This is a genomic window from Streptomyces sp. NPDC058295, from assembly GCF_042880655.1.
GTDB classification, from domain to species: domain Bacteria; phylum Actinomycetota; class Actinomycetes; order Streptomycetales; family Streptomycetaceae; genus Streptomyces; species Streptomyces coriariae.
Genome location: NZ_JBHVYO010000002.1, coordinates 54,469 through 167,677 on the forward strand (window position 1 = coordinate 54,469; position 113,209 = coordinate 167,677).

Genomic DNA, 113,209 nt, shown 5'->3' on the forward strand with positions numbered 1-113,209 from the left:
GTGGGGCGATCTGCGGATGCGCGCCAGGCGCTCGCCGCTCGGATCCGCGCCGAAGGCCGCGGGCTGTAGAGCGCGGAGCCCGGAGCTCAGGGAACGGAAACCGGACACGGTACCTCCAGGGAAGTCGCTGAGGCATTCCATTATGGTTGCCCGCTCCGACAACGCCGGGGTCACCCCACTCATTCCGCCGGACGACGCCGGCGTATCCCGCTCATTCCGCCGCGACCTGCTTTGACATCTCGTCCCTGCGTTCTTTGACACCCCGTCCCCGCGTTCCGATACTGACCCACTGTTCAGTACCAGCCGTTTCAGCCGTACCGGCCCGCCGGTCGAGGAGTCCGTATGACCGCCCCCTTCCTGTCGCTCACCTGGACCGATCACGTCACCGGGCGCCAGGGCCACCTGGTCGTCGACCGGCTCGTGCGCGGCGTGTGCAGCGGCGGGCTGCGGATGCGGGCGGGCTGCACCCTGGAGGAGGTGACCGGGCTCGCCCGCGGCATGAGCCTCAAGGAGGCGCTGCACTACGACCCCGAGGCCCGCTACGTCCCGCTGGGCGGAGCCAAGGGCGGCATCGACTGCGATCCCCGGGACCCGGAGGCGTACGGACTGCTGGTGCGGTACCTGCGGGCGGTGCGGCCGTTCGTGGAGAGCTGCTGGACCACCGGCGAGGACCTGGGGCTGACCCAGGACCTGGTGGACCGGGCGGCCGCCGAAGCGGGGCTGGTGTCGTCCGTGCAGGCGGTCTACCCGCTGCTGGACGACGAGTCCGCCGCCCGCGACCGGCTCGCCGCCGCCTTCGCCGTCGAGGTGGACGGCATCGGCCTGGACGAGCTGGTCGGCGGCTGCGGGGTCGCCGAGTCCGTGCTCACCGCGCTGGACCGGGCCGGGGTGGCGTACGCCGGGACGCGGGTCGCCCTCCAGGGGTTCGGCACCATGGGCGGGGCCACGGCGCGGTTCCTCACCCGCGCGGGGCTGACCGTGGTGGCCGTCGCCGACGTGAAGGGCACGATCGCCTGCCCGGCCGGTCTCGACGTGGAGGCGCTGCTGGCCGCGCGGGACGCCCACGGCACGGTGGACCGCGCCGTGCTGCGCCCCGGAGACCTCGAGCTGCCGGGCGACGCCTGGCTGTCGGTGGAGGCGGAGGTGCTGGTACCGGCCGCGGTGTCGTACGCCATCGGGGTCGAGGAGCAGGAGCGGATCGGCGCCCGGTGGATCGCCGAGGCCGCCAACATGCCGGTCCTGCCGGAGGCGGAGAAGCTGCTGCACGCGCGCGGGGTGAGCGTGCTGCCGGACGTCGTCGTCAACTCCGGGACGAACGCCTGGTGGTGGTGGACGCTGTTCGGCGACATCGGCGCGGACGCGGCGGAGGCCTTCGCGTACACACGCCGCTCGATGCGCGCCCTGGTGGAACTGGTGCTGGCCCGCGCCGAGACGGACGGCACGACACCCCGGGCCGCCGCGCACACGATCGCCGAGCAGCGGCTGCCGGTGATCGCGGAACGCTTCGGGCGGTACCGGCCCGCTCCGTGAGCGTCCGCCGCCACGGACCGCCCCGTCATCGCTCGCGCCGACGGAATAGGGTGACGGCGTGGTGAGGGTCCGGTTGAGTGTGGCCGAGCGGCGCGAGGAGCTGCTGCGGGCGGCCATCGAGCAGATCGAGGCGCGGGGCGTGGCGGCGGTCAGGATCGCCGACGTGGCCGCGGCCCTCGGTGTGAGCAACGCCCTGGTGCTCTACCACTTCTCGACGAAGGAGAAGCTGGTCGCCGACGCGTTCGCCCACGCGGCCGAGGGCGACCTGGCGCGGCTGCGCAAGCTGGTCGGCCGCCGTACCACCGCACTGCGCCGGCTGCGGTCGGCGGTGCGCTGGTACGCGCCCACGGGCCAGGCCAAGGGCTGGCGGCTGTGGATCGAGGGCTGGGCGGTGTCGCTGCGCGAGCCCGCGCTGCGGGAGGTCGCCCGGGACCTCGACCGGGAGTGGAAGGCGGCGCTCGCCGAGGTGATCGCGGAGGGTGTGGCCGCGGGCGAGTTCCGGTGCCCCGACCCGGCCGGCACGGCCCTGCGCCTGACGGCCCTGCTCGACGGCCTCGCCGTACAGCTGACGTCCTACGCGGGCACGGTGTCCCGGGCCCGCGCCCAGGAGTGGGTCGACGAGGCACTGGCCCGTGAACTCGGTCTGAGCCCCGAAGCGTTGAGCACCCAGAAACCCTGAGAAACCGGCTCCCGCCACGTTCCCGGACCCCGGCAGGACCGCCGACCACCCCGTCCGTGGCACAGGGCCGACGCGCGCGGCAGGGCCGCGAGGACGGGACAGGCGACGCGGACGCGACCGGAACAGCGAGCACGGCCCGGAACGGCGGGCCGGCGCCGGCCCGACCCGTGACCGGCTCCGGCGGGCGGCTCAGTCCAGCTCGTACACCGCCGTCACCGTCGCCGTCGCGCGGATCTCACCGGGCGCGACGGGCACACCGCCCAGGCCGGCACCCGGGGTGTCCGCGGCCACCGGCACCGGGCGCGGGGAGCTGGACGCGTCCTCGCTGAGCGAGACGAGCCGGCCCAGCCGGCGGCCGCTGAGGAGGGCGTACTGCTCGGCCTTGGCGTGGGCGTCGGCGTGCGCGGCCTCGCGCGCTCCGGCCCGCAGCGGGGCGGGGTCGGAGACGTCGAAGGCCACGAAGCCGATCCGCCCGGCGTCACCCGCGGCGTCGGTGACCGCCTGCACGACCGCGCCGACCTTCGTCACCTCACGCACCTTCACCGAGAAGGACTGCGCGGCCTGGTAGCCCGTCAGGCGGGCGGTGCCGCCCGTGTGGTCGTAGACGGCGTCGAGGGAGATGCTCTCCGTACGGATGTCCCGGTCGGCGACACCCTGGGCGCGGACGGCGGCCAGCAGCGCCGCGGCCGCCTTGTTCTGCGCGTCCAACGCGGACTGCGAGGTCTTGGCGGAGGCCTCGACGCCGGCGCCGACGACCGCGAGGTCGGGCGGTGCGCTCGCGCTGCCCTCGCCGGTCACCGTGAGGGTGGCGGGACTGTCCGGTGCGAACGGACGGGCCGCCGCCGCGGGGTGGGCGGGCAGCGCGGCGGCCGCGGGCGCGACCAGTGCGGGGACGCCCAGGGCGAGCAGGGAGACGAGGGCCGCGGCGACGGACGTGCGGGGAAAGGACGTAAGGGGAAAGGGCATGCGGGACCGGTCCTTGAGGTGTCGGGCGGTGCCAGGTGCGGGTGCGGTCATCCCAGCACCCGTGCCCGGCCCCGCCCGGACACCACTCCCGTGCGATCACCTCACTGGTGGAGCGGCCGGCCGTGAGTCGTCCGCGGCCGGCCGCGCCCACCCGGTCGGCGGTTCAGGCCACGGCCGCTATCCGCATCCTGATGTCGTCCGGCGACAGGGTGCCCTTGGCGATCACATGGTCGCCGGAGGACTCCCCGCGCAGCCGTCGTCCGATCCACGGCACCAGGTACTCGCGCGCCCACTGGACGTCGTCGCGCCGCACGTCCAGGGTGCCGCGCGGCGGGAGCAGCGGCCAGGGCTGCTCCGGGTCGGCCGGTACCTCGAGGCCGAGGGCCTGCCCACCGCGCAGCGCCACGCGCGTGTGCCCCTCCGGGGAGAGGTGGAGCCGGTCGCCGTCCCAGGCCCTGCGGTCCTGAATGGACTTCAGGGACCACAGGTCGAGGACCGGACAGCCGTAGCGGTCGGCCACGGCACGGACGTGTCCGTTGTAGGTGGCGATCTTGCCGCGCAGATGCTTGAGCACGGGGACGCCACGGGTGTCGAAGCCGGTGGTCACCATGACCGTGCCGGCTGCGGCGGTCAGGGCCGAGATCGCGCGTTCGAAACGCTCGGCGACCTCGTCCGGGTCGGTACCGGGACGGAGGATGTCGTTGCCGCCCGCACAGAAGGAGACCAGGTCCGGGGCGAGTTCCACCGCCCTGGGGAGCTGGTCCTCCATGATCTGGTCGAGCAGCTTTCCGCGGACCGCGAGGTTGGTGTAGTTGAAGTCGCCCTCGGGACGCCGGTCGGCGAGGAGGACCGCGAAGCGGTCCGCCCAGCCGACGAACGCCCCGTCGGGGCCTGGGTCGCCGACGCCCTCGGTGAAGCTGTCCCCCACCGCCACGTACGACCTGATCACTGATCTGTCGTCACTCTTCGAATCGTCTGCCACAGCAGTTCATCATTCACCTTCGAATGTGACCTACGCGATCGTAGGAAGGGGTTGACGGGCGGTGAGATAAGACACCCTTAAAGAGTTTGCCAATCAGGGAATAAGGGACCAGGCCCGGAAGTCGTTGATGCGGAAATGGCTCCAGGTGGTGCGGAAGGCGAAGTGCCCGCCCGTGTAGGGCTCCGGGTCGGTGAGGTCGAAGACGAGCCGGCCGTTGTTCCACCAGCGGACGACCGAACCGTCGGAGACGATGCGGACGTGGTTCGGCTCGTTCGCGACGAGCAGCGGCTCGGTGTAGTCGTAGATCAGCGGACGTACACTCGCCTCGCCGACGTAGCGGCGCAGCCGGGTCGTGGTGTTGGTGTTGGCGCCGTAACCGACGTAGTACGTCTTGAGGTAGTCGTACTCGGCGAGGGCGCCGCCGCGCGGGGTGGCGAAGAGATCCTCCGGGGAGCGGACGTCGAGGGCGTTCCAGAAGTTGTTGAGGTCGGAGACGCGGTCGTTGACCCCGCCCGCGGAGACCGGCGTGGCGACGTACTCGAGGACGTACGGCCCTTCGAGCGGCCGCTTGAACCAGATCGTCGCGCCGGCGGGCACGTCGACCTCCAGGGTCCCGCGGGAGGCGGTGACCGTCCCGCCCTTCTCCAGTTCGACGGCCCACTGGCGCAGGCCGTGCCGGAAGTCGTCGTGGGCGATCAGGCGGCGGTGGCGGGACCGGGGGCTCGCGGCGGCCGCCGGGGCGAGGGCGGCCAGCGCGGTGCCTGCGGCGAGGGCTCCGAACGCCCTGCGGGTGGTCGTCATGATGGTCGGCTCCTTCAGCGGGCGGGGGTGGTGAGGTGCGGCTCGGGGACACGGCGGGTCTCGGTGCCGAGGTAGTAGTCGGTGTACGTGGACTGGAGGTAACCGCGGACGGTCCAGCCGAGGCGGTACGCGGGGTTCTGGGCGAGCGTGTACACGCGGGTGTCGGTCGGCACGGTGCTGGTGTAGAGGCGCAGGGCGGTGTGGTCGGCGGTCTCGGCGAGGATCTCCTCGCGCCAGTCCCCGACGAGGTCGCCGTAGAACGGGGTGGCGTTGCGGGCGCCGGAGACGACGCCGGCCGGATCGAAGAGCGTCGTGCTGCTCTCGGTCGCCGGGTCCCACTTCTCGACGCGGGTGAAGTCGAGCAGTTCCGACGCCTTGTCACCGTCCCACCAGATACGGAAGTTGACGCTGGGGGTGGTGGTGGAGACCTTGCCGTCCTGGACGTTGAAGACGCCCGCGCCGGGCCGGGTCACGTCGGCGGTGGACGTCCAGTACTCGTAGCCGCGGTGGCCGGGGTCGATGTCCGCGGCGTTCCCGCGGCCGGTGTCGAGGTCCGCGTCGCTCACCGGGCTCGCCGGGTGCGAGCCGGTGACCAGCCGCTCGCCGGTGGCGGCGTCGTAGTAGTACCAGGGGAAGGCGGAGACGATGCCCAGTTCGGACTGCTGGATGGCGAAGCCCTCCAGGCCGGGCCGGTCGGGGTCGAGGTCGGCGATGTCGAAGCGGTCGCCGTGGATGGCGCCGTCGACGACGTAGCGCAGCGTGCCGTCGCTGTTCACGACGTAGTTGCCGTCGGCGATCTCGTCCCTGCCGTCCCCGTCGACGTCGACGGTGCGGATCTGGTGGAAGCTGCTCGCGCCGGTCGTCGGGTCCACCACGTACTTCCAACGGCGGGTGAGTTCCGTGCCGTTGAAGTCCCAGGTCTGGAACAGGACCCGGAACGCGCCGCGCTTGGCTCCGACGCGGGTGACCGACTTGGTGACCAGGCTGGGGTGTTCGCCGTCGAGGTAGGCGATACCGAAGTGGCCGCCGGAGGGACCGTCGGCCACGAAGTCGTCGGGGACGGGCTGCCGGGTCCGCTCGGTGCCGGTCGCTCCGTCGATCACCGACACGAACTGGTTCGCGGGCGAGGCGGCGGTGACCTGCGAGCCGTCGGCGAAGGTGGTCCCGGCGGCGGTGTGCGCCAGCACCTCGGCGCGGCCGTCGGCGTCGAGGTCGTAGACGGTGACGTTGTCGTCGTTGCGGTAGCCGCCGATCGCCGTGGAACCGCTGATCGCGGCGGGCGCCGGGTCGTTGGCGCCGTTCCCGCCGACCTGGGTGTAGGAGCCGGGGCCTAGGTCGACCCGCCACAGGCGCTCACCGGTGAGCGTGTAGGCCTCCAGCAGGTCGGGCCTGTCACGGGTCCCGGACAACCGGCTGACGACGAGCTCGTAGCGTCCGTCGCCGTCGAGGTCACCCGGCCAGGCGTGCTGCACGGTGTAGCCGTCGGCACCGGCCAGCGGGATCTCGGCGTAGCCGTCGGTGAAGCGCAGGGCCGCCGGACTCGGCTTCTGCACCCGCCCGTCGACGACGGCGCGGACGGTGTACGTGCCCGTCCCCGGGCTGTCGTCCTGATAGGTCGTCGACTTGCGCAGCGGCTCCCGGTTGAGCCGGCGTCCGTTCTTGTAGACGTTGAAGGCGATGGCGTTCGCGTACCGCGCGTACTCGGTGCCGAGCAGCCGCCAGCTGAGGAAGGTCCCTTCGCCGGACGGGGTGGCGGCCAGGCCGCGGTCGAGGTTCTCGACGATCCGGCGCGGGATCCCGGTGGCGTGCCCGGCGGGCGCGGAGACGAGTCCGGCCAGCAGGGTGACGGCGGTGACGGCGGCCGCGGCCGCGGCGCCCTTGATGACGATGCGTCGGTCGACGCCGGACACAGGACCTCCGAAGAGCGTGAGAAAGCGCTTGCTCGCTGACGGAGATCACTGTGTCCCCACTCTCTCCCGCCTGTCGATGGGGCACCGAGGGCTGCCATGAGAACGCAATAGAACGATCATGAACGCGCAAACTCCGACGCCGCCCCTCCTCCCCTCCCCGGACATGCCGAAGGCCGGACCCGGGGATCGGGGTCCGGCCTTCGGCCGCGTGTCAGGCGAGAGGTCGTCGGAGTCGGAGGGGGTCAGCCGACGGAGACGCCGTGCGAGCGGAGGTAGGCGATCGGATCCACGTCGGAGCCGTAGTCCGGCGTGGTACGGATCTCGAAGTGCAGGTGCGGGCCGGTCACGTTGCCGGTGGCACCGGAGAGGCCGACCTGCTGACCCGCGGTCACGGTCTGGCCGGCCGAGACGGAGAGCTGGGAGAGGTGGGCGTACTGGGCGTAGTAGCCGTCGGCCAGCTTGATGACGACCTGGTTGCCGTACGCGCCGCCCCAGCCCGCGGAGACGACGGTGCCCGCGCCCACGGCCTTGAGGGAGGTGCCGGTCGGGACGACGAAGTCGGTCCCGGTGTGGTAGCCACTGGACCACATGCTGCCGGCCGTGTGGTACGCGGTGCCGACGGTGGCGCCCGCCACCGGCAGCGTGTAACCGCTGGAGGTGCCGGTGCCGTTCTCGGCGGCCTGGGTGACCGCCTTCGAAGCGGACGAACCGGACGACGAGGACGACGACTTGGTTCCGGACGCCTTCGACTTCGACGGGGCGGACGAGGAGGAACCGGACGACGAGCCGGACGACGAACCGGTGCTCGCCGCCTTCTTGCCGATCGAGAGCTTCAGTCCGGGGTGGATCAGCGACGGGTCGCTGCCGACGGCCTGACGGTTGTCCTGGTACAGCTTCTGCCAGCCGCCGCTGACGTTCTGCTCGTCGGCGATCTTCGACAGATAGTCGCCGGACCGCACGGTGTAGGACTTGGCCGTCGTGGCGGTGGCCGCCTTCTGCGCCACCGGCACGGACTGCACGGCCTTTTCCGGAACGGCCTGGAAAGCCGACTGTGCGACGGACTGCGCGGGGGCCGCGTGAGCGCCGGCGGCACCTATGAGCGGAAGGGCGAGCGCGGCGCCGCCCGTTCCGGCGACGGCTATGGAACGAGTGAAGCGCTGGGTCTTCGGACGGCGGTGCTTACCCTTCGCGGGCATGGCGAATTCCTCTCCGGCGCCTGCGAGGTGAGCTGTCGGGTGCGGACTGGAGATGCCCGGCCGCGCCGAGGCGCGGCTTTACCCCAAAGCCTGTTCCGGAGACCGGAACAGGCGGTTGTACCTGTGGGTCCCCCGCTCCTGCCAGATACGGGTGAGTGTGCGGACTCCGGGCGGTGGCAGGATTCGGCGTCCGTCCGGATTGGTGTGGAACGTAAGCGACCAGGACGCACAGGGACAAGCAGAGGTCGCGCCGCTAACGCCTTTCTCTTGATCCGCTGTGAGAATCCCCGGTCACACTCCGTGAGACAGGGGGCCCGTTTACCGCCAAGCACCCTGGAAAAGCATGCGAATTACGTGAACATGACGGGCGACGCACGGTCACGGATATGACGCTGCTCACGTGACAGCTCTCCAGGTTCCTTTATTCCAGAGCGAGTTGGAATTAAGGCTTCAATTCGGACAGAAACCTCAGATGCGACGCAGCCGGATAACCGTCGCATCAAGGTCGCCCCGCAGACCGGTGCGCAGCCCGTGATGGAGCAGCACCGCTCCCCGGTGGACTTCGCCCGTTTCACGGCATTCGTACGACGCTGTCGGGTCGAGTCCACGCAGCCGCAGCGCCGGGACGGGCTCGCCGAACCGCTGCGCCTGGAGCCAGGCGAGGACGACACTCTCGTCACCGCGCACGTACTGCACGGCGCTCAGGCCGCCCGCCGGGGGCCGCAGCCGGTAGAGGTCGCCCTGCTGCACGAGCGGCCGGATCTCCTTGTAGAGGTCCACCCATCGGCGCGCCTCGGCGAGCTCCTCCTCGCTCCACTCGGAGAGGTCCCCGCCGACGCCGAGCACGCCGGCCATGGCACTGACGAAGCGGAAGCGCAGCGAGCTGACCCGGCCGTTGAGCTGGGTGTTGGGGCTGTCGGTGACCCAGGCCGCCATGACCCGGGCGGGGTGGATCTGACTGAAGCCGTGCTGGATGTCGAGCCGGTCGAGCGGATCGGTGTTGTCGGAGGTCCACACCTGGTCGGTACGGCTCATGATCCCGAGGTCGATGCGCCCGCCACCGCCGGAGCAGGACTCGAAGGCGACCCCGGGGTGGGCCGCCCGCAGCCGGTCCAGGAGCGCGTACAGGGCCCGTACGTGGTCGACCCAGAGGCGCTGCGGGTAGGGGTCGTCCGGCCAGCCGGCGTCGGTGAAGCAGCGGTTGAAGTCCCACTTCACATAGTCGACGGGCGCGCTGGACAGGAGCCCGTGGAGCTGCTCCCAGAGGTACTCCTGGACATCCTCGCGCGCGAGGTTCAGCACGAGCTGATTGCGGAACTCCGTCCGCTTTCGTCCGGATTGGAACTGCACCCAGTCGGGGTGCGCCCGGTACAGCTCGCTGTCCGGGTTGACCATCTCGGGCTCGACCCAGATGCCGAACTGCATGCCGAGGTCGTGCACCTGGTCGGCGAGGGGCTTCAGCCCGTTCGGGAAGCGGTCGCGGTTGGGCTGCCAGTCGCCGAGCCCGGCGTGGTCGCCGGTACGTGCCCCGAACCAGCCGTCGTCGACGACGAAGAGCTCCACGCCCATCGCGGCGGCCCGCCGGGCGAGCGTGCCCTGCTGCTCCTCGGAGATGTCGAAGTAGGTGGCCTCCCAGGAGTTGAACAGCACCGGCCGGTCCCGTTCGGCGTCCGGGACGACGTACGCGCGCTGGTAGGCGTGCCAGGTGCGACTCGCCCCGCCGAAGCCGCCGTCGCTCCACAGGCCGGCGAAGACGGGTGTGGTGAAGGACTCCCCCGGGGCCAGCCGCAGCAGCCCCGAGTCGTCGTACCCGACGCCTCCGGTGATCTGCACGCGCGCGTCCGGGAGTTGGGCGACGGCGATCCGCCAGGTGCCCGACCAGCCGAGGGCACAGCCGTAGACCTCGCCGCGCTCCTCGGTCGCGTCGGTGTCCAGGGCGACCCAGGGCAGGTGCTGGTGCCCGGTGTGGCCGCGCCGGCTGCCGATGACCTGCTCGCCGTAGGTGAGGGGCGACCGGGTGAGCCGGGACTCGGCGGCCCAGCGGCCGTGCAGCTGCGACAGCCGCCAGTCGTCGCGCTCGGGCAGGGTCCAGGTGGCGGAGTCGGCGCGCAGCAGCTCCAGCGGCCCCTCACCGTCGTTGCGCAGGGTCGTCCAGCGCTCGACGACATCGCCGCGCATCCGGTAGTGCAGGGTGACGGCCAGCCCGGCGTCCCGGAACCGCAGCCGCAGCCCGTCGTCGTCGGCCTCGAAGTCCCGGTAGGACCACTCGGTGCCGCGGCGCTCGTCGGTGCGCACGGACAGGGCGGGCCGGACGAAGCGGGGGCCGCCCTCGACCGGGTACTCCTCCCGGCCGTCGAGCGGGGACTCGAAGGACGCCCCCCGCTCCGACGGCGGGAGGGCGGCGAGCGCCTCGGCGTCCGCGAGCGCGATGCCCGGGCCCCAGTGCAGGTGGACCAGCTCGTCGGCCTCGGTGAGGTGGAGGGCGTAGCTGCTCGTCGGCCCCGAAAGGAGCCAGGTACGGCCGTTGTCGGCGATCTCGGGCATCAAACCCCCACTAATTCGAACAGGTGCGATCAAGCACCAACATCATCGAATGCGGTCGGCCTGCCGGGCAACTTTCCGTGGACAACTCTTCACCTGGGCAGACGTCCGGAGTACCGGCCTGTGGACAACCCGTTGCCCGGGGAACCCATGTCGTATCGTCGGGGCAGCGTCCCGTCGGCCACCACGAGCCGCGCCGACGGAGACCGACAGGGAGGGAGCCCCCGTGACGCAGCAGATCCCGTCGACCGAGCCCGAGCTGGCCGGTGTGCGCAACTTCCGGGATGTGGGCGGTCTGCCGACCGTCGACGGCCGGCGGGTGCGGCACGGCGTGCTGTTCCGCAGCGGCCATCTCGCGCACGCGACCGACGAGGACGCCGCGTTCCTCTCCGGCCTGGGCCTGCACACGATCTTCGACTTCCGCAACGCCGCGGACCAGAAGCTGGAGGGCCCGGACGTCGAGCTCCCGGGCGTGCGCAATGTGAACCTGCCCCTGTCGGACCCGGCGGACGGCTCCGAGTTCTGGAAGATGGTCCGCGACGGCGAGATCGACCAGCTGCGCGGGATCCTCGGCGACGGCAAGGCCGCCGGCCGGATGATCGCCTCCTACCGCTCGATCATCAAGGAGCGGACGGCCGAGCACGCGCGGGTGCTGCACTCGCTCGCCGAGGACAGCGTCCCGGCCCTGATGCACTGCGCGGCGGGCAAGGACCGCGCGGGCCTGTCCATCGCGGTGACACTGCTCGCCCTGGGCGTGGAGCGCGAGGCCATCCTCGCCGACTACCTGGAGTCCAACGCCAAGCACCGCCGCTACCGGGTGCGCCGCAGCGCCACCTCCGCCGCTGCCTACTCCCCCGAGGTCATGGAGCTGCTCAGCCCTCTCTTCGACGCGCGCGCGGAGTACCTCGCGGCGGCCCTGGAGACCATCGAGGAGACCTGGGGCGGCGTCGACGCCTATCTGGAGGAAGGTCTCGGACTCTCCCCCGAGACCCGTGAGCGGCTGCGGGGCCGACTGCTCGACTGAGCCGGCGTCGCGAACGGCCCTACTGGTTGGCGCCCACCTCGAACAGCAGGAAGAGGAATCCCGCGAAGAGGTGTCCCACCGCGATGTAGATGATCAGCCGGATCCAGAGGGTGCGGGGGAACTTCTCCTCGATGTCCTTCATGGCGTCTCTCCGATGTCCGAAAGGGTCGGGCCCAGGCACAGCGTGGCCGTGGGGCTCTGCAACAGGGTGTGGACGAAGAGCAGCTCGACCCCGTCGGCGTCCTGCGCCGCGATGCGGTGCGGGGTCAGCGAGTCGAAGTGCGCGCTGTCACCGGGCCCGAGCAGCTCGGTGGTGTCCCCGAGGCGCAGCCGCAGCCGCCCGCGCAGGACGTGCAGCCACTCCTCCCCGGGGTGCACGCGCACGACGTCTCCCTGGGAGCCGTACGGCACGTGGACACGCAGGGCCTGCATCCCGCGCCCGGAGGCGCCCGCCTGCCAGTACGTCCAGCCGCCCGCGCGGGTCGGCTCCATGCCGGCGGCACGGACGACGGCGTCCCGGTCGGCGGATGTCTCGCCGAGCAGTTCCGAGACCGTCGTACCGTAGATACGGGCGAGCGCGAGCAGCATCGGCAGCGAGGGCTGGCGCTGCCCGGTCTCCAGGCGGGAGAGATGGGCGGGCGACAGCCCGGCGGCGCGGGCCGCGGCCTCCAGGGTGAGGGCGGCCCGGCGGCGCAGGGCGCGCAGCTGGGGGGCGACGGCGGGAAGGGCCCCGGCCTGTTCCGCGGGGTCCTGGGACTCGGGCGAGCTCATGGCTCCATTCCACGCCGGAATTGCCTCTGCGGCAAATTTGTTGCCTCAGAGGCAAAAGCGGTCGCAGGCCCGGACCGTGCCCGGTCAGCTGCCGGTCAGTGCTCAGTCAGCCCTCCCGGGCGCCCGCGCTCCCGCGAGGCTCAGCGGCTCGCCCGGGCGGCTCAGCGGTTGGCCACCGCCTGCTTCACCAGGGTCCTGCCGAAGTCCCACATCAGTCCGCCGCCGTGCGCGTCGTCCATCACGGCGGTGAAGGCGTCGACGAACCGGTCCACCTCCCGCTCGCCGACGATCAACGGCGGGATCAGCTTGATCACCTCCAGATGGTCGCCGGAGACCTGGGTGAGGATCCGGTGCCGCTGCAGCAGCGGTACCACCACCATCTGCGCGAAGAGTCCCTTGCGGGCCGCCTGGAGCATGGCCCACCGGCTGCGCAGCTTCAGCGACCTGGGCTTTCCGAACTCGATGCCGATCATCAGACCCCGGCCGCGGACGTCGGCCAGCAGCTCGTACTTGTCGACGAGTGCCGCCAGCCGGGACCTGAGCAGGTCGCCGGTGACCCGCGCGTGGGCCACGATCTGCTCGTTCTCCAGCACGGACAGCACCGCGAGCCCGGCCGCCATGGCCTGCGCGTTGGACCCGAAGCTCGCCGAGTGCACGAGCACCCGGTCCATCGACGAGTAGACCTTCTTGAAGATCCAGTCCTTGCCGAGCGTGGCACCGACCGGCACATAGCCCCCGGAGAGCGCCTTGGCCACGCACACCAGGTCCGGCTCGACGCCGTCCTCGTGCTGGTAGGCGTAGAAGTCGCCGGTCCGGCCGAGACCCGTCTGCACCTCGTCCGCGATCAGCAGCGCCTTGTGCCGGTGCAGCAGCTCCTGCGCGGCACGCAGATAGCCGGGCGGTGCCTCGTGCACGCCCTTGCCCTGGATCGGCTCGACGATGAGGGCGGCGACGTCTCCCTTCCCCAGCTCACCGGCCAGTGCGTCGAGATCGCCGAGCGGGACCGCCGTGTCGGCCAGCAGGGGCGCGAACCCGTCCCGGAACCCGGACTCGCCGTTCACCGACAGCGAGCCCGTGGTGAGCCCGTGGAAGGCGTGGTCGCAGTACAGGACCCTCGGCCTGCCGGTGGCGTACCGGGCGAACTTCAGCGCCGTCTCCACCGCCTCGGTGCCGCTGTTGCCGAAGAACACCCGGTCCAGATGCGGGCTGTGGGCGAGCAGCTTCTCGGCCAGCAGCCCGGGCAGCGGCTGGCAGTCGAAGCGGGTCAGATCGGCCAGCTGGGCGTCGAGGACGTCGTGCAGCGCCTGGCGGACGACGGGGTGGTGGCGGCCCAGCCCCATCACGCCGAACCCGGCGAGCATGTCCAGGTAGTCGTTGCCGTCCGCGTCCCAGAAGTACGCGCCCTCAGCGCGCTCGTAGACCTTGTCGAAGCCGATGGTGCGCAGCATGCGCGGCAGTTGGTGGTTGAGATACCTGCCGTGCAGCTCGTAGCGCTCGGCTCCGCGCTCGGCCAGGAGGGCGCCGAGGTCGAACTCCGTGGTCATTCAGCTTTCTCCTTGACTGGTCCGGTCACCGCGGTGTCGAGGGACCGGACGTCCCTGGCGGCCAGGCTCGCGCTGATCCGGCCGGCCACCTCGACGGGGGTGAGGCCGATGTCGGCGAGCACCTCGCCGCGCTTGGCGTGCGCGAGGAACTGCTCCGGGATGCCGAACCGCCGTACGGGCACGTCGACATCGGCGTCGCCCAGGGCCAGCGCCACCGCCGAACCGACGCCGGCCGCACGGCTGTTGTCCTCGACGACGGCCACCAGCCGATGCTCGGCGGCGAGGCCGGGCAGGGCCGGGTCGACGGGCTTCACCCAACGGGGATCGACGACCGTGCAGCCGACGCCTCTGGCCTCCAGCAGCTCGGCGGCCTGCAGACACACCGGCGCCATCACGCCGACGGCCACCAGCAGCACCTCCGCGCGGTCGCCGCGGCGCAGCACGTCCATGCCGCCCACCCGGCCGACGGCCGGCACCTCCGGTCCGACCGACTCCTTCGGGAAGCGGACCAGGGTCGGCGCGTCGTCCACCGCGACCGCCTCCCGCAGCTGCGCGCGCAACTGCTCGGCGTCGCGGGGGGCCGCGATGCGCAGCCCGGGGACGACCTGGAGCACGGACATGTCCCACATGCCGTTGTGGGAGGCCCCGTCCACGCCGGTGACGCCGGCCCGGTCCAGCACGAACGTGACCCCGCAGCGGTGCAGGGCCACATCCATCAGCAGCTGGTCGAAGGCCCGGTTGAGGAAGGTGGCGTAGACGGCGACGACGGGGTGCAGACCGCCGGTCGCCAGCCCGGCCGCGCTCACGGTCGCGTGCTGTTCGGCTATGCCGACGTCCCACACGCGGTCCGGGAAGCGCTCGGCGAACCCGCCGAGCCCCACCGGATGGAGCATCGCCGCGGTGATCGCCACCACGTCGTCGCGTTCCTCGCCGATCCGCACGATCTCCTCGCCGAAGACGGACGTCCAGGACGGGCCGCCCGCGGGCGCGAGCGGCACACAGGTGAGGGGGTCCATCGCGCCCACGGTGTGGAAGTGGTCCTCCTCGTGCGCGAGGGCGGGCTCGTACCCGCGGCCCTTCTCGGTCAGACAGTGCACCAGCACCGGCCCGTGGAAGCGCCTGGCCCGCCGCAGCGCGGACTCGACGGCCTTGATGTCGTGCCCGTCGATGGGGCCGACGTACTTCAGGCCGAGGTCCTCGAACATGCCCTGCGGCGCGAACGCGTCCTTGAAGCCCTTCTTCGCGCCGTGCAGCGACTCGTAGACCGTGGGGCCGACGACCGGGGTGCGCAGCAGGACGTCCTTCCCCCAGGCCAGCACCTTCTCGTAGCCGTCGGTCGTGCGCAGGGTCGCCAGGTGGTTGGCGAGTCCGCCGATGGTCGGCGCGTACGAGCGCTCGTTGTCGTTGACGACGATGATCAGCGGCCGGTCCTTGGCGGCTGCGATGTTGTTCAGCGCCTCCCAGGCCATGCCGCCGGTGAGCGCGCCGTCGCCGATGACCGCGACCACATGGCCCTTCTCGCCCTGGACCTGGCGGGCCTTGGCGAGGCCGTCGGCCCAGCCGAGGGCGGTGGAGGCGTGGCTGTTCTCGATGACGTCATGCTCGGACTCCTCACGGGAGGGGTAGCCGGACAGGCCGCCCTTGCCGCGCAGTTTGGAGAAGTCCTGACGCCCGGTCAGAAGCTTGTGCACATAGCTCTGGTGTCCGGTGTCCCACAGGATGCGGTCGACCGGCGACTCGAAGACCCGGTGGAGCGCGACGGTCAGTTCGACCACACCCAGGTTGGGTCCCAGGTGTCCGCCGGTCCTGGCGACCGCGTGCACCAGGAACTCCCTGATCTCTTCGGACAGTTCACCGAGTTCCGCCTCGGACAGCGCCTTCAGGTCGCGTGGTTGCCGGATGTTCTCCAGGATCGTCACGTCGGGCCCCCTTCGGTCCGTGCTGTTCAACTCACGGTGACGGCCGGCTCCCCCGCCGCGACGCCGTCCTGTTCCATCTGCTCGGCGATCTTCATCGCCTCCTCGATGAGGGTCTCCACGATCTTCGACTCGGGGACGGTCTTGACGACCTCGCCCTTCACGAAGATCTGACCCTTGCCGTTGCCGGAGGCGACCCCCAGATCCGCCTCCCGCGCCTCGCCGGGGCCGTTCACGACGCACCCCATGACGGCGACCCGCAGCGGGACCTCCATGCCCGTGAGGCCCGCCGTGACCTCGTCGGCCAGCGTGTAGACGTCGACCTGGGCCCGCCCGCAGGACGGACAGGAGACGATCTCCAGGCCGCGCTGCTTGAGGTTCAGGGACTCCAGGATCTGGATGCCGACCTTCACCTCCTCGACCGGCGGGGCGCTCAGCGACACCCGGATCGTGTCGCCGATGCCCTGGGAGAGCAGCGCGCCGAACGCCACCGCCGACTTGATCGTGCCCTGGAACGCCGGACCCGCCTCGGTCACCCCGAGGTGCAGCGGGTAGTCGCTCTGCGCGGCGAGCTGCCGGTACGCCTCGATCATGACCACCGGGTCGTTGTGCTTGACCGAGATCTTGATGTCCCCGAAGCCGTGCTCCTCGAAGAGCGACGCCTCCCAGAGGGCGGACTCGACGAGGGCCTCGGGAGTCGCCCTGCCGTACTTCTGGAGCAGACGGCGGTCCAGCGAGCCGGCGTTCACCCCGATCCGGATCGGGGTGCCGTGGTCCGCCGCGGCGCGCGCGATCTCCCTGACCTTGTCGTCGAACTGCTTGATGTTGCCGGGATTCACCCGGACCGCGGCGCAGCCCGCCTCGATCGCGGCGAACACGTACTTCGGCTGGAAGTGGATGTCCGCGATCACCGGGATCTGCGACTTGCGCGCGATGGTCGCGAGGGCGTCCGCGTCGTCCTGCGTGGGGCAGGCGACGCGGACGATCTGACAGCCGGACGCGGTGAGTTCCGCGATCTGCTGCAGGGTGGCGCCGATGTCGGACGTGCGCGTCGTCGTCATCGACTGCACCGACACCGGGGCCCCGCCCCCGACCGCCACCGGACCGACCTGGATCCGCCGCGACTCACGTCGCGACGCCACCGGCCGGACCGGCATCCCGGGGACGCCCAGGGATACGGCGGTCATCCCGTCACTCCCGGTTTCCGTTGACGGTCTCACGCATGGCGCGCAGGGACTCCTTCAGCGAGCCCATGGTGGCCAGGACGGCGGTGGGCTCGTAGCCGCAGTGCGCCATGCAGTTGGCGCAGCGCGGGTCCTTGCCCCGGCCGTACTTGTCCCAGTCCGTCTCCTCGATCAGCTCGCGGTACGTCGGCACGTACCCGTCGCTCATCAGGTAGCAGGGTCGCTGCCAGCCGAAGAGCGAGTAGTTGGGGATCGCCCAGGCCGTGCACGGGAAGTCGGCCTTGCCCTCGAGGAAGTCGAGGAACAGAGGTGAGTGGTTGAGCCGCCAGCGGCGCCGGTTGCCGCCCGAGAAGGCCTTCTTGAACAGCTCGCGGGTCTGCTCCACGCCGAGGAAGTGCTCCTGGTCGGGAGCCTTCTCGTAGGCGTAGGCGGGCGAGATCATCATCTCGTCGACCTTGAGGTCGTCGTTGAGGTAGTTGAGCACCTCGATGATGGTCTGCGGGGTGTCGGTGTTGAAGAAGGTCGAGTTGGTGGTCACCCGGAAGCCGTGCCGCTTGGCCTCCTTGATGGCCGCCACGGCCTCGTCGAACACACCCTCCTTGGCCACCGACTCGTCGTGCCGCTCCCGCAGCCCGTCGATGTGCACGGCGAAGGCGAAGTAGGGAGAGGGCGTGAACTTGTCCAGCTTCTTGCGCAGCAGCATGGCGTTGGTGCAGAGGAAGACGTACTTCCTCTTGGCTACCAACTGCCGGACGATCTCGTCGATCTGAGGGTGCATCAGGGGCTCACCGCCCGCGATGGACACCATCGGCGCACCGGACTCCAGCACCGCGCCCACGGCCTGGGCGACCGGCATGCGCTGCTTGAGCACGCCCGCCGGATGCTGGATCTTGCCGCAGCCCTCGCACTTGAGGTTGCAGGCGAAGAGGGGTTCCAGCTCGACGATGAGCGGAAACTTCTCCCGCTTGCGGAGCTTCTGTTCGACCAGGTATGTAGCGACCTTGATGGACTGGCGCAGTGGCATGGCCATGCGGCTCACCTCCGGGGGAGCAGAACATTACGGTGCCATTCGAAAAAAGCAGGCAGGACCGAGCGAAGGACGCGGAAGGCAGATATTCCCCCGCGTACCGTGCCGATCCGGACGAGTTCATGTTCAGGAGCGTCCACGACCACCCGGACGGCCGCAACCGGGCGCGGCTCGGCACGCACGGCGCTCAGAAGCGTGGCCGCCGACTCCATGTCGAGGGCGATTGCGCCGGTGGCCAGCAGATCGGCCCGCTCGTGACCGCGAACGACGTGGTCGGAGCCGGTGAGGGGGCCGGTGTGGACGGTGCGCCCGGGCAGGGTGCGGGCGAGTTCCTTGACGAGCAGCTCGGTGCCGACGCAGGGAACACTGCCACGCGGATCGCGAGTCTCCTCGGCGACCACCAGGTCGCCGGGGTGCATACCGGGGGCGAGGCCGGCGCAGAAACCCGTGGCCAGCACGGCCGCCCCGGCGAACACCGGATCGGCCAGGACGCGGGTGACGGAGCGCTCCGCCGCCTTCGGCCCCATGCCCGTCCGCAGGACGGTGACCGGCCCGTCGGCTCCGCCGCGGTCGCCCATGCGCAGGGCGAGGTGCTCGATGCCGAGGGCGCAGGCGATCAGCAGCGGCGACGGGACGGACTGCGTGCTCATCAGCCCCCCTTGGCCTCGGTGGAAACCGCGTGGGTGGCGGGCTGCTTGCTGAACGGCTCTCCGTGGACGTACCGGCCGAGCGCGGTCAGCGGGAAGACCTGCCGGTAGAGGTGGTAGTTGATCGAGAAGTCCCAGGGGAAGCCGGTGCCGGTGAAGTAGGGCTCGTCCCAGGAGCCGTCCTCGCGCTGGGTCTGCGCCAGCCAGGCGACGCCCCGCTCGACGGCCTTGGAGTCCCTCTCCCCCGCCGCCAGCAGCGCCATCAGCGCCCAGGCCGTCTGGGAGGCCGTCGAGGCGCCCCGTGCGCTCCAGCGGGTGGCGTCCTGGTAGGAGCGCAGGTCCTCGCCCCAGCCGCCGTCGTCGTTCTGCACCCGCTCCAGCCAGGCGACCGCCCGTCGGATCGCCGGGTGCTGCGCGGGCAGGCCCGCCGCGGTGAGGGCCGGCACCACCGACCCCGTGCCGTAGACGTAGTTGACGCCCCAGCGTCCGAACCACGAGCCGTCCGGCTCCTGTTCGGCCAGCAGCCACTCGATGCCGCGCCGGGTGCGCGGGTCGTGCGAGAGCCCCTCGACCGCCAGCATCTCGACGACGTGCGCGGTGACGTCGGCGGACGGCGGGTCGATGACCTCGCCGAAGTCGCAGAAGGGCATCCGGTTGGGGAACGGGCTGGTGTTGTCGACGTCGAAGGCGCCCCAGCCCCCGTTCTTCGACTGCATCCCGAGGTTCCAGCGCACCCCGCGCGCGATGGCCCGGTCCATCCGCTCCGGGTCGTGGTGCTTGACCCGGCGCAGCGCGAGGACGACCTCGGCGGTGTCGTCGATGTCGGGGTAGTTGTCGTTGTGGAACTCGAACGCCCAGCCGCCCGGCGGCAGTTGGGGCCTGCTCACGGACCAGTCACCCGGCCGGACGACCTGTTCGCCGAGCATCCAGTCGGCGGCCTTGACCAGTTGGGGATGGTCGGCGGGCAGCCCCGCGTCGGCGAGCGCGATGGTCGCCAGGCAGGTGTCCCACACCGGCGACTGGCAGGCCTCGATCATCCGCGCGCCGTCCTCGCGCCACACGGCGTACCGGTCCAGCGACTCCAGGCCCGCCCGCATCACCGGGTGGCGGAGGTCGTAGCCGAGCAGGTGCAGGGCGATCACCGAGTACACGGCCGGCGGCTGGATGCCGCCCCAGGCGCCGTCGTTCTCCTGCCGTTCGATGATCCAGCGGGCGGCGGCGTTCAGGGCCGCCCCGCGCAGCCTGCGCACCGCGACCGACCGGTAGCCGCGCACCACCTTGTCGAGCCGCTGGAAGAGCCCGTCCCAACTGTTCACCGGGGCGAGGGGCTTGGCCGGGTTGGGATCCGCGGGGTCGGCGTGCAGCTCGTCGAGCGGGAAGGGCGCCGGACGCACCGGGCGCTTCGCCGACACCACGGTGAGCGGCACGATCGTCTGCCGCGCCCAGCAGCCGAAGTTGTAGATGCTCAGCGGGAACCACTTGGGGAAGAACAGGAGCTCCGGCGGGAGTTCGGGCAGGTCCTCCCACTTCCACCAGCCGAACAGGGCCAGCCAGATCCGGGTGAAGACCCGGGCGGAGGCGATGCCCCCCTGCTCGCGGATCCACCCGGAGGCCCGGCGCATGTGGGGCGCCTCGGGAGCGTCGCCCGCCAGCCGCAGGGCGACGTACGCCTCGACGGTGGCGGAGAGGTCGGACGGACCGCCGTAGAAGGTGGCCCACGTACCGTCCTCGCGCTGCTCACCCCGGACGAAGAGCGCGGCGGCCCGGGTCGTGGCCTCGTCACGGATGCCCAGGAACTGACGGAGCAGCAGGTCCTCGGCATCCATCGTGACGTTCGTCTCGAGGTCGCCCTTCCACCAGCCCTCGGCGTCCTGCCCGGCGAGCAGGAAGTCGGTGGCGCGTTGCATCGCGCGGGTGGCGGCTTCTTGTACCCCGGCCGTCACGGGGATGGTGATGTCGGTTTCGCTGGCCGAGGCAGCGCGGGGCGGCAGAGCCCCGGTGCTTCCGTCGGTCGTCGCTGTCATGGCTTCCCCTTCGTGCAGTGTGCATGGCTTTGCGTCTGCTGTGGGTCCGCCGTCGGCCGGTGCTCTCTCTCCTCGCACACCGGCCGGCGACTACGCGAGGGCTATTCGACCGATAGGGATCATCTCTTTCGTACGACGACGAAGTCGGCGAGCGCCGTGAACCGGTCCCGCACCTGCTCGGACATGTCCACGGCGTTCAGGGCGTCCAGGGCGACGGCGTGCTGGCGGCGCGCCTCCCCGGCGGTCCAGTCACGGCCGCCCGCCTCCTCGATCAGGGCGGCGCGGGCCGCGAACTCCCCCTCGGAGAAGGTCTCGAAGTCGCTGCTCTTGGCGTCGGCGGCGAGGATCTCCCCGAGCCGCTCGGAGGCGGAACCGCCCGCCGCGAGCGCGGCGACCACCGGCAGGGACTTCTTGCGCTGGCGCAGATCGCTCCAGGTCTGCTTCCCGGTGGCCTCCGGGTCGCCCCAGATGCCGAGCAGGTCGTCCACGGCCTGGAAGGCCAGGCCGAGGTGGTAGCCGTACCTCTCCAGCGCGTCGGCGGTGTGCCGGTCCGCCCCGCCGAGCACGGCGCCGATGGAACTGGCACAGGCCAGCAGGGCACCGGTCTTGTTGCCCTCCATCTCCAGGCACTCCTCGACGCTGACCCGGTCGCGGTGCTCGTAGGAGATGTCCTGGGCCTGGCCGTCGATGAGGGCACGGGTGGCGACGGTCAGGCGGTGGGTCGCCCGGGCCGCCTCGGCCGTGCCGAGTTCGAGGAGGATCTCGCCCGCGAGGGCGAACAGGGCGTCGCCGACCAGGATGGCCTGGGCGGGGCCGTGCACCTTCCAGACGGTGTCCCGGTGCCTGCGCTGCTCGTCGCCGTCCATCAGGTCGTCGTGCAGGAGCGAGAAGTTGTGGACCAGCTCGACGGCGACTGCGCCGGGGACGCCGACCTCGGGAGCGGCCCCGGCGACCTCGGCGGAGAGCACGGCGAGCGCGGGACGGACGGCCTTGCCGCCGTCGCCGTCGGTCGGGTTGCCGTGGGCGTCGATCCAGCCGAAGTGGTAGGCGGCGACCGTGTCCATGGGCGGTGCCAGACGGTCGACGGCCGCCCGCAGCACCGGTGTGGCCAGGGTGCGGCCGCGCTCCAGGAGCGCGGTCACGTCCACCGCGGTCCTCCGAGCGGCCGGCGTGGCCGGGGGCACAGTGGGCACGTTTTCTCCTCTTGTTGCGGTGCTGGAGAGGGTGCGGGGGTGTGCCGAGCCGTGCTGATCGAGCATCAGGCCGCCTCCTCGAACTCGAAGAGGCGGCGGGGGCGGGGCCGGCCCAGGGCGCTCAGCGCGGCATCCGCCGCGCTCACACCGCTGCGGACCGCACTCTCCATGGTCGCGGGCCACCCTGTGGCGGTCCACGCTCCGGCCAGGTACAGGCCGGGGGTTCTGGTGCGGGCGCCGGGCCGCAGGCGCCCGACGCCGGGGGTGGGGGCGAACGTCGCCGTGCGCTCCCGGGTCACGAAGAAGTCCCGCACCTCGGCGCCGCGCGTGCCCGGCAGCAGCCGTTCCAGTTCGGGCAGATAGCGCTCGCGCAGCGCGGCCACGGGTTCGTCGATCTCGTCCTGCGCCGCGGACTGGGACAGGGCGAGGTACTGGCCCTCGCGCAGCCCGGAGGCCGCGGTGCGGTCGAAGACCCACTGCACGGGTGTGCCGAGCGCCGCGAAGAAGGGCTTGTCGAGCACCTTGCGGTCGTAGACGACGTGCACGTTGAGGATGGGCACGGTGCCGATCTCCAGCAGCCGCTCGGCGTCGTCGAGCGCCCCGGCGGGGAGCAGGTCGTACGCCTCGCGCTGCGGTACGGCGAGGACGACCGTGTCCGCGTGGAGCGTCTCGCCGGGAACCTGAACGCTCCACGTCCCGTTCTCGTCAGGAGAGAGGGAGGTGACGCGTGTACGGACCTCGGTACGCACGCCCGCGGAGTCGAGCGCCTTGCGGGCGAGCCGGTCGTGCAGTTCGCCCAGCGGGACATGCGCCCAGCCGATGTCGGCGGCGCCCGGGTCGGACAGCAGACCGGTCTTGAACACCATCGCGGCGAGCGCCAGCGAGGAGTCGCCCGCGACCGCGTTGAGGGTGGCGACCCCGACCAGGTCCCAGAGGGCCTCGACCGCGCGTGCCGACTGACCGTGCGCGGTCAACCAGCTGCCGAAGTCCTGTGCGTCCAGCCGCGGATCGGCGAGGTCGAGCCCCTTGAGCGCGAGCGCGGCACGGCCCACCCTGGCACGTTCGGCGAGCGAGAGATGCGGATACGTGGCGAGGCTGCGCCCCAGGTGCAGGGGCACGGGGAGCGCGTCGCGCCGCAGCCTGCCGAGCCGCCGTCCCTCGGGTCTGGCCACGTCGACGACGGGCACGTCGAGACGATCCTGCAAGGGCGCCAGCGCGCTGCCCTCGATGCGCTCGAGGAACCAGCGGTAGGCGGTGCAGCAGCGCAGGTACACGTGCTGTCCGTTGTCCACGGTCAGTTCGCCGCGCTGGAAGGAGAAGGCCAGGCCACCGAGCCGGGGCCGGCCTTCGAGCAGCGTGACGCGTACGCCCGAGTCGGCGAGCGCGAGCGCGGCGGTCACCCCGGCGAGCCCTCCCCCGACGACGACGGCGGTGCGCCCCGAAGGGCCGGACGCTGCCGGGGCGTCCGCGAGTTGCTCGTCGTTCATCCTGCACCCTCCCGTGCGGACCGGCCATGGTGTTCGAACTCTGCACCGCTGGCCGTCGCAGTCAGGGACGCCGCGCCGCACCGGAGGGTTGCGTGCCGCATTTCGCCGGTGGAATCACCTTGGCCCACTTCGTCACCGGTCGCGTCCATCAGGGGTGCCTCCTGACGGTCCGCCGCGACACGTGCCGGGCGTCCAGGCCCGACAGCCCGCGTACGGCCACGAAGGCCTTCTCCCGTCCGGGCAGCGAGACCCGGCCGCGCAGCACGGCCTCGGGGTCGCGCTCGATGCGGTCGAGGAGACGGCGGTAGATGCCCGCCATGGCGGCGACACAGGCTCCGCTGCGCCGGTCGAGCAGGGGAAGCAGCCGGTAGCCCTCGGCGAAGAGGGCGCGGGCCCGCCGCACCTCGAAGTGCACGAGGCCCGCGAAGTCGGATCCCTCCGGCGGCTTGGGCCCGTCGAACCCGGCCGAGCAGCCGAACTTCGCGAGGTCGTCGGCGGGCAGATAGGTGCGGCCGCCCTCGGCGTCCTCGCGGACGTCTCTGAGGATGTTGGTGAGCTGGAGCGCGAGCCCGAGCGTGTCGGCGTACTCCGGCGCGCGCTCGGCGCCGCGCGCCCGTTCGGTGCCGAACACGCCGAGCGAGAGCCGCCCGATGGCGCCCGCCACACAGCGGCAGTACACCTTCAGGTCGTCCCACGTCTCGTAGGTCTCGCCGCGCACGTCCATCAGCACGCCGTCGATCAGCTCGTCCAGGCCGCGCAGCGGGATGGGGAAGGCGCGAGCCGTGTGCGCGAGGGCGACCGCGACGGGGTCGGTGTCGTCCTCCTCGACCGCGCCCGCGCGGACCCGGGCGAGCAGGGCCCGGGTCTCCTCCAGCCTGGCGGTCTTGACCTCGCCGCCCAGGGCGCCGTCGCCGATGTCGTCGACGCGGCGCGAGAAGGCGTACAGCGCCGACATCGCGCGGCGCTTGGGCGTGGGCAGCAGCCGGATGCCGTACGCGAAGTTACGGGCCTGCTGTCCGGTGACGGTCTCGCAGTAGCCGTAGGCGGCGAGTACCGGCGCGGACACGTGTGGTGACGGCTCCACGGCCCGGATCACCCCTCTCCTCGCAGGGTCACGCCCACCTCGCGCAGCAGCCGGAGCCTGCCGGGCTTGGGCGGGCCGGGAAGTACGTCGTACTCGGCGGCTGCGATCGCCTTGATCGCCGCCCTTCCCCCCGCCACGAACCCCGCGAGCAACAGCCTCAGCCTGCCGTGAACGCTACCCACCAGGGGGGCGCCTTCATTCAGCAGATCGCGGGCGCGTTCCGCTTCGTACGCGACCAGCGCGCGCACCGACGCGCCCGCGGTGTCCGTGGCCAGATCCGATTCCTTGACGTGAAAGCGCTTCATGTCCGCGGCGGGCAGATAGACACGGTCGCGGCCGAGGTCCTCGGACACGTCCTGCAGATGCTCGACGATCTGCAGCGCGGTGCAGATCGCGTCGGAGCGACGGATCCGCTCGGGGGTGGCGGCGCCGGTGACGGCGAGGACCAGCCGGCCCACGGGATTGGCCGACAGCTCGCAGTAGGCGAGGAGGTCGTCGTAGGTCTCGTAGCGCGTGACGAGCTGGTCCTGCCGGTTGGCGGCGATCAGGCCGAGAAAGGGCTCGGGGCTGAGCGAGCGACGGCGGACGGTCGGCTGGAGACGGCGCAGCAGGGGGTGCCGGGGCGGGCCGTCGGATCCGTCGAAGACACGACGCAGATCGGCCTCGAAGGCGTCCAGCAGGGCGAGGCGGTCCTCGGCCGCGGTGGCCGACACGCCGAGCAGCCGGGCGTCCGCGCCGCCCGGGGCGAGCTCACCGTCGCCGATGTCGTCGACGAGCCGGGCGAAGCCGTACACGGCCATCAGGTCCTCGCGCCAGGCCCTCGGCAGGAAGAAGGGGGCCACCGGGAAGTTCTCGTCCGCGGCCTTGTCGAGCGTGCCGCGCTCCGGGTCGCCGATGCGTGGCGCGGCGGGCGCCGTCATCGTCGGCCGCCCGGGGCGGGGACGGCACGGCTCGCGTCGATCTGGGGAGTTTCCGTAGCCATCGCCGTCACATCTCCCGTTCTACACTGCTGACCTAATACACACTATTTCGGACACGCCGCCGAGCCGCCCGCGCAGCGTCCCCGACGGCGGGCACTGCACGTTTTCGCCCCACTTGGCGCGATTCGGGGGCCGGTCCAGCTTACGTTGTACAACGCAGCACGGTTCGCGGGGGTGTCCGGGACATCACAACAACACACCGATTGGCGTCAAGATTCCTAGGCTGACCCGGAGTTGACGTTTCCTTTGCAGACGCAGGGCCCCGCCGGACAGTTCCGGCGGGGCCCTGGCCGAATCGCGCTACTTGCCCGAGAACTTCTCGTACTCCCTCATGACCTCTTCGGTCGGACCGTCCAGGCGCAGTTCGCCCCGCTCCAGCCACAGGACCCGGTCGCAGGTGTCGCGGATGGACTGGTTGCTGTGGCTGACCAGGAACACCGTGCCGGCGTGCTCGCGCAGCTCCCGCACGCGCGCCTCGGACCGTCTGCGGAACTTGGCGTCGCCGGTGGCCAGGGCCTCGTCGATCATCAGGACGTCGTGGTCCTTCGCGGCGGCGATGGAGAAGCGCAGCCGGGCCTGCATACCGGAGGAGTAGGTGCGCATCGGCAGGGTGATGAAGTCGCCCTTCTCGTTGATGCCGGAGAAGTCGACGATCTCCTGGAAGCGCTCCTTGATCTGCTCCCGGGACATCCCCATCGCCAGGCCGCCGAGGGTGACGTTGCGCTCGCCCGTGAGGTCGTTCATCAGGGCCGCGTTGACGCCGAGCAGCGAGGGCTGGCCGTCGGTGTACACCTTGCCGCTCTCGGGCGGCAGCAGACCGGCGATGGCGCGCAGCAGCGTGGACTTGCCCGAACCGTTGGAGCCGATCAGACCGATGGCCTCGCCGCGGTGGGCGACGAAGGAGACGCCGCGCACGGCGTGCACCTTGCGCACGCCGCGAGACGTCTCGTCGGAACCGCGCTTGACGATGCGGCTGAGCGCGGCGGTGGCGCTGCCCTTGCCGGACTTGGCGCCGTTGACGCGGTAGACGATGTGGACCTCGTCGGCGATGACGGTCGGGATCCGTTGCCCCGGAAGCGGCTCAACCACGGCCGTACCTCTCCTCCGCCTGCCAGAAGTACACAAAGCCGCCGAGGGCGACGAGAACGGCCCAGCCGCCCGCGACCGCCCAGACGTGCGCGGGGAGGTTCTCGGCGCCGTACTCCTCGATGAGCGCGAAGCGCATCAGGTCCATGTAGATGGCGGCCGGGTTCCACTGCAGGATGTTGGCCACCCACTGCGGCTTGTCCGCGAGGAAGACCGGGATGGAGAACATCACGCCGGACGCGTACATCCACGTCCGCATCACGAACGGCATCAGCTGCGCCAGGTCCGGGGTCTTCGCGCCGGCCCGGGCGAAGATCAGCGCCAGCCCGGAGTTGAAGCAGAACTGGAGGGCGAGGATCGGGACGATCAGTGCCCAGGAGGCGTCCGGGTAGCTGCCGAAGCCGATCACCACCAGGAACAGCACCAGCATCGAGTACAGCAGCTGCTGGAGTTGCTGGAGAGCGAACGAGATCGGCAGCGAGGCACGCGGGAAGTGCAGGGCGCGGACCAGGCCGAGGTTGCCCGAGATCGCCCGGACGCCGGTCATCACCGAGCTCTGCGTGAACATGAACACGAAGACGCCCGTCACGAGGAAGGGGATGTACACCTCCTTCGTCATGCCGCGGCCGGCGTTGAGGAGCAGGCCGAAGATCATGAAGTACACGGCCGCGTTCAGCAGCGGCGTGGCCACCTGCCACAGCTGGCCGAGCTTGGCCTGGCTGTACTGGGATGCCAGTTTCGCCCGGGAGAACGCCATGATGAAGTGCCGGCGTCCCCAGAGCTGCCGGACGTACTCCCGCAGCGGAGGCCGGGCGCCGCTCACGGCCAGCCCGTACTTGGCGGCCAGCTGCGCCGCCGTGAGGCCCTCGTCGGGCGACGGAGGCGCAGTCACCACGACTCCGGCGTCATGCGTTGTCTCACTCACAAGTAGGAACTTTCGTCTTCGGGATGCGCAGCCTTGACGAGGCCGGCATGAGCCGGGGGGCCCGCGGTAAGGCCCGGGGTGCCCTCAGGGACGAGCTTGTCAGATCACCGGGGGCCGGCCCAGTCGGGTCAGCCGCCACACCGTACGCCACTTCATGGGTTTACGAGGTCCGCACGGAGTGCTCCAGCCTTCCCGGAAACCGCCGAACCAGGCCTTCAGCGCGGACCCCGAGGGGCGCCGTGCCAGCGTGAGCAGCAGCCAGACCCCGAGGTAGACGGGGACCAGCGGAGCGGGAAGATTGCGGCGGGCGAGCCAGACCCGGTTGCGGGCGACCATGCGGTGGTACACCGCGTGCCGCGAGGGCGCGGTCGTCGGGTGGTGGAGCACCATGTCGGACCGGTAGTCGATCATCCAGCCCGCGTCGAGGGCCCGCCACGCGAGGTCGGTCTCCTCGTGGGCGTAGAAGAACTCGTCCGGTAGTCCGCCCACTTCCGCGAAGACCTTCGTACGCACGGCGTTGGCGCCCCCGAGGAAGGTGGTGACCCGGGAGGAGCGCATCGGGTCGGAGGCGCGCAGCCGGGGTACGTGGCGGCGCTGGGTGACACCGGTCTGCGGGTCGGCGATCCGGAAGCTGACGATGCCCAGCCTCGGATCGGCGTCGAAGGCCCGGCGGCACAGCTCGGCCGTGTCGTGGTGGGCCAGGAGACCGTCGTCGTCCAGGAACAGCAGGACGTCGACGTCGCGGCCACTGGGGCCGAAGGCCTCGATGCCGACGTTGCGGCCGCCGGGGATGCCGAGGTTCTCGGGCAGTTCGATCGTCCTGACGCCCTCGGGGACGTCCGGGACGGGCGAGCCGTTGCCGACCACGACCACCTCGACCCGGTCGCCGTCCTGCTTGGCGATCGAGTCCAGCAGTGCTCTCAGCTCGTCGGGGCGGTTGCCCATGGTGATGACGACCGCGCCGACCTTCCCGGGCGCGCTCACTTCAGCCTGCTCGACGCGAGGATGGACACCAGGTGCAGCAGGGTCTGGAGCAGCGCGACGCCGGCCAGTACGGCCACGCCGAGCCGGGAGAAGAACAGGTCGTCGCGCACCTGGTCGACGACCGCCAGCACCAGGATCAGCAGGGACGCCTCGATGCCGAGGATCAGCCGGTGGAACTGGAGCGCCGAGGCGGCCCGGCGGGCCAGCGCCATCCCGGAGGAGCGCGGCTCGGACGCCGACTCCTTGACCGGCGGCAGACCGCCCTGGTGCCGGGCGACGCCGACGAGGTCGGTCTCCGCCTTGATCAGGATCGCGCCGAGCGCGGCCAGCGTGCCGAGGAAGGCCCAGAGCCAGTCGATGCGTCCGCTGCCCCACGGGTCGGCGGCGCGCAGGCCGAAGCCGACCAGCACGGCGGCGTCGGTGAGATACGCCCCGACCCGGTCCAGATAGACCCCGCCCAGCGAGTACTGCTTCTTCCAGCGGGCGATCTCGCCGTCGACGCAGTCCAGCAGCAGGTACATCTGGACGCACACCACGCCGAGCACGGCGCCCGTGATCCCCGGCACCAGCAGGGCCGGGGCGGCGAGCACGCCGAAGACGGTCATCAGGTACGTGAGCTGGTTGGGCGTGACCCTGGTGTCGACCAGGTAGCGGTCGACCCGCAGGGACACCTCACGCATGTAGAGGCGTCCCATCCAGTGCTCACCGCTGCGCCGGTCCTTCACCCCCGGAGGGTGGACGACCGGTCTGAGTTCAGCTACCGATGGCCTTGACATAGTCGGCGTAGATGTCCTTGATCTGTTCGGTCTTGAGGTCGAGGTGTTCGAGGATCGTGTAGCGGCCCGGCCGGGTCTCGGGAGCGAACTCCACGGCACGGACGAACTCGTCCACCGTGAAGCCGATCTCCTGCGGCAGGACCGGAAGGCCGTGGCGGCGCAGCACCTGGGCCATGTAGGCCGACTCCTCGTGCGCTCCGCGCAGGTACATCGCGAAGGTCGCGCCGAGTCCGCACTGCTCTCCGTGGGCGGCCGCCCGCTTGGGGAAGAGCAGGTCGAAGGCGTGGTTGATCTCGTGGCACGCGCCGGAGGACGGGCGGGAGTCGCCGGACACCGACATCGCGATGCCGCTGAGCACCAGCGCCTCGGCCAGCACCTGGAGGAAGTCGGTGTCCCCGATCCCGCCCGGGTGGCGCAGCACCGCCTCGCCGGCCTGCCGGGCGATCGCGGCGGCGAGGCCGTCGATCTTCTCGCCCTTGATCCGGTGGGCGAGCTCCCAGTCCGCGATGGCGGAGATGTTGGAGACGGCGTCACCGATACCGGCCCGCACATAGCGGGCCGGGGCCTCGCGGATGACGTCCAGGTCGATCACGACGGCGATCGGGTTCGGCACACCGTAGGAGCCGCGCCCCGCGTCGTTGTCGAGGGTGGCGACCGGCGAGCACAGACCGTCGTGCGCGAGGTTCGTCGGCACGGCGACCAGCGCGAGGCCCACGCGCGCCGCGGCGAACTTGGCGCAGTCGATGATCTTGCCGCCGCCCAGGCCGACGACCGCGTCGAAGTGGCCGGCCTTTATGTCGGTGGCCAGCTGGACGGCGTCGTCGAGCGTCCCGCCGCCGACCTCGTACCAGGTGGCGCCGGGCAGGGCCGGGGTGAGGCGTTCGCGCAGCCGGGCGCCCGACCCGCCGCTGACGGCGATCGCGAGCTTGCCCGAGTGCGAGATGCGCTCGTCGGCGAGAACCCCGACCAGATCGTCGAGGGCACCCGGGCGGATGTCCACGACGACCGGTGAGGGGATCAGCCGGGTCAGTACTGGCACGCGATCTCCCGTCCACGGGCGAGATCGTCGTGGTTGTCGATCTCGACCCACGCGACGTCGCCGATCGGTGCCACGTCGATGCGGAAGCCGCCGTCGACGAGCTCCTGGTAGCCGTGCTCGTAGAACTGCTGCGGGTCGCTCTCCCACACCGTCTTGAGCGCCTCGGCCAGTGCGGGGGCCGCGTCGCCCTCGATGAGGGTGACGCCGATGTACTCGCCGGTGGCGTCGGCCGGGTCCATCAGCTTGGTGATCCGCTGAACACCCAGGTCGGGGTCGACGACGACCTTCATCTCCTCGTCGGCGAGGGACTTCACGGTGTCGAGCGCGAGGATGATCTGCCTGCCCTCGCCGCGGGCGGCGAGCAGCGTGTGCTCGACGGACACCGGGTGGACGGTGTCGCCGTTGGCGAGGATCACCCCGTCCTTGAGGGCGTCACGGCCGCACCACAGGGAGTAGGCGTTGTTCCACTCCTCGGCCTTGTCGTTGTCGATGAGGGTGAGCTTGAGGCCGTACTTCGCCTCCAGCGCCGCCTTGCGCTCGTACACGGCCTCCTTGCGGTAGCCGACGATGACCGCGACCTCGGTCAGACCGATCTCGGCGAAGTTGCCGAGCGTCAGGTCCAGCACCGTGGGCTCGCCCTCTATACCCGCGGGCCCCACCGGCACCAGCGCCTTGGGCAGGCTGTCGGTGTAGGGGCGCAGACGCCGTCCGGCGCCGGCCGCCAGCACGAGGCCGATCATGCGGGTTCTCCTTCATCGTGTACGGACGGGGCGCCTGCCCGGTGGGCGGCGACCCAGAAGCGGATGCTCTCGAGGAGCACCACGAGGGCGACGACCACGGCCAGGACCGTGAGCGCGACCGTGAACTGCGAAGCGGTGAGCAGCACGGCCAGTACGACGACGAGCAGCGTGCGCCCGTCCTGCCCCCCGATGGCGCGCACCAGCCAGGCCGGCGGCGCTCCGGCGTTGCCGCGGATGCGGTACACCGTGTCGTAGTGATGGTAGGCGACGGCGGAGACCAGCCCGAAAGCCGCGGGAAGCGCTCCGTTCACGTCGGCCTTGGCCGCGAGGATGAGGACGGCGCAGTACTCCCCGGCCCGGAAGAGCGGCGGGACGAGCCAGTCGAGGGCGCCCTTGAGGGGGCGGGCGACGGCGTCGGCGGAGAGCAGGACGTACAGGACGCCGGCCAGCAGGAGCGAGAAGCCCGGACCGTCGAGCGAGGCCGCGAGCACCAGCAGGAGAACGCCGACGACCGCGCCGAGCGGGGCCGGGATGCGGATGCCCGCGGGGAGCGTGCGGGCCAGCAGTTCGGTGAGCGGGCCGCTGTCCGCGAGGTCCGCCAGAGCCTGGGCCGCCCGGTCCGTCCGCCTGGCCTTGCGGGTCAGTGAGCGAAGGACCCGGCCCGCCGTGGTGTAGGTCGCCGCGAACGCGCAGCCGACGAGCAGCGCGTAGAAGGTGATGCGGGGGGTGGTGGCAGCGGTGAGAACGGCGATCATGGCCCATCGTTCACCGATGGGCAGGACTATCATCCGCCGCACCCAGACCGTCCAGCCGACGCTGTCGAGCTTGTCGGAGAGGGCGGCGGTGGGGCTGGTGTTGGCGGTGGCGTCGTGGTTGGCCTCGTTGAAGGAGAAGTCCACGACGTGCCGGCAGGTCTGGAGGACCATCGCGCCCAGCGCCAGGGCCCACACGTCGTCGCCGCCCCGGGCCGCGCCGAGCGCGAGACCCGCGTAGTAGGCGTACTCCTTGGCGCGGTCGAAGGTGGCGTCCAGCCAGGCGCCGAGCGTGGAGTACTGCAAGGAGTAGCGGGCGAGCTGGCCGTCGGTGCAGTCCAGCACGAAGGACGCGATCAGCAGCACGCCGGCCGCGACGAACCCGCCCCGGGTGCCGGTGGCCGCGCAGGCCGCCGCGATCAGCGCGGTGATCAGCGAGGCGGTGGTGACCTGGTTGGGGGTGAGGCCGCGGCGGGCGCACCAGCGGGCGATGTAGCGCGAGTACGGGCTGATGCAGTACGTGGTGAAGAAGCCGTCGCGCGCCTTCACGGCCGACCTCAGACGGACGGCCTCGTCGTCGACGGCGGCGACGGCCTGCCGCGCCTCGTTGCGGGCCTGCGGGTCGGCCGGGACCTCCGCGACCAGACTGCCCAGTTCGGGGCGGTGCACGTCGACGCCGTCGGCGTCGAGGGCGGCGACCACCCGGTCGGCGAGGCTGTCGACGCTGTCGAGGTCTCCCACGCTCGACCTCGTCCGCGCGGGGGCACCCCCGTGGGCGGCGCCGGCGCTCGCCGAGTTCTCCCGGGCCATCGCGCGGGTCAGGGCCTGCCGGCCGGCCGGCTGCGCGGTCACCGCGCCCGGGATCGCGCCGAGCGGGAAGCGGGGGTCGGTGAGGCCGAGGCGCAGCGCGTGCGCGTGACCCACGAAGCGGGCGTCCACGACGGCGACGCGCTGGTCACCGGGGACGGCGGCGAGGAGGGCCTCGGCGTCACCGGCGTCGGAGGCGGTCCGGACGTCGAAGCCGAGGGACCGCAGATCGCCCTCGATCGACGATCCGGGGACCGGCGAGCCGGTGAGGATGGCGGTCGACAACCGAACTCACTCCCTGGGTCCGGCGCGTTCACGCCGGTCATGTACACGGTGGAGGCGCCCCTGGGCCGCACCGGCGACTTCACCAGTGGCCGCACCAGGCGGGCGGCATGTCGGCAGAGGCTATCGGATGCCGGGAACGCCGTGTTCACCGCCCGTTCAGGCACGATCGACGCAGTCCGGCAGCACGGCTTGAACTCGGCTTGAACCGGCCTTTGCCGAGATCATCATCGGTGATCGGCGGCCCGGGCGACAAACCGCGCGCCCAAGAGCCGACATCCAGGACATTGTCCTCCGGGCCGGAGCGTCCGTACCGGTCGGCGACGGGACCTTCCGGTATGACATGGCTCATCACCGCCGGAACGGATACACGGCGCACTTCGGGGTATCGGGGGCACAGGGCGCATCCGGCACGGGCGCCATGACCGAGGTCACGACCGGGCCGGGGTGCGCGTCGCCGTCGCGGGCGTTGTCCCGCCGCGCGCCGGGCCCGCGAGCGCACCCCGCCGAACAGCAGATGAGGATGCCCTGACCTGCGATTCGTTTACGCAGGTCAGGGCACATGACAACGGTGTTCAGTGCCGCGTTGCCGGATACCCCCCACCCGTAGTTCACTGTGATCGCGGGGCAGAACGCGACGGCCCACGACGGACCACAGAAGGGCTGCTTCCATGGGGGCTGGGCACGACCACGGCCATACGCACACCCACGTGCCGGCCACCGCCACGGCCGCGGCGGCGTACCGGGGCAGGCTGCGCGTCGCCCTGTCGATCACGCTCGGCGTCATGGTGGTCGAGATCGTGGGCGGGGTGCTCGCGGACTCCCTCGCGCTGGTCGCGGACGCCGCGCACATGGCGACGGACGCGCTGGGTCTGGGTATGGCGCTGCTCGCCATCCATTTCGCCAACCGGCCGCCGAGCGCGCACCGCACCTTCGGACTGGCCCGCGCCGAGATCCTGGCCGCCCTCGCCAACTGTCTGCTGCTGCTCGGGGTGGGCGGCTACGTCCTGTACGAGGCGGTCCAGCGGTTCTTCACTCCCGCCACCACCGAGGGCGGGCTGATGATCTGGTTCGGCGGGATCGGCCTGGTCGCGAACATGATCTCGATGTCGCTGCTGATCCGCGGCCAGGCGGACAGCCTGAACGTGCGCGGGGCGTTCCTGGAGGTGGCGGCGGACGCGCTGGGGTCGGTGGCGGTGCTGATCTCGGCGGTGGTGATCCTGACCACCGGCTGGCAGACCGCCGACCCGATCGCCTCGCTCGTCATCGGCCTGATGATCGTGCCGCGCACCGTGAAGCTGCTGCGCGAGACGCTCGACGTGCTGCTGGAGTCGGCTCCCAAGGACGTCGACATGGCGGAGGTGCGGTCCCACATACTCGCCCTGGACGGGGTTCAGGACGTCCACGATCTGCACGCGTGGACCATCACCTCCGGGATGCCGGTGCTGTCGGCGCACGTGGTGGTGCGCTCGGACGTACTGAACGCGATCGGCCACGAGAAGATGCTGCACGAGCTCCAGGGCTGCCTGGGCCACCACTTCGACGTGGAGCACTGCACCTTCCAGCTGGAGCCGAGCGGCCACGCGGAACACGAGGCACGGCTCTGTCACTGAGCGTGCACAGGCCGCCGCGTCACGTGATCGCACAGACGTTCCGGACGGTTCCCCGCGCCCGGCGCCGGGCAAGATCACCTACCGGGTCCCTTGCCGCGCGGGACATGCGCGCTTTCGCGTGAAGTGCCGGGAGTGCCGGACGCGTACGGCAGACTGGGGACGCGAGGACCGATGCTAAGGATGGGTATGCCGATCACACCTGCCACCGCGACACAGACGTCGTCGAACGGCACCGCGGACGCGATCTTGCTGGAGCTGGTCGACGAGAACGGCGTCACGATCGGCACCGCGGAGAAGCTGGCCGCCCATCAGCCGCCGGGGCAGTTGCACCGCGCCTTCTCCGTGTTCCTCTTCGACGAGCGGGGCCGGCTGCTGCTCCAGCAGCGGGCGCTCGGCAAGTACCACTCCCCCGGTGTGTGGTCCAACACCTGCTGCGGTCACCCCTACCCCGGTGAGGCGCCGTTCGCGGCGGCCGCGCGGCGCACCTTCGAGGAGCTCGGAGTCTCCCCGTCGCTGCTCGCCGAGGCGGGCACGGTCCGCTACAACCACCCGGACCCGAAGTCGGGTCTGGTCGAGCAGGAGTACAACCACCTGTTCGTGGGGCTGGTGCAGTCCCCGCTGCGGCCGGACGCGGAGGAGGTCGGCGACACGGCCTTCGTGACGCCCGCCGAGCTGGCGGAGCGGCACGCCGGGGGCACGTTCTCGTCCTGGTTCATGACCGTGCTGGACGCGGCACGGCCGGCGGTCAGAGAGCTGACGGGGCCGTCGGCCGGCTGGTGACCCTCAGGGCACCCGCACGGGCTTGAGCGGCAGGGCGGCCCAGATCACCTTGCCGCCGCCCGACGTGTGCTCGACGTCGCAGGCCCCGCCCGCCTCCAGGGTGATCTCCCGCACCAGCAGCAGTCCCCGGCCGCCCGTGCGGCCGTGGTCGGTCTCCAGGGCGGTCGGACGGTAGGGGTGGTTGTCCTCCACCGACACCCGCACCCACTCGGCCCCGACCGCCACCTCCACGGCGAGCACCGGCGACAGCACGGCCGCGTGCCGGACGGCGTTGGTGACCAGTTCGGAGACGATCAGCAGGAGTCCCTGGGCCAGGTCGTCGGAGACCGGCACCCCCTGGCGGTACAGCAGGTCCCGCACGGCGTGTCGCGCCTGCGGGACCGAGGCGTCCACGGCGGGCGCGGTGAACCGCCAGACGCCTTCGTAGGGCAGCGGCCGGGGCCCGGCCTCCGCAGCGGATTCGGAGGGTTCGCCCGGGGAGCCCGCTGGGCGTGGGTCGGGCCCGCGCCCTTGATCGTCCATCGTCCGGTCGCCACCCTCGCGCTCGATTGTCACCACACGTGAAGTGTTGGTACCGAGGCACTCCCCTCCGGATGACTGAACAGAAGTCAGCAGTTATCGAACGTTTCCGACCGGCCCCGGATGACGGAGTCGGCCGCGGGACCGTTTTCTGTCCTCTCCGCGCCGACTTCGCGCACTCTTCGGGTTGTACGGGTTCGGCGGCGACGCTCCTCCCCTTCGGCCGCCATTGGTTCCCGATGGTCGGCTCCGGCTCCCTCGGCCGCCGGTGTCGTGCCTCTCACACAGGCCGTTCCGATCATGCGTACGGGCTGGTGGTTAGCATCCGGGGCATGGAGCCCGATCTGCTGCACGGCGTCACCGACGCGGTCGCCACCGTCGTCCTGCACCACCCTGCGAAGCGCAACGCCATGACAGCCGCGATGTGGGCGGCGCTGCCCCCGTTGCTCGACACCCTGGCCGCCGACCCGGCGGTACGGGCGCTGGTGCTGACCGGCGCGGGTGGCACCTTCTGCGCGGGGGCCGACATCTCCACGCTCCGGGAGTCGCCGGAGGAGGCGCAGGAGCTGGCGGTGCGTGCCGAGGAGGCCTTGGCGGCGTTCCCGAAGCCGACCCTGGCGGCGGTCCGGGGGCACTGCGTCGGCGGTGGCGCCCAGCTCGCCGCGGCATGTGACCTGCGGTTCGCCGAGGAGGGCTCGCGGTTCGGGGTGACACCGGCGAAGCTCGGGATCGTCTACCCGTCCACCGCCACCCGGCGCCTGGTGTCCCTGGTCGGCCCGGCCACCGCCAAGTACCTGCTGTTCTCCGGAGAGTTGATCGACGCCGAGCGGGCGCTGCGCACGGGTCTGGTCGACGAGGTGCTGCCCGTCGACGGACTCGAGGAACGGGTCGCGGAGTTCACCCGGGTGCTGGTGTCCCGCTCGCAGCTGACACAGGCCGCCGCCAAGGAGTTCGCGAACGGCCGCGGGGACCGGGACGCCCACTGGAGCGCGCAGGCGCGCGGCAGCGGCGACACCGCGGAGGGCGTCGCCGCGTTCCTGGAGCGCAGGGAGCCGCGCTTCACCTGGACTACGTCAGGATGAAGCGGCTGCGGGCCCGCAGCTTCTCCACGAGGTGGGCGGGTGCCTTGTGCGGGGCGCCGGCGTCGTAGGGCGGCTGCGGGTCGTACTCGGTGCCCAGCTGGACGGACCGGGCATGGTCGTCGCCCGCGATCCGGCCGAGCAGGGCCAGTCCCATGTCGATGCCGGACGAGACGCCGGCCGCGGTGACGTACTTGCCGTCGAAGACGACCCGTTCGCCGGTCGGCTCGGCACCGAACGCCTCGAGCTGCCCCAGAGCCAGCCAGTGGGAGGTGGCCCGGCGGCCTTCGAGGAGGCCCGCGGCGGCGAGCAGCAGGGAGCCGGAGCACACGGACGTCGTCCAGGTGCTGGTGGCGTCCGCGGTCCGAAGCCAGTCGAGCAGGGGCTCGTGCTCCATCAGCGCGCTCTGGCCGGGCCCCCCGGAGACGATCACGATGTCGGGGGCGGGGACCTCGGACAGCGTCCGGTCGGCGGTGACGGCCAGGAAGCCGGTCTCCGTGCGGACGGGCCCCCTCTCCTCGGCCACGAAGACGGTCTGAGCGCCCGGGGCGCGGGAGAGCATCTCGTACGGGCCCACGACGTCGAGGGCGGTGAAGCGGTCGTAGACGACGACGGCGATCTGCACGGGTTCCTCTCACCGGGCTGAAGGGGCTTCAGTGGACGGGCGCGGGACGGAACCGGCGGCGGTACTCCGCCGGGGGCGCCCCGAGCGCCTTGACGAACGCACGCCGCATGGCCTCGGGGGTGCCGTAGCCGCTGGCGCGGGAGATCTCCTCGACGCCGTCGGCCGTGTCCTCCAGCAGGCGGCGGGCGTGCTCCAGGCGGACCCGGTCGACATAGCGGCCGGGCGTCATGCCGGTCTCGTCACGGAAGGCGCGGGCGAAGTGGCGCGGGGAGAGCAGGGCGCGGGCGGCGAGCGACTCGACGCTCAGGTCGGCGGCAGGATGCTCGGTGATCCAGTGCTGGACCTCCCGCAGGGGCGCGCGCTCGGCCGTCTGGGCGGCCAGCTGCGCGCTGAACTGGGCCTGGTTCCCGGGCCTGCGCAGAAAGACGACCAGGTGCCGGGCGATGGTCAGCGCCGCGTCGCGGCCGAGGTCCTCCTCGACCAGGGCGAGGGCCAGGTCGATGCCGGAGGTGACGCCGGCCGAGGTGTGGACGTGCCCGTCCCGGACGTAGATCGGGTCCGGGTCGACCCGCACGGCCGGGTGGTCGCGGGCGAGCCGGTCGCAGTACGCCCAGTGGGTCGTCGCCCGTCGGCCGTCCAGCAGACCCGCGGCGGCGAGCAGGATCGCGCCGGTGCAGACCGAGACCAGGCGCTCCGCGCGCGGGGCGCGCACGCGCAGCCAGTCCGTCAGCGGCGCGGTGTCCGGGCGGCGGGTGCCCCGGCCGCCGGGGACGAGCAGGGTGTGCGGGTCGCACGCGCGCGTGAGGGCCTCGTCCGGTACGAGGGTCAGCCCGCTGGAGGTGCGCACGGGAGTGCCGTCCAGGGACGCCGTACGGATCCGGTAGGTGCCCGGGGTGTGCCGCTCGGCACCCGCGAAGACCTCCAGGGGGCCGGTCACGTCGAGACTCTGGACTCCGTCGAAGAGCACGATGAGAACGGTGGAAACGGTTCGCTGCGGCATGGGGACGATTCTTCGCGGGCGGGGCGCGGGGCGGCAATGACGGGCTCCCCACCTTTCCTGCCACGACTCGCCGGCATGTCCCGACGATCTCGAGGTACCCGTTACTTCTCGGCCGGAGCGGCCGGGCCACGAAGAACGTCGGACGAAGAACGTCGGACGAAGAACGCAAAGGGGAAGCTCGTGTTCCGTGCCATCGCAGACGTCCTGCGCCAGATCGGTGGCGCCATCGCCACCGTGGTGACGCTGCCTTTCCGGGCGCTGGCCCGGCTCTTCGGCGGTGCCTCGGGCTCCACCAGGAGCCGCAGGGCCTGATGACCGCGCCCTGATCCCCGAGTGTCGGTGTCACCTGCCACAATTGCCGCGCAACCTCAGTGGAGAAGGCGGTACGGGATCGTGACGACACCCGGGTCCATCGAAGTAGGGTCCATCGAAGGCAGGATCGCCGAGGAACTCGGCGTACGGCAGCGGCAGGTGAAGGCCGCCGTGGAGCTGCTCGACGGCGGCTCGACGGTGCCTTTCATCGCCCGCTACCGCAAGGAAGCGACCGAGATGCTCGACGACGCGCAGCTGCGCACGCTCGAGGAACGGCTGCGCTACCTGCGGGAGCTGGAGGAGCGGCGGACGGCGATCCTGGAGTCGGTGGGCGAGCAGGGCAAGCTCACCGACGCGCTGCGGGCGCAGATCCTCGGCGCCGAGACCAAGGCGCGGCTGGAGGACATCTACCTGCCGTACAAGCCCAAGCGGCGCACCAAGGCGCAGATCGCGCGCGAGGCGGGCCTCGAACCGCTGGCCGAGGGGCTGCTCGGCGACCCGACGGTCGATCCGCTCGCGGCGGCCGCCGCGTTCGTCGACGCCGACAAGGGCGTCGCCGATCCGCAGGCGGCGCTGGACGGCGCGCGGGCGATCCTCACCGAGCGGTTCTCGGAGGACGCCGACCTGATCGGCGAGCTGCGCGAGCGCATGTGGGGGCGCGGGCGGCTGGCCGCCAAGGTGCGCGACGGCAAGGAGGAGGCGGGCGCCAAGTTCGCCGACTACTTCGACTTCGCCGAGCCGTTCACCGCGCTGCCCTCGCACCGCGTCCTGGCGATGCTGCGCGGCGAGAAGGAGGAGGTCCTCGACCTCGTCCTGGAGCCGGAGGAGCCCACCGAGGGGCCCTCGTCGTACGAGGGGATCGTCGCCCAGCGTTTCGGGATCGCCGATCGCGGCCGGCCCGGTGACAAGTGGCTGACGGACACGGCCCGTTGGGCCTGGCGCACCCGCATTCTCGTACACCTCGGCATCGATGTCCGGCTGCGGCTGCGCACCGCCGCCGAGGACGAGGCCGTCAATGTCTTCGCCGCCAACCTCCGCGACCTGCTGCTCGCCGCCCCGGCCGGCACGCGCGCGACGCTGGGCCTGGACCCCGGCTTCCGTACGGGCGTGAAGGTCGCCGTCGTGGACCCGACCGGCAAGGTCGTCGCCACGGACGTGATCTACCCGCACGTCCCGGCGAACAAGTGGGACGAGGCGATCGCCAAGCTCGCGCGGCTGGCGAAGGAGCACGCGGTCGACCTGGTCGCCATCGGCAACGGCACGGCGTCCCGCGAGACCGACAAGCTCGCCGGTGAACTCATCACCAGACACCCGGAGCTGAATCTCACCAAGGTGATGGTGTCCGAGGCGGGGGCCTCCGTGTACTCGGCCTCCGCCTTCGCCTCCCAGGAGCTGCCCGACATGGACGTGTCGCTGCGCGGCGCCGTGTCGATCGCGCGCCGGCTCCAGGATCCGCTCGCCGAGCTGGTGAAGATCGACCCCAAGTCGATCGGCGTCGGCCAGTACCAGCACGACCTGTCCGAGGTGAAGCTGTCGCGTTCGCTTGACGCGGTGGTGGAGGACTGCGTGAACGGCGTGGGCGTGGACGTCAACACGGCCTCGGCGCGGCTCCTGTCCCGGGTGTCCGGCATCTCCAGCGGACTCGCCGAGAACATCGTGGCGCACCGGGACGCCAACGGGCCCTTCACCTCCCGTTCCGAGCTGAAGAAGGTGGCGCGGCTCGGCCCGAAGGCGTACGAGCAGTGCGCCGGCTTCCTGCGCATCCGCGGCGGCAGCGACCCGCTGGACGCCTCCAGCGTGCACCCGGAGGCGTACCCGGTGGTGCGGCGCATGGTGAAGACCTCCGGCCAGGAGGTGGCGTCCCTCGTCGGCAACACGGGTGTGCTGCGCTCGCTGCGGCCGACGGACTTCGTGGACGAGACGTTCGGTCTGCCGACCGTCACGGACATCCTCAAGGAGCTGGAGAAGCCCGGGCGCGACCCGCGGCCCGCCTTCAAGACGGCCACCTTCAAGGACGGCGTGGAGAAGATCTCCGATCTGTCCTCCGGGATGGTCCTGGAGGGGGTCGTGACGAACGTGGCGGCCTTCGGGGCGTTCATCGACGTCGGTGTCCACCAGGACGGCCTGGCGCACGTGTCCGCGCTGTCGAAGACGTTCGTCAAGGACCCCAGGGACGTCGTCAAGCCCGGTGACATCGTCAAGGTGAAGGTCCTCGACGTGGACATCCCGCGCAAGCGGATCTCGCTGACGCTGCGGCTGGACGACGAGGCGGCCCCGCAGGGCGGTGAGGGCCAGTCCTCCGGCGGGGGCCGACCGCAGCGCGGCGGCGGACGTCCGCCGCAGCAGCGACAGCAGGGCGGCCAGCGCGGCGGAGGCGCCGGCGGAGGCGGAGGCGGAGGCGGAGGCGGCGGAGGTTCGCGCCAGGCTCCTGCTCCGGGCAACAGCGCGATGGCCGACGCACTGCGCCGGGCGGGTCTCGTCGACCCCAAGAAGGGCCGCCGCTGACAGCGACGCACGGCACCGGGGCCCGGCCCGCCGGGCCCCGGCAGTCCTCGGCAGTCCTCGGCAGTCCCCGTGGAACGGGGACGCGCCTCGGGGTGCCCTAGCGCTCGGTCACCTTGCCGTCCGCGACCTCCAGGCGACGCGTGACCTGGACCGCGTCCAGCATGCGCCGGTCGTGGGTGACCAGGAGCAGCGTGCCCTCGTAGGCATCGAGGGCCGACTCCAGTTGCTCGATCGCCGGCAGATCGAGGTGGTTCGTCGGCTCGTCGAGGACGAGGAGGTTGACACCCCGGCCCTGGAGCAGCGCGAGGGCCGCGCGGGTGCGTTCGCCGGGTGACAGGGTGGCCGCCGCACGCGTGACATGGTCCGACTTCAGGCCGAACTTGGCCAGCAGGGTGCGTACCTCGGCCGGTTCGGTGTCGGGCACGGCCGCCCGGAACGCCTCCAGCAGGGACTCGGGGCCGTGGAACAGCTGCCGCGCCTGGTCGACCTCGCCCACCAGGACGCCCGAGCCCAGGGTGGCCTGTCCGGCGTCCAGCGGGATCCGGCCGAGGAGCGCGCCGAGGAGGGTCGACTTGCCCGCGCCGTTCGCGCCGGTGACCGCGACCCGGTCCGCCCAGTCGATCTGCAGGGACACCGGCCCCAAGGTGAAGTCGCCGCGTCGGACCTCGGCCTCGCGCAGAGTAGCGACCACCGCGCCGGAGCGTGGCGCGGACGCGATCTCCATGCGCAGTTCCCACTCCTTGCGCGGCTCCTCGACGGTCTCCAGGCGCTCGATCATGCGCTGGGTCTGCCGGGCCTTCGCGGCCTGCTTCTCGCTGGCCTCGCTGCGGAACTTGCGGCCGATCTTGTCGTTGTCGTTGCTCGCCTTGCGGCGCGCGTTCTTCACGCCCTTGTCCATCCAGGAGCGCTGGGTCTGCGCGCGGTCCTGCAGGGCCGCCTTCTTGTCGGCGTACTCCTCGAAGTCCTCGCGGGCGTGCCGGCGGGACACGTCCCGCTCCTCCAGGTAGGCGTCGTAGCCGCCGCCGTAGAGGTTGATCTGCTGCTGGGCGAGATCCAGTTCGAGGACCTTGGTGACCGTGCGGGTGAGGAACTCGCGGTCGTGGCTGACGACGACGGTCCCGGCGCGCAGACCCTTCACGAAGCGTTCCAGGCGCTCCAGGCCGTCCAGGTCGAGGTCGTTGGTCGGCTCGTCGAGGAGGAAGACGTCGTAGCGGGAGAGGAGCAGGGAGGCGAGGCCGACGCGGGCGGCCTGACCGCCGGACAGGGAGGTCATCGGCTGGTCGAGGCCGACTCCGAGACCGAGCGAGTCGGTGACCTCCTCGGCGCGCTCGTCGAGGTCGGCGCCGCCGAGGTCGAGCCAGCGCTCGAGGCTCGTCGCATAGGCGTCGTCGGCTCCGGGCGCTCCGTCGACCAGGGCCTGGGTGGCCTCGTCCATGGTGCGCTGTGCCTCGGCGACGCCGGTGCGGCGGGCGAGGAAGTCCCGCACGCTCTCGCCGGGGCGGCGCTCCGGTTCCTGGGGCAGATGGCCGACGCTCGCGGTCGGCGGGGAGAGCCTGAGCTCGCCCTCCTCGGGCACGGTGAGCCCGGCGAGCAGCTTCAGCAGGGTGGACTTGCCCGCGCCGTTGGCACCGACCAGCCCGATCACGTCCCCGGGGGCGACGACGAGGTCGAGCCCGGAGAAGAGGGAGCGGTCGCCGTGGCCGGCGGCGAGGTTCTTTGCGACGAGGGTGGCAGTCATCAGGTCGTAGATCCTAGTGGCCGTCCGGGGGTGCGGTCGCGCCGGTTCCCCCGCGATCTCGCTGTCCGGCGGTGCGGTCGGTTAACGTCCGGGCGTGGACACTCGGTTGAGCGGCGATGTGATCGTGGTCGGCGGCGGGGTCATCGGGCTGGCGACGGCCGTCGTGCTCGCCGAGCGCGGCCTGCGGGTCCGGGTCTGGACGCGCGACCCGGTCGAGCGGACGACCTCAGCGGTGGCCGGCGCCCTGTGGTGGCCGTACCACATCGAGCCGATGGCGCGGGCGCGCCCGTGGGCGCTGCGCTCGCTGGAGATCTACGAGGAGCTCGCCGAGCGGCCCGGGGAGACCGGTGTGCGCCTGGTCGACGGGATCCTGGGCGAGACGGACCTGGACGAGGTCGAGGGCTGGGCGGCGGGCCGGCTGGCCGGGCTGCGCCGGACGACGGCGCGTGAGTACGGCGCGGGGACCGGCGTCCGGGCCCGGCTGCCGCTGATCGACATGTCGGCCTATCTGCCCTGGCTCCGGCAGCGGCTGCTGCGGGCGGGCGGCTCGGTCGAGGAGCGCACGGTGACCGACCTCGCGGAGGCGGAGGCGCCGGTGGTGGTGAACTGCACGGGGCTGGACGCCGGCCGGCTGGTGTCGGACCCGTCGGTGCGGCCCGTGCGGGGGCAGCTCGTCGTCGTGGAGAACCCCGGCATCGACACCTGGCTCGTGTCCACCGGCCCGGACGGCGAGACGGCCTATCTTTTCCCGCACGCCGGGCGGCTGCTGCTGGGCGGTACGGCGCAGGACGACGTGTGGTCGCTGGAGCCGGATCCGAAGGTGGCCGAGGCGATCGTGCGGCGCTGCGCGGCCCTGCGGCCGGAGGTCGCCGGGGCGCGGATCCTGGAGCACCGGGTCGGGCTGCGGCCGGTCCGGGGCACGGTACGCCTGGAGCGGGCGGAGCTGCCGGACGGGCGCACGGTGGTGCACCACTACGGGCACGGCGGGGCGGGCGTGACCGTGGCGTGGGGCTGTGCGGAGGAGGCGGCCGGGCTGGTGCTCCCGGCCGCCTCCTGACCCGCATGCGGTGGGTGTTACGGGATCCGGTACGTGTGGTGCGGTGTCCGTACGCCGTCCAGGGACCGGGCGTCGGGGGTGGCGGCCGCCGCCGATCCGGACGTGGCGCGGGCGAAGGCGTCGGCGCCTCCGACGAACGGGACCCGGGCCGAGGTGCGGGACAGGTCCAGGGTGAGCGTGGGGGTGTCGGCGGGCGGGTCGATGAGGTCCCTGTCGGTGCCCGCGACGATCAGTGCGAGCCGGTGGCCGGCCGGGACGACATGGTCGGTGGCCGCCAGGTCGAGGGTGAGGGTGTACGCCCTGCCCGGGGTGAGCGGAACGCCCTTGCCGGGGTCGGCGTAGGTGCCGAGGTCGGCCCAGCCGCGGCTGACGACCGTCTGACCGACGTCGGCGGTCCTGGCGGCGGTCTCCCGGAAGCAGGCGCTGTCGCCCGTGGTGCTCGCGCCCCAGCAGGTGCGGCCGGTGAGGGTGCCGATGCCCTCGCCGCTCGCCGCGTAGTCGCGGATGGTGTCGGGGCCAAGGTCGACCAGGACGGCGGTCAGGTGGGCCGTCGCGGTGGTGGGCGTGGCGGTGACGGTGACCCGGGAGGAGCCGGACAGGCGCAGGTCACGGGTGAGGGGCCCGGTGACGAATCCGGCCTTGTCGGGGGTCGGCGTGTCGATCCGCGCGGCCCACTCGGTCTCGCTCAGCCGTGGGTCGTCGGTGAAGGAGGCGGTGCCCGTGCCCCTGCGCAGGCCGAGGGTGCCGACGCCGGGCTCGGCGCCGGTGGAGGGGCGCAGGGTGGCGGTCCGGGTGCCGTGCGGCGGCCAGACGGTGGAGGTGACCCACTGGTCGGGGTGGCGTTCGATGTCGGCCATGGGTTCGCGGTCGATGCCGTTGTCGTAGCCGAGGAGTTCGTGGTCGAACCAGCGGTGCAGGGTGTCCACCCAGTCGGCGCGGCGGAAGTCGAAGGGGTCGACGTGGCCGGTCTGGGAGAGCCAGATCTTGCGCTCGACCCCGTTCTTCGCGAGGGCGTCCCACCACTGGCCGAGGTGCTTGGTGCGGACGTTGAGGTCCTGCAGGCCGTGGATGAGGAAGACGCTGGCCTTCACCTTGCGCGCGTCCTCGACGTAGTCGCGCTCGGTCCACAGCGACGTCAGGTCGCCGGTCCGCGGCGCCTCGTCGACGAGTCTCCGCTGGACGGCGGCGCACTTGGCGCGGGCTTCGGGGCTGTCGACGTAGTCGGAGAGCCAGTCGGGTCCGGAGTCGTAGAGGGGGGCGCCCTGGGCGAAGTAGTAGTCGTACCAGGAGGAGATGGCTGCGATCGGGACGATGGTCTTCAGGCCCTTCACACCGGTGGCGGCCACGCCGTTGGCTATGGTGCCGTCCCAGCTCTTGCCGATCATGCCGGTTCTGCCGTTGGTCCAGCCCGCCTCGGCGGTCGTGGTGCCGCTGCGGGTGGTGTACGCCCTGGCCCGGCCGTTCAGCCAGTCGACGACGGCCTTGGCGGACTGGATGTCGGAGCGTCCCCCGACGTCGACACAGCCGTCGGAGCGGTTGGTGCCGGCCAGGTCGACGCCGACGAAGGCGTAGCCACGCGGCACGAAGTAGTTGTCGTAGAAGAGCGGCATCTGGACGACGTTCCCGGCGGCGTCGTACGTCTTGCGCTGGCTGTCGTTGCCACGTCCGCAGCAGGAGTAGTAGGGGCTGGCGTCCATGATGACGGGCACCTTGCGGCCCTGTGCGGCGGGTTCGCGGGGGCGGACGATGTCGACGGCGACGCGGTCCGTCCTCCCGTCGCTGTCGCCGTCGAGTCCGGTGTTCACCCAGACGGCCTCGCGGATGGCGTTCTCGTAGGAGTGGACGGGCCGGCTCTCGCGCGGGGCGCTGTGGGCCGCGGCCGGGGTGAGGAAGGAGGCCACCAGGAGGGTGATGGCGGCGGTCGCGAGCGGTCTCCAGATCGTGAAGCGCATGCGTGTCGACATGCGCGGGACGGTACTCGGGTCAACTCCCGCACAGAAGAGGGCAACTGTGGGTCTGCTGTGGCCGGAAAGCGCCCCCGCGGAGGGGCTGCCCATGACGGCCGAATGGCGATCGTGTGACAGGGGTGGCGGTGGGCAGGCCCTGGGACACAGGGAGTCAATAGGCTCCGAACAGACCGCGTGAACCTACGACTTGGAGCTTTCGTGCACCGCAGAATCATCGCGCCGGGCGCACTCGCTGCCGCGTCCGTGTTGCTGGCGATCCCGGCATCGGCCGCGAGCGCCTCCCCCGGCGCCCCGGGCACCGGCGACCCCTATTACCCGGCGTACGGCAACGGCGGATACGACGTCTCCCACTACGACCTGCGGCTGAAGTACCAGCCGGCCACGGACGAGTTGGAGGGGACTGCGACGATCCTGGCGAAGACCACGCAGGACCTGTCCCGGTTCGATCTGGACTTCCTGCTCGACGTGAGCGAGGTACGGGTCAACGGCGCCGTCGCGGCGTTCACGACCTCGGGCCAGCACGAGTTGGAGATCACGCCGAAGACCCCGCTGGCGAAGGGCGCGACGGTCACGGTCGTGGTGCGGTACAGCGGAATCCCGTCGTCGAAGCAGGCGTACGGCTTCACCAGTTGGCACCGCACCGCGGACGGCGGGGTCGGCGCCAACGAGCCCGAGGCGGCCTGGTGGTGGTTCCCCGGCAACGACCACCCGCTCGACAAGGCCACCTACGACGTGTCGGTGCTGGTGCCCGACGGCTCGCAGGCCATCTCCAACGGAACGCTCCAGTCGACGAGTTCACGACTGGGCTGGACCCGCTACAACTGGCGCTCCAACAAGCCGCAGGCCACCTATCTGGCCACCCTCGCCGTCGGCAGGTTCGACCTCTCGACCGGGACGACCGAGAGCGGGATCCCGGTCGTGAACGCCTACAGCAAGGACCTGGGCGACAACGCCGGCGCCGCGCGGGCGAGCATCGAGCGGACCGGCGAGATCGCCGACTGGCTCAGCGGGTACTTCGGGCCGTATCCCTTCGACGCGCTCGGCGGATACGTGCCGAACACGAACACCGGATACGCGCTGGAGACGCAGACCCGGCCCTTCTACAGCCCCCGGCAGTTCGCGAACGGCTCCAACGTCTCCGTCGTCGTGCACGAGCTGGCGCACCAGTGGTACGGCGACTACGTGTCCGTGGCCGGGTGGAAGGACATCTGGCTCAACGAGGGCTTCGCCCGGTACGCGCAGTGGCTGTGGTCCGAGCACGAGGGCGAGGGCACGGCACAGGAACTCGCGGACTACGTGTACGCCTCGCACCCGGCCGACGACGCGTTCTGGACGGTGAGGCCCGGCGACCCGGGCGCGGCGAACCAGTTCGACATCGCCGTCTACGACCGGGGCGCACTGGCGGTCCAGGCGCTGCGCAACGAGATCGGCGACGACGCCTTCTTCGCCGTCCTGAAGGGCTGGCCGCAGAAGCACGCGTACGGCAACGCGAGCGTCGCCGACTTCCGGAAGTACGCCGAGCAGATCTCCGGGAAGGAACTGGGCTCCCTGCTCGACACCTGGCTGTTCCAGCCGGCGAAGCCGGCCACGCCCGCGGCAGCACGGACGGCCTCGGTCGCGAAGGTGTCGGCCGCTCCCGCGCAGCCGAAGTCCTGGAAGAAGATCGCGGCGACGAACGACGTGCACGAGCACTGAGCCTGATCGCCGCCCGCTGCCGCCCCGAACGCCCGGGTCGGTGCTACCGCCCGGTGGCCGCCGCTCGGGTCAGGAGGGCGGCGCGCGACAGGGCGGCGCTCTCCGTGGCCGGCACCGTGCAGGCGTACGCGCCGGCCAGCGCACCGTACTCGGCGCACCGGTGCGGCGGCTCGCCGCCCAGCCGGCCGAAGAGGAAGGCGGACGCGAAGGCGTCACCCGCGCCGTTGGAGTCGACCACCGGGCCGGGCGGGACGGCGGCCGGGACGTGGGTCAGCTCGCCGTCGGTGAGCAGATACGCGCCCTTGGCACCGGCCGTGGCGACGACCACCTCGGCCCGGCCCCGCTCGGCGATGCGGCGCATGGTCGTCTCCGGGTCGGTCAGGGCGGTCACCGAGACGAAGACGACGTCCGCCTCGCAGGCGAAGGCCTCGTGGTAGGGGTTCTCCCCGTCCCAGTTGTGCAGGTCCGTGGAGATACCGACGCCCGCCTCGCGCAGTACGGGCAGGGCCTCGGCGCAGGGGTGGGTGATGGACACGTGCGCGTGACGGCTCGCGGCGGCGAGGGTGCGCAGGGTGTCCTCGGGGAAGCGGTCGTCCGGGCGCCCGCGGCTGTTGTCGTACAGCGACAGCCGCCGCCCGTCCGGGCCGACCAGGTTGACCGCCCGCTTGGTCCCTGCGGGCTGCGGGACGGCGGTGAGGGCGATGCCCTTGTCCCGGTGCAGGGCGCGGACCAGGTCTCCCTCGGGGTCGTCGCCCAGGAAGTCGAGGTGGTGGGTGCGCAGACCGAGGGCGGCGAGGCCCAGGGCGACGAAGTCGCCGGTCTGTCCGGCGCGGGCGCGGATACCGCCGTCGATCATGTAGCTGTCGGCGTACGGGAGCGGCAGCTCCGGTACGTACACGATCGTGTCGACGCCCGCCCCGCCCAGGACCAGGACGTCGATGTCCTCGGCGTGCTCGATGGTCCCGGTGCTCGCGTTCCCGGTGCTCGTGCTCTCGGTGTTCTCGTCGTCGGCGCGCATGGGCGCTACCCCTCCCCGTGGTCGTACACCGTCACCGCCACGCCCCGCTCGACCAGCCGCGCGGTGACGAGCGGTTCGACGCGGGCCCACTTGCCCCCGGCCAGACCGCAGCCTATCCGGGGCATGTGCACCGACGCGCCGAGTTCGATCGCGTGGTCGGCGAGGCGGGCCAGGGCGGTGTCGATGGCCGGATAGCGCACGGGGACACCCTTGCTGCCCGTCCGGGTACCGCGCTGGCCGATCATGTTGGCGACCCAGACGTCGGGCTTCACCTGGACGAGCTGGAGCGCGCCCGGGCCGAAGCCGTTCGAGGCGCGCTCGCGGTGCCAGGCACGGTAGGCGGCCTCCGGCTCCGGCCAGCGGCGGGACAGCGCCAGGACGAAGCCCTTCCCCCAGCCCCCGAGGTCGTTGCAGACATGGGCGATCACCTTGGCACCCTTCACCGACGGAACGGTGGCGTCACCCCGGACGTAAGTGATCTCCGACATGACGCCACCGTAGGCGATGCCACTGACAGTGGCTCCGACCTGCTGCTTCGCCCGCTGCCCCGCCTGTTACTCCGTGGGGCGGGACAGCTCCGTCAGTTCGGCGTCCGTCGCCTTGGACACCCTGCTGCGGACCGCGTACCAGCCGCCGACCAGGGCGGCCGCGATCACCGGGATCAGCAGGAGCGTCTTGCGGCCGACCTCGGGGTCGTTCCCCATCAGGCCGAGGACGGCGATCAGGAAGGCGATCGTGACGATCTCCGTGACCGGGCTGCCGGGGAGCCGGAAGTCGGGACGGGTGACGAGGCCCGCCCTGGCCCGCCGGACGAAGACCAGGTGGCAGACCATGATGATCACCCAGGTGCTGATGATGCCGAGGGAGGCGATGTTCAGCACGATCTCGAAGGCCTGGCTGGGCATGAGGAAGTTCAGCCCGACGCCGAGCACACAGACACCGCAGGTCAGCAGGATGCCGCCGTAGGGGACCTGGCTGCGGTTCATCCGGGCGGTGAACCTCGGGGCGGAGCCCGCCATGGCCATGGAGCGCAGGATGCGGCCGGTGGAGTACAGGCCGGAGTTCAGGGAGGACATGGCGGCCGTGAGGACCACCAGGTTCATCACGTCACCGGCGCCCGAGACGCCGATCTTCGACAGGACGGTCACGAAGGGGCTCTCGTCGGCGGAGTAGGCCGAGCCGGGCAGCAGCAGAGCGAGCAGGACGACGGAGCCGACGTAGAAGAGACCGACGCGCCACATGATCGAGTTCACCGCGCGCGGGACGATCTTCTCCGGCTCGGAGGTCTCGCCGGCGGCGACGCCGACCAGCTCCAGTGCGGCGTACGCGAAGATCACGCCCTGCATGACGAGGACGACGGGCATCATGCCGTGCGGGAGGAGGCCGCCGTGGTCCGTGATCACGCTCGGGCCGGGCGTCTGCCCGCCCACCTGGTGCTGGGTGGCGAGCAGGAAGATGCCGACGCACATGAAGGCGACCAGGGTGGCGACCTTGACGATGGCGAACCAGAACTCCATCTCGCCGAAGATCTTCACCGAGATCAGGTTCACGGCCAGCACGACCGCGAGGGCGACGAGCGCGAGCACCCACTGGGGGATGCTCGTGAACATGCTCCAGTAGTGCGTGTACAGCGCGATCGCGGTGATGTCGGCGATGCCGGTCGTCGACCAGTTCAGGAAGTACATCCACCCGGCGACATAGGCGCCCTTCTCACCGAGGAACTCGCGCGCGTAGGACACGAAGGAGCCGGAGGAGGGCCGGTAGAGGACCAGCTCGCCGAGGGCGCGGACCACGAAGAAGGCGAAGACGCCGCAGACGAGGTAGGCGAGCGCGAGGGCCGGGCCGGCGTTGTGCAGGCGTCCTCCGGCGCCCAGGAAGAGGCCGGTGCCGATGGCGCCGCCGATGGCGATCATGTTGACGTGGCGGTGCTTGAGGTCCTTGCTGTAGCCGGCGTCGCCCGCGTCCGCGGGTGTCGCGGTCGCCTGGGGGTGGGCGGCGACGTCGGCCGTGCGCACGCTGTCCTTGCTCACGGGTGGTACCACTCTCTGGTGCGCCCGGGCGGGGTGTGCCCGGGTGTCCGTACGGTCGTGGCCCGCGGCTCCCGGGTAGGGGCACAGACCAAGGCAGCAGCTTCCCAGAGGCACCGGCGGTCATGCGGTGGTCCTTGTCACAGCGCGTCACTTCTCACACGGTGCCCACCAGGGGGCGGCCGGTTTCACAGCACCGGTGTGACAGCGATACTGCTGCACATGACGATCGAGACCGAGGACCCGGCCCTCACGGTCGACGAGCTGGCCGCCCGGGCGGGGGTCACGGTGCGGACGGTGCGGTTCTACGGCACCAAGGGGCTGTTGCCGCCGCCGGTCATCGGTCCGCGCCGGGTGGGGCACTACGGTGCCGGGCATCTCGCGCGTCTGGCGCTGATCGAGGAGCTGCGCCGGCAGGGCCTGACCCTGGCGGCGATCGAACGCTATCTGGACCGGCTGCCGCCCGGTCTCGACGCCCACGACCTCGCCGTGCACCGGGCCGTGGTGGCCTCGTGGGCGCCGGACGCGGTGGAGACGGTGCCGCGCGCGGAGCTGCAGCGGCGGGCCGGGCGGCCGCTGAGCGAGGAGGACGTGGACCGGCTCGCCGCGATGGGCGTGCTGGGCGCCGGAGACGGCGACGGTGACGGTGACCCGGCCGGCGAGGACGCGTACCGCGTAGACGCGGGGCTGCTGAGGCTCGGCGTGCGGCTCCTCGACGTGCCGCTGTCGCCGGAGGCGATCCGCGCGGCCCGGACCGTCCTCCTCGACCACGCACGCGCCGCGGCCCACGAGCTGTCGCGGCTGCTGCGCGAGGAGGTGCCGGAGCGCGACGCGCAAGCGGTGAGGTCGCTGTCGGCGCACATGCAGCCCCTGGTCGTCCAGGCGCTGCTGACGGCCTTCCAGCGGTCGCTGACGGAGGAGCTGCGGGAGTGGCTCGGGGAGCCGCCGGCGGACGGCTCCCCGTGACGGCCCGGCGGCTCAGCGCCCGTCCGTGAAGGTCTCCCCCCGCTCCGCCTTCTCCACCAGCAGCGCGGGCGGGGTGAAACGGTCGCCGTAGCGCTCGGCGAGCTGACGCGCGCGGGCCACGAATCCGGGGAGCCCGGTGCCCACCCCGGCGTCGCCCTCGTAACCGTTGATGTACTGCAGGACCCCGCCGGTCCAGCCGGGGAAGCCGATGCCGAGGAGGGAGCCGATGTTGGCGTCCGCGACGGACGTCAGGACTCCCTCTTCGAGGAGCTTGACGGTGTCGAGGGCCTCGGCGAAGAGCATGCGTTCCTGCATGTCCCGGAAGGGGATCTCGGCGTCCGCGCGCGTGAAGTGCTCGCGCAGGCCCGGCCACAGCCCGGCCCGCCCGCCGTCCTCGCCGTACTCGTAGAAGCCGGCTCCGCCGCTGCGGCCGGTGCGGCCGAACTCGTCGACCATGCGGTCGATGACGGCCTCGGCGGGGTGGCCGGGCCAGACGCCGCCCGCTTCCTCCACGGCCCTCCTGGACTCGTTGCGGATCTTGCGCGGGAGGGTGAGCGTGAGCTCGTCCATGAGGGACAGGACCTTGGCCGGGTAGCCCGCCTGGGCAGCCGCCTGCTCCACGGACGCGGGCTCGATGCCCTCGCCGACCATGGCGACGCCCTCGTTGATGAAGTGGCCGATCACCCGTGAGGTGAAGAAGCCGCGCGAGTCGTTGACGACGATCGGCGTCTTCTTGATCTGCCGGACCAGGTCGAAGGCGCGCGCGAGCGCTTCGTCGCCGGTGCGCTCGCCCTTGATGATCTCGACGAGCGGCATCTTGTCCACGGGCGAGAAGAAGTGCAGCCCGATGAAGTCGTCCTGACGCTCGACGCCTTCGGCGAGGGCGGTGATCGGCAGGGTGGAGGTGTTGGAGCACAGCAGGGCGTCGGCGTCGACGATCCGCTCGATCTCCTGGAACACCTTGTGCTTGAGGGAGGTGTCCTCGAAGACCGCCTCGATCACCGCGTCGCAGCCGGCGAGGGCCTGGGGGTCGGCGGTGGGCGTGATGCGGGCGAGCAGCGCCTCCGCCTTCTCCTGGGTCGTACGGCCCCGGGAGACCGCCTTCGCGCACAGCTTCTCGGAGTAGGCCCTGCCCTTGAGGGCGGCCTCCAGGGAGACGTCCTTCAGGACGACGTCGATGCCCGCGCGGGCGCACGAGTAGGCGATGCCCGCGCCCATCATCCCGGCGCCCAGGACGGCCACCTTGCGGACCTGGCGGGGGGCGACGCCCTGGGGGCGGCTGACGCCGGAGTTGACGGCCTGGAGGTCGAAGAAGAACGCCTGGATCATGTTCTTCGAGGTCTGCCCGGCGGCCAGTTCGACGAAGTAGCGGGCCTCGATGACCTGCGCGGTCTCGAAGTCGACCTGGGCGCCCTCGACGGCCGCGGCGAGGATGTTCCGGGGCGCCGGGTAGGGCGCGCCGTTGGTCTCCTTGCGCAGGCTGGCCGGGAACGCGGGCAGGTTGGCGGCGAACCGGGGGTTCGACGGGGTGCCGCCCGGGATCCGGTAGCCCGGCCGGTCCCAGGGCTGCTGCGACTCGGGGTTCGCGTCGATGAAGGCGCGGGCCTTGGCGAGCAGGTCCTCGGGCGAGTCGGCGACCTCGTCGACCAGGCCGTTCTCCAGGGCTCGCCGCGGGCTGTACTGGGTGCCCTTGAGGAGGACCTTGAGGAGGGCGTCGGTGATGCCGAGCAGCCGGACCGTGCGCACGACACCGCCGCCGCCGGGCAGCAGGCCGAGGGTGACCTCGGGGCAGCCGATCTTCGAGCCGGGCGCGTCCAGGGCGACGCGGTGGTGGCAGGCGAGGGCGAGCTCGTAGCCGCCGCCGAGGGCCGCGCCGTTCAGGGCGGCGACGACCGGTTTGCCGAGGGTCTCGATACGGCGGAGGTTGCGCTTGATCTCCAGCCCGCCGTCCAGCAGCTCCTGGGCCGTACCGGGGGTGACGCGGATGAGGTCGCGCAGGTCGCCGCCGGCGAAGAACGTCTTCTTCGCGGAGGTCAGGATGATGCCCCGGATGGAGTCCTTCTCGGCCTCCAGACGGTCGGTGACCGCCGCGAGGGAGGCGCGGAAGGCCGCGTTCATGGTGTTCGCGGACTGGTCGGGGTCGTCGAGGACGAGGGTGACGAGGCCGGTGCGGTCCTGTTCCCAGCGGATGGTGGTGCTCTGTGTCATGACGGGGTCTCCGTTGAAGTCTGTGGGTTCCGCTGGGTGGTCAGACGCGCTCGACGATGGTGGCGATGCCCATGCCGCCGCCGACGCAGAGGGTGGCGAGGCCGTAGCGCTTGTCCTGGCGCTCCAGTTCGTCGACGAGCGAGCCGAGGATCATCGCGCCGGTGGCGCCGAGCGGGTGGCCGAGGGCGATGGCGCCGCCGTTGACGTTGACCTTGTCCAGGGACAGGCCCATGTCCTTGACGAAGCGCAGGACGACCGCCGCGAACGCTTCGTTGATCTCGACGAGGTCGATGTCGCCGATGGTCAGGCCGGCCTTGGCGAGGGCCTTGCGGGTGGCGGGCGCGGGCCCGGTGAGCATGATCGTCGGCTCGGAGCCGGAGACCGCCGCGGAGACGATCCGCGCGCGGGGGGTGAGCCCGTGGCGCTCGCCGACCTCCCTGGAGCCGATCGCGACCAGGGAGGCGCCGTCGACGATGCCGGAGGAGTTGCCCGCGTGGTGGACGTGATCGATCTTCTCCACCCAGTGGTACTTCTGGAGCGCCACCGCGTCGAAGCCGCCCAGCTCGCCGATGTCGGCGAAGGACGGCTTCAGCTTGCCGAGCGAGTCGGCGGTGGTGCCGGGGCGCGGGTGTTCGTCGTGGTCGAGGACGACGAGGCCGCTGCGGTCCTTCACCGGCACCACGGAGCGGTCGAAACGGCCTTCCTTCCAGGCCGTCGCCGCCCGCTCCTGCGACAGGGCCGCGTACTCGTCGACATCGCGGCGGGAGAAGCCCTCGATGGTGGCGATGAGGTCGGCGCCGATGCCCTGCGGCACGAAGTTGACGGACAGGTTGGTCATCGGGTCGTTGAACCAGGCGCCGCCGTCCGAGGCCATCGGCACCCGGGACATCGACTCCACCCCGCCCGCCAGGACGAGGTCCTCCCAGCCCGACCGGACCTTCATGGCGGCCAGGTTGACGGCCTCCAGGCCGGAGGCACAGAAGCGGTTCTCCTGCACGCCCGCCACGGTGTCCGGCAGTCCGGCCGCGATGGCGGCGATGCGCGCGATGTCGGAGCCCTGGTCGCCCACGGGGCCGACGACGCCCAGCACGATGTCGTCGATGGCGGCCGGGTCGAGGCCGGGGAAGCGGCTTCGGAGCTCGTGGATGAGGCCGACGACGAGATCGATGGGCTTCGTGCCGTGCAGGGCGCCGTTCGCCTTGCCGCGCCCGCGCGGGGTGCGGATCGCGTCGTACACGTACGCTTCGGTGCTCACTGGTAAGCCTTTCGGGAGGGTGGGCCGTGCGGGGCGGGGTCAATCGCCCTGGTGCGGGAAGTCCTTCACGGGGGTCGTCGCGGGGGTCGTCACAGAGGTCGTCCCGGTGGTGGTCGCGGTGGCCGTCGCGTTCGCCCCCGCGGGGGTCCCCGCCGCGGTCTCGGCGGGCGTCTTCACACGGTCCGTCACGAGCTCGGGTATGTCCCAGTCACGGGCCACCTCGCGCGTGTCGGCGCCCGGCCGCGCGGGCCCGGTGCGCACGGCCGTGGGCGTCGCGGAGAACCGGGGGGCGGGGGCCGGCTGGGTGATGCCGCCGTGCTCGGTGAAGGTGCCGCGGGCCGCGAGATGCGGGTGGCGCGGGGCCTCGCGCAGCGACAGCACGGGCGCCACACACGCGTCGGAGCCCTCGAAGAGGGCCGTCCACTCGTCCCGGCTACGGGAGCGGAAGCGGGCGGCGACGGCCTCGCGCAGTTCGCCCCAGCGCGTCCAGTCCGTGCGGGCCTCGCGGTGGTCCTCCAGGCCGAGGAGGTCCACGAACGCGTCGTAGAACTGCGGCTCCAGGGCGCCGACGGCCATGTACCCGCCGTCGGCGGTCTCGTAGGTGCCGTAGTACGGACAGCCGCCGTCGAGCAGGTTGGCGGCGCGCCGGTCCTGCCAGCCGCCGGCCGAGAGCATGCCGTGGATCATCGCGGAGAGGTGCGCGGTGCCGTCGACGATGGCCGCGTCGACGACCTGGCCGGTGCCGCTCACGCGCGCGTGGTGCAGGGCGGCGAGGACACCGACGACGAGGTAGAGGGAGCCTCCCGCGTAGTCCCCCAGCAGGTTGGCGGGGACGGGCGGCGGCCGGTCAGGGGTGCCGATCAGGCCGAGCGCGCCGGTGACGGCGATGTAGGAGACGTCGTGACCGGCGCGGTCGGCGAGCGGGCCGTCCTGGCCCCAGCCGGTCATCCGGCCGTAGACCAGACGGGGGTTGCGGGCGTGGCAGTCCCCGGGGCCGACGCCGAGGCGCTCGGCGACACCCGGCCGGTTGCCCTCGATGAGGACGTCGGCGCGGGCGGCGAGATCGAGCACGCGCGCGGGGCCGTCCGGTGCCTTGAGGTCGACGATCACCGAGCGCTTGTTGCGGTTGGTGATGTCGTGGGCGGGGTCGATGGCCAGAGCGGAACCGCCGGGGCGGTCCACGCGGACGACGTCGGCGCCGAGGTCGGCCAGCAGCATGCCCGCGAAGGGGCCGGGGCCGATCCCGGCGAGTTCCACCACGCGCACGCCCGCCAACGGGCCGTGCCCGGCCGTCCGTCCCGTCGTCATCCAGCCCCCTTGCTGTGACACAACCGATGTAACACCAGTGATGTTAAGAACGTGTTCCAGTGGGCACAAGAGGTGAGCGAGCAAGCGCTTAGACACTTTAGGGGCACCTGCCGTCGGCCTCCGCTCTGCTCACGCTAGCCTCAGCCACCGACAGCGGCGCGGGCTGCGCGACGACGAGGGGATGTCATGAGCAGGCTGAAAAGGTCGGACCGTCCGTACGACATCGTGCTCTTCGGGGCCACCGGCTTCGTGGGCACGCTCACCGCGGAGTACCTCGCCGCCCACGCGCCCGCCGATCTGCGCTGGGCGATCGCCGGCCGGGGCGAGGAGAAGCTGGAGCGGCTGCGCGAGCGGCTCGGCGGGGACGTCGGGGTGCTGCGGGCCGACGTCTCGGACCCGGCGTCCCTGCGCGCGCTCGCCGAGCAGGCACGCGTGGTGGCCACGACGGTGGGTCCGTACGTGTCGTACGGCGAGGAACTCGTGGCGGCCTGCGCGGACACCGGCGCCGACTACCTCGACCTCACCGGCGAGCCGGAGTTCGTGGACCTGATGTACGTCCGGCACGACGCACGCGCGCGGGAGACGGGTGCCCGGCTGCTCCACGCGTGCGGCTTCGACTCCGTCCCGCACGACCTGGGCGTGTACTTCACCGTCCGGCAGCTTCCCGAGGGCGTACCCCTGACCGTGGACGGCTTCGTGACCGTCGACGCCACCTTCTCGGGCGGAACCCTCGCCTCCGCGCTGGGTCAGTTCGCGCGCGGCCGGCAGCTGCTGGCCGCCGCGCGGGAGCGCGGCCGGCACGAACCGCGGCTGATGGGCCGTCGGGCCGCCGCACCGGTGGGGCCGCCCCGGTTCGCCCCGGAGGTCGGTGCCTGGGCACTGCCGCTGCCGACCATCGACCCGCAGATCGTGCTGCGGTCGGCGAGGGCGCTGCCGCGCTACGGGCCCGACTTCCGTTACCGGCACTACGCGGCCGTACGACGGCTGCCCGTCGCCGTGGGCGGCGTCGCGGCCGTCGGCACGCTCGCCGCGGCCGCCCAGCTGCCGCCCGCCCGGCGCTGGTTGTCGGACCGGCTCAAGCCCGGGGAGGGGCCCAGCGCGCAGAAGCGGGCGCGGAGCTGGTTCTCGGTGCGGTTCGTCGGCGAGGGCGGCGGGCGGCGGGTGTGCACCGAGGTGGCGGGCGGTGATCCCGGCTACGACGAGACCGCGAAGATGTTCGCCGAGGCGGCGCTGGCCCTGGCCTGCGACGACCTCCCGCCGACCGCGGGGCAGGTGACGACGGCCGTCGCGATGGGCGACGCGCTGACCGGGCGGTTGACCCGGGCGGGTGTCCGCTTCCGCGTCGCGGCGCGCCGCTGACCGTCCCCGTGCCGTGTCCGCGGCCTCAGACCGGCCACTGCACCAGCGTGTAGATCATGCCCGCGATCCAGCCGACACCCGCCAGGACGGCGACGATCAGCGCGGCGTTCACGGCACGTTCGACGGGCCGGTTCGGGTCGGCGAGGGGCTTCGGGGCACGGTGCGTGGTCATGCGCCCAGCCTGCCGAACGGAGCACGGGCCGCACATCCGTACGGATACTCAGACGACGTACTCAGACACGTACGCAGGTGCCCGGCCGCTCGCCCCTCGCCCGTACCCCCGGTGCCAGGTCGGTCAGTGGCGGGTGGTCGCCTCCTGAAGGGCCCGCCGGCACAGTGCGTCGGCCCTCCGGGTCGTCTCCGGGAGACGGAACTCCGGGGTGAGGGCGAGGGTGTGGGCGCAGGCGTCGTCCAGGGTGACGCGGTGGCCGACGGACACGAAGACCGGCTTCACGCCCGCCCGGGTGCGCAGCGCGCGCCCCACCTCGTCGTCGTCCGCCAGCAGCGGGGACGCCGATCCGCGCGGGGCGCCGGGGTCGTCGTACGTGAAGGTGAAGGGGTTCTTGGCGACGCCGATGGTGGGCAGGCCGGTGAGGACGCCCAGGTGGCTGGCGAGACCGAAGCGGCGCGGGTGGGCCAGGCCGTAGCCGTCGCAGACGACCAGGCCGGGCGGGCGGGGCAGGGCCTCCAGGGCGGCGAGCACGGTGGGGATCTCGCGGAAGGCGAGCAGCCCGGGCACGTACGGGAAGGAGATCCGCCCGACGGCGGTGGCCTCGGCGACGACGTCGAGGCTCGCCGCGTCCAGCACGACGGCCGCCGCCGCGACGACGTCCCGCTCGTCGTCGTAGGCGACGTCGACGCCCGTCACGTACCCCGTGCCGGGCGGCGGCCCTGGTTCACCGAGCACCACCCGGGCCCGCAGCTCGTCCTGGACGGCGCGGGCCGCTTCCTCGGTCGCGGGCCAGCCCGCCGGAATGTCTACGGTCGTCATCGTGGGGACGAGCGTACGGCTCCCGGGGGCGGGCCCGCGATCGTGTTCCGGCGCGGACGCCTCAGCCCTTGTCGCCGAGCGCGCGTTGCAGCTGGCTCTTGTTCATGTCCGAACGGCCCTTGACGCCCCGCCGCTTGGCCTCCTCGTAGAGCTGGTCGTACGTGGGCCCCTGGGAGCCCTTGCCGGACCGCTGACCGCCCCGCTCGCCGGACGACATGTCCTGGGTCGAGGTGCGGCTTGCGGTCTTGGACTCTCCGGACCGGGCGCGTTCCTTGTTGACCGTCCGGGCGGCGATCTCCTTCGCGCGTCCGGCGCTCTCGCCCCGGTCCTGCGCGCTCTCCTTGATGTGCTCGTACTGGCGCTCCCGCTTGGCGCTGGAACCGCGTGGCATGGGCGCTCACTCCTTTCGCGTTCGCGCCCACCGGGTACCCCGGAAGCGGCTCAGTTCTCCAGGCGTGCCACGCGCCCCTTCTCGCCGGCGGCCCAGCAGCCGAGGTCGGCGGTGCAGTCCACGGTGTCGTACGAGCCCGGGTCGAGGGTGCGCCAGGTCCGGCCGGCGTCGGTGGTCAGATCGGTGCCGGTGGGTCCTACGGCGAGGGCGGCGGAGCGGCTGTGCGGGAGCCAGGCGACGCCGGAGCGGTAGGCGGGCGGGGGTGTGCCGGCCGGCCGCCAGGTGCGGCCCGCGTCGCCGGTCGCGGCGGCCGCCCGCGGCGAGGGCTGGTCGGCGCGGTAGTCGCCGCCGACGGCGAGGCCGTGGGTGCGGTCGCGGAAGGCGACGGCGAAGACCCCGCGCGCGGGGTCCCCCGCGGGAATCGGGGTGTCGGCGGCCGTCCACGTCAGTCCGCGGTCGGAGGAGTGCAGCACGCGCGCGCGTGCGGCCCCGCCGGTGGCCAGCCAGACGTCCTTCGTCCCGGAGGCGACCAGGCACTGGCCACCGGCCGCGAAGCCCGCCTCGCCGTCCAGGGCGGCCGGCATGCCGTCGTTCGGCAGCACCTTCCAGGAGCGGCCGCCGTCGCCGGTCGACAGGATGCGGAACTTTCCGTCCACCGGGTCGCTCATGGCGAGGCCGTGACGGGGGTCGAAGAAGGTCAGGCAGTCGTAGAAGGCGCGGGCGTCGGTGTTGCGGAAGGACTCCGTCCAGGTCGTCCCGCCGTCCTCGGTGCGGTACACCCGCGACGCCTCGCCCTCGCCGATGGCGAGCACCACCGCGCGGCGCGCGTCGAACGCCTCGACGTCCCGAAACTGGAGGTCGGCGGCGCCGGGCGGCGAGACGTTTCGCCAGCTCTCGCCGCCGTCGGTGGTGCGCAGGACGGTGCCCCCGGTGCCGGACACCCAGGCGGTGTGCCGGTCGACCGCCGCGAGGCCCCGGAACCGTACGGAGGGCGTGCCGGTGTCCTTGAGATCCCAGTGCGGCGCCGCGGGCCCCGGTGTGTGCGCCTGGGCGGGCAGGGCGGTCAGGAGGGCCAGTGCGGCCCCGCAGGCCGCCGCGACCACCCGGCCGCTCCCCCGTGCCGTACGAACCGTGCGTCGCGTCTTCCCCAAGCGCCTCATGGCGGGCGAAGCTAGCCCACGGCTTTCGGTGGCGTCCAGATGCCCGCCATCGCCTCAACCGCCGCACGAGGCACGGGAGGAGAGGTGAGTCACTCGTGTGCATGAAAGACGGTGACCGAGGTCACTCGGAAAGGGTGTGCACGGATCGGCCGGTTCCGGCGTCTCTTCCAGTGTCCGGACGCACCGACCGGAAGATCGTCCCGCCGTCACGAGGGAGCAAGGCGTTGACCACCGTCATCGAGCAGTCCGTAGAGGCACGTCTGGTCGCCGCCGCGCCCCGGATGCAGACCATTCCCGCCACCCTGTCCTACGACCGGCAGGACCCCTTCGCCGTCCGCATGACCTTCCCGGCTCCGGCCACCCTGGAGGGTGTCGAGGTCTGCTGGACCTTCGCCCGTGACCTGCTCGCCGCGGGCCTGCACGACGCCGAGGGCCACGGCGACGTCCGGGTGCGGCCCTACGGGTACGGCCGCACCGTGCTGGAGTTCCACGCGCCCGAGGGCACCGCCGTCGTGCACGTCCACACGGCGGAGATCCGTGACTTCCTGCAGGCCACGAGCGAGCTGGTGCCCGCCGGCACGGAGTACCGGCAGCTCGACCTCGACCACGACCTGGCGGAGCTGATGCGCGACGCCTGTTAATCCGTTGACAGCCCCTGCGGGCCCTCCTACCGTTGAGAACGGTTCTGTTGCCGCCGAATGGAGAAGGACGTTGCTCGTCTGAGGTCATGAGACACCGCGCCACACCTCTGGAGTGTGTGCGCCGCGTGCGACCTCGGCCTTCGAGCCGTCCTTGCGGAGCAGGACTTTCTGCATGTCTCCGCGCTCCCCCGCTGCCGCGGGCGGTCGCCGCTTTCCGGTGTCTCGACACGTGTCGCCCCTGACCGCACACGCAACCACGAGGCCCGCTTTGACTCACTCCGTCACCTGTACCTCCCTCGCCTTCTCCTGGCCGGACGGCACCCCCGTCTTCGACGGGCTCGACATCGCCTTCGGCCCCGGCCTGACCGGACTGGTCGGCGTCAACGGCTCCGGCAAGTCGACCCTGCTGAAGCTGATCGCCGGGGAACTCGCCCCCTCCGACGGCACCGTGCGCCGCGCCGGCGAGATCGGACACCTCCCGCAGAACGTCACCCTGGACACCACGCTGAAGGTCGACGCGGCCCTCGGCATCGCCCCGCAGCGGGCCGCGCTGCACGCCATCGAGGCCGGTGACGCCTCCGAGCGGCACTTCGAGACGCTCGGCGACGACTGGGACGTCGAGGAGCGTGCGCTGGCCACCCTCGGCGAACTCGGGCTCGGCCACATCGACCTCGACCGCACCATCGGCGAGGTGTCGGGCGGCGAGTCGGTCCTGCTGCGGCTGGCCGCGCTGCTGCTGCGCCGGCCGGACGTCTTGCTGCTGGACGAGCCGACCAACAACCTCGACCTGTACGCCCGGCGGCGGCTGTACGCGGCGGTCGCCTCCTGGCCGGGCGTCCTGGTCGTGGTCAGCCACGACCGCGAGCTGCTCGACCTCGTCGACCAGATCGCCGACCTGCGCGCCGGCGGGGTCACCTGGTACGGCGGCAACTTCTCCGCCTACGAGGAGGCCCTGGCCACCGAGCAGGAGGCCGCCGAGCGCATGGTGCGCGTCGCGGAGGCCGACCTGAAGAAACAGAAGCGCGAACTGGTCGACGCCCAGGTCACGCTGGCCCGCCGCAGGCGGTACGGGCAGAAGATGTCCGACCAGAAGCGCGAACCGAAGATCGTCATGGGGGCACGCAAGCGCGCGGCGCAGGAGTCGGCGGGCAAGTACCGGATCATGCACGAGGAGAAGCTCGCCAAGGCCAGGGAGCGGCTCGACGACGCGGTGGAGGCCGTACGGGACGACGACGAGATCCGCGTCGAACTGCCGTACACGGCCGTGCCGCCGGGGCGCGAGGTCCTGCTGCTCCAGGACCTCCGGCTCGCGTACGGCGCGCGCGTGGACGGTGGTTTCGACCTGCGCGGTCCGGAGCGGGTCGCGCTGGTCGGGCGCAACGGCGCGGGCAAGACGACGCTGCTGCGCACCATCGCCGGCGAGCTGGCGCCGGAGGCGGGCGAGGCGCACGCGCACGTGCCGCTGCGTTTCCTGCCCCAGCGCCTCGACATCCTCGACGGCGAGCTCACGGTCGCCGAGAACGTGGCCCGGTTCGCGCCGGGCGCCACCAACAACCGGGTCCGGGCCCGGCTGGCCCGCTTCCTGTTCCGGGGCGCCCGCGCCGATCAGAGGGCGGCCACCCTGTCCGGCGGGGAACGCTTCCGGGCGAGCCTGGCGGCGCTGATGCTGGCCGAGCCGGCACCCCAGCTGCTCATGCTGGACGAGCCGACCAACAACCTCGACATGGCGAGCGTGCGCCAGCTCACCACGGCCCTGGAGTCCTACGAGGGCGCGCTGATCGTGGCCAGCCACGACCTGCCGTTCCTGGAGTCCCTGGGCATCACCCGCTGGCTGCTGCTGGACGGGGAGCTGCGGGAGACGACGGCGGCGGAGGTGACGGATCCGGCCTAGGCCGCCGGTCCTCGCATGGTCTCAGGAGGGGCACATTGTTACTGCGGGGTTTTGTCCTGGTGGCCCCGCCCTGCATGATGGCTGACCGGCGCCGCGTCCGAGGCGCCGGTCTGTGCCACCCGATTCGGAGACCTGGACGTGCCCAGCAAGAAGGCCCTCATCCGCCGCCCCAGCCCGCGCCTCGCCGAAGGCCTGGTGACGCACGTCGAGCGGGAGAAGGTCGACGTGGAGCTCGCCCTGGAGCAGTGGGAGGCTTACGCCGAGGCCCTGCGGGCGCACGGCTGGGAGACCGTCGAGGTCGACCCGGCCGACGACTGCCCGGACTCCGTGTTCGTCGAGGACACGGTGGTGATGTACAAGAACGTCGCCCTGATCGCGCGCTCCGGCGCCGAGTCCCGGCGCGACGAGACCCTCGGGGTCGAGGAGGCCGTGGCCCGCCTGGGCTGCTCGGTGAACTGGATCTGGGAGCCGGGCACGCTGGACGGCGGTGACGTGCTCAAGGTCGGCGACACGATCTACGTCGGCCGGGGCGGCCGTACCAACGCGGCAGGCGTCCAGCAGGTGCGCGCCGCGTTCGAACCGCTGGGCGCGCGGGTCGTGGCCGTACCGGTGAGCAAGGTGCTGCACCTGAAGTCGGCGGTCACGGCGCTGCCCGACGGCACGGTGATCGGCCACATCCCCAAGGTGGACCGGCCGTCGCTGTTCCCGCGTTTCCTGTCGGTGCCCGAGGAGGCCGGCTCGCACGTGGTGCTGCTCGGCGGCCCGCAGGTGCTCATCTCGGCCGCCGCGCCGAGGACGGCGGACCTGCTCGCCGATCTCGGTCACGAGCCCGTCGTCGTCGACATCGGCGAGTTCGAGAAACTCGAGGGATGTGTGACATGCCTCTCGGTGCGGCTGCGTGAGCTGTATGCCTGAGCGGGTGATCCCGTCACCCGTTCAGCCCTGGGACCTGCGGTTCCCGGGGCTGTTTGACATGCCCGAATTACTCGACGCAACACGGCTGATCAGCGATCTTTACGCGGTTCTTAACCTACGGTTTCGTAACCTACGGATACGTAGCCTACGATTCCGTAAGTTCCGGCCTCGCTCGCCGGAGTGTTCCGCTCCGCTTCACGTCCCCCTGGAGTTCTCGTGACGATCACCTCCCCTCACCTCGGTAGCCCCGCCGTCTGGACCGACGCAAAGCTGCTGCACGCGCTGGAGGAAGTGGTCGAGAAGGAACTCAACCGGCATCTGAAGGTCACCAAGGACTGGATGCCCCACGAGTACGTGCCGTGGAGCGACGGCCGTAACTTCCCCGGCCTCTTCGAGGACGGCGAGGCCTGGGAGAAGGGGCAGTCGAAGGTCACCGAGATCGGCCGGATCGCGCTCGTCGTGAACCTGCTCACCGAGGACAACCTGCCCAGCTACCACCACGAGATCGCCTCGCTCTTCGGCCGCGACGGCGCCTGGGGCACCTGGGTGCACCGCTGGACGGCCGAGGAGGGCCGGCACGGCATCGTGATGCGCGACTACCTGCTGGCCTCGCGCGCGGTGGACCCGGACAAGCTGGAGCAGTTCCGCATGTCCCACATGAGCGAGGGCTTCGAGTCCGACAACCGGCACTCGATGCTGCACTCGGTCGCCTACGTCGCCTTCCAGGAGCTGGCGACCCGCGTCTCCCACCGCAACACCGGCCACCAGTCCGGTGACCCGGTCTGCGACCGCATGCTGGCGCGTATCGCGACCGACGAGAACCTGCACATGGTCTTCTACCGCAACCTGCTGAAGGCCGCCTTCGAGCTGGCCCCCGACCTGACCATGCAGGCCGTGCGCGACGTCCTCGTCAACTTCCGCATGCCCGGTCACGGCATGCCCGGCTTCGAGCGGTTCGCCGCGCAGATGGCGATCGGCGAGGTGTACAACCTGCGGATCCACCACGACGACGTCATCCAGCCCGTGCTGCGCTTCCTGAAGGTCATGGAGATCGACGGTCTCGGCCCCGAGGGCCAGAAGGCGCAGGAGGAGATCGGCCTGTACATGGGCGGCCTCGACTCGGAGGCGTCCAAGTTCGACGAGAAGCTGGCGACCCGCAAGGCCCGGATGGCGGCCCGCGCGGCAGGCTGACCCCGCCCCCCCCCATCGCATCGACGGCTCGCACAGGGAACCGATTTCCCGGTGCGGGCCGTTCGCGACCTGCGGCATCATGCCGCCATGGGTGACAGTGACACGGTCCAGCAGGCGGTCGGCTTCCTGCTCGGGCTGACCGACGAGGACACCGCCGACCGGATCCGCGCACGGATCGGTCTGCCCCCGGCTCCCAAGGAGAACGCGGCCACGATCCAGCGCAGGCTGAACCGCGCGTGGACCTGGCCCACCGCGCCCGCCTCGGTGGTGCTCTGGGTCCTGGAGCAGGACGACCCCGCGCTGAACGCCGTCGTGTGGCGCTTCGTCGGCAACGACCTCGGTCTGCGCCGGGCCCTCGCCCGCGGGGTGCCGTTCGGCCCCGGGCGCACGAAACCCTTGCCGGTGCGCTCGATCCACGAGCGGCAGGAACCCGACATCCCCGAGAGCTACGTCCGGCACGGCCTCGTCGGCGCCCTGCGCAGGGCGAACTCGATGCCCTCCGCCCGCGCGGCCGCGTCCATGGTGCTGACCCGGGCCGACTGGGAGGCCGTCGGCGCGGCCCACGACGAGCTGGCGCTGCCCGGTTACCCGCGCTGGGCGCTGTCGGTGCGCCCGGACTGCCCGCCCGCGCTGCGCGCCCGGTTCGGGTCGCACCCCAAGTTCACGCACCGGCTGCGACAGGCGGGCGTACTCGACGGCCCGGCCCGGTACGCCACCGACCACGGTCCGGCCTCCCGGGTCCTGGAGGTGCTGTCCCTGGGCCATGTCATGTTCCCGGCCCGGGTCCGCGACGCCGAGGACGCCCTGCGCCCGCTCGTGCGGGATCACCTGGGCGGGCGCGAGGAGGCCTGGGCGGTGCTGGCGCAGCTCATCGACACGTTCCACGGGACGACGCCGGAGCTCGTCGTGACGGCGGGCGCCATCGCCTGAGGCACCGGGGGTCGAGGAGGGGGCGGGGCGGCTGGATTCGAACCAGCGTGATCCGGTTTTGGAGACCGGTGCGGCTGCCTCTGCGCTACGACCCCGCCCTTGCCCCAGAGCGTAATGCCTTGGCCCGTTGTCGGTGGGGCCTGGTACCAATGAAGCACTGGGGGAAGCACGGCAAACAGGGCACGGGGGGCTCGACATGGGGTACGGGGAGCGAGGGCGGCGGCGTCCGCCCGTGGTCGACCTGGCCGACCGCAGGGCCCTGGAGGCGTACCGCCCGGCGGACCCCGAGGCGGTCGCCCGGGCCCGGCGGCTGAAGGAGGCCGCGCTGCTGGACTTCGGGCTGACCGAGTCGGCGGTGGCGTCCTGGCTGTACACCAAGTGCCATCACCAGATCCCGACGACGGCCGTGGACACGGCGGCCGTGGTCGCCTCCGGCGACGGCACCTGCCTGCTGCTGTACAACCCGGACTTCTTCGTCGGACTGGGCCTGGACGGCGTCAAGTTCGTCCTGTTCCACGAGGCCCGGCACCTCGTGCACCGGCATCTGCTCGCCGAGCCGGAGCTGCGCGAGGATCCGGTGTTCGAGCTGGCCGCCGAGGTCTCCATCAACCATGTGGCGCTGGTGCGGCTGGGCCGCGAGGAGCTGCCCCTGCTGAACGGCCGCCCGACCGGCGTCGACCCGCGCCGGGTCCACGACCTGTACGTCGCGGACCTGACGGCACACGGGCTGGAGCCGGTGTCGTACGAGGCGTTCACCCGGACCGACACGCGCGTGTACGGCGAGCTGAAGCGCATGCGTCACCCGCCCGTCCCCGAGGAGCGGCTGTGCGTGCACCTGGTGGCCGGCGCGGTCCCCGCCGACCAGGAGACCGTCGACGCGGTCACGTCCTCCGCCCTGCTCAACTCGCTGCTGGCGGCCCGGCGCGGGCACGCGGGCGCCGAGCGGGAGCTGCTCGACCTCATGGACCGCACGGAGGGCGACTCGGCGCGGGCCGCCCGGCTGTGGGGCAGGCTGGGCGCCGGCACGCTGCGCGGCACGACCACGCGCACGCGCACGGTCGACTGGTGGCAGCGCTGGCTGGTCGACGTGCTCGGTTCGAAGCTGCGTGACGGCGAGCGGCTGGTCTACCCCAAGAAGCGGGGCGCCCTGCTCGCCGCCCTCGGGCAGGACCCCGTGCTGGCGCGGCGCGGCCCGGTCCGCGACAAGGTCCTGGTGATCGCCTACGACACCTCCGGGTCGATGCCGCAGCACGTCGTCCAGTGGCTCACCGAGCTGGTCGGGCGGATCGACGGCGTCGAGGCGCACTGGCTCTCGTTCGACGCCGTGGTCATGCCCTTCCGGCCCGGCGAGCGGGTGTACGGGGGCGGCGGCACGAGCTTCCAGGCGGTCGCCGACTACGTGGAGGGACGCACGGAGGTGAACGGGCGCCGCTTCGACGAGCGGCCGGACGCGGTCGTCGTCCTCACCGACGGCTACGCGCCGCCGATCACGCCGGCCGAGCCGGACCGCTGGATCTGGCTGATCACCGAGGGGGGCCACGAGTGGCCCGAGACGCACACACCGGCGATGGACTGCCATCGCGTCACCACAGGATCGCGGTGGAAGAGCGGATGAGCACGCGGACGCAACACACGCACGACACCGGCGACCGGCCGGCCCCCGGCGAGGTCTCCCGCCTCGAAGGCTTCATCGACGCGATGATCGACCTCGGGCAGACCGGCCAGGTCTTCGGCGAGCACGGCATCGGCAAGACGGCGACCTTCTTCTCGCACGTCGCCCGCGCCCACCCGGACACCGAGCTGGTGTACGTGCCGGCGGCGAACCTCACACCGGACGACCTGCTCGTCAACGCGCCGGTACGTGATCCGCGCTCCGGCGAACTGGTGCTGCGCCAGCTGGTGATGAGCCAGCTGAAGCCGGGCCGGCCGTTCGTGCTGCTCATCGACGACTCGCTGCAGGCGGGCGACACCATCCAGTCGCAGCTGATGCAGATCGCCTGCGACTGGACGCTCGGCGAGCACGACCTGCGTGCCCTGGGCTGCGTCGGCGTCTTCCTCACGGACAACGAGTCGCAGACGGAGACGTCGGCCCGGCGCGGCGACCTGGCGCTGCTGGACCGGATGGTCACGATGCGGATCTCGGCGAACGACACGTCGTGGCGTCGGCACCTCGCGGTCAAGTACCGCCCGTGGGAACTGCGTCCGGTGTTCGCCGTGTGGGCCTCGCTCTCCCCCGCCCTGCGCGAGCTGCTGTCCCCGCGCACGCTCGACCATGTCCTGGCCAACGCCCGGGAGGGGTTCCCGCTGCGCTGGGGCCTGCCGCTGATCGACGGCGAGCGGCTCCGGCTGGCCGAGCCGGGCCCGGACGGCCGGCCCGGCCAGAACCGTACGGCCGAGATCCTCGACCGGCTCGCGCAGGCGCTCGGCGTGGCCAACCCGGCCACGGTTCCCGACCCCGTACGACAGGTGGTGCGCGCGGCCCTGCGCAACCGCTGGACGGTGCTGCTCCAGGGGCCGCCCGGGTGCGGCAAGACGGAACTGGTGCGGGAGGCGGTCCGCGCGGGGCTGGGACGCGACGCCCTGTACTTCTCGCTGCCGGTGACCAATGTCGAGGACCTCTGCGCGCCCGTGCCGTCGCCGGACGGCACGCTGGACAACCTGCTCGCGGCGAAGTTCACCGGCCCCGAGCCCAAGGCGATCGTGTGGGACGAGTACAACCGGCCCAAGGACAAGGCCGCGTTCGCCAAGCTGATGGAGATCACCCAGGAGTGGTCGCTGGCGGGGAGGCGGATCGAGAACCTGCGGGCCCAGATAGCCGTCCAGAATCCGCCCTACCACCTGGGCCGCAAGCTGCTTGTGTCCCGCAACAACATCGCGCAGGCGACCCGGTTCACGGCCTCGCTGGAGGTGTCGCCGGAGGACATCCCGGCCAACGAGTGGCTGCTGGCACGGTACGGGGCGGACGCCGAGACGGTGCTGGAGTGGTGGAAGCACGACATCGACGAGGAGGGCCGCGCCTGGATCACCAAGCGCACCCTGGAGCGGCTGATCAAGCTGCACCGGCGCGGCCTGCCGCTGGAGATGGCCACGGTCTACCTCGGCGACGGGGAGTACGCGCCGGTGCCGCTGACCGCGCTGATCGACCGCCTGAAAGGCCGCCCCGTGACGGGCCTGCGCGAGTTGGCCCGGGACGCGGACGCGTGGGAGGCCCGGCTGCGCCGCGCCGCCGCCCGCTCCGACGAGGGCGGCGACGACAGCGACATCGTCCACCAGATCCTCGCCAACGCGGAGTTGTCCCAGCTGCGCAGGCATCACACCGTGGTGGCCCGCCTGGTCACACATCTGCCGGCCAAGCTGCGGGCGACGTACCTGGTGGGCGCGTCCGAGCAGCAACAGAAGTTCTGGATGGGGGTGTTCACGGGGATGCGGCGCTGAACGGGCGGGGCGGCCGGGTGGGGCGGGGCCCGGCGGACGGGCCTCAGTCCGCCGCGGGTGTCTCGGGCGCCGCCGTGCGGTGCACGCTGCGTACGGCCGCCACATCGGGCGGGACGGCCGGCGGCGGGACATGGGCGCTGAGGCCCGCCAGGCGGCGCTTGACGGTGGCGGCGACGCCCTGGCCCAGGACGAAGCGGGTGGCGGTGGCCGCGCGTGGCGCGTGGTCGAGGATGCGGTGGGCCTCGCGGCTGCGCAGGCCCGTGTGGCGCAGGACGAGGTGGGACAGACGGTGCTCGCCGGCCGCCAGCGTCCGCCCGACGCTCTCGGCGGCCGCCAGGTCCAGCCGGTTGTCCGCCGCGCCGAGCACGGCCGCCGCCCGGACCCTGCCGAGGTCCAGCAGGGTGACACCGCCGACGGTGGCCGCGCCGACCAGGCGGGCGGCGGCCGAGGGTCCGATGCCGTTGCTGGCCACCGAGAGCCGGGTGAGCCGTCCGTACGGCGCCCGCTCGAGGGCGTCGGCGAGCCGGAGCGCGCCCGCGTCGCCCAACCGGGCTGCGGACACGTACAGTTCGTCGATCGCCCCGGCGGCGACGACGGCCGCGAGCGCCTCCGCGCCCGCCTCCCCCAGCGGGTTGCCGCCGACGAACAGCCGCTCGACACGCCGTCCGTTGCCCGCGGCGGCCAGCAGCGCGTCGGCGAGTACGGTGACGCCCGCCGCGTCGAGTCCGGTCTGCACCAGGTCGAGCGTGCGCAATCTCCGGGCGGACTCGACGAGTTCGGCCGCCGCCCGGCCACCGCCTCGGCCGAGCGGGTTGCGTTTGAGCCACACCCCCGTGATCACCTGCGGCGAGGCCCGCAGTTGGTCGGCGATACGGCAGGCGCCGCCCGCGGTGATGCCGTTGCATCCGAGGTAGAGCGTCTCGACCGGCGTGCTCGCGGCGGCCACGGTGGCGGCGCCGTCGTCCCCGAGGGCGTCGGTGCCGAGGAGCAGATGCCGTACGGGCGAGGGCCCGTCGGCCAGGGCCTCGGCGACCAGGGCCGCGCCCTCGGCCCCCAGGCCCTGCTTGCACAGGTCGAGCCGCCCGTCGGGCAGCGCGGTGCCCGCGGCGAAGTCCAGCCGCTCGCCCGCCGGACGCCCGGCCCGCAGCCAGTCGAGCAGCGGGGCGAGATCGGCGAGGGGGCGGGGCACCACGTGGGGCACTCCGGCGAAGCGGCCCGACACCGGTCCTGGCCCCGGGCCCGACGCCGACCCCGGGCCCGGCTCCGTCTCCGGCTCCGCGCCCGGCTCCCGCTCCCGCTCGGCACCCGGGCCCGCCGGGTTCTCCTCGCTCACCACTGCGCCTCCCGGTAGTCCTTGAGGAACACGCCCGACACCGGGTGGCCGGCCTCGCCGCGCACGATCGGGTCGTACACGCGGGCCGCGCCGTCCACGATGTCCAGCGGGGTACGGAAACCCGCGCCCGCCATCCGGGCCTTCTTCGGCGCCGGGTTCTCGTCGGTGATCCAGCCGGTGTCGACGGCGCACATGTGCACACCTTGCTCGGCGAGCGCGGCCGCGCTGGTACGGGTGAGCATGTTGAGGGCAGCTTTGGCCATGTTGGTGTGCGGATGCCCGGGCATCTTGTTGCGCACCGCGAACCGGCCCTCGACGGCCGTCACGTTGACCACGTACCGGCGCGGATGCGGCGAGGCCAGCAGCAGCGGCAGCAGCCGGTCGCAGAGCAGCGCGGGCGCGAGGGCGTTGACCAGCTGGGTCTCCAGCACCTCGGCCGGGTCGAGCGCGCCGAGCCGGGCCGACCAGGAGTTCTCCGGGGAGGGATCGGGCAGCAGTCCGGCCTCGTCGGCCTCCCGCAGAGCGGCGGGCAGCGCGGAGACCGAGCCGCCGAGGCCCTCCAGCATCCGCATCGGGGTGAACCCGGGTGCCCGGCGCGTCCCCTCGGGCAGCGCGTCGCGCTCCCCGGCGGCCAGCAGGGCGTAGGACTCCGGCGGACGACGCACGGTCTGCGCCGCGTTGTTGACGAGGATGTCGAGCGGCTCGCCCTCCCGGCGCAGTTCCTCGCACAGGCCCAGCACCTGGCGCGGGTCGCGCAGATCGACGGCGACGACGGTGAGCCGGTCCAGCCACTGCGCGCTGCCGGGCTCGGCCCGGAACCGGCGGACGGTGTCGTGCGGGAAACGGGAGGTGACGACGGTCCGCGCACCGTCCCGCAGCATCATCAGCGCCAGCTGGAAGCCGATCTTCACCCGGCCGCCGGTGAGCAGGACACGGCGCCCGCTCAGGTCGGTGCTCAGCGAACGGCGGGCCGCGTTGTCCGCGGCACAGGCGGGGCAGAGCCGGTGGTAGAAGGTGTCGACCTCTCGATAGGCCGACTTGCAGACGTAGCAGGTGCGCGGCCGCTGGAATCGCCCACCGTGCCCGGCGGCCGGCAAGGGCGCGTCCTCGCGCCGGTCCAGGGCCCCGGTCGCGGTCGCCGCCATCGCCGCCGCGTCGGCGGCCGCCACCTCGGCGCTGCGCTCCTTGCGCCGCCGCAGCCGTCCGTCACGCGCGAAGGACGCGGCGACCTGCTCGGCCCGCAGCCGTACGGGATCGTCGACGGGCAGTGCGCGCAGCCTGCCCACGACCTCGTGGAAGGCGGCCAGCTCCGCCTCGGTGACCGACGGGCCGAACGCCGCCCCTCCGCTGTCCTCGCCCATCCGTCGCCGTCCCGCCCCGTCCCCGCCCCGTGCTCGTCGTACCGTGGTCCCGACCGGATTCGAACCGGCGTATCCACCCTGAGAAGGTGGCGAGTCTGCCTCTGCTCTACGGGACCGCGCACGCATCCGGACGACCGGATTCGAACCGGCGTGATTCGCCTGAGCAAGGCGAGGCGCCTGCCTCTGCGCTACGTCCGGACGCGCTTCCGGATCCTAACCGCACCCCCGCGACGCGGTCACTCGGATTCGGGGTCGCCGCCACTGCGCGGTTCAGCGTGCCGTGCGCCTCAGGCTCAGGCGCTCCTTCTCGGACATGCCGCCCCAGACGCCGAAGCGCTCATCGTTGTCCAGGGCGTACTCCAGGCAGGCGGAACGCATCTCGCACATGCCGCAGATGCGCTTGGCCTCCCGCACCGAGCTGCCGGGTTCGGGGAAGAAGAACTCCGCTCCGGTCTGTGCGCACAGCGCCTCGCGCTGCCAGCCGAGGTCGGGGGTCGGAATCGTGTCGGTATACATGGCCAGGATCGTGCCCGGCGGCGAAAAACGTTCGATCAACGCCGGATATACGCGGCGTCTCAAGGCCCCCGGCCGCCCGATGATGCTCCTGCCGCACCCCCTGCGCACGGCGGCGCGCGGCGCGTCCGGCACGTTCTCGAACGCCGGGCGAGCGCGGGGCGACTCCCCGTGACCGCCCATGGCCGTCGGTGATCTCTCGTAGCCCGACCGTGGCCTTCCGTGGCCTTCCCTGGCCGGGCGGCGGGGGCACGCCCGTGGTCGTGTTCCGGCAGCGATTGTCAGTGGGCGGTGCGAGACTCGGCAGTGCAGAGAACGGGACCCCTTCGAGGAGGGCAACGATGCTCACCACCCGTTTCGTCAACGGCGCTCCGAACTGGATCGATGTCGGCACGTCCGACATCGACCGCGCCGCCTCCTTCTACGGCGCTCTCTTCGGCTGGCGGTTCGAGTCGGCGGGACCCGATGCCGGCGGCTACGGCTTCTTCCAGCTGGACGGGAGGACGGTGGCGGGCGGCATGCAGACCGCCCCCGGGCAGGGCCCACCCTCGTGGACGGTCTACTTCCGGACACCGGACGCTCAGGCCACGGCGCAGGCCGCCGAGCAGAAGCACGGCACGGTGCTCTTCGCGCCGATGGACGTGATGGGCCAGGGCACGATGGCGGTCCTCACCGACGAGGCGGGCGTGCCGTTCGGCCTCTGGCAGCCGGGACAGACCGTCGGTGTGGACGTGGCGAACGAACCCGGCGCCCTGTGCTGGGTCGAGCTGTACACGCCGGACGTCGCCGCGGCGGCCGCCTTCTACAACGCGACGCTGGGCCTGGAGACCTCGGCCGCCCCCTTCCCCGGCGGCACGTACACCTGCGTCAACCCGGCCGGTGCCGGGGAGGAGGCCATGTTCGGCGGGATCGTGCCGCTGGCCGACGACCCCACGGAGGCCGAGACCGGCGCGTACTGGCTGCCGTACTTCGAGGTCACCGACGCGGACACGGTCGCGGCCAAGGCGGAGGAACTGGGCGGCAGGGTGCGGATGCCCGCCACGGACGTCGAGGGCGTCGGCCGCATCGCCAAGCTCGCCGACCCCTACGGGGCACGCTTCGCCGTGATCAAGAGCGTGCCCCAGGAGATGTGAGGCGGCACGGAAGAGCACGAGGACGGGAGGGGGCAGGACTGGGCGGAGCCGGGCAGGCCAGGACCGACGGCCGGATGCGGCGGGGCGGCGGCCCCGGTCAGGCCGAGGCTCGGCGCACCAGAGTGGTCGGCAGGACCACACCACCCGGTGCCTCCTCGGCGACGCTCCGGTCGAGACGGCGCAGCAGCAGGCGGGCCATGATCCGGCCCATCTCCTCGATGTCCTGACGGACCGTCGTCAGCGGCGGGTCGCTCTGTTCGGCGACGGGCAGCATGTCGTCGAAGCCGACCACGGCGACGTCCTCGGGCACCCGCCGCCCACGTTCGCGCAGGACGCGCAGGGCGCCCGAGGCGGCGAGGTCGTTGGCGGCGAACACGGCGTCCAGGTCGGGGCAGCGGTCGAGGAGTTCCCGCATGGCCCGCTCGGCGCCGCCGGGGGTGAAGTCGCTCTCGACGACGAGTCGCGGGTCGTCCTCGCCCATGACCTCCCGGTATCCGTCGAGCCGGTCCGCCGCGGAGGTCTGGTCGAGGGGGCCGGTGATGTGCGCGATGCGGGTGCGGCCGAGCCCGGCCAGCAGGCGTACGGCCTCGCGGGCGCCGCCGCGGTTGTCGCTGTCGACGTAGACCACGTCCCGTGTGCCGTCGCTCCAGCCGGGACGGCCGCCGAACACGGTCGGGACGCCGGCGCCCTGGATCAGCCCGGGAAGCGGGTCGTCGAGGTGCAGCGAGAAGACCAGGGCCCCGTCCACGTGGCCGCCGGCGAGATAGCGGGCGACCCGGGCGTGGTCGTCGCGGCCCTCGGTGAGCAGCAGCACCAACTGGTTGTCGTGGGCCGTCAGTTCCTTGCTGATGCCGCGGAGCTGGAGCGCGAAGAAGGGGTCGGCGAAGACCCGGGTCTCCGGTTCGGCGATGACCACGGCGATCGCGTCGTGGCGCTTCGTCACCAGGCTGCGGGCCGCCTGGTTGGGGACGTACCCGAGTTCCTCCACGGCCCGCCGGACCCGCTCGACGAGCGGCTCGCGCACGCCGTCCCCGCCGTTGACGACGCGCGACACGGTCGCCCGGGAGACGCCGGCCCGGGCGGCCACGGCCTCCAGCGTGGGACGCGACGCTGTCTCGGTCACTTCGGGGCTCCTCCTGGCCGGCTGCGGCTCAGGATAGCTCCGGGGGACGGGCGGGGTGAGAGCGCTCTCCGCCCTCCGCCCCTCAGTGCTCGTGCGCGTCGCCCGTCCCGTCCGGCTCAGGCGACTCGTGCGACTCGTGCGGCCCATGCGGTTCGTAGCCCGGGATCGTGCCGTCGGACTTCTTCACCAGGAACAGTCCGACCATCCCCATGTCGGAGTGGCTCTGCACATGGCAGTGGTACATCCACGCGCCGGCGCCGACCCCCTCCCCCGCGATGACCTGGAAGCCGAAGGAGTCGGCCGGTCCCACGATCTTGTTGTCGACGACCTGGCTGGGGTCGTCGGGGCCGGTGAGCAGGCCGGTGCGGTTGTCGGCCCAGCGATGACCGTGCATATGGAAGGTGTGGTAGTACTCGCCGTGCGTGATCATCACGAACTCGACCCGGTCGCCCACCGTCGCCTCGAAGTCGGGGCCCTGGTGAGCGGGTCTGTTGTTGATCGTCATGTCGTTGAAGACGATCGTGTGGGTGGCGTCGGGCAGGATGTCGCCCTTGCGCCGGACGATCACCGGTCCGTACAGGCCCTTGCGGATACCACCCGTGCCGTGTTCCGTCCCCACGACGTGGTCGTGGTAGTGCCAGTAGCCCGCGCTGCCCGCCCGCCAGGTGCCGTCGGCGCGGCGACCGGGGGCATGGGTGCGCCAGGTGTAGGTGCGCGTGCCACCGGGCTCGATGTCACTTCTGTTCAACTTCGTTCCGTCGCTGGAGATTTCGTAGTCCAGGCCGTGGACGTGCAGGCTCGCGGCCACGTCCAGGGTGTTCTCCACCTCGATGTGCAGCGTGTCGCCCTCGTTGAGTTCGATCAGCGGCCCGGGGACGGTCGCCTTGCCCTTCTCGAAGCCGTAGCCGAGTTGTCCGTCGGCGAGCTTCTCCGCGTACAGCTTGAGGTGTCTGACCGCTCCCCCCGCCGGGGCGGCCTTCGCCGGTCCGTCGGCGCTCACCGCCCTCGGCCCCAAGGACAACGATGTCGCGGCGGTGGCACCGCCCAGCAGCACCCGGCGGTTGAACCCGCGTCTGTCCATGCCGAACTCCCCACCCTGGTACGGAATTTGCGACGATGAAGAAGACGTGCCTGTGATGAACCTGTGAGACGGTACCGGTCGTTCCGCCGTTTCTCCACACCCAGGACAAAGTTCATGCCATTGCGGTCATAGGTATTGGCGAGTCATGCAAATGGGGTCTACCTTCCGTGGCGCTGTCGCTGTGACCGAGGAGGTGCCCATGCACTTACGAGGGTTGACTACGAGAAGACGAATCCGGGTGAGCGCCGTGGCGTGCGCAACGCTCGTCGCCGGCCTGCTCTCCGCGCCGGCCGCGGACGCGCGCCCGGCCCCCGAGCCACCCCTGACAACGATGTCCATCAAGTCGCCACCGGGCGGCCCGAACGTACGGGTACTGATCTTCCACGGGTCGGCCGCGGCCGGGGAGGAGTCACCGGTCGTCAACGCCGGCATCGAGGCCATCGAGCGCATCGGCCTGTCCGGGCCGGCGGACCAGCGCTTCGAGGTCGAGGCCACGGACGACGCCTCGGTCTTCACCAGCGAGACACGGCTGGGCGGTTACAACGCGGTCGTGTTCCTGACCGGGGGCGGTGACGTCCTCGACCCGGAGCAGGAAGCGGGCCTGGAGGCCTATATGGAGGCCGGCGGCGGATTCGTCGGCATCCACGACGCGGCCCGCGCGGAGCCCTACTCGGACTGGTTCACCGGCCTGATCGGTGCCCGTCCCGCCGCGTCGAGCCCGACGGCCGTACAGCGGGCCACCGTCGAGGTCGGCGACCGGCGGCATCCGGCCACCGGAGCCCTGCCGCTGGAGTGGAAGCGCCCCGACCTGTGGTCGAACTGGGTGAAGAACCCGTCCGGCGCGGTGCACACCGTCGCCCGGGTGCGCGAGTCGACCTACCGGCCGGGCGCGAGCGCCAACGGCGCGGACCATCCGGTGAGTTGGTGCCGCGACTACGACGGCGGCCGCTCCTTCTACACCGACATGGGCGGCACGGTCTCGTCCTACGACGAGACGGACTTCCGTACGCATCTGCGCGGCGCCCTGCTCTGGACGTCCCGGTTGGTGCAGGCCGACTGCAAGGCCACCATCACCGGCAACTACAAGGCCGAACGGCTGACCCCGGCCAACCAGCCCGGTCAGAACGACCAGATCGGCGAGCCGCACGGCCTGGTCACCGCGCCCGACGGCCGGGTTCTCTACATCGGGCGGGGCGGCGCCGACTCCTCCCGGCCGGTGATCACCGACTGGAACAACCCGGACGTGGGCAAGGGCAAGGGCCAGATCCACGTCTACGACCCGGCGACCAAGAAGGTCACTCTGGCCGGGGAACTCACGGTCTTCGGCAACAAGGGCGGCGGCGACGAACTCGTCAAGGTCGAGGAAGGCCTCCTCGGTATCGAGCTCGATCCGCGCTTCGAGCAGAACGGCTGGGTGTACCTGCACTACACGCCCCACTCGGGCGTCAACCGTGAGACCCGGATGGCCGAGCGGCGGGTCTCACGCTTCACACTCGACCCCGCCACCGACCGGCTCGACCTCGGCAGCGAGAAGGTGCTGCTCAAGTGGCCCGTGCAGGTGCACAGTTGCTGTCACGCCGGGGGCGGGCTGGCCTGGGACTCGAAGGGCAACCTGTACGTCGCCACCGGTGACAACAACTCCAGTGGTTTCAGCGGGGGTTACTCCGGAAACAACCCGCAGCCCAACTTCAAGGGCGTCTCCTTCGCCGACGCGCGCCGCACGGCCGGAAACACCCACAACCTCAACGGCAAGATCCTGCGCATCCATCCGGAACCCGACGGAACGTACACGCTTCCGGCGGGGAACCTGTTCACGGGCCGCGAGACCGACGAGGGCGGCGGCAAGACCCGCGGCGAGATCTATGTGATGGGCGTCCGCAATCCCGCGCGCATCTTCGTCGACCGCACCACCGACATCCTCTACGCGGGCTGGGTCGGCCCGGACGCGGGCGAGCCGTCACCCGTCTGGGGACCGGCGAAGTACGACACGTTCGCCGTCATCACCCAGGCGGGCAACCGCGGTTGGCCGTACTGCATGGGCAACAAGCAGCCCTACCGGGACCGCAATCTGCCGGATCCGTCGCAGCCGCTGGGCTGGTACGACTGCGACCACCCCAAGAACGAGTCGCCGAACAACGACGGCCTGGTCAACCTGCCGCCGGTCACCGGCAACAACATCTGGTACTCGCCCCAGGGCGGCGCACCGGACTACCCGCGCGACGCGGGCGGCATCCCCTCCTACCGGCAGGACCAGGCGACGTACCGACTGCCGTGGCTCAAGGGCGGCGGACAGGCGGCGATGAACGGTCCGGTCTACCGGTACGACGCCGCCGGCGCGAGCGCGGTCAAGTGGCCCGCGTACTGGGACGGCAAGTGGTTCGTCGGCGACTTCTACGACGCCGACCAGCCGCGCAACGCGGTGGTCATGGACCCGAGGACGCAAGGGTCGGGCGGCCTGCCGGTCCACTCGGAGTCGCTGAAGAAGATCGTGCCGGTCGGCAACGACGGCATCAAGAACCTCATGGACTGGAAGTTCGGCCCGGACGGCGCCCTGTACGTGCTCGACTACGGCCGGGGCTTCTTCACCTCGGACGCCAAGTCAGCGCTGTGGAGGGTCACTTACCAAGGCGGCGGCCCGACGCCGGCCGCCGACCGGCTGGCGAGGGGGGCGCAGTGATACGGCGAACGCGGCAACGAAGAATCTGGACGGCCCTGTTGGCCGCCGTGCTGATGATGCTCGGGCTTCAGGCGGCACCCACCGCGGCACAGTCCGAGCCGGCAGCCGCCGCCCAGGTGCTCACCTGGACCGCCGGCGACGACATCACGAAGTACGGTTCGGCGCCGGCGACGGCGGTGGCGGGTCAGGCGACGATCGTCTTCGAGAACAGCGTGGCGACCGGCAACACCATGGGCATGCCGCACACGTTGACGTTCGCGACCAGCGACCCCGAGTTCAACGACGACGTCACGCTGAACATCCTGGCCAACCCGAACGACGACACGGGCGGCCGGCACACCGCCGAGGTCACCCTGACCCCGGGGCGCTACTTCTATCACTGCACGATCCCCGGCCACGGTCAGATGCAGGGCATCCTCGTGGTGACCGAGGGCGGCGGCCAGGACACGACACCGCCCGAGACGGCGGCGCAGGTCACCGGCACGCAGAACGCGCAGGGCGAGTACGTCGGCTCGGCGAGTGTCGCGATCGGGGCGACCGACGACGGCGGGTCGGGCGTCGACGGTATCCAGTATGCGGTCGGCACTGCCGGTGACTGGATCCCGTACACCGCACCGGTCGTCGTCGACCAGGTCGGCAGCCACCAGATCCGCTACCGGGCGCTCGACAAGGCCGGCAACGTCTCCACGGAGAGGACCGTCGCGTTCACGGTCGTCGCCCCGCCCTCCGACGACACGACACCCCCGGACACCTCCGGGACCGTATCCGGCGAGCAGAACCCCGACGGCACGTACATCGACATGGCGACCGTCACCGTGTCGGCCTCCGACACCGGATCCGGCGTCAACACGATCGAGTACGCCGTCGGCTCCGGGGCCTGGCAGCCGTACACCGCGCCCGTGATGGTGCACCAGGTCGGCACCCACACCGTGCGGTACCGGGCCACCGACAAGGCGGGGAACGCGGCCGCCGAGAAGAGCGTCCGGTTCACCGTGGTCGCGGCGGCCCCGCAGGACACCACGCCACCGGTGACCGGCGTGACCGTCGAAGGCACGAAGAACTCCGGCGGGGCCTACGTCGGCAACGCCCGGGTGACCGTGAGCGCGACGGACGAGCACGGGTCGGGTGTCGACCGGATCGAGTATTCACTCGACGGTGGACCGTACATCGCATACGCCATCCCGGTGGTGGTCGACCGTGCGGGCCCGCACACCCTCGCCTACCGCGCCACCGACAAGGCCGGCAACACCTCCACCGCCCGCACGGTGACCTTCACGGTGGTGTCGAGCCAGGTCCCGGCCCCCCACTGCCCGGAATACGACGAGCGGTTGACGGTGATCGTGGGAACGGTCGACTCGGGGGTGCCGAACCGGCTGACCGACAAACGGTGCCGGATCAACGAGTTGATCGAGGACGAGAGGGAGTGGACGTCCCACGCGCTGTTCCTCAAGCATGTGAAGACGGTCCTCGACGCGCTGTTCGGCGAGGGAATCGTGGACCAGCGCGAGTACGACGCCGTACAGGAGGCCGCCGACCGCTCCGGGATCGGCAAGCCCGGCCAGACCGAGGGCTACCGCACGATCCTCGACGGCAGCGCGGGCTCGTTCGCGAAGTGGCAGCAGGTGGGCGGCGGATCGTTCGCGCAGAACGCCGACGGATCGATCACCAGCGGGACCACCCGCGAGGGCCTGGGCATGCTGTGGTTCCCCGAGCGCAAGTACGGCGACTTCTCGCTGAAGCTCCAGTGGCGCGACGACGCTCCGGGCACGGGCAACGCCAACTCCGGTGTGTTCGTGCGCTTCCCGTGGGTCCATGACCACACCGAGGAGTCACGACCGGAGTGGGTCGCCATCAAGTACGGGCACGAGGTGCAGGTGCTGGACCGGCCGGACGGGGACATGTACAAGACCGGGTCGGTGTACGGCTTCGACCGGGTGGGACTCGCGGGCGCGGGCGTCACCCAGAAGGGAACCTGGAACGACTACGAGATCAGGGTGGTCGACCAGCACTACTCGGTCTACCGCAACGGTGTGCTGATCAACGAGTTCGACAACACCGGCGGCCAGGAGTTCTCCCCGCCGCGCGCGGACGACCCGGGCACGGACGGGCGGCGTTTCGCCTCCGGTTACCTCGGGCTGCAGGTGCACGGCACGACGGACGTCGTCTCGTACCGGGACATCCGTATCAAGGAGTTGTGACAGCAGCCGTCCGGCCCGCGCCGGACGGTCGCGCTAGGACGCCCCGGGCCCGCCCGGGGCGTCCTCGTGCCGGGCCCGGCTCGGCTGCACCCGCTTCGGCTCTCCGGGCATCTTCGGGTACTCCGGCGGATACGGCAGATCGCCCAGGCCGTGGTCGTGTTCGTCGCGGCGGGCGAGTTCGAGCAGGGCCTCCAGGGAGAACGTGTGGTCGTCCATGTCGGCGTGCACATCGCCGAGTTCGGCGTACCGAGCCGGCATGGTCGCGAGGTCGAAGTCGGCGGGGTGGGCGTCGCCGACCTCCTCCCAGCGCAGCGGCGCCGAGACCGGCGCGTGCGGCCGGGGACGCACGGAGTAGGCGGAGGCGATGGTGCGGTCGCGAGCGGTCTGGTTGTAGTCGATGAAGATGCGCTCGCCCCGTTCCTCCTTCCACCACTTGATCGTCACCCGCTCCGGCAGCCGCCGTTCCATCTCCCGGCCGACGGCGATGGCGGCGCGCCGGACCTGGGTGAAGGTCCAGCGGGGCTCGATCGGCACGAAGACGTGCAGACCACGGCCGCCGGAGGTCTTGGGCCAGCCACGCAGACCGCCGAACTCCTCGAGGACCGAGCGTAGTTCGTGCGCGGCGTGGACCGCGTCGTCGTAGTCGGTGCCGGGCTGTGGGTCGAGGTCGATGCGCAGTTCGTCGGGGCGGTCGACATCATCGCGGCGCACGGGCCAGGGGTGGAAGGTGAGGGTCCCGTACTGGGCGGCCCACAGAACGGCCGCCTCCTCGGTCGGGCACATCTCGTCGGCGCTGCGTCCGCTGGGGAAGGTGATGTGGGCGGTCGGGATCCAGTCGGGCATGTTCTTCGGCGCCCGCTTCTGGAAGAAGGACTCGCCTCCCACGCCGTCCGGGTACCGCTCCAGGGTGGTGGGGCGGTTGCGCAGCGCGCGCAGGATGCCGGGCGCGACCGCCTGGTAGTAGCGGGCGAGGTCCAGCTTGGTGAAGCCGCGCTCCGGGAAGAAGACCTTGTCGGGGCTGGACAGCCGTACCGTCCGGCCGGCCACTTCCAGTTCCACCGCATCGCCCATGCGAGCCACGGTAGACACACCTCCGACAGCTCGCATCAGCTCGCGACGGCCCGTACGCCGGACGGTCCGCACACCGGGCGGTCCCCGTGATCCTCGCGCAGAATCGGGGCATGGATCTGCCGGTGATGCCGCCCGTGAAGCCGATGCTCGCCAAGTCGGTGGCGGCGATCCCGCCGGGCATGCAGTACGAGGCGAAGTGGGACGGTTTCCGGGCGATCGTGTTTCGCGACGGTGCCGAGATCGAACTGGGCAGCCGCACCGGAAAGCCGCTGACCAGGTATTTTCCGGAACTGGTGGAGGCGTTGCGGGAACGGTTGCCGCAGCGGTGTGTGCTGGACGGGGAGATCGTGATCACCCGGGAAGGACGACTCGACTTCGACGCCCTCACGGAGCGCATCCATCCGGCGGATTCCCGGGTGCGCACCCTCGCCGAACGGACCCCGGCGTCGTTCGTCGCCTTCGACCTGCTGGCGCTCGCCGACCGGTCGCTCCTGGACGTTCCGCTGAGCGACCGGCGTGAGCTGCTGACCGAGGCGCTCGCCGGGGTGACGGCACCCGTGCACCTGGCGCCGGCGACGACCGACGCCGAGGTGGCACGGCAGTGGTTCGACGAGTACGAGGGCGCGGGCCTGGACGGGGTGATCGCCAAACCGCTCACCCTGCACTACCGCCAGGACGAGCGCGCCATGTTCAAGGTCAAGCACGAGCGCACCGCGGACGTCGTCGTCGCCGGATACCGCTTGCACAAAAGCGGACCGGTGGTCGGCTCGCTGCTGCTGGGCCTGTACGACGAACGGGGCGTCCTCCAGCACGTCGGCGTGTCGGCCGCCTTCTCCATGAAACGCCGGGCCGAGCTGATCGAGGAACTGGAGCCGCTGCGCATGGAGGACGCGGCGGGCCATCCGTGGGCGGCCTGGTCGGAGGAGTCCGCCCACGAGACGGCACGGCTGCCCGGGGCGCCGAGCCGCTGGTCGGGCAAGAAGGACCTGTCCTGGGTGCCGTTGCGGCCCGAACGGGTGGTCGAGGTGGCGTACGACCACATGGAGAACGGGGCGCGGTTCCGGCACACCGCCCGCTTCCGCCGCTGGCGCCCCGACCGCACCCCCGACAGCTGCACCTACGCCCAACTGGAGGAGCCGGTGCGCTACGACCTGGCGGAGATCCTCGGGGCGCCGCCCTCGGCGTGACCCACCAGCGGCAGCGTGATCCACTGATCCACAAGCGGTTGTGCTGCCGTGGAAGAACGGTTGGGCGCCACAAGCGGTTTCGGGAGCAGCGCCCGACTCGTAACCGGTATCAGGCACCACTTGATCCACAACCGGTTCCTGGCGCGAGCCGATCCACAACCGGTTGCCGGCGCAGAGCTTGATCCACAACCGGTTTCACGCGGCAACCTGATCCGTAACCGGTTGCACCCTCGCCTTGATCCGCAACCGCTCCGCAACCGCTTTCACCGTCCACGGCTCGGTTCACGACACGGTTCAAGGCTCGGTTCGCGGCTCGGGCTCGATTTGCGGCTCGGCTCACGGCTCACGGCGTCATGAGGACCTTCACCGCGCCGTCCTGCTTCTGCTGGAACATCTCGTACGCGTGCGGGGCGTCCGACAGCGGCACGTGGTGGGTGGCGAAGTCGTCGACGCCCAGCGGGTCCTCCTCGGTGAGGTACGGCAGGATCTCGTCGCTCCACCGGCGCACGTTGGCCTGCCCCATGCGGATCTGGAGCTGCTTGTCGAACATGGTGAGCATCGGCAGCGGGTCGGCCATGCCGCCGTAGACACCGACGAGGGAGAGCGTGCCGCCGCGGCGCACCAGCTCGATGGCGGTGTGCAGGGCGGCGAGGCGGTCGACGCTGAAGCGTTCCGCGAGCGGGCCGCTCAGTTTCCGCGGCAGCATGGCGGCGGCGTTCTGGACCATACGGGCGACCGCGCTGCCGTGCGCCTCGGTGCCGACGGCGTCGATCACGGCGTCCGGGCCGCGACCGTCGGTCTCGTCGCGGATCGCGGCGATGAGCTCCTTCTCGGTGTCGAAGCTGCGGAGGTCGTAGGTCTCCACGCCCCGCGCGCGGGCCCGGCGAAGCCGGTCGCCGACCAGGTCCACACCGAACACCCGGCCCGCGCCGCGCGCCTGGGCGATACGGCAGGCCATGTCGCCGATGGGGCCGAGGCCGAGTACCGCGACGCTGCCGCCCTCGGGGATGTCCGCGTAGGCGACGGCCTGCCAGGCGGTGGGCAGGACGTCGGAGAGGTACACGAAGCGGTCGTCGGGCGGCCCCTCGGGCACCTTGATGGGGCCGAACTGGGCCTGCGGCACCCGCAGATACTCCGCCTGGGCGCCGGGCACCGCCCCGTACAGACGGGTGTAACCGAACAGCGCGGCGCCCATGCCCTCGCCGGTGACCTGGGTGGTCTCGCACTGGGTGGGCAACGCGTTCAGGCACATCCAGCAGTTGCCGCAGGCGATCTGGAAGGGCACCACGACCCGGTCGCCGGCCTTGAGGTCGGGCACACCGGCGCCCACCTCCTCGACGATGCCCATGGGCTCGTGGCCGAGGATGTCGCCCGGGGTCATGAACGGGGTGAGCACCTCGTACAGGTGCAGGTCGGAGCCGCACAGGCCGGTGGACGTGATGCGGATGACGGCATCCGTCGGTTCCTGGATCGTCGGGTCGGGCACGGTGTCCACCCGTACGTCGCGCTTGCCCTGCCAGGTCACTGCCTTCATCGCACCGCGCTCCCTCCGCCGACCGGCCGTCCCGGCTGGTCCGGGGGTACCGGGTCCTGGCTGCGCCCCGGGTACCCGACCGCCCGGCCCCGAACCACGACGCCCGCAGCCCCGCAGCCCCTTCTGCGCCACAGCCCCGCAGCCCCGCAGCCCACAGCCCACAGCCCACAGCCACGCATAGCCACTCTCGAACGGATGAGCGCACAATCAAGACACGAAACGGGGGTGGCCATGACAGGCACAAGTCGTTCGAGACATCCGAGGCGTCCAAGACGTCCGGATCACCCGAGCCGTCCGGATCACCCGGGCCGTCCGGGTCATCCGCGCCGTCCGGATCATCCGGGTCGCCGGGCACGCGCGATGCGTGCCGGACCCTCCGCCGTGGCCGCCGCGCTGCTGGCCGCCGCGCTGGCACTCGTCCTCGCGGCCGGCTGCACGACGTCCCGCGAGCCGTCGAGGAACGACGACGGTCGGAGCGCCTCGCAGCAGCCGAGCCCGAGCGGCAGCACCAGTCCCAGCGCTGTCGTCGGCTCCGTGCTCGCCGTGAAGATCGACAACGCCCCCGGCGCCCGGCCGCAGACCGGCCTCGACTCCGCGGACATCGTCTACGTCGAGCAGGTCGAGGGCGGGCTGAGCAGGCTGATGGCCGTGTACGCGACGAAGGTGCCGAAGGCCGTCGGTCCCGTGCGCAGTGCCCGCGAGTCCGATCTGGAGCTGCTGGGCCAGTTCGAGCGGCCGGTGCTGGCGTTCTCCGGGGCGCAGGGCAAGCTGCTGCCGTTGATCGACCGGGCGCCGCTGGACGCCGTCACGCCCGAGGACGCGGCCGGCGCCGGGGCGTACTACCGGGGCGCGGAGAGGTCCGCGCCGCACAACCTCTACGTGCGCCCGGGTCGGCTGTTGCCCTCCGCGCCGGGCTCCGCCGCGCTGACCACCGGGTTCCGCTACGGCACCGCGCCCTCCGGCGGTACGGCGCAGCCCTCGCTCACCGTGCGCTACCCGGCGGCCCGCTTCACCTTCACCTGGTCCGCGAGCCGGGCGCGCTGGCTGGTCTCGACGGACGGCGCGCCGACGGTGACGACCGACGGGACGCGGGTGGCCCCGGTCACGGTGGTCGTGCAGTACGTGAAGGTGCGAGCGTCGGGCTTCCACGACTTCCTCGGCAACAACACGCCGTACACCGAGACGGTGGGCTCGGGAAAGGCGCGGGTGCTGCGCGACGGACGGGTCCACGACGTGAACTGGAAGCGGGCCACGGCCACGGACGGCACGGACTTCACGACCGCCGACGGCGCCCCGGTCGCCTTCGCCGAGGGGCAGGTGTGGGTGGTGCTCGCGCAGGCCCCCGATACCGCCCAGGCACCCTGACACCTCGCGGCCCGATCGCGCCCAGGCGCCTCGATCAGCTCGGTCAGGACGGCGCGACCAGGGGCTCCCCCGGGTTGCGCAGACCCTCCGCCGCGTCCGAGACGCGCTGGATGAGCTCGAGGAACAGGGTCTGTTCCGCGGCCGAGAGCGGGGACAGGAAGACCTGGTTCATCCGGGCCGTGCGGACGGTCAGCCGGCGGTGGGTGCGCAGGCCCTCGTCGGTGAGCCCCAGCAGGTACCGGCGCCCGTCCTGCGGGTCGCGGACCTTGTCGAGCAGCCCCCGGCGGATGAGCCTGCTGATCACCTCGGCGATGGTGGAGCGGTCGAGTCCCACCCGCTCCCCCGCCGTGCGCTGGTCGAGGCCCGGCTCGGCGACGAGCGCGTTGAGGACCGCGAACTGCGGCGAGGTGATCTCCTCGGAGACCATCGTGTTCCACAGCAGGTAGTGCGCCTGCTGGAGCCGCCGGGCCAGGTGCCCGGGGTGGCTGGTGAGATCCACCGCGGCCATGTGCGCTCCTCAGCGTGAGATTTCGTCGGTGCACTGAACGATACCGCGTGCGACCGGCCCGGTCCTGTGCCTGTGTGACCCTGGTCAGACCTCCCGCCTGGGGCCTTGACTGCTCCACTCTGCGGTGGCAGCGTGTGGGAAACCTCGGAGAAATAATCAGTGCCCTGATTAATTTACGACCGGGGGCGCGCGGAAGAGATGGGGCTTCACGGATGGACAAGGTGGTCGCCACGGCCCTGGAGGCGGTGGCCGACGTGCCGGACGGCGCGTCTTTGGCAGTGGGTGGATTCGGGCTGAGCGGCGTGCCGAACGTCCTCATCCAGGCTCTGTACGAGCGGGGCGTCGCCGGACTGTCGGTCGTCTCCAACAACTGCGGCGCCATGGAGTCGGGCCTCGCGGTGCTGCTCGCGGCCGGGCGGATCGCCCGGGTAACCGGTTCCTACATCGGCGCGAACAAGGAGTTCGCCCGCCAGTACCTGTCCGGCGAGCTCGAGGTCGAGATGATCCCGCAGGGCACGCTGGCCGAGCGGCTGCGGGCCGGCGGCGCCGGGATCCCCGCCTTCTACACGCCCGCGGGCGTGGGCACCCAGGTCGCCGAGGGCGGGCTGCCATGGCGTTACGACGGGGAGGGCGGTGTGGCCCTGGCCTCGCCGCCGAAGGAGGTCCGGGAGTTCGACGGCGCGGAGTATGTGCTGGAGCACGGTATCCGTACCGACTTCGCGCTGGTCAGGGCCGCGAAGGGCGACCGGCACGGCAATCTGGTGTTCAACAAGTCCGCCCGCAACTTCAACCCGCTGTCGGCGATGGCCGGACGGATCACGATCGCCGAGGTCGAGGAGCTCGTCGAACCCGGTGAGATCGACCCGGACGCGGTCCATCTGCCGGGCATCTTCGTGCAGCGTGTGATCGCGCTGACGCCGGAGCAGGCGGCGGACAAGAGGATCGAGCAGCGGACGGTCTCCGCCCCCGCGGCAGAGGGAACGGTGAGTCAGTGATGGCCTGGACACGTGAGGAGATGGCCGCCCGCGCCGCGCGCGAGCTGCGGGACGGCCAGTACGTCAATCTCGGCATCGGGCTGCCGACCCTGATCCCCAACTACCTCCCGGCGGACGTGGAGGTGGTGCTGGAGAGCGAGAACGGCATCCTGGGCACCGGCCCCTACCCCACCGACGACGCCGTCGACCCGGACCTGATCAACGCCGGCAAGGAGACCGTGACGGTCCTGCCGGGCGCGTCCTTCTTCGACTCGGCGCTGTCCTTCGGCATGATCCGCGGCGGGCACATCGACGTCGCCGTGCTGGGTGCGATGCAGGTCTCCGAGCGTGGCGACCTGGCGAACTGGGCGATCCCCGGCAAGCTGATCACCGGGATCGGCGGGGCGATGGACCTGGTGCACGGGGCCCGTACGGTCATCGTCGTCATGACCCACACCGCCAAGGACGGCAGCCCCAAGATCCTCACGGACTGCGCGCTGCCCCTGACCGGGAAGCGTTGCGTGAACCGGATCATCACCGACCTGGGTGTCCTCGACGTCACCGAGGAGGGTCTGGTGCTGGTGGAGACCGCGCCGGGCGTCAGCGCCGAGGAGATCGTGACCAAGACGGCCGCCGAGGTCCGTCTCGCCGAGGAGGTCCAGTCATGAGCAACGGTTTCAGGACCGTTTACATCGTCGACGCGGTCCGCACCCCGATCGGCCGTTACAACGGTGCTCTGGCCTCGGTGCGCCCGGACGACCTCGCCGCCCACGCCATCCGTGAACTCGTCGCCCGCACACCGGCGTTGGACCCCTCCCGTATCGAGGACGTGTACTTCGGCAACGCCAACGGGGCCGGCGAGGAGAACCGCAACGTCGGGCGCATGGGCGCGCTGCTCGCGGGCCTGCCCACCTCCGTGCCGGGTGTCACCGTCAACCGGCTGTGCGCCTCCGGTCTGGAGGCGGTCATCCAGGCGGCCCGCGCGATCGCGGCCGGGGACGCCTCCGTCGCCGTCGCCGGCGGTGTGGAGTCGATGACCCGCGCGCCGTACGTGCTGCCGAAGTCGGACCGGGCGTTCCCCGCCGGGCACGCCGAGCTCTACTCGACGACGCTGGGCTGGCGGATGGTCAATCCGCGGATGGACCCGCAGTGGACGATCCCGCTGGGCGAGTCGGCCGAGCTGATCGCCGACAAGCACAAGATCGGGCGCGAGCAGCAGGACGAGTTCGCCCTCGCCAGCCACCGCAAGGCCGCCGCGGCCCAGCAGGCGGGTCTGTTCGACGCCGAGCTCGCGCCCGTGTCGATCCCGCGCCGCAAGGGCGACCCGGTCGTGTTCGGCGCCGACGAGTGCGTCCGGGCGGACGCCTCGCTGGAGGCGATGGCGAAACTCAGGCCGTCGTTCCGGACCGAGGAGGGGACCGTGACGGCGGGCAACGCGTCGCCGCTCAACGACGGCGCCGCGGCCCTGCTGCTCGTGGACGAGGAGGGGTTGAGGGCGACCGGACGTGAGCCGCTCGCCCGGATCAGCGCCACCGGGGTGTCCGCGATCGACCCGCAGTACTTCGGGCTCGCCCCCGTCGAGGCCGTCAACCGCGCGCTCGCCAAGGCGGGCAGGGGATTCGCCGATCTGTCGGTGCTCGAACTGAACGAGGCCTTCGCGGCCCAGGTGCTCGGCTGTGTGGCCGAGTGGCCCGAGTTCGACCCGGCAATCCTCAACCCGCAGGGCGGCGCGATCGCCCTCGGTCATCCGCTCGGCGCCTCCGGTGCCCGTCTCGCCGGCACGGTCGCCCACCAGCTCGCCCGTCGGGGCGGCGGCGTCGGGGTCGCCACCCTCTGCATCGGCGTGGGCCAGGGCCTCGCCCTCGTCCTCGAACGATAAGAAACCCAGGAACTCCCATGACTCTCACGCAAGCCGACATCGACCAGGAGATCGCGGCCGAGCACGCCGCGTACGAGAAGCGGATCGCCGACGGCGCGCCGGTCGAGCACCAGCCGCGCCGCGGCTACGCGCCGTACCGCTCCTCCGTCCTGCGCCACCCGAAGCAGCCGCCGGTCGCCATCGACGTCAGCAAGGACCCGGAGCTGGTGGAGCTGGCCTCCCCCGCCTTCGGCGAACGGGACATCACCGAGATCGACAACGACCTCACCCGGCAGCACAACGGTGAGCCGATCGGTGAACGGATCACGGTTTCCGGCCGGTTGCTGGACCGCGACGGGCGTCCGGTCCGCGGTCAGCTGGTCGAGATCTGGCAGGCCAACTCGGCGGGCCGCTACGCCCACCAGCGCGAGCAGCACGACGCCCCGCTGGACCCGAACTTCACGGGTGTCGGCCGCACGCTGACGGACGACAGCGGATTCTACCGTTTCACCACCGTGCAGCCGGGCCCCTATCCGTGGCGTCAGCACGTCAACGCCTGGCGGCCGGCCCACATCCACTTCTCGCTCTTCGGTTCGGCTTTCACCCAGCGACTGGTGACGCAGATGTACTTCCCGAGCGACCCGCTGTTCCCGTACGACCCGATCATCCAGTCGGTGACGGACGACGCGGCCCGGCAGCGGCTGGTCGCCACCTACGACCACAGCCTGTCGGTCCCGGAGTTCTCGATGGGCTACCACTGGGACATCGTGCTCGACGGGCCGCACGCCACCTGGATCGAAGAAGGACACTGACCTGCCATGACGAAGATCGACACGAGCCGTCCGGAGACCGTGCTCCCCACTCCGTCGCACACGGTCGGCCCGTTCTACGGCCACGCCCTGCCGTTTCCCGGCGGCGGTGACATCGCCCCGCTCGGCCACCCGGACACGATCGCCCTCCAGGGCTATGTGTACGACGGGGAGGGCAACCCGTTGCCGGACGCGTTTCTGGAGCTGTGGGGCGCGGACCCCGAGGGCAATCTGCCGCAGGTGGACGGCTCGATGCGGCGGGATGCGTCGAGCGGCGGTTTCCTCGGCCGCAACGGCGTGGAGTTCACCGGCTGGGGGCGCGTGCAGACGGATGCCAACGGCCACTGGTCGGCGCGGACGCTGCGGCCGGGCGCGCGCGGGCACAGCGCCCCGTACCTGAGTGTCTGTGTGTTCGCCCGCGGGCTGCTTGTGCACCTGTTCACCCGGATCTACCTGCCGGACGACGAGGCCGCGCTGACCGCCGACCCGCTGCTGACGCGGGTGGACCCGGCGCGGCGCGACACGCTCATCGCCACGCGGGGCGAGCTGGGGACCTACCGTTTCGACATCCGCCTTCAGGGCGAAGGCGAGACGGTCTTCCTGGAGTTCCAGTGACAACTGCGCACCACGACGCCGGTCTGCTCGCCCCCGGGTGGACCGGCTCCCCCGCCGCCGCCGCGACCGGCGACGGCGCCTATCTGCGGGCGCTGCTCGACGCGGAGGCCGCGCTGACCCGCGCCCAGGAGGCGCTGGGACTGGCCCCGCGGGGCGCCGGAGCGGCGGTCACCTCGGCGGCCGACGACGGCGAGTTCGACGTACGCTCCCTCGCCGGGCGGGCGCGCGGCGGCGGGAACCCGGTGATCCCGCTGGTCGCCGATCTGACGAAGGCGGTCGGCGAGGAGTACGGCCCGTACGTCCACCGGGGCGCGACCAGCCAGGACATCATGGACACGGCGACGATGCTGGTCGCGGTGCGCACCCTCGACCTGCTCCTGGCCGACCTCGGCCGCGTCCAGCGGGCGCTGGCCCGGCTGGCCGCCGAGCACCGCGACACGCCGATGCCGGGCCGGACGCTCACCCAGCACGCCGTGCCGACGACCTTCGGGCTGAAGGCGGCCGGCTGGCGGTCGCTGGTGCTGGACGCGCGGGACCGGACGACGGCGGTGCGGGACTCGCTGCCCGCCCAACTCGGCGGCGCGGCCGGTACGTTGGCGGCCTTCACGGCGTACGGCGCCACCGACGCCACCGCGCTGCCCGCCGCCTTCGCCCGTGAACTGGGGCTGCGGGCACCGCTGTTGCCGTGGCACACCCTGCGCACGCCGATCGCCGACCTGGCCGGCTGTCTGGCCCTCGCGGCGGGCGCGCTGGGGAAGGTCGCGACGGACGTCCTGACCCTCGCCCGCACCGAGATCGCCGAGGTGGCGGAGGGCAGCGGAGGCGGTTCGTCGGCCATGCCGCACAAGGCCAACCCGGTGCGGTCCACGCTGATCGCGGCGGCCGCCCGGCGTGCCCCGCAGCTCGCGGCCACGCTGTATGGGTCCCTGGCCGCCGAGGACGAACGGCCGGCCGGGGCGTGGCACGCCGAGTGGGAGCCGCTCAGGGAGCTGCTCCGGCTGACCGGCGGGGCGGCCCGGGACGCGGCCGAGCTGACCGAGGGGCTCCGGGTGGACGCGGACGCGATGCGGGAGCACCTCGACCTCACCCACGGGCTGATCGTCTCCGAGCGGCTGTCCGCGGCACTGTCGGCCGTGCTCGGCCGGGCCCGCGCCAAGGAACTGCTCACCGAGCTCGCCCGGCGCACCTATGCCGAGAACCGTCCGCTGGCCGAACTGCTGGCGACGGAGCCCGACCTGAAGGACGTCGACCTCGGCGACCTCACCGATCCCGCCCGCTACACCGGTTCCGCCGGAAGCCTCACCGACCGTGCGCTGGAGCGACGTTGACCGAGAAGCTGCTCAACCACCTTGCCGAGGGCCCGACTTCCGCTCCGGCGCTGCTGCTCGGCCCCTCACTGGGTACCTCGTACGCCCTGTGGGACAAGGTCGCGCCGGAGCTGTCCGCCACGCACCGGGTGGTCCGCTGGGACCTGCCGGGGCACGGGGGTTCGGCGGCCGACCTGATCGGTCCCGGGGCCACCGTGGGGGACCTCGCCGACCTGGTGCTGGCGCTGGCCGACTCGCTCGGCGTGGAGCGGTTCGCGTACGCGGGCGTTTCCCTGGGCGGTGCGGTGGGTCTGCAGCTGGCGCTGCATCACCCGGAGCGGGTGTCGGCGCTGGCGGTCATCTGTTCGTCGGCCCACTTCAACGGGTCCACGCCATGGCAGGAGCGGGCCGCGCTGGTGCGCCGCGAGGGACTGGCGGGGCTCGCCGAGGGGGCGAACGCCCGTTGGTTCACGCCCGGGTTCTCCGTGCCGGGGCTGGTCGCCGACCACCGCGACGCCGACCCGGAGGCCTACGCGGCGTGCTGTGACGCGCTGGGCGCGTTCGATCTGCGCGAGCGGCTGCCGGAGATCGCCGTACGGACCGTGGTGATCGCCGGGCGGCAGGATCCGGCGACGCCGCCGGCGCATCTGCGGGAGATCGCGGACGCGGTGCCGGGCGCCGCGCTGGTCGAGCTCCCGGGCGCCTCGCATCTGGCGCCCGCCGAGTGCCCCGAGGCCGTGCTGACCGTGCTGCGCACCCATCTCGACGGAGGGGCCAAGCGGGGCATGGAGGTGCGCCGGGAGGTGCTCGGGGACGCGCACGTGGACCGGGCGCAGGCCCGGCAGAACGCGTTCACCGCGCGCTACCAGGACTTCATCTCCCGCTACGCCTGGGGCGAGATCTGGACCGACCCGACGCTGAGCCGGCGTGAGCGCAGCATGATCACGCTGACCGCGCTGGTGGCGCACGGCCACTACGACGAGCTGGCCATGCATGTGCGGGCGGCCCGGCGCAACGGGCTCACGCCCGAGGAGATCGGCGCCGTGCTGCTGCAGACGGCCGTCTACTGCGGGGTTCCGGCGGCGAACTCGGCGTTCGCGACGGCCCAGCGGGTGCTGGCCGAGGAGGACGGGACCGGCTGAGGCGCGTACGGCCGAGGGTGATCCTGCCGGTGGTAGCTCCGGCGGCATCACCCGCGATCCGGTGTCCGGTGCCTACGGTGGGGGCATGTCCACCATCCTGATCACCGGCGCCACCTCCGGCCTCGGCCGGTACGTCGCGTTCGAACTCGTCCGCTCCGGCCATCTCGTCCTCGCCCACGGCCGCGACCCCGGCCGCACGGAGCGGCTCGTCGCCGAGTTGCGCGCCGAGGGCGAGGCGGCGGGGTTCGTCGCCGATCTGGCCTCGCTGGCGCAGGTGCGCGAGCTGGGCGCGCGGGTCGCCGAGGCCCACCCCGCGCTCGATGTGCTCGTCAACAACGCGGGGGTGGGCGCCGGTTCGCCCGGTGCGGGCCGTGAGGTGAGCGCCGACGGTCACGAACTGCGGCTGGCGGTGAACTACTTGGCGCCGGTGGCCCTGACGCGCGCCCTGCTGCCCGCCCTGCGGGCCGGGGCGCCCGCGCGGATCGTCAACGTCGGCTCGGTCGGTCAGGAACCCGTCGACTTCGACGACCTCGGGTTCACCCGTGGCTACGACGGGTTCGCCGCCTACTGCCGGGCCAAGTTCGCGCTGGCGGCCCATACCTTCGGCCTGGCGGCGGAGTTGACGGGCAGCGGGGTGTCGGTGAACGTGCTGCATCCGGCGACGTTCATGGACACCGCGATGGTCCGCGAGGGCGGGGTCGCGCCCTGGAGCACGGTCGCGGACGGCGCGCCGGGCGTCCTGGCGCTGGCCACCCAGGAGTCGGGCGCGGGCGGTTTCTTCGACGGAACGCGTCCGGCGCGGGCGCACGAGGCGACGTACGACCCGCGGGTTCGGGCGCGCCTCGCGCGGCTCACCGAGGAGCTGCTGGGCGCCTGACGGCGGATGCCCCGCGCTCCTGCCGTGAACCGCCGCGGGAGGCCGTCGGTGTCACCTCCGTCGGTGGCCTGCCGCGGCTACCTCCGGGTCTGTCCGGGTACCAGGCCCACCTGCGGCGCGCCCATCCCCCGCAGTGCCTGCTGGGCCTTGTCCACCAGGCCGTCCGCTCCGCAGGAACGCGCCAGCGACAGGCCCCGGCCGAGTTCGGACACCGAGCGGGAGAGGATGCCGTACTCGACGCGGGCGGCCGCGTGTTCGTACAGGCAGGGCGAGGACTCCAGGAAGGTGACCGCCTGCTGGGCCAGCCGGACCGCGCGCTGGCCGGTCTCCAGGGCGGCGGCGCAGCGCAGGGCCTCCCCGATCGCGGTGTCGGTGCCGAAGCGCTCGGCCTGCCGACGGGCCTCGGAGACGAGCCGGTTCGCCCGGTCCGGATCCTCGGTGGCCAGCGCCCGGGCGAGTTCGACGGCCCAGGGGACCATCACCGGGTTGAGGTGGCCGCGCGCGGCGGCCGCCTTCTCGGCCGCCTCCAGTTCGTTGATGCCGTCCTTGACCCGGCCGACGGCCAGCAGCAGCCGGCCGCGCACCGAGCGCGGGTCGGGCAGCACGATCGTCGACGGGTACGGCGGGGCGAAACCGTACTGTTCGGCGGTCTCCCAGGCCTCGGCGACATGGCCGCGGGCCAGCAGGGTGTCGACGAGGTTGCAGGTGGCCGACCAGTACAGGGGCAGGCCGCGGCCGACGCGTTCGGCGACCCGCAGGGATTCCCTGAGGGACTCCTCCGCCTCCTTCAGACGGCCCCGGCGGCGCAGGCCCAGTCCGAGGTAGGCGTGGGCCAGCGCGAGGTGGCCGCCGCTCCAGCCGGCGGACGTGTAGGCGCGCAACGCTTCGTTGAAGAGGGCGTCGGCGCGGTCGAGCCGGTCGGTGTAGGCGTAGGAGCTGGCCAGCATCATCAGCAGTTCGATGCCCCACTCCTGGTCGGTCCAGCCGAGCCCGGGGGCGAGGCCGCCGTTGACGAGGGCTCGGTCGCAGAACTCGGCGACCTCCTCGGCGTTCTCGCCGTGGGTCATGGCGTCGAAGCCGCGCAGGATGAGCAGGGCGCGCTCGGCGTTGTCCCGGCCGGTGCAGGTCAAGGCGAGCTCGGCGAGCCGCTCGGAGCGGCGCGGTGTGGTCGCCTCCCCTGCGTGTACGCCCTCCCACATGAACTGCACCGCCTGGAGCCGCAGCCGCGCGGGCCCGGGGGCGTGCCGGGCGGCCTCCGCCTCGACCGTGCGGACGGCCTCCTCCAGCTGGTCGTTGTGCAGGAGGGCCTGGGAGAGACGGTAGACGGCGTCGACGCGCTCGGTGCCGTCGAGGCCCGGCATGGCGAGTGCGGTACGCAGGTGGTCGATGGTCCTGGCGGGGGCGGTGAGGAGGGTGGCGCAGCCCAGTTCGTAGAGCACGTGCGCGTGCACCTCGGGGGCGGGCGGTTCGCTCAGGGCCCGTTCCAGGCAGCGGCGGGCCGCGTCGGGTGCACCGACGGCGAGGTGTTCGCGGGCGGCCTCGCGCAGCTGCTCGACGAGTTCCTCGTCGCCCTCCGCGTGCACCTGGAGCAGGTGCCGGGAGGCGGCCGCGAGGCCCTTGCCGGCGTCGGTGACGACCTGGGCGGCGATGCCGTGCATCGCGGTGCGCAGGCCTCCGGGGATGGAGTCGTAGACGGCGGAGGCGATCAGCGGGTGGACGAACTCCAGATCGCCGTCGCCCGCCGGGACGGGTTCGGTGAGGATGCGGGCGTTGCGCAGCAGTTCGGCGCAGCGTGCCGCGTCGTCGCGGCCGAGTCCGGCGAGCAGGGCGGCCTGGTCGACGGAGATGTCGGCGCCGAGGATCGCGGCGGCCATGGCGAACTTGGTGGCGTCGACGCCCAGTTTCTCCAGGCGGTCGACGAGGCCGCCGCCGCGGGCCGCGCGGTTCAGGGCGCGCAGTTCGCCGGCCGAGGACTCGCTCGCCTCCAGTTCGCTGTCGCGGACCTTGGCGAGGAGCTCGACGGTCTCGTAGGGGTTGCCGTCGGTGACGGCCCACACCTCGCGGCAGAACGCGGCGTCGGCGTGCGGGCCGAGGGTGGCCCGGGTGAGGCCGGCGACCGCGGGCGGGGTCAGGGCGCTGAGGCTGGTGACGGCGCGGCCGGCGGCCGCGCCGATGGCGTCGAGGTGGCGGGCGGCGTCGCCCTTGACCTCGCCGGGCCTGCGGGCCACCACGACCAGGACGGAGAGCTCGTCGAGGCGTTCGACGAACGCGACGAGCCAGCGCAGGGTCTCCTGGTCGGCCCAGTGCGCGTCGTCGATCAGCAGGACGAGCGGGTAGTCGCGCCTGGCGAGCCGGGTCACGGCGGCGACCAGGCCGTCGCAGACGCCCTGCGGGTCGGCGTGGCCCTCGCCGGGCTCCATTATGCCGAGGGCGGGGCCGGCGATGTCGTACCAGTCGCCGAGGTACTCGCGGGCCTCCTCCGGGTGCAGGGACAGCAGGGTGGGCTGAAGCAACTGCCGTACCACGTTGAAGGGGACGGACCTCAGCGTCTCGCCGCCGCGGGCCGACCAGACCGCGCAGCCGCGGCTCTCGGCGATGCGGCGTGTCTCGGCCAACAACGCGGTCTTCCCGAATCCCGCCTCGCCCCGGAGCACCAGCAGGTGACCCGAAGAGGACCGGTCGGCGCAGAGTGTCTCCACCGCCTCCGCGATGGCGGCGACTTCCCGCTCGCGCTCCCACAGGGAAGCCGAGGCGGCCGTCGTCGGCCTGACCTCCGTCATCCCGCTACCTCCCCAAGTCGCCCGAACGACGTACCGACGTCGAGCGTAGCCTTCCGGGGGCTCGCGCGGAGGGCGGTCCGGGCAGGTCCCGCCTCCAGGGTGACACGCGACGGTCCGGGACGCCCCGGCGGGCCTGCGGAAGTGGTCCCCGGCGTCAACGGCGAGTGACGGGCACCGAATTGACGTCTAATTCACGCCAGCCGGGCGGCGGGGCGCCCGGAACGGATTTCGACAGAGTGCCCTCCCTCTCATCCGGCTTTCACCGACGCCTCATACGGTGGGGTCATGACGCAGGTGACTCCTCCCGGGTGGTATCCCGATCCGGGGCAGACAAGTGACGGTCCCGCCACCGAACGCTGGTGGGACGGCAAGGCATGGACGGACCAGACCCGCGCCGCGGGCTCGGCCGCCGTATGGGGTCCGCCGGCGCAGACCCCGGCGGACGGCGCCTACCCGGCGTATCCCGGTTATCCGGGGTATCCGGCGGCGCCGGCGGGCCCGGGCCCGCGGCGCGGACTGCGGACGGGCATAGCCGTCGCCGCGGCCGTGGCGGTCCTCGCCAGTATCGGGGTCGGCGTGTACGCGCTGGCCAAGGACGACGGCTCGGGCGGCGGCAGTGGCACGGCCCAGGGGCCGGGCGGTCAGGGCGGGCCCGGTGGCACGGGCGGTCAGGACGGCGGCGGCCAGGGCGGGCCCTTCGGCGACTCCGGTGGCTCGGGCGGCTCCGGGGGTTCCGGGGGTTCGGACGGGGCCTCTCCCTCGCCCGGGGAGTCCGAGGCGCCGAAGATCAAGAGCGGTGCGGTGACCGACGCGCTCAACGGGATCAGCATCGCCATCCCGGACGGCTGGACCGGCCAGGAGCTGAGCGTGGGCGCGCAGATCACCTCCGACTCCTCCTACAAGTGCCCCGGCGACACCTCGAAGACCTGCACCAAGGGGGGCGTGTACTCGGCGCCCGTCGAGGTGCTGGAGACCAAGGGCGAGACCGCCGAGGCGGTCGCGAAGGCGGACATCTCGGCCAACGCCGAGGAGTCCTACGGCGGCACGACGTACGGCGCCATCACCTCGCACCAGGTGCTCGCCTCCAAGGCGGTGACGGTGGCCGGGCAGAAGGGCTACCTGGTGCGCTGGAAGGCGGTCACGAGCAAGGGTGCGGACGGCTACGTCGAGTCCCTGGCGTTCCCCGCGCCCGCGGACACCAAGCGACTGGTCGTGCTCCGCTTCGGGATCGACGCCGATCAGAGCGTGTCGATCATCGACACCATCACCAAGGGAATCAAGGTGTCGACGGGCGGCGGCAGCGGACAGGACGTCTGACACGGCCGGCCGGGTGGGGCACCCCTCCGCTCAAGGGGGCCCCACCCGGCCGGGTGGTGCGCGCCGCCCCCGTCCCCACGGTGCGGCGCGAGACAGGTCACCGTCCAGTCATCCCGTGGACGGCGGCCTGAGCCATGTGGTGTTCTCTGTGCCGATCTTTGTGCCGGCCTCCGTGTCGGTCCCCGTGTCGGCCTCTAGGTGAGGCCGAGCGCCGGCAGCACGGCGGCCTCCACGAAGCGGACCAGGTACTCCTGGTCCGCGTACTCCCCGTCGACGACGGGACGGGCGCGGATCACACCGAACATCTGCGCCGGGACGTACTCCAGCGCCGGGTGGTCGCGGGCGATCTCGCCGCGTTCGACCCCGCGTCGCAGGATCTCCCGCAGCGCCTCGATCTCGGGGGTGATGATCGCCTCCCGCAGCGCCAGCGCGAGGTCCTCGTCGCCGGTGACCGCGTGGCCGAGGGCCTGCAGCAGCTTGGTGTCGTTCGTCGACCAGCGGCCGGTGGCCCGCGCGGCCTCGCGCAGGTCGTCGGCGAGCGAGCCGGTGTCGATGCCGGTGAGCCGGGCCTGGCGGCGGGAGCGCAGGGCGGCCACGACGAACTGGGGCTTGGTCTTCCACTGCCGGTAGAGCGTGGACTTGCTGCACCGGGTGCTGGCGGCGATGCCCTCCATGGTGACGGCTTCGTAGCCGCATTCACGGACCTGGTTCAGAACGGCGTCGAAGAACTCCTGCTCACGCTCGGGCGTGAGCTTGGAGCGGCTCGTGGCGGCGACCGACTCGGGCCCGTCCGCTGCCTGCGACATCATCTGCCGTTCCCCTCGTTTCTCTTCCGTTTCTTCGGCCTGTCTCGAGGCCGCCGCGGGATTCTGTGTCCAGTGTGGCGCACACCATCGATACGCCAGTGTACCGGTACGCCGGCGTATCGGTACACTGGCGTATCGGTACGACACAGTATCGATGGTGTATGCACGAGTCACGAGCCCGGCAGCACCGCCCACACGCACCACCGTCAGTGAAGGGGCCGGGGGATGAATGCCCGCACCGAGCCTGGGGAAGCGGAGCCGGTCACGCCGGCGCGGCCGCCCATAGTCCGAGAGCTCCTGCTGGTCGCAGGGCTCTTCCTCGTCTACAAGCTCGGCCGGCAGCTGGCCGCGGGCCACACCGGCGAGGCCTTCCGCAACGCACACGACGTGTGGCACGTCGAACGCCTGCTCCGGCTGCCCCGGGAAGACGCCGTCCAGGCCCTGCTGCTGCACGGTGACACCCTGATCAAGGTCGCGAACACCTACTACGCGACCGTGCACTTCCCCGCCACCCTGGCCTTCCTGGTCTGGCTCTACCTGCGGCGCCCGGCCCACTACGTGTGGGCCCGCCGGGTGCTGGCCGCGGTCACCGCCGCCGCCCTGGTGCTGCACCTCGCCCTTCCGCTCGCCCCGCCGCGGATGCTGTCGGCGACGGGACTGATCGACACCGCGCGCGTGTACGGGCCGTCGGTGTACGGCCCGCCGCGCACGGACCATCTGTCGAACCAGTTCGCCGCGATGCCCTCGCTGCACTTCGGCTGGGCCCTGATGGTCGCGATCGGCCTGATCGTCGCCACCCGCTCGCGGTGGCGGTGGCTGTGGCTGCTGCATCCACTGCTGACCCTGCTGATGATCGTGGGCACGGCGAACCACTACTGGCTCGACGCGATCGCGGCGGGCGCGCTGCTCGGCCTCGCGCTCGCGCTGATCCACGCCCCCCGGCGGCGCACGGCCACGACGACGGGACGCGGTACCCGCGCCCTCGTCACGGCCGAGGAGCCGGTCCTCGTGGGAGCGGGCCGATGAACGCCACCCTGGTCGCCGTCGTCCTGTCCCTCTTCTCGGCCGTCGCCTACGCGGCCGCCGCCGTCGCCCAGGAACGGCTGGCCTCCCGGTACCCCGGCACGGGCCTGCTGCGTCTGCTCGGCAACGGCGCCTGGTGGTCGTCGGTGGGGCTGAACGCCGCTGCCGCGCTGCTGCACGTGGTCGCCCTCAAGTACGGACCGCTCACCGTGGTGCAGCCGCTCGGCGCGCTCACCCTGGTCGCGGCCGTGCCGATGGGCGCACGGGTCGCCGGACGCAAGGTCAGCGCCGCCGAGTGGCGGGGCACCGCCTTCACCCTGGCCGGCCTGGCGGCGATCCTGGTCACCGCGTCGGGTCCGGCTCCCGAGGACGTCCTGAGCGTGCCGGAGGCGGTGACGGTGGCGGGCGCGACGGCGGCGCTCATCGGTCTGCTGGCCCGGCGCGGCGCCAAGCCGGGACTGCGGCACGCGACCGCGTCCGGCTTCGCCTCGGGGGTCGCCTCGGCGCTCACCCAGACCGTGACGGTGGCCGTGACGGACCGGTCGGGCCCCCTGCTGAGCGTGCAGGTGATCGGCGTGGCGCTGCTGGTCGCGGCCTTCGCGGCGGCCGGGCTGCTGCTGTCGCAGACCGCCTACCGCGGTGGCCTCGGCGCGCCGCTGGCGATGGTGACCCTGGCGAATCCGGTGGCCGCCGCGGCGATCGGCCTCGCGCTGCTGGGCGAACGCCTCCAGGGCGGGGCGGCGGGTGTGCTCCTGGCGCTGGCCGGAGCGGGCATCGCGGGCTGGGGTGTGGTGCTGCTGTCCCGGGCCGCGCCGGAAGCCGGTGCCGTCCAGGACGAGGACCACCCCGTGGCGGCGGTGCTGGCCCTGAGGCCGGAGACGGCGTCGGCCGAACCGGCACTGCTGCCCCGGCCGACGACCGGGCCGGAGCACCTCACCCCGCTGTAGCCCGGTGCGTGGAGAGGTGGCACCCCGGCGGGGGTGTCACCTCTCTTCGCGAAGGGCGTCAGCCCAGGCCGCGCGCGTCCTGCTTGAGCGCGGTGTCCACGGTCAGGGCCGTGGCGACGACCAGGCTCAGCAGCGGCTCGGGCAGCTGGTAGTGGATCTGGAGGACGTAGTTGTCCGCCGTGGTGAACATCGTCTTGGCGAGGCCTTCCCAGGTCTTGGTGATCCGGGCGACCTCGTTGTCGGCGTGGTCGACGATCGCGAAATTCCAGGCCCGCCAGTTCTCCGCCTTGATCGCGCCGACCTGCCGGCCGTCCGCGTTGATGGCGAAGTTGATCTTTCCGAAGACGTTCTGCTGGACGATCTCGCCGACCGGCTGCCCGTCGGGACGCGTCACGACCACCCGCGACTTCAGGAACTTCGCCGGACGGGTCAGCAGCAGCACCGGCTGCCCGTGGACGTCGCGGATCTCCAGCCTGTGGGTCAGGTACTGGTCGATGCTGACGACGAAGCGCAGGATCTTGCGCAGCGCGCTCTGGCCGACCTGGACGACCGAACCGAGCTGACCGCCCTGCTGGTCCATGACCTTGTACTCGTTGGTCAGCTCGATCAGCTTGGCCTTCTGGTTCACCACCAGGACCGGCTCGCTGAACAGCGTCCCGCCGCCGGGGCCGCCCGCCGCGACCCCGGCCTGCTGCTGTACCTGGCGCTGGACGCGCTCGTCCGGCCCCGCCTGGTGGGGCACCTGCGGCGCGGCCTGGCCCTTGCCGTCCGCGTGCGTGTGCTCGGTCCACTGGGCGCCGTCCCAGTAACGCAAGGTCTGGGCCGCCCCGTGCGGGTCCGGGTACCAGCCTGAAGGTGTGTTCGAATGCGTGGTCACCGGGGCACAATACCCGGAGCCGACCGCGACCTGACCAGCCCCCACGATGCGGTGTTCACCGCGCATTTACCGTGGCAGCGGCCCAAGCGGGTCACTCCGTGACGATCGCCGGGTCGCTCATGCCGGGGCGGCCGTTCTCGACGTGTCCGGCGAACCGCCGGAGGAACGCCGGGTCGGCGCCGGACGTGACGGTGAGGTCGTACCACCGGCGGCTCGCCCGCAGGTCCAGGGTGCGCCTGAGCGATCCGCCGGGCCTCAGCTTGACGGTCGTGGGTCTGCCGCCGTAGCCGTCGGCCACCTTCAGCTCCACCATGCCGTAGCCCCGGTGGGTGAAGGTCAGTTCCAGTCCGTCGCCGAGGTGCCGGGCGGTCACCTCGGGCCCGGCCGCCTTGCCCGCTCCCTTGAAGACCCGCAGGAAGCCGTTCGGGCCGTGCACGGTCAGGTCGTGCGCGCCGCCCGAGTACGCCGAGTTCCAGGTGTCCGAGACGGTCGCGCCCGCCCCGGTGGTGTAGCTCCAGGGTCCGTCGGCGCGGTTGCCGGAGGTGACCAGGAAGGCGGCGCCGGCCTTGGCCCCGGAGGCGAAGGTGAGGGTGAGGGTCCCGGTGGTCGGGTCCACCGAACCGTTCACGCCGGGCGCGTACGTAAGCGGACGGGTGGGCCGCGTGCCGCGCTCCTGCTTCGGCAGGACGGGGTGGGCCGGCGGGGTGGGCACGTAGTCGGGGTGGCGGACCTTGTCCGGGGGCTCGTAGCCGTCGGTGTCCGGCAGGGCGACCGGCCGGGTGTCCGCACGAGTGAAGTCGAACGCGGAGGTCAGATCGCCGCACACCGCGCGCCGCCACGGCGAGATGTTCGGCTCGTGGACGCCGAAGCGGCGCTCCATGAACCGGATGACCGAGGTGTGGTCCAGCGTCTCGGAACAGACGTAACCGCCCTTGCTCCAGGGCGAGATGACGAGCATGGGGACCCTCTGGCCGAGGCCGTAGGGGCCGGCCGCATGACCGCTGTCACCGGCGAACACATCCGGGCCGGTGTCGACCGTGGACCTGCCCTGCGCGGCGGAGGCCGGCGGGAACGCCGGGACCATGTGGTCGAAGAAGCCGTCGTTCTCGTCGTAGGTGACGAACAGGGCCGTCTTCGCCCACACCTTCGGGTCGCAGGTGAGCGCGTCGAGAACCTGGGCGATGTACCAGGCGCCGTAGTTCGCGGGCCAGTTGGGGTGCTCGGTGAAGGCTTCGGGGGCGACGATCCAGGAGATCTTCGGCAGTTTGCCGCCCTTGACGTCCGCCTTCAGCTGGTCGAAGAAGCCCTCGCCCTTGCGGGCGTCGGTGCCGGTGCGGGCCTTGTCGTACAGCGGGTCGCCGGGCTGGGCGTTCTGGTACTGGGTGAAGTACAGCAGCGAGTTGTCGCCGTAGTTGCCGCGGTAGGCGTCCTGGATCCAGCCCCAGCTGCCGTTCTTGTCGAGGCCGTCGCCGACGTCCTGGTAGATCTTCCAGGAGACCCCGGCCGCCTCCAGGCGTTCGGGGTACGTCGTCCAGCTGTAGCCCACCTCGTCGTTGCCGAGGACCGGGCCGCCGCCCTTGCCGTCGTTGCCGGTGTAGCCGGTCCACAGGTAGTAGCGGTTGGGGTCGGTCGAGCCGATGAACGAGCAGTGGTAGGCGTCGCAGATGGTGAAGGCGTCGGCGAGCGCGTAGTGGAACGGGATGTCCTGGCGGTTCAGGTACGCCATCGTGGTGGCGGACTTGGCCGCGATCCAGCCGTCGTACTTGCCGCCGTGGAAGGCCGCGTGGCCGTCGTTCCAGCCGTGCGGGAGATCCTGCAGGAAGGCGAGACCCAGGTCGTCGGCGTCGGGGTGGAACGGGAGGACGTCCTTGCCCGCGCCGTCCGCCTGATGCCAGACGGACTTGCCGTTCGGGAGGGTGACCGGGCGCGGGTCGCCGAAGCCTCTGACACCCCGCAGCTTGCCGAAGTAGTGGTCGAAGGAGCGGTTCTCCTGCATCAGGACGACGATGTGCTCGACGTCCTCGATAGACCCCGTGCGGTGGTTCGCGGGCAGCGCCGCGGCGCGTTCGATGCTGCTGGAGAGAGCGGTGAACGCCGTGGTGGCGCCTGCGAGTTGGAGGAATCGGCGCCGGTTGACTTCGGGCATGGGTGAGGCACCTCTCGTACAGAAGGGGCTGCGCCTGCCGGTTCGGGACGCAATGCGCGCGCAAGGAGTGTTCCAAGGGCACCGAACGTCAGGGAAGGCCCGGATGACGCCGGCGTGAAAGTCGCCGGTACGAGGGGTGTGCGGCGGGCCAAGGGCTCCCCAAGCCGCTCCGGTCCGCCGACTCGGGGTCGGGCATCGACCTTTCGCCTCAGCAGACGAAAGGGACAACATCTATTCATTTATGACCGAATGTAATGAGCTTGGCCGCGCTCCTGGCCACGGCGCTCACCGCGTGCGGCCACGCCACCGACCAGGCGGACACCGTCGTCCCCGTCGACCCGTCGCTGTCGTCGTCGGCGACGACCAAGGCCCCGGCCCCCTCCGTTCCACGTCCGCGATCGCCTCGGCCTCCACGAAGGCCTCGGCGGGCTCCCCGTCCCCCTCGGGAAGCACGAGCGGTGCGGGTACGACGGGCCGTACGGGAGGTTCCGGCACGCCGGGGAGCGGCGGCGCGGGTGAGGAAAGCGGAGGGAGCACGGGATCCGGCGGTAGCGGAGGATCCGGCGGAGGCGGCCGAAGCGGCGGCGGTTCGGGAACGGGGCCGGGATCCGGTGGCGGCTCGACATCCGGAGCCGGCACCCCGGCCGCACCCGAGCTGCCCACCGCCGCCCGGTTGTCGTCCGCCCTGCTGACGACGGGCCAGCTCCCCGCCGGACATGTGCGGACCGACCTGCGGAACGATCCAGGAGACCCTGGTCCTGGTCCTGGTGGTCGTGGGCAAGATCCTGGTCGTCCTCGGCGAGGCGGGCAGCCCCACGGCGCCCTCCCGCTCCCGCACCCTGTCCTTGGCCCGCACGGCGGCGTCACGCATGCCCTGACGAAGCCGCCCGTGCGTCGGGGATCGACCGGACGCGGGAGTGATCCGCTCCGGCGCCGGGCGGAGCCTCGGCCCGGTCAGGTACCGTCCGGGGCCGTCAGCAGGGTCAGATGGGCGAGGTCGCCGGGTGGTGGCGTCGTGAACGACCACAGCGGGGCGGGGGAACCGTCCGCGACCGCGGCCGGGGCGTCGGTCAGGTTCATCCGCTCGCGCAGTCGGCCGTAGAAGTCCATCGGGCCCAGCCGGACGGCCCGCAGGCGGCGCGGGGCGGCGTACACGCCGATCCAGTCCCCCGGGTCGAGCACACCGCGCAACTGGCCGTCGATGCTGACCGCGGCCGTCCCCGAACGTTCCAGCAGGCGCAGCCCGACGGGCTCGTCGGGGGCTGTGACGACGGAGCGGTCGAAGGTCATGTGCGGAGCGACCGGTGTGAAGACGAGGGCCTCCGCCCGGGGCGAGACGACGGGCCCGCCGGCGGCGAAGCTGTAGGCGGTGGAGCCGGTCGGCGTGGCGACGAGCAGCGCGTCGGCCGAGTAGGAGGCCAGCAGCCGCCCGGAGACGTAGACCCCGACCGACACCTGGCGGTCCCTGACCAGCTTCTCCACCACGATGTCGTTGAGCGCGGTGACGTCCAGCGGGATGCCCCAGTCCTTGTCGACCTCGCAGTCGGGCCGCACCTGCGGAGGCGGCAGGAGCGGCCCGCGGCCGTACTCGATGAGCGATTCCATGCCCGCCGGCACCTCCAGCCGGCGCGAGGCGCGCAGGGCCAGCAGCATGCGGCTGTCGACCTCGAACCGGCCCTCCCGCACCGCGTCCAGAGCCGAGCGCACCGCGGCCGCCGACACTTCCGTCAGAAAGCCCACCCGGCCCAGGTCGACCCCCAGGACCAGGGCGTCGTTCGCGGCGGCCAGCCGGGCACCGCGCAGGAAGGTGCCGTCGCCGCCCAGGGTCACCACGAGGTCGGGGTGGCCCGCGGCCTCGACCTCCTCACGGGCGCCGCGCCGGCCGCCGTCGTCCCACACGTCGATGTCCGCGCAGCGCACGGCGTGTTGCGCGCACCACGCGCGGACGACGCCCGCCACCGCCACGGCCTCCGGACGTCCGCCGTGCACGACCAGGCCCAGCCGGTTCACTGTCACATCCGCCTCCGGACGGTCTCGGTCACCAGGTGGTGGCGGCGGTGCGCGGCACGCCCCGGTGTCGCCCCTACGACCTCGTTCTCCTCGATGGTGGGGCAGCCGAACCGGCCTTGTCGCCTCCGTGCCAGCCATTCGGCCCTCGGCCGCCGGGCACCGATGGTGCTGCGCCCGGCCGGCCGATGTGCCGCCAGCCCATGTGCCGCCAGCCCATGTGCCGCCAGCCCATGTGCCCTCAGCCCATGTTCCGTCAGCCGGTGGGCATCAGGACGGTGTCGATGATGTACACGTCGGCGTTGGCGGTCCTGACGTTGCCGCAGACCACCTTGGCGGAGTCGTTGACGGTGTAGGACTCGCCCGAGCCCGAGGTGGTCAGCCTGGACTTCTCCAGCGTGTCGAAGGAGCCGTTCTCCAGGTCCTTCGGGGCGAGCTTCCGGCCCACCACGTGGTAGGTGAGAATCTTCGTCAGCTGGGCCTTGTCGTTGAGGACCTTGTCCAGGGTGGCCTTGGGGATCTTGGCGAAGGCGTCGTTGGTCGGGGCGAACACGGTGATGTTCTGGGCGTTGTTGAGGGTGTCGACCAGCCCGGCCTTCTTCACCGCGGTCACCAGCGTGGACAGGGCGGGGTTGTTGGACGCCGCGGTGGCCACCGGGTCCTGGGCCATCCCGTCGAACGAGCCGGCGCCGCTCGCGGGCACCGACGAACAGGCCGGACCGAACGGCTGGTCCGCCGTGGCGGTGCTGCCGGCGCCGGCCATGCCGTCGTCGGAGGCGGTCCCCGACGCGGAGGTCTTACCGGAGGAGTCCGCGCTGCTCGTATCGCTGCCGTTGTCGGAGCAGGCGCTCAGCGCGAGCGGCAGAAGGGCGGCAGCGGCCATGGTCATGGCGGCACGGCGGATACGGGTGTTCATGGTGTTCTCCTGTGGGTTGGCGCAGCGAGCGCTGCGTTGCGTTCATAGGTGGGGGGAAAGGTGGTTCGGGTGGGCCGGTCGGGGGTCAGTCGACGGTGACCACGACGGAGTGCCGGCCGCTGGCGCCGTCGGGCACCGTGCGGGCGCGTTCCGCGGTCTGTACCGCGCCGGTGCGGTCGGTGGCGCGCACGGTGAGGGTGTGGCCGCCCTTGGTCGCCTGCCAGGGGAAGGACCACTGGCGCCAGGTGTCGCGGGAGTCCTCGGCCGCGAGGCGGGCCTGCTGCCAGGGGCCGTCGTCGACGCGGACCTCGACCCGGTCGATACCGCGGTGCTGGGCCCAGGCGACCCCGGCGACCATGACGGTGCCGGTCCTGGGGCGGGCGAAGGGCTTGGGGGTGTCGATGCGCGACTGGGTCTTGATCGGCGCCCTGCGGGCCCAGTCGCGTTTCACCCAGTAGGGGTCGTAGGCGTCGAACGTGGTGAGCTCGATGTCCTCGATCCACTTGCAGGCGGAGACATAACCGTAGAGGCCGGGCACCACCATGCGGACCGGGAAGCCGTGCGCGAAGGGCAGCGGTTCGCCGTTCATCCCGACGGCGAGCAGCGCGTCGCGGCCGTCCATCACGTCCTCGACCGGGCTGCCGATCGTCATGCCGTCCACCGACCGGGCCACCAGCTGATCGGCGGGTCCTCCCCCGGAGGGAGGCCGGACCCCGCACTCGGCCAGCAGATCGGCCAGGCGTACGCCGGTCCAGCCGGCGTTGCCCACGTACGGGCCGCCGACCTCGTTCGAGACGCAGGTGAGCGTGATGTCACGCTCGATCAGCTCGCGCCGCAACAGGTCGTCGAAGGTCAACGTGACCGGGCGGGCGACGCCTCGGCCGTGGATGCGCAGCCGCCAGGCGGTCGCGTCCACCTTGGGCACCACCAGGGCGGTGTCCACCCGGTAGAAGTCCTGGTTCGGCGTCGTGAAGGGGCTGACCCCGGGAAGCCGCAACCGCGCGCCTTTCGGCACTGCGGGGGCGGGCGAGCCCGGGGCGGGCAGTACCAGGTCCGCGCGGGAGGCGACCGCGTCACGGCCGCTCGACCCGTTCAGTACCCGGCCGAGCGCCCCGGCCCCGGCGGACGCGACCGCGGCCGCGCTCGCCGCGAGCACGAACCCCCGCCGGTCCCACCCCGGTCGCGGGGATGCCTCGCCCTCCGTGCCGCCCGCCCCGCCCGGTGCCGACTCACGGAACTCGAGACGGCCGGCCAGAAAGTACAGGAGAACGGCTCCGGCGACCGCGCCCGCGGCAGAGGGCGGCGCGTCGGTGAGCCCCGTGGAATCCGGCCGGCCGATCGCCGCCACCGCGCCCACGGCACCGAAGAGAAGAACTCCGGCGGATCCGCTCCGCCGGTGTCGCAGCGCGAGAACGCCCAAGGCGAGGGCGAACAGAGCGAGTACGGCAAGGATCCCGAGCTGGAGGACGAGTTTGTCGTCGGTGCCGAAATTCCGGATCGCCCAGGATTTCACGGCTGTGGGCGTCCGGTCGATCGCCGCACCGCCGACCGCGATCACCGGACCGGCCTGCGGACGCACCCACCCCGCCACCAGTTCGGCGACGGCGAGCGCCGCGCATCCCGCGAGGACGCCACTGAGCGCGCCGAGCGCCGGCCGCAGCCGACCGCCGGGATCTCGCCTTTTCTTCTCGTCGTCCGTCACATGGGGAATCCGGGTCTGAACGCGGCCCGGATTGGTCGCTCACCCGATCGAAGGAATTCTCTTTCCGGACCAATCCGCAGGCGCTTTCGCAACGGATGGACCCAATACCCGTAAGCGGCACGTTTTTCGGGGGGACGGAACGTCGTCGAAGGGAGCGGAGCCGATGGGAGCGGAGCCGATGGGGGCCGTCGCCGACGCCGGCCACCGAGTCATCGGACCGTCGGCCCGAAGGCCTGGCCCGCCGATCGGTTCGACGCCGCTTCAGGACCGTACGGCGGGCGGATGGTGCAGGCGCGTTGTGAGGGTGGCGGCGAAGTCCTCGGCGCGAGCCAGCTGCGCGCGCAGCCTGTCGACCTGTTCCGTGGCGGCCCGCTCGTACTCGCGTACACGCTCGATGAGGGCTCGGCGCTCGTCGGGGCCGAGGCCGGTGTCGCCGTCGAGCCGGTCGGTGGCGTCGAGGAGGTCACGCATCTGGTCGAGGGTGAAGCCGAGGGCCTTCATACGGCGGACCACCATGAGCCGTTGCACGTCGGCCTCGGTGTAGAGGCGAAAGCCGCCCTGGGAGCGTGCCGAGGGGGTGACGAGACCCGCCTGCTCGTAGTGCCGGATGGTGCGCAGGGACAGCTCCGTCCGCGCGGCGACCTCGCCGATCCGCATGTGCCTGTCGTCCACGCCCGTGGCCCTGGCCCTTCTCGTCCGGCGGCGCCGCTCGTACGACCCCGCCGATCCCTACCCTGACGTCAGGGTAGGGATTCCGGTCGCGGAGGCGGACCGTGCCGCGCCGGGGCCGATGGCACCCCTGACGAAGTTCCGCTACTTGCACGAGTGAGCGCGCGCGAGCCGAGAGCGTACAGAGCCATTCACCGGGCGATCCGTGTCTGGCGGTCCAGCCTCGTCGAGCGGGCTCGACAGGGCGTGTACGCAACGCCCTTGCCCGCCCCGCCCGCCCCGAGGCGGGACGGGCGAAGCGTGGCGTGGCGCGTGTCTATGCCGCGCCTTCGAGGATGGCCTCGTCGTCGAAGAAGGCCTCGTCATCGAGGAAGGCCTCGTCATCCATCATCGCGGCGCCGAACCCACCGAGGAGCTCCTCCATGTCCAGCTCGGTGGCGCCGGCCGGGGCCGTGGGCTTCTGCCCCTCGCTCATCCGCACCACCAGCCCCAGCTTCTTCACCTTCGCGTTCTCGGCCAGCTTGGCGAGATCGACGGAGACCTCGGTCAACTCGCCGTTCTTGAGGGTGAAGTCCGCCGATACCTTGGCGTTCGGGGCGTCCTTGAGGTCCTCGTCCGTGGGGAGTTCCACGCCCGGCGGCAAGTTCTTCGCGAGCGGACGGATCTCGCCGAGGAACTCCGTGATCAGCGTACGGAACGGAGCGGTGGCGGTGATGTGCTCGGAACCGTCCTCGTCACCGGCGGTCTTGAAGACGACCTCGCGGGCGATGGTCTCGCGCAGCGCCTCCAGCAGTTGCTTCTGCGCCTTGGCGTCGAGGGTGGACTCCGGCGCGGGCGTCGCACCCGGCTCCGCACCCATCTCGGCGGCGGTCTTCTCCATCTCCTTGGTGTTGATCTTCACCCACTCCCCGTCGAGCACCTTCTTGAGCCCGCCCGCCTCCGGGGGAAGGTCCTTCATCGACGGCACGGGGAAGCCCATGGCCTTGCCGAGGGCGTTCACGTCGGAGCGGATGTACGTGTAGTCGCCGATGACCCGGTACTCGGTGAGGTCGCCGTCCTCGGTGCTGATCTTCATCGCCATGCCGACGTAGTCCTTCTCCCCGGACTCCCCGATCGGCTTCTTCGACTGCACCGTGACACTGACCTTCGCGCCACTCAACAGATCGGCGACCTCGTCGGGCAACTCCTCACCGGGCTCCGGATCCATCGAGGCGTCCAGCGCCCTCAGGCTCTGGGCATCCGTGTCCAGTCCGAGCTCGAAAGAGATCGACTTCTCGCTCGCGAGCCTCTCGAAGGCCTCGTCGAGCTTCTTCCCGGCGGTGAGCTGCTCCACGGTGCCGCAGGCGGCCGAACCCACCAGGACGGCGCCGACAACTGCGGTGGCAGTCAAGGTCTTTCGTATGGCGGTGATGATGGTCTCCTCGTCAGTGCGATCACGACGTGATCACCGACGAAGACCCGCGACATCGACAAAGGGTTGTACCCGCGCGAGCGACGCGGACCGGGCGGGCGCCTGCCTCTCACCGCTCGACGCCCGATGCGACAAGCACCCCTGACCGGGGCACGGCCGACGGGCACTCAGGCCGCCGTCTGAACCCATGAGAGCCGGTAACTCCCGCTCTCGTAAGGAGAGTCGTCCGGCCGAGCAAAGCCGCATCGCAGGTGGGGGTGCCCAACCCACCTGCCGAGCGCGCTCGTGGGCGTCCGGAGCCCACCGGGACGCTTCCCCGCGGTGTGGCGGGTCACGGCCGGGCCGGTGGCAGCGCGGGACTCCACTGCGGCTTCGTGCCTGGGGTCGCTGCGGGGCCTTCCCGCTCGGATCGGCGGCGCGCGGCTCAGCGCCCGGCCGGGCCGGGTGTGACGGCTTGGGGGAAGGTGAACAGTTGCTCGGGATCACAGGCCGCCTTGACGCGCTGCATCCTCGGGTAGTTCTCGCCGTGGTAGGCCACCGCCCAGTCGGTGAGTTCGGGGTACTGCACGACGCCGACGGCAGCCCGGTGCGGGAAGGCGGTGGCACCGCAGGGCCGGTCGTCGACCGCGCCGCCGAGGGCGTCGATGAGGAGGCCGCTGGCCCCGCGGTCGTGATCCGGGCCTGGACGGCATGGAACGCCGATCCGACGACACCGCGAGGCGTCGCCGGCGCGCGGCCGACACGACCTCGCCCGGGTGGGTCAGTGGCGGCCGCCCCGGCGGTGGCCCCAGGAGTAGTCGTCGACGGTGCGGCCTCGGTTGTCGCGCAGGGTGACGGTGTCGCGGTCGTCGTCCCACACGTAGGTGCGGCGGTTCTGGTAGCGGTCGCCGTGGGTGTCGCGTCCCTTTCCGGTGTGGACGCGGACCGTGGACTGTGGGGCCAGGCGGTAGTGGTGGAAGGTGTAGGTGTGGCCGTCCTCGTCGCTCAGGGTCCAGCCGTCCAGGCTGATCGCGTGGCGGGTGGGATTGGTCAGCTGCGCCCGCTCCCTGTTCAGCGAGCGGTTGGAGTGGTCCTCGCGTCCCGTGGAGCCGTGCTGGACGGCCGAGATCTCGACCTGCGCCCGGTGCGGGCGGGCGTGATCGGCCGCCGTGGCCGGCAGCGCCGCCACCGAGACCAGAGCGCCGGCCACGAGCGCGGCAGCGGCCAGACGGCGAGCGGTGAATGAAGCGGAAGCGGACAAGAAGTCCCCCTGACGGTGCGGGCACCTGCCCCCACCCGGCAGCCGTCACGGCTGGCGCGGGGGCTGGTGCGGTGTGCGGTGGCGGCCGGACGGCCGCGCCCCACAGCCTGTCCACCGCGGAGGGGAATTGAGCGGAAACACAGCCTGCGTTACCTGTTGCCCATATCGCTGTGACGCTCAGCTGTATCGTCCACGTATGCGGCTTCTGCACGATGTTGACGAACCGCCAGGCAGGACACCCGGGTGAACGCAGGCCGGGAACCTGCCCTCACCCGGCCGCGCCGTGGCGGATCGGCCCAGGCCATCACCCAAAAGTGAGTAACAGCGCGTGGCTCTTGGTGACGGAGGAGACCTTGGTGACGCGGACCGGTCCCCACGTGGATCCGGGCACGGAACTCAGAACATGGTGTTGTCGTTGGCGCTCTTCTCGGGCACCTCCTGGATCACGTCCCAGTGCTCGACGATCCTGCCGTCGGCAACCCGCCAGAAATCCGCGACGGCCATGCCCCGGTCGCCGGGCTTGAGATGCAGGTTGCTGTGGGTGACGACCAAGTCCCCTTCGGCGACGGTCCGCTTGATGTCCAGGCGCAGGTCGGGGAACTGCCCGCGCAGCCAGTGGACGTAGCCGACGAACGCCTGCGGACTGTCCTGCGCCTCCGGATTGTGCTGGATGCAGCTCTCGCCGAGATGCGCGGCGGCAGCCTTTTCCGGCTGGTAGTCGTTGAACGCCTGCTCGTAGAACGCGATGACGAGCGCCTTGTTGTCCACAGCGGACACGGGCTTCTCCTGTCTTCGGATGCCGGCTGGTGCGTCTAGACGCTCATGGCGTCACGTACGAGCGCGGTGTCGACGAACTGCTCGAAGCGGACGATCAGGCCGCCGCGTACGACGAAGTGGTGGGCGACACGGACGTCGATCGGCTTGCCGGTGGCCTTGTTGACGGCCGTGTAGCGGGCCAGGACGACGACGTTCTCGCCGTCGACGACGTAGGTGTCGTCGTGGGCGGCCCAGCCGTCCCAGTCCTGGCCGAGCTTCTCCATGACGTTGGAGGTGACGCCGTCGGGGGTGCGGTAGGTGCCTGCGAGGGGGAAGCCGGCCATCTCCGTCCACTCCACGTCGGGGGCGAGGGTGGCGCGCAGGGCGTCGAGGTCACCGGCGGCGGAGGCGAGGTACTGGCGGCGTACGACGTCGGCGGGCGCCGTGGAGGCGGCGAAGTCGGTGTCGGCCATGGTCAGCCCCACTTCATTTC

Annotated in this window: 100 protein-coding genes, 3 tRNA genes and 1 riboswitch (2 of these 104 running past the window's edge); of the genes, 36 read left to right on the forward strand and 67 right to left on the reverse strand. The window is 71.8% G+C overall.

The window, feature by feature from the left end:
- A protein-coding gene (locus ACFVYS_RS02610) for an MBL fold metallo-hydrolase (protein WP_389498135.1) crosses the window boundary here: on the reverse strand, positions 1-108 show its 5' portion. It extends 1,122 nt beyond the left edge of the window; 108 of the gene's 1,230 nt are visible here — the first part of the coding sequence; its start codon is at positions 106-108; the stop codon falls past the left edge of the window.
- Positions 109-342: 234 nt separating this feature from the next.
- Here ACFVYS_RS02610 and ACFVYS_RS02615 point away from each other — a divergent pair, with 234 nt between their 5' ends.
- Together ACFVYS_RS02615 and ACFVYS_RS02620 are read left to right on the forward strand one after the other, a co-directional pair.
- Positions 343-1,530: a Glu/Leu/Phe/Val dehydrogenase dimerization domain-containing protein gene (locus ACFVYS_RS02615; RefSeq protein WP_389498137.1), complete on the forward strand. Its 1,188-nt coding sequence runs from the start codon at positions 343-345 to the stop codon at positions 1,528-1,530.
- Between the two features lie 58 nt (positions 1,531-1,588).
- Positions 1,589-2,209, forward strand: a complete 621-nt coding sequence (locus ACFVYS_RS02620; RefSeq protein WP_389498139.1) for a TetR/AcrR family transcriptional regulator — start codon at positions 1,589-1,591, stop codon at positions 2,207-2,209.
- Between the two features lie 189 nt (positions 2,210-2,398).
- Here the strand turns inward: ACFVYS_RS02620 and ACFVYS_RS02625 are convergent, their stop codons facing one another.
- The 6 genes from ACFVYS_RS02625 to ACFVYS_RS02650 form a co-directional block, all read right to left on the reverse strand.
- Positions 2,399-3,175 carry an SIMPL domain-containing protein gene (locus ACFVYS_RS02625; RefSeq protein WP_389498141.1) on the reverse strand — a complete coding sequence of 259 codons (777 nt, stop codon included), beginning with the start codon at positions 3,173-3,175 and terminating at the stop codon, positions 2,399-2,401.
- 163 nt (positions 3,176-3,338) lie between these two features.
- On the reverse strand, positions 3,339-4,124 hold the full coding sequence (locus tag ACFVYS_RS02630) for an SGNH/GDSL hydrolase family protein (protein WP_389498606.1): 786 nt from the start codon (positions 4,122-4,124) through the stop codon (positions 3,339-3,341).
- Positions 4,125-4,250: 126 nt separating this feature from the next.
- Positions 4,251-4,958, reverse strand: coding sequence for a DUF6250 domain-containing protein (locus ACFVYS_RS02635; RefSeq protein WP_389498143.1), 708 nt, complete (start codon positions 4,956-4,958; stop codon positions 4,251-4,253).
- A 14-nt stretch (positions 4,959-4,972) separates the two neighbouring features.
- Entirely contained in the window at positions 4,973-6,868 is a 1,896-nt protein-coding gene (locus ACFVYS_RS02640; protein ID WP_389498145.1) for a hypothetical protein, read from the reverse strand.
- A gap of 242 nt (positions 6,869-7,110) precedes the next feature.
- Positions 7,111-8,064, reverse strand: coding sequence for a peptidoglycan DD-metalloendopeptidase family protein (locus tag ACFVYS_RS02645; protein WP_389498147.1), 954 nt, complete (start codon positions 8,062-8,064; stop codon positions 7,111-7,113).
- A 4-nt stretch (positions 8,065-8,068) separates the two neighbouring features.
- A riboswitch (cyclic di-AMP (ydaO/yuaA leader) is annotated at positions 8,069-8,263 on the reverse strand.
- A gap of 269 nt (positions 8,264-8,532) precedes the next feature.
- Complete coding sequence (locus ACFVYS_RS02650; protein WP_389498149.1) at positions 8,533-10,608, reverse strand: alpha-galactosidase; 2,076 nt, start codon at positions 10,606-10,608, stop codon at positions 8,533-8,535.
- Between the two features lie 223 nt (positions 10,609-10,831).
- Between ACFVYS_RS02650 and ACFVYS_RS02655 the strand changes: the two genes are divergently transcribed.
- Entirely contained in the window at positions 10,832-11,629 is a 798-nt protein-coding gene (locus tag ACFVYS_RS02655; RefSeq protein ID WP_389498151.1) for a tyrosine-protein phosphatase, read from the forward strand.
- A 19-nt stretch (positions 11,630-11,648) separates the two neighbouring features.
- Here ACFVYS_RS02655 and ACFVYS_RS02660 read toward each other — a convergent pair whose 3' ends face one another.
- From ACFVYS_RS02660 to ACFVYS_RS02755, 20 genes are all read right to left on the reverse strand, one after another.
- The gene (locus ACFVYS_RS02660; RefSeq protein ID WP_355702403.1) at positions 11,649-11,771 is read right to left on the reverse strand and encodes a DUF6126 family protein; all 123 of its coding nucleotides are present in this window, start codon (positions 11,769-11,771) and stop codon (positions 11,649-11,651) included.
- Positions 11,768-12,400 carry a helix-turn-helix domain-containing protein gene (locus ACFVYS_RS02665; protein WP_389498154.1) on the reverse strand — a complete coding sequence of 211 codons (633 nt, stop codon included), beginning with the start codon at positions 12,398-12,400 and terminating at the stop codon, positions 11,768-11,770. Before ACFVYS_RS02665 ends, ACFVYS_RS02660 begins: the two co-directional genes overlap by 4 nt.
- Positions 12,401-12,561: 161 nt before the next feature.
- The gene (locus ACFVYS_RS02670) at positions 12,562-13,944 is read right to left on the reverse strand and encodes an aspartate aminotransferase family protein (protein ID WP_389498156.1); all 1,383 of its coding nucleotides are present in this window, start codon (positions 13,942-13,944) and stop codon (positions 12,562-12,564) included.
- Entirely contained in the window at positions 13,941-15,863 is a 1,923-nt protein-coding gene (gene dxs, locus ACFVYS_RS02675) for a 1-deoxy-D-xylulose-5-phosphate synthase (protein WP_389498157.1), read from the reverse strand. Before dxs ends, ACFVYS_RS02670 begins: the two co-directional genes overlap by 4 nt.
- A 26-nt stretch (positions 15,864-15,889) precedes the next feature.
- Positions 15,890-17,047 (reverse strand): flavodoxin-dependent (E)-4-hydroxy-3-methylbut-2-enyl-diphosphate synthase, encoded by a 1,158-nt coding sequence (gene ispG / locus ACFVYS_RS02680; protein ID WP_389498158.1) that lies wholly within the window; start codon positions 17,045-17,047, stop codon positions 15,890-15,892.
- A gap of 4 nt (positions 17,048-17,051) precedes the next feature.
- On the reverse strand, positions 17,052-18,074 hold the full coding sequence (gene hpnH / locus ACFVYS_RS02685; RefSeq protein WP_385552870.1) for an adenosyl-hopene transferase HpnH: 1,023 nt from the start codon (positions 18,072-18,074) through the stop codon (positions 17,052-17,054).
- Positions 18,075-18,079: 5 nt separating this feature from the next.
- Entirely contained in the window at positions 18,080-18,721 is a 642-nt protein-coding gene (locus tag ACFVYS_RS02690) for a 1-hydroxy-2-methyl-2-butenyl 4-diphosphate reductase (RefSeq protein WP_171400713.1), read from the reverse strand.
- A complete protein-coding gene (gene shc, locus ACFVYS_RS02695) occupies positions 18,721-20,742 on the reverse strand; it encodes a squalene--hopene cyclase (protein WP_389498160.1) in 2,022 nt (673 codons plus the stop codon). Before shc ends, ACFVYS_RS02690 begins: the two co-directional genes overlap by 1 nt.
- Positions 20,743-20,861: 119 nt before the next feature.
- Positions 20,862-21,890 carry a polyprenyl synthetase family protein gene (locus tag ACFVYS_RS02700; protein WP_389498608.1) on the reverse strand — a complete coding sequence of 343 codons (1,029 nt, stop codon included), beginning with the start codon at positions 21,888-21,890 and terminating at the stop codon, positions 20,862-20,864.
- A gap of 110 nt (positions 21,891-22,000) precedes the next feature.
- On the reverse strand, positions 22,001-23,422 hold the full coding sequence (gene hpnE, locus ACFVYS_RS02705) for a hydroxysqualene dehydroxylase HpnE (protein WP_389498162.1): 1,422 nt from the start codon (positions 23,420-23,422) through the stop codon (positions 22,001-22,003).
- Entirely contained in the window at positions 23,419-23,571 is a 153-nt protein-coding gene (locus tag ACFVYS_RS02710) for a DUF6380 family protein (RefSeq protein WP_389498164.1), read from the reverse strand. The genes hpnE and ACFVYS_RS02710 overlap by 4 nt, the downstream gene beginning before the upstream one ends.
- On the reverse strand, positions 23,571-24,518 hold the full coding sequence (gene hpnD / locus ACFVYS_RS02715; RefSeq protein ID WP_389498166.1) for a presqualene diphosphate synthase HpnD: 948 nt from the start codon (positions 24,516-24,518) through the stop codon (positions 23,571-23,573). Before hpnD ends, ACFVYS_RS02710 begins: the two co-directional genes overlap by 1 nt.
- A complete protein-coding gene (gene hpnC / locus ACFVYS_RS02720; protein WP_389498168.1) occupies positions 24,515-25,426 on the reverse strand; it encodes a squalene synthase HpnC in 912 nt (303 codons plus the stop codon). The genes hpnD and hpnC overlap by 4 nt, the downstream gene beginning before the upstream one ends.
- A 360-nt stretch (positions 25,427-25,786) precedes the next feature.
- On the reverse strand, positions 25,787-26,575 hold the full coding sequence (locus ACFVYS_RS02725; RefSeq protein WP_389498170.1) for an ABC transporter ATP-binding protein: 789 nt from the start codon (positions 26,573-26,575) through the stop codon (positions 25,787-25,789).
- Entirely contained in the window at positions 26,568-27,497 is a 930-nt protein-coding gene (locus ACFVYS_RS02730) for an ABC transporter permease (RefSeq protein ID WP_389498172.1), read from the reverse strand. Before ACFVYS_RS02730 ends, ACFVYS_RS02725 begins: the two co-directional genes overlap by 8 nt.
- A gap of 99 nt (positions 27,498-27,596) precedes the next feature.
- A complete protein-coding gene (locus ACFVYS_RS02735; protein ID WP_389498174.1) occupies positions 27,597-28,481 on the reverse strand; it encodes a glycosyltransferase family 2 protein in 885 nt (294 codons plus the stop codon).
- Positions 28,478-29,257, reverse strand: a complete 780-nt coding sequence (locus tag ACFVYS_RS02740) for a CDP-alcohol phosphatidyltransferase family protein (protein ID WP_389498176.1) — start codon at positions 29,255-29,257, stop codon at positions 28,478-28,480. The genes ACFVYS_RS02735 and ACFVYS_RS02740 overlap by 4 nt, the downstream gene beginning before the upstream one ends.
- Entirely contained in the window at positions 29,235-30,296 is a 1,062-nt protein-coding gene (locus ACFVYS_RS02745; protein WP_389498178.1) for an iron-containing alcohol dehydrogenase family protein, read from the reverse strand. Before ACFVYS_RS02745 ends, ACFVYS_RS02740 begins: the two co-directional genes overlap by 23 nt.
- The gene (locus ACFVYS_RS02750; RefSeq protein ID WP_054241363.1) at positions 30,284-31,036 is read right to left on the reverse strand and encodes a sugar phosphate nucleotidyltransferase; all 753 of its coding nucleotides are present in this window, start codon (positions 31,034-31,036) and stop codon (positions 30,284-30,286) included. The genes ACFVYS_RS02745 and ACFVYS_RS02750 overlap by 13 nt, the downstream gene beginning before the upstream one ends.
- A complete protein-coding gene (locus tag ACFVYS_RS02755) occupies positions 31,033-32,880 on the reverse strand; it encodes a DUF5941 domain-containing protein (protein ID WP_389498180.1) in 1,848 nt (615 codons plus the stop codon). The genes ACFVYS_RS02750 and ACFVYS_RS02755 overlap by 4 nt, the downstream gene beginning before the upstream one ends.
- Positions 32,881-33,548: 668 nt before the next feature.
- On the opposite strand from ACFVYS_RS02755, the gene ACFVYS_RS02760 reads away from it, so the two are divergent.
- Both ACFVYS_RS02760 and idi read left to right on the forward strand, forming a co-directional pair.
- Entirely contained in the window at positions 33,549-34,490 is a 942-nt protein-coding gene (locus ACFVYS_RS02760; RefSeq protein ID WP_389498182.1) for a cation diffusion facilitator family transporter, read from the forward strand.
- A 186-nt stretch (positions 34,491-34,676) separates the two neighbouring features.
- Positions 34,677-35,270 (forward strand): isopentenyl-diphosphate Delta-isomerase, encoded by a 594-nt coding sequence (idi, locus tag ACFVYS_RS02765; protein ID WP_389498184.1) that lies wholly within the window; start codon positions 34,677-34,679, stop codon positions 35,268-35,270.
- A gap of 3 nt (positions 35,271-35,273) precedes the next feature.
- Here idi and ACFVYS_RS02770 read toward each other — a convergent pair whose 3' ends face one another.
- A complete protein-coding gene (locus ACFVYS_RS02770; RefSeq protein ID WP_389498610.1) occupies positions 35,274-35,792 on the reverse strand; it encodes an ATP-binding protein in 519 nt (172 codons plus the stop codon).
- A 329-nt stretch (positions 35,793-36,121) separates the two neighbouring features.
- On the opposite strand from ACFVYS_RS02770, the gene ACFVYS_RS02775 reads away from it, so the two are divergent.
- A complete protein-coding gene (locus tag ACFVYS_RS02775) occupies positions 36,122-36,871 on the forward strand; it encodes an enoyl-CoA hydratase/isomerase family protein (protein ID WP_389498186.1) in 750 nt (249 codons plus the stop codon).
- On the opposite strand, the gene ACFVYS_RS02780 is transcribed toward ACFVYS_RS02775, so the two are convergent.
- Both ACFVYS_RS02780 and ACFVYS_RS02785 read right to left on the reverse strand, forming a co-directional pair.
- Positions 36,858-37,493 (reverse strand): DJ-1/PfpI family protein, encoded by a 636-nt coding sequence (locus tag ACFVYS_RS02780; RefSeq protein ID WP_389498188.1) that lies wholly within the window; start codon positions 37,491-37,493, stop codon positions 36,858-36,860. The genes ACFVYS_RS02775 and ACFVYS_RS02780 overlap by 14 nt on opposite strands.
- 28 nt (positions 37,494-37,521) lie before the next feature.
- Entirely contained in the window at positions 37,522-38,493 is a 972-nt protein-coding gene (locus ACFVYS_RS02785) for a GlxA family transcriptional regulator (protein ID WP_389498190.1), read from the reverse strand.
- Between the two features lie 180 nt (positions 38,494-38,673).
- On the opposite strand from ACFVYS_RS02785, the gene ACFVYS_RS02790 reads away from it, so the two are divergent.
- Both ACFVYS_RS02790 and ACFVYS_RS02795 read left to right on the forward strand, forming a co-directional pair.
- Complete coding sequence (locus ACFVYS_RS02790; RefSeq protein ID WP_252100555.1) at positions 38,674-38,805, forward strand: LPFR motif small protein; 132 nt, start codon at positions 38,674-38,676, stop codon at positions 38,803-38,805.
- An 81-nt stretch (positions 38,806-38,886) separates the two neighbouring features.
- Entirely contained in the window at positions 38,887-41,310 is a 2,424-nt protein-coding gene (locus tag ACFVYS_RS02795; protein ID WP_389498192.1) for a Tex family protein, read from the forward strand.
- Positions 41,311-41,407: 97 nt separating this feature from the next.
- Here the strand turns inward: ACFVYS_RS02795 and abc-f are convergent, their stop codons facing one another.
- A complete protein-coding gene (gene abc-f / locus ACFVYS_RS02800) occupies positions 41,408-43,048 on the reverse strand; it encodes a ribosomal protection-like ABC-F family protein (RefSeq protein ID WP_389498194.1) in 1,641 nt (546 codons plus the stop codon).
- 94 nt (positions 43,049-43,142) lie between these two features.
- On the opposite strand from abc-f, the gene ACFVYS_RS02805 reads away from it, so the two are divergent.
- Positions 43,143-44,105 carry an NAD(P)/FAD-dependent oxidoreductase gene (locus ACFVYS_RS02805; RefSeq protein ID WP_389498195.1) on the forward strand — a complete coding sequence of 321 codons (963 nt, stop codon included), beginning with the start codon at positions 43,143-43,145 and terminating at the stop codon, positions 44,103-44,105.
- Positions 44,106-44,122: 17 nt separating this feature from the next.
- Here the strand turns inward: ACFVYS_RS02805 and ACFVYS_RS02810 are convergent, their stop codons facing one another.
- Positions 44,123-46,069: a Xaa-Pro dipeptidyl-peptidase gene (locus tag ACFVYS_RS02810; RefSeq protein WP_389498197.1), complete on the reverse strand. Its 1,947-nt coding sequence runs from the start codon at positions 46,067-46,069 to the stop codon at positions 44,123-44,125.
- Between the two features lie 201 nt (positions 46,070-46,270).
- Between ACFVYS_RS02810 and ACFVYS_RS02815 the strand changes: the two genes are divergently transcribed.
- Positions 46,271-47,767, forward strand: coding sequence for a M1 family metallopeptidase (locus ACFVYS_RS02815; protein WP_389498198.1), 1,497 nt, complete (start codon positions 46,271-46,273; stop codon positions 47,765-47,767).
- A gap of 43 nt (positions 47,768-47,810) precedes the next feature.
- Here ACFVYS_RS02815 and ACFVYS_RS02820 read toward each other — a convergent pair whose 3' ends face one another.
- The 3 genes from ACFVYS_RS02820 to ACFVYS_RS02830 all read right to left on the reverse strand — a co-directional run bounded on the left by ACFVYS_RS02820 (position 47,811) and on the right by ACFVYS_RS02830 (position 50,815).
- Complete coding sequence (locus tag ACFVYS_RS02820; RefSeq protein ID WP_389498200.1) at positions 47,811-48,785, reverse strand: adenosine kinase; 975 nt, start codon at positions 48,783-48,785, stop codon at positions 47,811-47,813.
- A gap of 5 nt (positions 48,786-48,790) precedes the next feature.
- Positions 48,791-49,273, reverse strand: a complete 483-nt coding sequence (locus tag ACFVYS_RS02825) for a macro domain-containing protein (RefSeq protein WP_389498202.1) — start codon at positions 49,271-49,273, stop codon at positions 48,791-48,793.
- Between the two features lie 66 nt (positions 49,274-49,339).
- Positions 49,340-50,815, reverse strand: a complete 1,476-nt coding sequence (locus tag ACFVYS_RS02830) for an amino acid permease (protein WP_389498204.1) — start codon at positions 50,813-50,815, stop codon at positions 49,340-49,342.
- 219 nt (positions 50,816-51,034) lie between these two features.
- On the opposite strand from ACFVYS_RS02830, the gene ACFVYS_RS02835 reads away from it, so the two are divergent.
- Positions 51,035-51,778 carry a MerR family transcriptional regulator gene (locus ACFVYS_RS02835; protein WP_389498206.1) on the forward strand — a complete coding sequence of 248 codons (744 nt, stop codon included), beginning with the start codon at positions 51,035-51,037 and terminating at the stop codon, positions 51,776-51,778.
- Between the two features lie 12 nt (positions 51,779-51,790).
- Here the strand turns inward: ACFVYS_RS02835 and ACFVYS_RS02840 are convergent, their stop codons facing one another.
- From ACFVYS_RS02840 to ACFVYS_RS02850, 3 genes are read right to left on the reverse strand one after another with little or no spacing between them, the layout of a single operon-like run.
- Complete coding sequence (locus tag ACFVYS_RS02840; RefSeq protein ID WP_389498208.1) at positions 51,791-53,986, reverse strand: 3-hydroxyacyl-CoA dehydrogenase NAD-binding domain-containing protein; 2,196 nt, start codon at positions 53,984-53,986, stop codon at positions 51,791-51,793.
- A 40-nt stretch (positions 53,987-54,026) separates the two neighbouring features.
- A complete protein-coding gene (locus ACFVYS_RS02845) occupies positions 54,027-55,241 on the reverse strand; it encodes an acetyl-CoA C-acetyltransferase (protein WP_389498210.1) in 1,215 nt (404 codons plus the stop codon).
- Positions 55,242-55,280: 39 nt separating this feature from the next.
- Entirely contained in the window at positions 55,281-56,549 is a 1,269-nt protein-coding gene (locus ACFVYS_RS02850) for a CaiB/BaiF CoA transferase family protein (protein WP_389498212.1), read from the reverse strand.
- A gap of 186 nt (positions 56,550-56,735) precedes the next feature.
- On the opposite strand from ACFVYS_RS02850, the gene ACFVYS_RS02855 reads away from it, so the two are divergent.
- The gene (locus tag ACFVYS_RS02855; protein WP_389498214.1) at positions 56,736-57,908 is read left to right on the forward strand and encodes a saccharopine dehydrogenase family protein; all 1,173 of its coding nucleotides are present in this window, start codon (positions 56,736-56,738) and stop codon (positions 57,906-57,908) included.
- A gap of 25 nt (positions 57,909-57,933) precedes the next feature.
- Here ACFVYS_RS02855 and mmpA read toward each other — a convergent pair whose 3' ends face one another.
- The 4 genes from mmpA to ACFVYS_RS02875 form a co-directional block, all read right to left on the reverse strand.
- Positions 57,934-58,080, reverse strand: coding sequence for a morphogenic membrane protein MmpA (gene mmpA, locus ACFVYS_RS02860; protein ID WP_389498216.1), 147 nt, complete (start codon positions 58,078-58,080; stop codon positions 57,934-57,936).
- 123 nt (positions 58,081-58,203) lie between these two features.
- Positions 58,204-58,899: an endonuclease V gene (locus ACFVYS_RS02865; RefSeq protein ID WP_389498218.1), complete on the reverse strand. Its 696-nt coding sequence runs from the start codon at positions 58,897-58,899 to the stop codon at positions 58,204-58,206.
- Between the two features lie 61 nt (positions 58,900-58,960).
- Complete coding sequence (locus tag ACFVYS_RS02870; protein WP_389498219.1) at positions 58,961-59,290, reverse strand: plasmid stabilization protein; 330 nt, start codon at positions 59,288-59,290, stop codon at positions 58,961-58,963.
- A 50-nt stretch (positions 59,291-59,340) separates the two neighbouring features.
- Complete coding sequence (locus tag ACFVYS_RS02875) at positions 59,341-60,450, reverse strand: WD40/YVTN/BNR-like repeat-containing protein (RefSeq protein ID WP_389498221.1); 1,110 nt, start codon at positions 60,448-60,450, stop codon at positions 59,341-59,343.
- 224 nt (positions 60,451-60,674) lie between these two features.
- Here ACFVYS_RS02875 and ACFVYS_RS02880 point away from each other — a divergent pair, with 224 nt between their 5' ends.
- The 5 genes from ACFVYS_RS02880 to ACFVYS_RS02900 all read left to right on the forward strand — a co-directional run bounded on the left by ACFVYS_RS02880 (position 60,675) and on the right by ACFVYS_RS02900 (position 66,018).
- A complete protein-coding gene (locus ACFVYS_RS02880; RefSeq protein ID WP_389498223.1) occupies positions 60,675-61,091 on the forward strand; it encodes an SsgA family sporulation/cell division regulator in 417 nt (138 codons plus the stop codon).
- Positions 61,092-61,359: 268 nt separating this feature from the next.
- Complete coding sequence (locus ACFVYS_RS02885) at positions 61,360-62,982, forward strand: ABC-F family ATP-binding cassette domain-containing protein (protein ID WP_389498225.1); 1,623 nt, start codon at positions 61,360-61,362, stop codon at positions 62,980-62,982.
- A gap of 138 nt (positions 62,983-63,120) precedes the next feature.
- Positions 63,121-63,897 carry a dimethylargininase gene (gene ddaH, locus ACFVYS_RS02890; protein ID WP_389498227.1) on the forward strand — a complete coding sequence of 259 codons (777 nt, stop codon included), beginning with the start codon at positions 63,121-63,123 and terminating at the stop codon, positions 63,895-63,897.
- A 216-nt stretch (positions 63,898-64,113) separates the two neighbouring features.
- Positions 64,114-65,088, forward strand: a complete 975-nt coding sequence (locus ACFVYS_RS02895; protein ID WP_389498229.1) for an acyl-ACP desaturase — start codon at positions 64,114-64,116, stop codon at positions 65,086-65,088.
- Between the two features lie 87 nt (positions 65,089-65,175).
- The gene (locus tag ACFVYS_RS02900; protein WP_389498230.1) at positions 65,176-66,018 is read left to right on the forward strand and encodes a hypothetical protein; all 843 of its coding nucleotides are present in this window, start codon (positions 65,176-65,178) and stop codon (positions 66,016-66,018) included.
- Between the two features lie 21 nt (positions 66,019-66,039).
- Here the strand turns inward: ACFVYS_RS02900 and ACFVYS_RS02905 are convergent.
- A tRNA-Trp gene (locus ACFVYS_RS02905) sits at positions 66,040-66,115 on the reverse strand.
- Between the two features lie 99 nt (positions 66,116-66,214).
- On the opposite strand from ACFVYS_RS02905, the gene ACFVYS_RS02910 reads away from it, so the two are divergent.
- Together ACFVYS_RS02910 and ACFVYS_RS02915 are read left to right on the forward strand one after the other, a co-directional pair.
- The gene (locus ACFVYS_RS02910) at positions 66,215-67,633 is read left to right on the forward strand and encodes a hypothetical protein (RefSeq protein ID WP_389498232.1); all 1,419 of its coding nucleotides are present in this window, start codon (positions 66,215-66,217) and stop codon (positions 67,631-67,633) included.
- Positions 67,630-69,453, forward strand: a complete 1,824-nt coding sequence (locus ACFVYS_RS02915) for an AAA family ATPase (RefSeq protein WP_389498234.1) — start codon at positions 67,630-67,632, stop codon at positions 69,451-69,453. Before ACFVYS_RS02910 ends, ACFVYS_RS02915 begins: the two co-directional genes overlap by 4 nt.
- A 43-nt stretch (positions 69,454-69,496) precedes the next feature.
- Here the strand turns inward: ACFVYS_RS02915 and ACFVYS_RS02920 are convergent, their stop codons facing one another.
- From ACFVYS_RS02920 to ACFVYS_RS02940, 5 genes are all read right to left on the reverse strand, one after another.
- On the reverse strand, positions 69,497-70,786 hold the full coding sequence (locus ACFVYS_RS02920; RefSeq protein ID WP_389498236.1) for a ribonuclease inhibitor: 1,290 nt from the start codon (positions 70,784-70,786) through the stop codon (positions 69,497-69,499).
- Complete coding sequence (locus ACFVYS_RS02925) at positions 70,783-72,147, reverse strand: SDR family NAD(P)-dependent oxidoreductase (RefSeq protein ID WP_389498237.1); 1,365 nt, start codon at positions 72,145-72,147, stop codon at positions 70,783-70,785. The genes ACFVYS_RS02920 and ACFVYS_RS02925 overlap by 4 nt, the downstream gene beginning before the upstream one ends.
- Positions 72,148-72,191: 44 nt before the next feature.
- A tRNA-Glu gene (locus tag ACFVYS_RS02930) sits at positions 72,192-72,263 on the reverse strand.
- A gap of 9 nt (positions 72,264-72,272) precedes the next feature.
- A tRNA-Ser gene (locus ACFVYS_RS02935) sits at positions 72,273-72,345 on the reverse strand.
- A 72-nt stretch (positions 72,346-72,417) separates the two neighbouring features.
- Entirely contained in the window at positions 72,418-72,663 is a 246-nt protein-coding gene (locus ACFVYS_RS02940) for a WhiB family transcriptional regulator (RefSeq protein WP_199875776.1), read from the reverse strand.
- 338 nt (positions 72,664-73,001) lie between these two features.
- Between ACFVYS_RS02940 and ACFVYS_RS02945 the strand changes: the two genes are divergently transcribed.
- Positions 73,002-73,793: a VOC family protein gene (locus ACFVYS_RS02945; protein ID WP_389498239.1), complete on the forward strand. Its 792-nt coding sequence runs from the start codon at positions 73,002-73,004 to the stop codon at positions 73,791-73,793.
- 97 nt (positions 73,794-73,890) lie between these two features.
- On the opposite strand, the gene ACFVYS_RS02950 is transcribed toward ACFVYS_RS02945, so the two are convergent.
- Together ACFVYS_RS02950 and ACFVYS_RS02955 are read right to left on the reverse strand one after the other, a co-directional pair.
- A complete protein-coding gene (locus tag ACFVYS_RS02950; protein ID WP_389498240.1) occupies positions 73,891-74,916 on the reverse strand; it encodes a LacI family DNA-binding transcriptional regulator in 1,026 nt (341 codons plus the stop codon).
- Between the two features lie 82 nt (positions 74,917-74,998).
- On the reverse strand, positions 74,999-75,997 hold the full coding sequence (locus ACFVYS_RS02955; protein WP_389498242.1) for a multicopper oxidase domain-containing protein: 999 nt from the start codon (positions 75,995-75,997) through the stop codon (positions 74,999-75,001).
- A 199-nt stretch (positions 75,998-76,196) separates the two neighbouring features.
- Between ACFVYS_RS02955 and ACFVYS_RS02960 the strand changes: the two genes are divergently transcribed.
- Both ACFVYS_RS02960 and ACFVYS_RS02965 read left to right on the forward strand, forming a co-directional pair.
- The gene (locus ACFVYS_RS02960; RefSeq protein ID WP_389498244.1) at positions 76,197-78,674 is read left to right on the forward strand and encodes a ThuA domain-containing protein; all 2,478 of its coding nucleotides are present in this window, start codon (positions 76,197-76,199) and stop codon (positions 78,672-78,674) included.
- Between the two features lie 53 nt (positions 78,675-78,727).
- Positions 78,728-80,872, forward strand: a complete 2,145-nt coding sequence (locus ACFVYS_RS02965) for an OmpL47-type beta-barrel domain-containing protein (protein ID WP_389498612.1) — start codon at positions 78,728-78,730, stop codon at positions 80,870-80,872.
- A 33-nt stretch (positions 80,873-80,905) separates the two neighbouring features.
- Here ACFVYS_RS02965 and ligD read toward each other — a convergent pair whose 3' ends face one another.
- Complete coding sequence (gene ligD, locus ACFVYS_RS02970; RefSeq protein ID WP_389498246.1) at positions 80,906-81,943, reverse strand: non-homologous end-joining DNA ligase; 1,038 nt, start codon at positions 81,941-81,943, stop codon at positions 80,906-80,908.
- 110 nt (positions 81,944-82,053) lie between these two features.
- On the opposite strand from ligD, the gene ACFVYS_RS02975 reads away from it, so the two are divergent.
- A complete protein-coding gene (locus ACFVYS_RS02975) occupies positions 82,054-83,130 on the forward strand; it encodes an ATP-dependent DNA ligase (protein WP_389498248.1) in 1,077 nt (358 codons plus the stop codon).
- A gap of 343 nt (positions 83,131-83,473) precedes the next feature.
- Here the strand turns inward: ACFVYS_RS02975 and ACFVYS_RS02980 are convergent, their stop codons facing one another.
- The gene (locus ACFVYS_RS02980) at positions 83,474-84,664 is read right to left on the reverse strand and encodes a zinc-dependent alcohol dehydrogenase (RefSeq protein WP_389498250.1); all 1,191 of its coding nucleotides are present in this window, start codon (positions 84,662-84,664) and stop codon (positions 83,474-83,476) included.
- A 360-nt stretch (positions 84,665-85,024) separates the two neighbouring features.
- Here ACFVYS_RS02980 and ACFVYS_RS02985 point away from each other — a divergent pair, with 360 nt between their 5' ends.
- Positions 85,025-86,029, forward strand: a complete 1,005-nt coding sequence (locus ACFVYS_RS02985; protein WP_389498252.1) for a DUF3048 domain-containing protein — start codon at positions 85,025-85,027, stop codon at positions 86,027-86,029.
- A gap of 43 nt (positions 86,030-86,072) precedes the next feature.
- Here ACFVYS_RS02985 and ACFVYS_RS02990 read toward each other — a convergent pair whose 3' ends face one another.
- Positions 86,073-86,537 carry a MarR family winged helix-turn-helix transcriptional regulator gene (locus ACFVYS_RS02990; protein WP_389498254.1) on the reverse strand — a complete coding sequence of 155 codons (465 nt, stop codon included), beginning with the start codon at positions 86,535-86,537 and terminating at the stop codon, positions 86,073-86,075.
- 212 nt (positions 86,538-86,749) lie between these two features.
- On the opposite strand from ACFVYS_RS02990, the gene ACFVYS_RS02995 reads away from it, so the two are divergent.
- The 8 genes from ACFVYS_RS02995 (at position 86,750) to ACFVYS_RS03030 (ending at position 94,119) form a co-directional block, all read left to right on the forward strand.
- Positions 86,750-87,532 carry a CoA transferase subunit A gene (locus ACFVYS_RS02995; protein WP_389498256.1) on the forward strand — a complete coding sequence of 261 codons (783 nt, stop codon included), beginning with the start codon at positions 86,750-86,752 and terminating at the stop codon, positions 87,530-87,532.
- Positions 87,532-88,179 carry a CoA transferase subunit B gene (locus tag ACFVYS_RS03000; protein WP_389498258.1) on the forward strand — a complete coding sequence of 216 codons (648 nt, stop codon included), beginning with the start codon at positions 87,532-87,534 and terminating at the stop codon, positions 88,177-88,179. The genes ACFVYS_RS02995 and ACFVYS_RS03000 overlap by 1 nt, the downstream gene beginning before the upstream one ends.
- Positions 88,176-89,390 (forward strand): thiolase family protein, encoded by a 1,215-nt coding sequence (locus ACFVYS_RS03005; RefSeq protein WP_389498260.1) that lies wholly within the window; start codon positions 88,176-88,178, stop codon positions 89,388-89,390. Before ACFVYS_RS03000 ends, ACFVYS_RS03005 begins: the two co-directional genes overlap by 4 nt.
- A gap of 17 nt (positions 89,391-89,407) precedes the next feature.
- Positions 89,408-90,181 carry a protocatechuate 3,4-dioxygenase subunit beta gene (gene pcaH, locus ACFVYS_RS03010; RefSeq protein WP_389498262.1) on the forward strand — a complete coding sequence of 258 codons (774 nt, stop codon included), beginning with the start codon at positions 89,408-89,410 and terminating at the stop codon, positions 90,179-90,181.
- Between the two features lie 6 nt (positions 90,182-90,187).
- Positions 90,188-90,793 carry a protocatechuate 3,4-dioxygenase subunit alpha gene (gene pcaG, locus ACFVYS_RS03015; protein WP_389498264.1) on the forward strand — a complete coding sequence of 202 codons (606 nt, stop codon included), beginning with the start codon at positions 90,188-90,190 and terminating at the stop codon, positions 90,791-90,793.
- Positions 90,790-92,121: a 3-carboxy-cis,cis-muconate cycloisomerase gene (pcaB, locus tag ACFVYS_RS03020; RefSeq protein WP_389498266.1), complete on the forward strand. Its 1,332-nt coding sequence runs from the start codon at positions 90,790-90,792 to the stop codon at positions 92,119-92,121. Before pcaG ends, pcaB begins: the two co-directional genes overlap by 4 nt.
- Complete coding sequence (gene pcaD / locus ACFVYS_RS03025) at positions 92,118-93,242, forward strand: 3-oxoadipate enol-lactonase (protein ID WP_389498268.1); 1,125 nt, start codon at positions 92,118-92,120, stop codon at positions 93,240-93,242. Before pcaB ends, pcaD begins: the two co-directional genes overlap by 4 nt.
- Before the next feature lie 85 nt (positions 93,243-93,327).
- A complete protein-coding gene (locus ACFVYS_RS03030; protein WP_389498269.1) occupies positions 93,328-94,119 on the forward strand; it encodes an SDR family NAD(P)-dependent oxidoreductase in 792 nt (263 codons plus the stop codon).
- Positions 94,120-94,196: 77 nt separating this feature from the next.
- Here ACFVYS_RS03030 and ACFVYS_RS03035 read toward each other — a convergent pair whose 3' ends face one another.
- Complete coding sequence (locus tag ACFVYS_RS03035; RefSeq protein WP_389498271.1) at positions 94,197-96,899, reverse strand: ATP-binding protein; 2,703 nt, start codon at positions 96,897-96,899, stop codon at positions 94,197-94,199.
- A 285-nt stretch (positions 96,900-97,184) separates the two neighbouring features.
- On the opposite strand from ACFVYS_RS03035, the gene ACFVYS_RS03040 reads away from it, so the two are divergent.
- Positions 97,185-98,216, forward strand: a complete 1,032-nt coding sequence (locus ACFVYS_RS03040) for a DUF2510 domain-containing protein (protein ID WP_389498272.1) — start codon at positions 97,185-97,187, stop codon at positions 98,214-98,216.
- Between the two features lie 194 nt (positions 98,217-98,410).
- Here the strand turns inward: ACFVYS_RS03040 and ACFVYS_RS03045 are convergent, their stop codons facing one another.
- A complete protein-coding gene (locus tag ACFVYS_RS03045; protein WP_389498274.1) occupies positions 98,411-99,025 on the reverse strand; it encodes a TetR/AcrR family transcriptional regulator C-terminal ligand-binding domain-containing protein in 615 nt (204 codons plus the stop codon).
- 222 nt (positions 99,026-99,247) lie between these two features.
- Here ACFVYS_RS03045 and ACFVYS_RS03050 point away from each other — a divergent pair, with 222 nt between their 5' ends.
- The gene (locus ACFVYS_RS03050) at positions 99,248-100,048 is read left to right on the forward strand and encodes a phosphatase PAP2 family protein (RefSeq protein ID WP_389498276.1); all 801 of its coding nucleotides are present in this window, start codon (positions 99,248-99,250) and stop codon (positions 100,046-100,048) included.
- Complete coding sequence (locus tag ACFVYS_RS03055; protein WP_389498278.1) at positions 100,045-100,992, forward strand: hypothetical protein; 948 nt, start codon at positions 100,045-100,047, stop codon at positions 100,990-100,992. Before ACFVYS_RS03050 ends, ACFVYS_RS03055 begins: the two co-directional genes overlap by 4 nt.
- Before the next feature lie 58 nt (positions 100,993-101,050).
- Here ACFVYS_RS03055 and ACFVYS_RS03060 read toward each other — a convergent pair whose 3' ends face one another.
- A complete protein-coding gene (locus tag ACFVYS_RS03060; protein WP_389498280.1) occupies positions 101,051-101,869 on the reverse strand; it encodes a phospholipid scramblase-related protein in 819 nt (272 codons plus the stop codon).
- A gap of 91 nt (positions 101,870-101,960) precedes the next feature.
- Entirely contained in the window at positions 101,961-104,015 is a 2,055-nt protein-coding gene (locus tag ACFVYS_RS03065; RefSeq protein WP_389498282.1) for a phosphocholine-specific phospholipase C, read from the reverse strand.
- Between the two features lie 716 nt (positions 104,016-104,731).
- Between ACFVYS_RS03065 and ACFVYS_RS03070 the strand changes: the two genes are divergently transcribed.
- Complete coding sequence (locus ACFVYS_RS03070; protein WP_389498284.1) at positions 104,732-104,893, forward strand: hypothetical protein; 162 nt, start codon at positions 104,732-104,734, stop codon at positions 104,891-104,893.
- A gap of 76 nt (positions 104,894-104,969) precedes the next feature.
- On the opposite strand, the gene ACFVYS_RS03075 is transcribed toward ACFVYS_RS03070, so the two are convergent.
- The 10 genes from ACFVYS_RS03075 to ACFVYS_RS03120 form a co-directional block, all read right to left on the reverse strand.
- Entirely contained in the window at positions 104,970-106,031 is a 1,062-nt protein-coding gene (locus tag ACFVYS_RS03075) for an NAD(+)/NADH kinase (protein ID WP_389498286.1), read from the reverse strand.
- Positions 106,032-106,278: 247 nt separating this feature from the next.
- Positions 106,279-106,938: a fasciclin domain-containing protein gene (locus ACFVYS_RS03080; protein WP_389498288.1), complete on the reverse strand. Its 660-nt coding sequence runs from the start codon at positions 106,936-106,938 to the stop codon at positions 106,279-106,281.
- An 85-nt stretch (positions 106,939-107,023) separates the two neighbouring features.
- Positions 107,024-108,640, reverse strand: a complete 1,617-nt coding sequence (locus tag ACFVYS_RS03085; protein ID WP_389498290.1) for a sulfite oxidase — start codon at positions 108,638-108,640, stop codon at positions 107,024-107,026.
- A gap of 261 nt (positions 108,641-108,901) precedes the next feature.
- Positions 108,902-109,297, reverse strand: coding sequence for a MerR family transcriptional regulator (locus tag ACFVYS_RS03090; protein ID WP_389498614.1), 396 nt, complete (start codon positions 109,295-109,297; stop codon positions 108,902-108,904).
- Between the two features lie 328 nt (positions 109,298-109,625).
- Positions 109,626-110,699: a hypothetical protein gene (locus ACFVYS_RS03095; RefSeq protein WP_389498292.1), complete on the reverse strand. Its 1,074-nt coding sequence runs from the start codon at positions 110,697-110,699 to the stop codon at positions 109,626-109,628.
- Positions 110,700-111,144: 445 nt separating this feature from the next.
- Positions 111,145-111,288: a BBE domain-containing protein gene (locus tag ACFVYS_RS03100; RefSeq protein WP_389498294.1), complete on the reverse strand. Its 144-nt coding sequence runs from the start codon at positions 111,286-111,288 to the stop codon at positions 111,145-111,147.
- A 192-nt stretch (positions 111,289-111,480) separates the two neighbouring features.
- On the reverse strand, positions 111,481-111,960 hold the full coding sequence (locus ACFVYS_RS03105; RefSeq protein ID WP_389498296.1) for a lamin tail domain-containing protein: 480 nt from the start codon (positions 111,958-111,960) through the stop codon (positions 111,481-111,483).
- A 396-nt stretch (positions 111,961-112,356) separates the two neighbouring features.
- On the reverse strand, positions 112,357-112,737 hold the full coding sequence (locus tag ACFVYS_RS03110; protein ID WP_389498298.1) for a nuclear transport factor 2 family protein: 381 nt from the start codon (positions 112,735-112,737) through the stop codon (positions 112,357-112,359).
- A gap of 35 nt (positions 112,738-112,772) precedes the next feature.
- On the reverse strand, positions 112,773-113,189 hold the full coding sequence (locus tag ACFVYS_RS03115; RefSeq protein ID WP_389498300.1) for a nuclear transport factor 2 family protein: 417 nt from the start codon (positions 113,187-113,189) through the stop codon (positions 112,773-112,775).
- A gap of 2 nt (positions 113,190-113,191) precedes the next feature.
- On the reverse strand, positions 113,192-113,209 hold the end of the coding sequence (locus ACFVYS_RS03120; protein ID WP_389498302.1) for an MBL fold metallo-hydrolase. The gene runs 789 nt beyond the window's last position; the window shows 18 of its 807 coding nt (coding positions 790-807); its start codon lies beyond the right edge, outside the window; its stop codon occupies positions 113,192-113,194.

Coding starts and splice junctions, on each gene's coding strand:
- ACFVYS_RS02615 (WP_389498137.1), top strand. CDS start 343: ATGACCGCCCCCTTCCTGTCGCTCACCTGGACCGATCACGTCACCGGG.
- ACFVYS_RS02625 (WP_389498141.1), bottom strand. CDS start 3,175: ATGCCCTTTCCCCTTACGTCCTTTCCCCGCACGTCCGTCGCCGCGGCC.
- ACFVYS_RS02635 (WP_389498143.1), bottom strand. CDS start 4,958: ATGACGACCACCCGCAGGGCGTTCGGAGCCCTCGCCGCAGGCACCGCG.
- ACFVYS_RS02645 (WP_389498147.1), bottom strand. CDS start 8,064: ATGCCCGCGAAGGGTAAGCACCGCCGTCCGAAGACCCAGCGCTTCACT.
- ACFVYS_RS02650 (WP_389498149.1), bottom strand. CDS start 10,608: ATGCCCGAGATCGCCGACAACGGCCGTACCTGGCTCCTTTCGGGGCCG.
- ACFVYS_RS02660 (WP_355702403.1), bottom strand. CDS start 11,771: ATGAAGGACATCGAGGAGAAGTTCCCCCGCACCCTCTGGATCCGGCTG.
- ACFVYS_RS02665 (WP_389498154.1), bottom strand. CDS start 12,400: ATGAGCTCGCCCGAGTCCCAGGACCCCGCGGAACAGGCCGGGGCCCTT.
- ACFVYS_RS02670 (WP_389498156.1), bottom strand. CDS start 13,944: ATGACCACGGAGTTCGACCTCGGCGCCCTCCTGGCCGAGCGCGGAGCC.
- ispG (WP_389498158.1), bottom strand. CDS start 17,047: ATGACCGCCGTATCCCTGGGCGTCCCCGGGATGCCGGTCCGGCCGGTG.
- hpnH (WP_385552870.1), bottom strand. CDS start 18,074: ATGGCCATGCCACTGCGCCAGTCCATCAAGGTCGCTACATACCTGGTC.
- ACFVYS_RS02690 (WP_171400713.1), bottom strand. CDS start 18,721: ATGAGCACGCAGTCCGTCCCGTCGCCGCTGCTGATCGCCTGCGCCCTC.
- shc (WP_389498160.1), bottom strand. CDS start 20,742: ATGACAGCGACGACCGACGGAAGCACCGGGGCTCTGCCGCCCCGCGCT.
- hpnE (WP_389498162.1), bottom strand. CDS start 23,422: ATGAACGACGAGCAACTCGCGGACGCCCCGGCAGCGTCCGGCCCTTCG.
- ACFVYS_RS02710 (WP_389498164.1), bottom strand. CDS start 23,571: ATGGACGCGACCGGTGACGAAGTGGGCCAAGGTGATTCCACCGGCGAA.
- hpnC (WP_389498168.1), bottom strand. CDS start 25,426: ATGACGGCGCCCGCCGCGCCACGCATCGGCGACCCGGAGCGCGGCACG.
- ACFVYS_RS02740 (WP_389498176.1), bottom strand. CDS start 29,257: ATGTCAAGGCCATCGGTAGCTGAACTCAGACCGGTCGTCCACCCTCCG.
- ACFVYS_RS02750 (WP_054241363.1), bottom strand. CDS start 31,036: ATGATCGGCCTCGTGCTGGCGGCCGGCGCCGGACGGCGTCTGCGCCCC.
- ACFVYS_RS02760 (WP_389498182.1), top strand. CDS start 33,549: ATGGGGGCTGGGCACGACCACGGCCATACGCACACCCACGTGCCGGCC.
- idi (WP_389498184.1), top strand. CDS start 34,677: ATGCCGATCACACCTGCCACCGCGACACAGACGTCGTCGAACGGCACC.
- ACFVYS_RS02770 (WP_389498610.1), bottom strand. CDS start 35,792: ATGGACGATCAAGGGCGCGGGCCCGACCCACGCCCAGCGGGCTCCCCG.
- ACFVYS_RS02775 (WP_389498186.1), top strand. CDS start 36,122: ATGGAGCCCGATCTGCTGCACGGCGTCACCGACGCGGTCGCCACCGTC.
- ACFVYS_RS02785 (WP_389498190.1), bottom strand. CDS start 38,493: ATGCCGCAGCGAACCGTTTCCACCGTTCTCATCGTGCTCTTCGACGGA.
- abc-f (WP_389498194.1), bottom strand. CDS start 43,048: ATGACTGCCACCCTCGTCGCAAAGAACCTCGCCGCCGGCCACGGCGAC.
- ACFVYS_RS02810 (WP_389498197.1), bottom strand. CDS start 46,069: ATGTCGACACGCATGCGCTTCACGATCTGGAGACCGCTCGCGACCGCC.
- ACFVYS_RS02820 (WP_389498200.1), bottom strand. CDS start 48,785: ATGCGCGCCGACGACGAGAACACCGAGAGCACGAGCACCGGGAACGCG.
- ACFVYS_RS02825 (WP_389498202.1), bottom strand. CDS start 49,273: ATGTCGGAGATCACTTACGTCCGGGGTGACGCCACCGTTCCGTCGGTG.
- ACFVYS_RS02835 (WP_389498206.1), top strand. CDS start 51,035: ATGACGATCGAGACCGAGGACCCGGCCCTCACGGTCGACGAGCTGGCC.
- ACFVYS_RS02840 (WP_389498208.1), bottom strand. CDS start 53,986: ATGACACAGAGCACCACCATCCGCTGGGAACAGGACCGCACCGGCCTC.
- ACFVYS_RS02850 (WP_389498212.1), bottom strand. CDS start 56,549: ATGACGACGGGACGGACGGCCGGGCACGGCCCGTTGGCGGGCGTGCGC.
- ACFVYS_RS02855 (WP_389498214.1), top strand. CDS start 56,736: ATGAGCAGGCTGAAAAGGTCGGACCGTCCGTACGACATCGTGCTCTTC.
- mmpA (WP_389498216.1), bottom strand. CDS start 58,080: ATGACCACGCACCGTGCCCCGAAGCCCCTCGCCGACCCGAACCGGCCC.
- ACFVYS_RS02865 (WP_389498218.1), bottom strand. CDS start 58,899: ATGACGACCGTAGACATTCCGGCGGGCTGGCCCGCGACCGAGGAAGCG.
- ACFVYS_RS02870 (WP_389498219.1), bottom strand. CDS start 59,290: ATGCCACGCGGTTCCAGCGCCAAGCGGGAGCGCCAGTACGAGCACATC.
- ACFVYS_RS02875 (WP_389498221.1), bottom strand. CDS start 60,450: ATGAGGCGCTTGGGGAAGACGCGACGCACGGTTCGTACGGCACGGGGG.
- ACFVYS_RS02900 (WP_389498230.1), top strand. CDS start 65,176: ATGGGTGACAGTGACACGGTCCAGCAGGCGGTCGGCTTCCTGCTCGGG.
- ACFVYS_RS02910 (WP_389498232.1), top strand. CDS start 66,215: ATGGGGTACGGGGAGCGAGGGCGGCGGCGTCCGCCCGTGGTCGACCTG.
- ACFVYS_RS02915 (WP_389498234.1), top strand. CDS start 67,630: ATGAGCACGCGGACGCAACACACGCACGACACCGGCGACCGGCCGGCC.
- ACFVYS_RS02925 (WP_389498237.1), bottom strand. CDS start 72,147: ATGGGCGAGGACAGCGGAGGGGCGGCGTTCGGCCCGTCGGTCACCGAG.
- ACFVYS_RS02940 (WP_199875776.1), bottom strand. CDS start 72,663: ATGTATACCGACACGATTCCGACCCCCGACCTCGGCTGGCAGCGCGAG.
- ACFVYS_RS02945 (WP_389498239.1), top strand. CDS start 73,002: ATGCTCACCACCCGTTTCGTCAACGGCGCTCCGAACTGGATCGATGTC.
- ACFVYS_RS02955 (WP_389498242.1), bottom strand. CDS start 75,997: ATGGACAGACGCGGGTTCAACCGCCGGGTGCTGCTGGGCGGTGCCACC.
- ACFVYS_RS02960 (WP_389498244.1), top strand. CDS start 76,197: ATGCACTTACGAGGGTTGACTACGAGAAGACGAATCCGGGTGAGCGCC.
- ACFVYS_RS02965 (WP_389498612.1), top strand. CDS start 78,728: ATGATGCTCGGGCTTCAGGCGGCACCCACCGCGGCACAGTCCGAGCCG.
- ligD (WP_389498246.1), bottom strand. CDS start 81,943: ATGGGCGATGCGGTGGAACTGGAAGTGGCCGGCCGGACGGTACGGCTG.
- ACFVYS_RS02975 (WP_389498248.1), top strand. CDS start 82,054: ATGGATCTGCCGGTGATGCCGCCCGTGAAGCCGATGCTCGCCAAGTCG.
- ACFVYS_RS02980 (WP_389498250.1), bottom strand. CDS start 84,664: ATGAAGGCAGTGACCTGGCAGGGCAAGCGCGACGTACGGGTGGACACC.
- ACFVYS_RS02985 (WP_389498252.1), top strand. CDS start 85,025: ATGCGTGCCGGACCCTCCGCCGTGGCCGCCGCGCTGCTGGCCGCCGCG.
- ACFVYS_RS02990 (WP_389498254.1), bottom strand. CDS start 86,537: ATGGCCGCGGTGGATCTCACCAGCCACCCCGGGCACCTGGCCCGGCGG.
- ACFVYS_RS02995 (WP_389498256.1), top strand. CDS start 86,750: ATGGACAAGGTGGTCGCCACGGCCCTGGAGGCGGTGGCCGACGTGCCG.
- ACFVYS_RS03000 (WP_389498258.1), top strand. CDS start 87,532: ATGGCCTGGACACGTGAGGAGATGGCCGCCCGCGCCGCGCGCGAGCTG.
- ACFVYS_RS03005 (WP_389498260.1), top strand. CDS start 88,176: ATGAGCAACGGTTTCAGGACCGTTTACATCGTCGACGCGGTCCGCACC.
- pcaH (WP_389498262.1), top strand. CDS start 89,408: ATGACTCTCACGCAAGCCGACATCGACCAGGAGATCGCGGCCGAGCAC.
- pcaG (WP_389498264.1), top strand. CDS start 90,188: ATGACGAAGATCGACACGAGCCGTCCGGAGACCGTGCTCCCCACTCCG.
- ACFVYS_RS03030 (WP_389498269.1), top strand. CDS start 93,328: ATGTCCACCATCCTGATCACCGGCGCCACCTCCGGCCTCGGCCGGTAC.
- ACFVYS_RS03035 (WP_389498271.1), bottom strand. CDS start 96,899: ATGACGGAGGTCAGGCCGACGACGGCCGCCTCGGCTTCCCTGTGGGAG.
- ACFVYS_RS03040 (WP_389498272.1), top strand. CDS start 97,185: ATGACGCAGGTGACTCCTCCCGGGTGGTATCCCGATCCGGGGCAGACA.
- ACFVYS_RS03045 (WP_389498274.1), bottom strand. CDS start 99,025: ATGATGTCGCAGGCAGCGGACGGGCCCGAGTCGGTCGCCGCCACGAGC.
- ACFVYS_RS03050 (WP_389498276.1), top strand. CDS start 99,248: ATGAATGCCCGCACCGAGCCTGGGGAAGCGGAGCCGGTCACGCCGGCG.
- ACFVYS_RS03055 (WP_389498278.1), top strand. CDS start 100,045: ATGAACGCCACCCTGGTCGCCGTCGTCCTGTCCCTCTTCTCGGCCGTC.
- ACFVYS_RS03065 (WP_389498282.1), bottom strand. CDS start 104,015: ATGCCCGAAGTCAACCGGCGCCGATTCCTCCAACTCGCAGGCGCCACC.
- ACFVYS_RS03070 (WP_389498284.1), top strand. CDS start 104,732: ATGTGCGGACCGACCTGCGGAACGATCCAGGAGACCCTGGTCCTGGTC.
- ACFVYS_RS03080 (WP_389498288.1), bottom strand. CDS start 106,938: ATGAACACCCGTATCCGCCGTGCCGCCATGACCATGGCCGCTGCCGCC.
- ACFVYS_RS03090 (WP_389498614.1), bottom strand. CDS start 109,297: ATGCGGATCGGCGAGGTCGCCGCGCGGACGGAGCTGTCCCTGCGCACC.
- ACFVYS_RS03115 (WP_389498300.1), bottom strand. CDS start 113,189: ATGGCCGACACCGACTTCGCCGCCTCCACGGCGCCCGCCGACGTCGTA.